Annotated in this window: 122 protein-coding genes, 1 other RNA gene and 1 riboswitch (2 of these 124 cut by a window edge); of the genes, 54 read left to right on the forward strand and 69 right to left on the reverse strand. The window is 62.3% G+C overall.

From position 1 onward, the window contains the following. Together OOT43_RS11530 and OOT43_RS11535 are read left to right on the forward strand one after the other, a co-directional pair. Positions 1-417, forward strand: the final stretch of a protein-coding gene (locus OOT43_RS11530; RefSeq protein ID WP_266020727.1) for an FAD-binding oxidoreductase. Its footprint begins 987 nt before the window's first position; 417 of the gene's 1,404 nt are visible here — the last part of the coding sequence; its start codon lies off the left edge, out of view; its stop codon occupies positions 415-417. Next, positions 414-608, forward strand: coding sequence for a YbdD/YjiX family protein (locus OOT43_RS11535; RefSeq protein ID WP_266020728.1), 195 nt, complete (start codon positions 414-416; stop codon positions 606-608). Before OOT43_RS11530 ends, OOT43_RS11535 begins: the two co-directional genes overlap by 4 nt. Before the next feature lie 6 nt (positions 609-614). Here the strand turns inward: OOT43_RS11535 and OOT43_RS11540 are convergent, their stop codons facing one another. Further along, positions 615-875 (reverse strand): hypothetical protein, encoded by a 261-nt coding sequence (locus OOT43_RS11540; RefSeq protein WP_266020729.1) that lies wholly within the window; start codon positions 873-875, stop codon positions 615-617. 232 nt (positions 876-1,107) lie between these two features. On the opposite strand from OOT43_RS11540, the gene OOT43_RS11545 reads away from it, so the two are divergent. Both OOT43_RS11545 and OOT43_RS11550 read left to right on the forward strand, forming a co-directional pair. Continuing rightward, positions 1,108-1,872: an elongation factor-1 alpha gene (locus tag OOT43_RS11545; protein WP_266020730.1), complete on the forward strand. Its 765-nt coding sequence runs from the start codon at positions 1,108-1,110 to the stop codon at positions 1,870-1,872. Further along, positions 1,869-2,468 (forward strand): hypothetical protein, encoded by a 600-nt coding sequence (locus tag OOT43_RS11550; protein WP_266020731.1) that lies wholly within the window; start codon positions 1,869-1,871, stop codon positions 2,466-2,468. The genes OOT43_RS11545 and OOT43_RS11550 overlap by 4 nt, the downstream gene beginning before the upstream one ends. Positions 2,469-2,528: 60 nt before the next feature. On the opposite strand, the gene OOT43_RS11555 is transcribed toward OOT43_RS11550, so the two are convergent. Next, positions 2,529-2,993 carry a hypothetical protein gene (locus OOT43_RS11555; protein ID WP_266020732.1) on the reverse strand — a complete coding sequence of 155 codons (465 nt, stop codon included), beginning with the start codon at positions 2,991-2,993 and terminating at the stop codon, positions 2,529-2,531. A gap of 1,139 nt (positions 2,994-4,132) precedes the next feature. Between OOT43_RS11555 and OOT43_RS11560 the strand changes: the two genes are divergently transcribed. Genes OOT43_RS11560 through OOT43_RS11570 form a run of 3 tightly spaced genes read left to right on the forward strand, consistent with a single transcriptional unit; the run spans position 4,133 to position 10,181 of the window. Continuing rightward, positions 4,133-7,360: an efflux RND transporter permease subunit gene (locus OOT43_RS11560; RefSeq protein ID WP_266020733.1), complete on the forward strand. Its 3,228-nt coding sequence runs from the start codon at positions 4,133-4,135 to the stop codon at positions 7,358-7,360. After that, on the forward strand, positions 7,360-8,586 hold the full coding sequence (locus OOT43_RS11565; protein ID WP_266020735.1) for an efflux RND transporter periplasmic adaptor subunit: 1,227 nt from the start codon (positions 7,360-7,362) through the stop codon (positions 8,584-8,586). The genes OOT43_RS11560 and OOT43_RS11565 overlap by 1 nt, the downstream gene beginning before the upstream one ends. Positions 8,587-8,615: 29 nt before the next feature. Next, positions 8,616-10,181, forward strand: coding sequence for an efflux transporter outer membrane subunit (locus tag OOT43_RS11570; RefSeq protein ID WP_266020736.1), 1,566 nt, complete (start codon positions 8,616-8,618; stop codon positions 10,179-10,181). 202 nt (positions 10,182-10,383) lie between these two features. Here OOT43_RS11570 and OOT43_RS11575 read toward each other — a convergent pair whose 3' ends face one another. Then, positions 10,384-10,755: a VOC family protein gene (locus OOT43_RS11575; RefSeq protein ID WP_266020737.1), complete on the reverse strand. Its 372-nt coding sequence runs from the start codon at positions 10,753-10,755 to the stop codon at positions 10,384-10,386. Between the two features lie 197 nt (positions 10,756-10,952). Between OOT43_RS11575 and OOT43_RS11580 the strand changes: the two genes are divergently transcribed. Next, positions 10,953-11,789, forward strand: coding sequence for an MOSC domain-containing protein (locus tag OOT43_RS11580; RefSeq protein ID WP_266020738.1), 837 nt, complete (start codon positions 10,953-10,955; stop codon positions 11,787-11,789). Positions 11,790-11,879: 90 nt separating this feature from the next. Here the strand turns inward: OOT43_RS11580 and OOT43_RS11585 are convergent, their stop codons facing one another. Beyond that, complete coding sequence (locus OOT43_RS11585) at positions 11,880-12,035, reverse strand: hypothetical protein (RefSeq protein WP_266020739.1); 156 nt, start codon at positions 12,033-12,035, stop codon at positions 11,880-11,882. Positions 12,036-12,135: 100 nt separating this feature from the next. On the opposite strand from OOT43_RS11585, the gene OOT43_RS11590 reads away from it, so the two are divergent. The 4 genes from OOT43_RS11590 to OOT43_RS11605 are packed head-to-tail and all read left to right on the forward strand — an operon-like array spanning position 12,136 to position 15,465. Beyond that, complete coding sequence (locus tag OOT43_RS11590; RefSeq protein ID WP_266020740.1) at positions 12,136-13,263, forward strand: MlaE family ABC transporter permease; 1,128 nt, start codon at positions 12,136-12,138, stop codon at positions 13,261-13,263. Next, a complete protein-coding gene (locus OOT43_RS11595) occupies positions 13,260-14,030 on the forward strand; it encodes an ABC transporter ATP-binding protein (protein WP_266020741.1) in 771 nt (256 codons plus the stop codon). Before OOT43_RS11590 ends, OOT43_RS11595 begins: the two co-directional genes overlap by 4 nt. Positions 14,031-14,032: 2 nt before the next feature. Then, positions 14,033-14,947: an MlaD family protein gene (locus OOT43_RS11600; RefSeq protein ID WP_266020742.1), complete on the forward strand. Its 915-nt coding sequence runs from the start codon at positions 14,033-14,035 to the stop codon at positions 14,945-14,947. Beyond that, positions 14,944-15,465: an ABC-type transport auxiliary lipoprotein family protein gene (locus tag OOT43_RS11605; protein ID WP_266020743.1), complete on the forward strand. Its 522-nt coding sequence runs from the start codon at positions 14,944-14,946 to the stop codon at positions 15,463-15,465. The genes OOT43_RS11600 and OOT43_RS11605 overlap by 4 nt, the downstream gene beginning before the upstream one ends. Here OOT43_RS11605 and OOT43_RS11610 read toward each other — a convergent pair whose 3' ends face one another. After that, positions 15,466-16,257, reverse strand: a complete 792-nt coding sequence (locus OOT43_RS11610; RefSeq protein ID WP_266020744.1) for an ABC transporter permease — start codon at positions 16,255-16,257, stop codon at positions 15,466-15,468. Next, positions 16,257-16,904 (reverse strand): ABC transporter ATP-binding protein, encoded by a 648-nt coding sequence (locus OOT43_RS11615; protein ID WP_266020745.1) that lies wholly within the window; start codon positions 16,902-16,904, stop codon positions 16,257-16,259. Before OOT43_RS11615 ends, OOT43_RS11610 begins: the two co-directional genes overlap by 1 nt. Positions 16,905-17,132: 228 nt before the next feature. On the opposite strand from OOT43_RS11615, the gene OOT43_RS11620 reads away from it, so the two are divergent. From OOT43_RS11620 to OOT43_RS11655, 8 genes are all read left to right on the forward strand, one after another. After that, positions 17,133-17,732, forward strand: coding sequence for a DUF502 domain-containing protein (locus tag OOT43_RS11620; RefSeq protein ID WP_266020746.1), 600 nt, complete (start codon positions 17,133-17,135; stop codon positions 17,730-17,732). A 187-nt stretch (positions 17,733-17,919) separates the two neighbouring features. Then, positions 17,920-19,008 (forward strand): hydrogenase small subunit, encoded by a 1,089-nt coding sequence (locus OOT43_RS11625; RefSeq protein ID WP_266020747.1) that lies wholly within the window; start codon positions 17,920-17,922, stop codon positions 19,006-19,008. A 15-nt stretch (positions 19,009-19,023) separates the two neighbouring features. After that, entirely contained in the window at positions 19,024-20,817 is a 1,794-nt protein-coding gene (locus OOT43_RS11630; RefSeq protein WP_266020748.1) for a nickel-dependent hydrogenase large subunit, read from the forward strand. Between the two features lie 38 nt (positions 20,818-20,855). Further along, the gene (locus OOT43_RS11635; RefSeq protein WP_266020749.1) at positions 20,856-21,434 is read left to right on the forward strand and encodes a HupE/UreJ family protein; all 579 of its coding nucleotides are present in this window, start codon (positions 20,856-20,858) and stop codon (positions 21,432-21,434) included. 11 nt (positions 21,435-21,445) lie between these two features. After that, positions 21,446-22,132: a Ni/Fe-hydrogenase, b-type cytochrome subunit gene (gene cybH, locus OOT43_RS11640; protein ID WP_266020750.1), complete on the forward strand. Its 687-nt coding sequence runs from the start codon at positions 21,446-21,448 to the stop codon at positions 22,130-22,132. 4 nt (positions 22,133-22,136) lie between these two features. Further along, positions 22,137-22,733 (forward strand): HyaD/HybD family hydrogenase maturation endopeptidase, encoded by a 597-nt coding sequence (locus OOT43_RS11645; protein ID WP_266020751.1) that lies wholly within the window; start codon positions 22,137-22,139, stop codon positions 22,731-22,733. Between the two features lie 46 nt (positions 22,734-22,779). Continuing rightward, positions 22,780-23,616 (forward strand): hydrogenase expression/formation protein, encoded by an 837-nt coding sequence (locus OOT43_RS11650; protein ID WP_266020752.1) that lies wholly within the window; start codon positions 22,780-22,782, stop codon positions 23,614-23,616. Between the two features lie 123 nt (positions 23,617-23,739). Further along, entirely contained in the window at positions 23,740-23,913 is a 174-nt protein-coding gene (locus tag OOT43_RS11655) for a hypothetical protein (protein WP_266020753.1), read from the forward strand. A 133-nt stretch (positions 23,914-24,046) separates the two neighbouring features. On the opposite strand, the gene OOT43_RS11660 is transcribed toward OOT43_RS11655, so the two are convergent. Beyond that, a complete protein-coding gene (locus tag OOT43_RS11660) occupies positions 24,047-24,883 on the reverse strand; it encodes a symmetrical bis(5'-nucleosyl)-tetraphosphatase (RefSeq protein WP_266020754.1) in 837 nt (278 codons plus the stop codon). 276 nt (positions 24,884-25,159) lie between these two features. Between OOT43_RS11660 and mpl the strand changes: the two genes are divergently transcribed. Then, positions 25,160-26,524, forward strand: a complete 1,365-nt coding sequence (gene mpl, locus OOT43_RS11665; protein ID WP_266020755.1) for a UDP-N-acetylmuramate:L-alanyl-gamma-D-glutamyl-meso-diaminopimelate ligase — start codon at positions 25,160-25,162, stop codon at positions 26,522-26,524. 70 nt (positions 26,525-26,594) lie between these two features. After that, complete coding sequence (locus tag OOT43_RS11670) at positions 26,595-30,614, forward strand: hypothetical protein (RefSeq protein ID WP_266020756.1); 4,020 nt, start codon at positions 26,595-26,597, stop codon at positions 30,612-30,614. 6 nt (positions 30,615-30,620) lie between these two features. Here OOT43_RS11670 and OOT43_RS11675 read toward each other — a convergent pair whose 3' ends face one another. The 13 genes from OOT43_RS11675 to OOT43_RS11735 all read right to left on the reverse strand — a co-directional run bounded on the left by OOT43_RS11675 (position 30,621) and on the right by OOT43_RS11735 (position 45,411). Further along, on the reverse strand, positions 30,621-31,115 hold the full coding sequence (locus tag OOT43_RS11675) for a glycosyltransferase (protein WP_266020757.1): 495 nt from the start codon (positions 31,113-31,115) through the stop codon (positions 30,621-30,623). Continuing rightward, entirely contained in the window at positions 31,112-31,582 is a 471-nt protein-coding gene (locus OOT43_RS11680; protein ID WP_266020758.1) for a UDP-N-acetylglucosamine--LPS N-acetylglucosamine transferase, read from the reverse strand. The genes OOT43_RS11675 and OOT43_RS11680 overlap by 4 nt, the downstream gene beginning before the upstream one ends. A gap of 42 nt (positions 31,583-31,624) precedes the next feature. Then, positions 31,625-32,731 carry a hypothetical protein gene (locus OOT43_RS11685; protein ID WP_266020759.1) on the reverse strand — a complete coding sequence of 369 codons (1,107 nt, stop codon included), beginning with the start codon at positions 32,729-32,731 and terminating at the stop codon, positions 31,625-31,627. Between the two features lie 131 nt (positions 32,732-32,862). Next, on the reverse strand, positions 32,863-33,945 hold the full coding sequence (locus tag OOT43_RS11690; RefSeq protein WP_266020760.1) for a glycosyltransferase family 4 protein: 1,083 nt from the start codon (positions 33,943-33,945) through the stop codon (positions 32,863-32,865). Positions 33,946-33,971: 26 nt separating this feature from the next. Further along, positions 33,972-35,525 carry a lipopolysaccharide biosynthesis protein gene (locus OOT43_RS11695; protein ID WP_266020761.1) on the reverse strand — a complete coding sequence of 518 codons (1,554 nt, stop codon included), beginning with the start codon at positions 35,523-35,525 and terminating at the stop codon, positions 33,972-33,974. Next, entirely contained in the window at positions 35,522-36,733 is a 1,212-nt protein-coding gene (locus OOT43_RS11700) for a glycosyltransferase (protein WP_266020762.1), read from the reverse strand. The genes OOT43_RS11695 and OOT43_RS11700 overlap by 4 nt, the downstream gene beginning before the upstream one ends. After that, a complete protein-coding gene (locus OOT43_RS11705; RefSeq protein WP_266020763.1) occupies positions 36,702-38,180 on the reverse strand; it encodes a hypothetical protein in 1,479 nt (492 codons plus the stop codon). Before OOT43_RS11705 ends, OOT43_RS11700 begins: the two co-directional genes overlap by 32 nt. Before the next feature lie 98 nt (positions 38,181-38,278). Further along, entirely contained in the window at positions 38,279-39,148 is an 870-nt protein-coding gene (gene epsG, locus OOT43_RS11710; protein WP_266020764.1) for a chain length determinant protein tyrosine kinase EpsG, read from the reverse strand. Positions 39,149-39,172: 24 nt separating this feature from the next. Then, complete coding sequence (gene epsF / locus OOT43_RS11715) at positions 39,173-40,594, reverse strand: chain length determinant protein EpsF (protein ID WP_266020765.1); 1,422 nt, start codon at positions 40,592-40,594, stop codon at positions 39,173-39,175. A gap of 3 nt (positions 40,595-40,597) precedes the next feature. Continuing rightward, positions 40,598-41,431, reverse strand: coding sequence for a polysaccharide export protein EpsE (gene epsE, locus OOT43_RS11720; RefSeq protein ID WP_266020766.1), 834 nt, complete (start codon positions 41,429-41,431; stop codon positions 40,598-40,600). A 55-nt stretch (positions 41,432-41,486) separates the two neighbouring features. Further along, a complete protein-coding gene (locus tag OOT43_RS11725) occupies positions 41,487-42,890 on the reverse strand; it encodes an undecaprenyl-phosphate glucose phosphotransferase (RefSeq protein WP_266020767.1) in 1,404 nt (467 codons plus the stop codon). 184 nt (positions 42,891-43,074) lie between these two features. Further along, positions 43,075-44,223, reverse strand: coding sequence for an ATP-grasp domain-containing protein (locus OOT43_RS11730; RefSeq protein WP_266020768.1), 1,149 nt, complete (start codon positions 44,221-44,223; stop codon positions 43,075-43,077). Between the two features lie 21 nt (positions 44,224-44,244). Beyond that, the gene (locus tag OOT43_RS11735; RefSeq protein ID WP_266020769.1) at positions 44,245-45,411 is read right to left on the reverse strand and encodes an outer membrane beta-barrel protein; all 1,167 of its coding nucleotides are present in this window, start codon (positions 45,409-45,411) and stop codon (positions 44,245-44,247) included. 345 nt (positions 45,412-45,756) lie between these two features. Between OOT43_RS11735 and OOT43_RS11740 the strand changes: the two genes are divergently transcribed. Next, a complete protein-coding gene (locus OOT43_RS11740; RefSeq protein ID WP_266020770.1) occupies positions 45,757-46,071 on the forward strand; it encodes a DUF6794 domain-containing protein in 315 nt (104 codons plus the stop codon). A 15-nt stretch (positions 46,072-46,086) separates the two neighbouring features. Here OOT43_RS11740 and OOT43_RS11745 read toward each other — a convergent pair whose 3' ends face one another. The 4 genes from OOT43_RS11745 to OOT43_RS11760 form a co-directional block, all read right to left on the reverse strand. Continuing rightward, entirely contained in the window at positions 46,087-47,667 is a 1,581-nt protein-coding gene (locus tag OOT43_RS11745) for a glucan biosynthesis protein (RefSeq protein WP_266020771.1), read from the reverse strand. A 13-nt stretch (positions 47,668-47,680) separates the two neighbouring features. Then, positions 47,681-48,763: a calcium/proton exchanger gene (gene cax / locus OOT43_RS11750; protein ID WP_266020772.1), complete on the reverse strand. Its 1,083-nt coding sequence runs from the start codon at positions 48,761-48,763 to the stop codon at positions 47,681-47,683. Positions 48,764-48,906: 143 nt separating this feature from the next. Continuing rightward, entirely contained in the window at positions 48,907-49,494 is a 588-nt protein-coding gene (locus OOT43_RS11755) for a YbhB/YbcL family Raf kinase inhibitor-like protein (protein WP_394358010.1), read from the reverse strand. A 79-nt stretch (positions 49,495-49,573) separates the two neighbouring features. After that, positions 49,574-50,308: a glycosyltransferase gene (locus OOT43_RS11760; RefSeq protein ID WP_266020773.1), complete on the reverse strand. Its 735-nt coding sequence runs from the start codon at positions 50,306-50,308 to the stop codon at positions 49,574-49,576. A gap of 178 nt (positions 50,309-50,486) precedes the next feature. Between OOT43_RS11760 and metK the strand changes: the two genes are divergently transcribed. The 6 genes from metK to OOT43_RS11790 all read left to right on the forward strand — a co-directional run bounded on the left by metK (position 50,487) and on the right by OOT43_RS11790 (position 59,197). Beyond that, positions 50,487-51,656 (forward strand): methionine adenosyltransferase, encoded by a 1,170-nt coding sequence (gene metK / locus OOT43_RS11765; protein ID WP_317133986.1) that lies wholly within the window; start codon positions 50,487-50,489, stop codon positions 51,654-51,656. A 45-nt stretch (positions 51,657-51,701) separates the two neighbouring features. Continuing rightward, a riboswitch (S-adenosyl-L-homocysteine riboswitch) is annotated at positions 51,702-51,788 on the forward strand. Between the two features lie 71 nt (positions 51,789-51,859). Further along, positions 51,860-53,275 (forward strand): adenosylhomocysteinase, encoded by a 1,416-nt coding sequence (ahcY, locus tag OOT43_RS11770; RefSeq protein ID WP_266020775.1) that lies wholly within the window; start codon positions 51,860-51,862, stop codon positions 53,273-53,275. Positions 53,276-53,367: 92 nt separating this feature from the next. Continuing rightward, on the forward strand, positions 53,368-54,225 hold the full coding sequence (metF, locus tag OOT43_RS11775; protein ID WP_266020776.1) for a methylenetetrahydrofolate reductase [NAD(P)H]: 858 nt from the start codon (positions 53,368-53,370) through the stop codon (positions 54,223-54,225). 22 nt (positions 54,226-54,247) lie between these two features. Continuing rightward, positions 54,248-57,232: a type I restriction endonuclease subunit R gene (locus tag OOT43_RS11780; protein WP_266020777.1), complete on the forward strand. Its 2,985-nt coding sequence runs from the start codon at positions 54,248-54,250 to the stop codon at positions 57,230-57,232. Positions 57,233-57,245: 13 nt separating this feature from the next. Further along, on the forward strand, positions 57,246-58,496 hold the full coding sequence (locus OOT43_RS11785) for a restriction endonuclease subunit S (protein WP_266020778.1): 1,251 nt from the start codon (positions 57,246-57,248) through the stop codon (positions 58,494-58,496). A 167-nt stretch (positions 58,497-58,663) separates the two neighbouring features. Then, on the forward strand, positions 58,664-59,197 hold the full coding sequence (locus OOT43_RS11790; protein ID WP_266020779.1) for an REP-associated tyrosine transposase: 534 nt from the start codon (positions 58,664-58,666) through the stop codon (positions 59,195-59,197). Here OOT43_RS11790 and OOT43_RS11795 read toward each other — a convergent pair. Further along, positions 59,152-59,583 carry an IS3 family transposase gene (locus OOT43_RS11795; RefSeq protein WP_266020780.1) on the reverse strand — a complete coding sequence of 144 codons (432 nt, stop codon included), beginning with the start codon at positions 59,581-59,583 and terminating at the stop codon, positions 59,152-59,154. The genes OOT43_RS11790 and OOT43_RS11795 overlap by 46 nt on opposite strands. A gap of 35 nt (positions 59,584-59,618) precedes the next feature. After that, positions 59,619-59,882, reverse strand: coding sequence for a transposase (locus OOT43_RS11800; protein ID WP_266020781.1), 264 nt, complete (start codon positions 59,880-59,882; stop codon positions 59,619-59,621). A gap of 73 nt (positions 59,883-59,955) precedes the next feature. On the opposite strand from OOT43_RS11800, the gene OOT43_RS11805 reads away from it, so the two are divergent. After that, positions 59,956-60,657, forward strand: a complete 702-nt coding sequence (locus OOT43_RS11805) for an N-6 DNA methylase (protein WP_266020782.1) — start codon at positions 59,956-59,958, stop codon at positions 60,655-60,657. Positions 60,658-60,806: 149 nt separating this feature from the next. Here the strand turns inward: OOT43_RS11805 and rpoH are convergent, their stop codons facing one another. The 6 genes from rpoH to OOT43_RS11835 all read right to left on the reverse strand — a co-directional run bounded on the left by rpoH (position 60,807) and on the right by OOT43_RS11835 (position 66,818). Further along, positions 60,807-61,667 carry an RNA polymerase sigma factor RpoH gene (rpoH, locus tag OOT43_RS11810; RefSeq protein ID WP_266020783.1) on the reverse strand — a complete coding sequence of 287 codons (861 nt, stop codon included), beginning with the start codon at positions 61,665-61,667 and terminating at the stop codon, positions 60,807-60,809. 101 nt (positions 61,668-61,768) lie between these two features. Further along, positions 61,769-62,767 carry a permease-like cell division protein FtsX gene (gene ftsX, locus OOT43_RS11815; protein WP_266020784.1) on the reverse strand — a complete coding sequence of 333 codons (999 nt, stop codon included), beginning with the start codon at positions 62,765-62,767 and terminating at the stop codon, positions 61,769-61,771. Then, positions 62,764-63,426, reverse strand: coding sequence for a cell division ATP-binding protein FtsE (gene ftsE, locus OOT43_RS11820; RefSeq protein ID WP_266020785.1), 663 nt, complete (start codon positions 63,424-63,426; stop codon positions 62,764-62,766). Before ftsE ends, ftsX begins: the two co-directional genes overlap by 4 nt. Positions 63,427-63,430: 4 nt before the next feature. After that, positions 63,431-65,419: a signal recognition particle-docking protein FtsY gene (ftsY, locus tag OOT43_RS11825; RefSeq protein WP_266020786.1), complete on the reverse strand. Its 1,989-nt coding sequence runs from the start codon at positions 65,417-65,419 to the stop codon at positions 63,431-63,433. A gap of 33 nt (positions 65,420-65,452) precedes the next feature. Continuing rightward, on the reverse strand, positions 65,453-66,055 hold the full coding sequence (locus tag OOT43_RS11830; protein ID WP_266020787.1) for an SCO family protein: 603 nt from the start codon (positions 66,053-66,055) through the stop codon (positions 65,453-65,455). Between the two features lie 22 nt (positions 66,056-66,077). Further along, positions 66,078-66,818, reverse strand: a complete 741-nt coding sequence (locus OOT43_RS11835; RefSeq protein ID WP_266020788.1) for an SURF1 family protein — start codon at positions 66,816-66,818, stop codon at positions 66,078-66,080. Positions 66,819-66,866: 48 nt separating this feature from the next. Between OOT43_RS11835 and OOT43_RS11840 the strand changes: the two genes are divergently transcribed. From OOT43_RS11840 to OOT43_RS11860, 5 genes are all read left to right on the forward strand, one after another. Then, the gene (locus OOT43_RS11840; RefSeq protein WP_266020789.1) at positions 66,867-67,124 is read left to right on the forward strand and encodes a twin transmembrane helix small protein; all 258 of its coding nucleotides are present in this window, start codon (positions 66,867-66,869) and stop codon (positions 67,122-67,124) included. A 103-nt stretch (positions 67,125-67,227) separates the two neighbouring features. After that, positions 67,228-68,280: an FAD:protein FMN transferase gene (locus OOT43_RS11845; protein ID WP_266020790.1), complete on the forward strand. Its 1,053-nt coding sequence runs from the start codon at positions 67,228-67,230 to the stop codon at positions 68,278-68,280. A 278-nt stretch (positions 68,281-68,558) separates the two neighbouring features. Continuing rightward, a complete protein-coding gene (locus OOT43_RS11850; protein WP_266020791.1) occupies positions 68,559-70,202 on the forward strand; it encodes an ATP-binding protein in 1,644 nt (547 codons plus the stop codon). After that, the gene (locus OOT43_RS11855; protein ID WP_266020792.1) at positions 70,203-70,490 is read left to right on the forward strand and encodes a hypothetical protein; all 288 of its coding nucleotides are present in this window, start codon (positions 70,203-70,205) and stop codon (positions 70,488-70,490) included. 26 nt (positions 70,491-70,516) lie between these two features. Beyond that, positions 70,517-71,044 carry a hypothetical protein gene (locus OOT43_RS11860; protein WP_266020793.1) on the forward strand — a complete coding sequence of 176 codons (528 nt, stop codon included), beginning with the start codon at positions 70,517-70,519 and terminating at the stop codon, positions 71,042-71,044. Positions 71,045-71,233: 189 nt separating this feature from the next. On the opposite strand, the gene arfB is transcribed toward OOT43_RS11860, so the two are convergent. Continuing rightward, positions 71,234-71,653, reverse strand: a complete 420-nt coding sequence (gene arfB / locus OOT43_RS11865) for an alternative ribosome rescue aminoacyl-tRNA hydrolase ArfB (RefSeq protein WP_266020794.1) — start codon at positions 71,651-71,653, stop codon at positions 71,234-71,236. Between the two features lie 14 nt (positions 71,654-71,667). Continuing rightward, positions 71,668-73,260, reverse strand: coding sequence for an ABC-F family ATPase (locus OOT43_RS11870; protein WP_266020795.1), 1,593 nt, complete (start codon positions 73,258-73,260; stop codon positions 71,668-71,670). Positions 73,261-73,738: 478 nt separating this feature from the next. On the opposite strand from OOT43_RS11870, the gene OOT43_RS11875 reads away from it, so the two are divergent. Further along, positions 73,739-74,287: a hypothetical protein gene (locus OOT43_RS11875; protein WP_266020796.1), complete on the forward strand. Its 549-nt coding sequence runs from the start codon at positions 73,739-73,741 to the stop codon at positions 74,285-74,287. 78 nt (positions 74,288-74,365) lie between these two features. On the opposite strand, the gene OOT43_RS11880 is transcribed toward OOT43_RS11875, so the two are convergent. From OOT43_RS11880 to OOT43_RS12010, 27 genes are all read right to left on the reverse strand, one after another. Beyond that, on the reverse strand, positions 74,366-74,902 hold the full coding sequence (locus OOT43_RS11880) for a phage virion morphogenesis protein (RefSeq protein ID WP_266020797.1): 537 nt from the start codon (positions 74,900-74,902) through the stop codon (positions 74,366-74,368). Further along, positions 74,902-75,198 carry a hypothetical protein gene (locus OOT43_RS11885; protein WP_266020798.1) on the reverse strand — a complete coding sequence of 99 codons (297 nt, stop codon included), beginning with the start codon at positions 75,196-75,198 and terminating at the stop codon, positions 74,902-74,904. The genes OOT43_RS11880 and OOT43_RS11885 overlap by 1 nt, the downstream gene beginning before the upstream one ends. Next, positions 75,195-76,727 carry a phage head morphogenesis protein gene (locus tag OOT43_RS11890; RefSeq protein WP_266020799.1) on the reverse strand — a complete coding sequence of 511 codons (1,533 nt, stop codon included), beginning with the start codon at positions 76,725-76,727 and terminating at the stop codon, positions 75,195-75,197. Before OOT43_RS11890 ends, OOT43_RS11885 begins: the two co-directional genes overlap by 4 nt. Then, a complete protein-coding gene (locus tag OOT43_RS11895; RefSeq protein WP_266020800.1) occupies positions 76,727-78,061 on the reverse strand; it encodes a BspA family leucine-rich repeat surface protein in 1,335 nt (444 codons plus the stop codon). Before OOT43_RS11895 ends, OOT43_RS11890 begins: the two co-directional genes overlap by 1 nt. Continuing rightward, positions 78,058-78,348, reverse strand: a complete 291-nt coding sequence (locus OOT43_RS11900; protein ID WP_266020801.1) for a hypothetical protein — start codon at positions 78,346-78,348, stop codon at positions 78,058-78,060. Before OOT43_RS11900 ends, OOT43_RS11895 begins: the two co-directional genes overlap by 4 nt. Before the next feature lie 2 nt (positions 78,349-78,350). After that, the gene (locus OOT43_RS11905; RefSeq protein ID WP_266020802.1) at positions 78,351-79,934 is read right to left on the reverse strand and encodes a DUF935 domain-containing protein; all 1,584 of its coding nucleotides are present in this window, start codon (positions 79,932-79,934) and stop codon (positions 78,351-78,353) included. A 1-nt stretch (position 79,935) separates the two neighbouring features. Further along, the gene (locus tag OOT43_RS11910; RefSeq protein WP_266020803.1) at positions 79,936-81,459 is read right to left on the reverse strand and encodes a terminase large subunit domain-containing protein; all 1,524 of its coding nucleotides are present in this window, start codon (positions 81,457-81,459) and stop codon (positions 79,936-79,938) included. Further along, entirely contained in the window at positions 81,459-82,028 is a 570-nt protein-coding gene (locus tag OOT43_RS11915) for a phage protein Gp27 family protein (protein WP_266020804.1), read from the reverse strand. Before OOT43_RS11915 ends, OOT43_RS11910 begins: the two co-directional genes overlap by 1 nt. 3 nt (positions 82,029-82,031) lie before the next feature. Continuing rightward, a complete protein-coding gene (locus OOT43_RS11920) occupies positions 82,032-82,343 on the reverse strand; it encodes a cytoplasmic protein (RefSeq protein WP_266020805.1) in 312 nt (103 codons plus the stop codon). After that, positions 82,330-82,722 carry a hypothetical protein gene (locus OOT43_RS11925; RefSeq protein WP_266020806.1) on the reverse strand — a complete coding sequence of 131 codons (393 nt, stop codon included), beginning with the start codon at positions 82,720-82,722 and terminating at the stop codon, positions 82,330-82,332. The genes OOT43_RS11920 and OOT43_RS11925 overlap by 14 nt, the downstream gene beginning before the upstream one ends. Then, a complete protein-coding gene (locus OOT43_RS11930) occupies positions 82,719-82,973 on the reverse strand; it encodes a TraR/DksA C4-type zinc finger protein (RefSeq protein WP_266020807.1) in 255 nt (84 codons plus the stop codon). The genes OOT43_RS11925 and OOT43_RS11930 overlap by 4 nt, the downstream gene beginning before the upstream one ends. A gap of 183 nt (positions 82,974-83,156) precedes the next feature. Then, positions 83,157-83,675: a hypothetical protein gene (locus OOT43_RS11935; RefSeq protein WP_266020808.1), complete on the reverse strand. Its 519-nt coding sequence runs from the start codon at positions 83,673-83,675 to the stop codon at positions 83,157-83,159. Next, a complete protein-coding gene (locus OOT43_RS11940; RefSeq protein ID WP_266020809.1) occupies positions 83,665-84,321 on the reverse strand; it encodes a transglycosylase SLT domain-containing protein in 657 nt (218 codons plus the stop codon). The genes OOT43_RS11935 and OOT43_RS11940 overlap by 11 nt, the downstream gene beginning before the upstream one ends. Positions 84,322-84,323: 2 nt before the next feature. Next, positions 84,324-84,689 (reverse strand): putative holin, encoded by a 366-nt coding sequence (locus tag OOT43_RS11945; protein ID WP_266020810.1) that lies wholly within the window; start codon positions 84,687-84,689, stop codon positions 84,324-84,326. A gap of 60 nt (positions 84,690-84,749) precedes the next feature. Further along, positions 84,750-85,163: a Mor transcription activator family protein gene (locus OOT43_RS11950; protein ID WP_266020811.1), complete on the reverse strand. Its 414-nt coding sequence runs from the start codon at positions 85,161-85,163 to the stop codon at positions 84,750-84,752. Next, positions 85,160-85,777, reverse strand: coding sequence for a gp16 family protein (locus tag OOT43_RS11955; protein WP_266020812.1), 618 nt, complete (start codon positions 85,775-85,777; stop codon positions 85,160-85,162). The genes OOT43_RS11950 and OOT43_RS11955 overlap by 4 nt, the downstream gene beginning before the upstream one ends. Positions 85,778-85,889: 112 nt before the next feature. Continuing rightward, an RNA gene (locus OOT43_RS11960) (hammerhead ribozyme type II) lies at positions 85,890-85,954 on the reverse strand. A gap of 79 nt (positions 85,955-86,033) precedes the next feature. Continuing rightward, the gene (locus tag OOT43_RS11965; protein ID WP_266020813.1) at positions 86,034-86,609 is read right to left on the reverse strand and encodes a hypothetical protein; all 576 of its coding nucleotides are present in this window, start codon (positions 86,607-86,609) and stop codon (positions 86,034-86,036) included. Between the two features lie 18 nt (positions 86,610-86,627). After that, positions 86,628-87,248: a DUF3164 family protein gene (locus OOT43_RS11970; RefSeq protein ID WP_266020814.1), complete on the reverse strand. Its 621-nt coding sequence runs from the start codon at positions 87,246-87,248 to the stop codon at positions 86,628-86,630. Between the two features lie 10 nt (positions 87,249-87,258). Continuing rightward, positions 87,259-87,420, reverse strand: a complete 162-nt coding sequence (locus OOT43_RS11975) for a hypothetical protein (protein ID WP_266020815.1) — start codon at positions 87,418-87,420, stop codon at positions 87,259-87,261. Next, the gene (locus OOT43_RS11980; RefSeq protein ID WP_266020817.1) at positions 87,417-87,707 is read right to left on the reverse strand and encodes a hypothetical protein; all 291 of its coding nucleotides are present in this window, start codon (positions 87,705-87,707) and stop codon (positions 87,417-87,419) included. The genes OOT43_RS11975 and OOT43_RS11980 overlap by 4 nt, the downstream gene beginning before the upstream one ends. After that, positions 87,704-88,177: a hypothetical protein gene (locus OOT43_RS11985; RefSeq protein ID WP_266020818.1), complete on the reverse strand. Its 474-nt coding sequence runs from the start codon at positions 88,175-88,177 to the stop codon at positions 87,704-87,706. The genes OOT43_RS11980 and OOT43_RS11985 overlap by 4 nt, the downstream gene beginning before the upstream one ends. A gap of 29 nt (positions 88,178-88,206) precedes the next feature. After that, on the reverse strand, positions 88,207-88,443 hold the full coding sequence (locus OOT43_RS11990; protein ID WP_266020819.1) for a hypothetical protein: 237 nt from the start codon (positions 88,441-88,443) through the stop codon (positions 88,207-88,209). Then, on the reverse strand, positions 88,440-89,621 hold the full coding sequence (locus OOT43_RS11995; protein WP_266020820.1) for an AAA family ATPase: 1,182 nt from the start codon (positions 89,619-89,621) through the stop codon (positions 88,440-88,442). The genes OOT43_RS11990 and OOT43_RS11995 overlap by 4 nt, the downstream gene beginning before the upstream one ends. Further along, entirely contained in the window at positions 89,593-89,790 is a 198-nt protein-coding gene (locus OOT43_RS12000; protein ID WP_266020821.1) for a hypothetical protein, read from the reverse strand. The genes OOT43_RS11995 and OOT43_RS12000 overlap by 29 nt, the downstream gene beginning before the upstream one ends. A gap of 14 nt (positions 89,791-89,804) precedes the next feature. Then, the gene (locus tag OOT43_RS12005) at positions 89,805-91,610 is read right to left on the reverse strand and encodes a hypothetical protein (protein WP_266020822.1); all 1,806 of its coding nucleotides are present in this window, start codon (positions 91,608-91,610) and stop codon (positions 89,805-89,807) included. A 3-nt stretch (positions 91,611-91,613) separates the two neighbouring features. Next, positions 91,614-92,045, reverse strand: a complete 432-nt coding sequence (locus OOT43_RS12010; protein ID WP_266020823.1) for a hypothetical protein — start codon at positions 92,043-92,045, stop codon at positions 91,614-91,616. 84 nt (positions 92,046-92,129) lie between these two features. On the opposite strand from OOT43_RS12010, the gene OOT43_RS12015 reads away from it, so the two are divergent. After that, a protein-coding gene (locus OOT43_RS12015; RefSeq protein ID WP_394358011.1) for an IS3 family transposase occupies positions 92,130-93,235 on the forward strand; the annotation gives its coding sequence in 2 pieces (ribosomal slippage) (positions 92,130-92,388 and positions 92,388-93,235; 1,107 coding nt in all). On the opposite strand, the gene OOT43_RS12020 is transcribed toward OOT43_RS12015, so the two are convergent. The 5 genes from OOT43_RS12020 to OOT43_RS12040 form a co-directional block, all read right to left on the reverse strand. Beyond that, entirely contained in the window at positions 93,232-93,699 is a 468-nt protein-coding gene (locus OOT43_RS12020; RefSeq protein WP_266020825.1) for a hypothetical protein, read from the reverse strand. The genes OOT43_RS12015 and OOT43_RS12020 overlap by 4 nt on opposite strands. Before the next feature lie 126 nt (positions 93,700-93,825). Continuing rightward, a complete protein-coding gene (locus OOT43_RS12025) occupies positions 93,826-94,155 on the reverse strand; it encodes a helix-turn-helix domain-containing protein (RefSeq protein ID WP_266020826.1) in 330 nt (109 codons plus the stop codon). Then, positions 94,152-94,331 (reverse strand): hypothetical protein, encoded by a 180-nt coding sequence (locus OOT43_RS12030; protein ID WP_266020827.1) that lies wholly within the window; start codon positions 94,329-94,331, stop codon positions 94,152-94,154. Before OOT43_RS12030 ends, OOT43_RS12025 begins: the two co-directional genes overlap by 4 nt. Next, positions 94,328-94,507 carry a hypothetical protein gene (locus OOT43_RS12035; RefSeq protein ID WP_266020828.1) on the reverse strand — a complete coding sequence of 60 codons (180 nt, stop codon included), beginning with the start codon at positions 94,505-94,507 and terminating at the stop codon, positions 94,328-94,330. Before OOT43_RS12035 ends, OOT43_RS12030 begins: the two co-directional genes overlap by 4 nt. Continuing rightward, a complete protein-coding gene (locus tag OOT43_RS12040) occupies positions 94,497-94,979 on the reverse strand; it encodes a helix-turn-helix domain-containing protein (RefSeq protein ID WP_266020829.1) in 483 nt (160 codons plus the stop codon). The genes OOT43_RS12035 and OOT43_RS12040 overlap by 11 nt, the downstream gene beginning before the upstream one ends. Positions 94,980-95,117: 138 nt before the next feature. On the opposite strand from OOT43_RS12040, the gene OOT43_RS12045 reads away from it, so the two are divergent. Next, complete coding sequence (locus OOT43_RS12045; RefSeq protein ID WP_266020830.1) at positions 95,118-95,363, forward strand: hypothetical protein; 246 nt, start codon at positions 95,118-95,120, stop codon at positions 95,361-95,363. A 77-nt stretch (positions 95,364-95,440) separates the two neighbouring features. Here OOT43_RS12045 and OOT43_RS12050 read toward each other — a convergent pair whose 3' ends face one another. Then, the gene (locus tag OOT43_RS12050; RefSeq protein WP_266020831.1) at positions 95,441-95,821 is read right to left on the reverse strand and encodes a hypothetical protein; all 381 of its coding nucleotides are present in this window, start codon (positions 95,819-95,821) and stop codon (positions 95,441-95,443) included. A gap of 25 nt (positions 95,822-95,846) precedes the next feature. Beyond that, the gene (locus tag OOT43_RS12055; protein ID WP_266020832.1) at positions 95,847-96,053 is read right to left on the reverse strand and encodes a helix-turn-helix domain-containing protein; all 207 of its coding nucleotides are present in this window, start codon (positions 96,051-96,053) and stop codon (positions 95,847-95,849) included. 119 nt (positions 96,054-96,172) lie between these two features. Here OOT43_RS12055 and OOT43_RS12060 point away from each other — a divergent pair, with 119 nt between their 5' ends. The 15 genes from OOT43_RS12060 (at position 96,173) to OOT43_RS12125 (ending at position 105,693) form a co-directional block, all read left to right on the forward strand. Further along, the gene (locus OOT43_RS12060; protein ID WP_266020833.1) at positions 96,173-96,976 is read left to right on the forward strand and encodes an XRE family transcriptional regulator; all 804 of its coding nucleotides are present in this window, start codon (positions 96,173-96,175) and stop codon (positions 96,974-96,976) included. After that, positions 96,949-97,449 carry a hypothetical protein gene (locus OOT43_RS12065; protein WP_266020834.1) on the forward strand — a complete coding sequence of 167 codons (501 nt, stop codon included), beginning with the start codon at positions 96,949-96,951 and terminating at the stop codon, positions 97,447-97,449. Before OOT43_RS12060 ends, OOT43_RS12065 begins: the two co-directional genes overlap by 28 nt. An 80-nt stretch (positions 97,450-97,529) precedes the next feature. After that, positions 97,530-98,672 (forward strand): type I restriction endonuclease, encoded by a 1,143-nt coding sequence (locus tag OOT43_RS12070; RefSeq protein ID WP_266020835.1) that lies wholly within the window; start codon positions 97,530-97,532, stop codon positions 98,670-98,672. Positions 98,673-98,684: 12 nt separating this feature from the next. Next, a complete protein-coding gene (locus OOT43_RS20595; RefSeq protein ID WP_394358055.1) occupies positions 98,685-98,771 on the forward strand; it encodes an excalibur calcium-binding domain-containing protein in 87 nt (28 codons plus the stop codon). 19 nt (positions 98,772-98,790) lie between these two features. Beyond that, the gene (locus OOT43_RS12075) at positions 98,791-99,597 is read left to right on the forward strand and encodes a hypothetical protein (RefSeq protein ID WP_266020836.1); all 807 of its coding nucleotides are present in this window, start codon (positions 98,791-98,793) and stop codon (positions 99,595-99,597) included. A 241-nt stretch (positions 99,598-99,838) separates the two neighbouring features. Next, positions 99,839-100,921, forward strand: coding sequence for a hypothetical protein (locus OOT43_RS12080; protein ID WP_266020837.1), 1,083 nt, complete (start codon positions 99,839-99,841; stop codon positions 100,919-100,921). Between the two features lies 1 nt (position 100,922). Then, on the forward strand, positions 100,923-101,339 hold the full coding sequence (locus OOT43_RS12085; RefSeq protein WP_266020838.1) for a hypothetical protein: 417 nt from the start codon (positions 100,923-100,925) through the stop codon (positions 101,337-101,339). A gap of 12 nt (positions 101,340-101,351) precedes the next feature. Continuing rightward, positions 101,352-102,248 (forward strand): Mu-like prophage major head subunit gpT family protein, encoded by an 897-nt coding sequence (locus tag OOT43_RS12090; protein WP_266020839.1) that lies wholly within the window; start codon positions 101,352-101,354, stop codon positions 102,246-102,248. A gap of 7 nt (positions 102,249-102,255) precedes the next feature. After that, positions 102,256-102,492: an HI1506-related protein gene (locus tag OOT43_RS12095; protein WP_266020840.1), complete on the forward strand. Its 237-nt coding sequence runs from the start codon at positions 102,256-102,258 to the stop codon at positions 102,490-102,492. Beyond that, complete coding sequence (locus OOT43_RS12100; RefSeq protein ID WP_266020841.1) at positions 102,489-102,905, forward strand: gp436 family protein; 417 nt, start codon at positions 102,489-102,491, stop codon at positions 102,903-102,905. Before OOT43_RS12095 ends, OOT43_RS12100 begins: the two co-directional genes overlap by 4 nt. 9 nt (positions 102,906-102,914) lie before the next feature. Next, positions 102,915-103,343: a phage tail terminator protein gene (locus tag OOT43_RS12105; protein WP_266020842.1), complete on the forward strand. Its 429-nt coding sequence runs from the start codon at positions 102,915-102,917 to the stop codon at positions 103,341-103,343. 7 nt (positions 103,344-103,350) lie between these two features. After that, on the forward strand, positions 103,351-103,692 hold the full coding sequence (locus tag OOT43_RS12110; protein ID WP_266020843.1) for a hypothetical protein: 342 nt from the start codon (positions 103,351-103,353) through the stop codon (positions 103,690-103,692). Continuing rightward, the gene (locus tag OOT43_RS12115) at positions 103,689-104,879 is read left to right on the forward strand and encodes a hypothetical protein (RefSeq protein ID WP_266020844.1); all 1,191 of its coding nucleotides are present in this window, start codon (positions 103,689-103,691) and stop codon (positions 104,877-104,879) included. Before OOT43_RS12110 ends, OOT43_RS12115 begins: the two co-directional genes overlap by 4 nt. Before the next feature lie 14 nt (positions 104,880-104,893). Beyond that, a complete protein-coding gene (locus OOT43_RS12120; protein WP_266020845.1) occupies positions 104,894-105,304 on the forward strand; it encodes a phage tail assembly chaperone in 411 nt (136 codons plus the stop codon). Between the two features lie 77 nt (positions 105,305-105,381). Continuing rightward, positions 105,382-105,693, forward strand: a complete 312-nt coding sequence (locus OOT43_RS12125) for a DUF1799 domain-containing protein (protein WP_266020846.1) — start codon at positions 105,382-105,384, stop codon at positions 105,691-105,693. Here OOT43_RS12125 and OOT43_RS12130 read toward each other — a convergent pair. Continuing rightward, a complete protein-coding gene (locus tag OOT43_RS12130) occupies positions 105,664-105,810 on the reverse strand; it encodes a hypothetical protein (RefSeq protein WP_266020847.1) in 147 nt (48 codons plus the stop codon). The two genes, OOT43_RS12125 and OOT43_RS12130, sit on opposite strands and share 30 nt — an antisense overlap. On the opposite strand from OOT43_RS12130, the gene OOT43_RS12135 reads away from it, so the two are divergent. Continuing rightward, positions 105,811-110,659, forward strand: partial view of a tape measure protein gene (locus OOT43_RS12135; protein WP_266020848.1) — the 5' portion only. The gene runs 1,706 nt beyond the window's last position; only the first 4,849 of its 6,555 coding nucleotides appear in the window; the start codon lies at positions 105,811-105,813; its stop codon lies beyond the right edge, outside the window.

Below are 110,659 nucleotides of genomic sequence, written 5' to 3' on the forward strand. Positions count from 1 at the left end.
CTGCGCAAGGTCGCGCCGAAGAAGCTCAACGAGGACGTGGTGGTGCCGGTGACCGAACTGCCAGCCCTGATCGCCGGCCTCGACGAACTATCGAAAAAGCACGCCATTCCCATCGTCAACTTCGGCCATGCCGGCAACGGCAACATCCACGTCAATCTGCTGTTCGACCCGGACCGGGCGGACGAGAACGAGCGCGCCCATGCCTGTTTGCACGAGATGTTCGCGCTGGTGCTCGAACTGCGCGGTACCCTGTCGGGCGAGCACGGCGTCGGCATCGAGAAGCGGGACTACGTCGGCAAGGAACTGGACCGGACCTCGCTGGCGCTGATGCATGCCATCAAGCGCCAGTTCGATCCGTACGGCATCCTCAATCCCGGCAAATCCTTTCCGGCGGAAGAGGCACCGCCTCCGGCATGACGACGAAGCTGGGCGACAGGCTCGCGGCCTTGTGGCGCATCATCCGCACCGTCACTGGGGACGACGCCTACGAGCGCTATCTGGAACACTGGCGCGAACATCACGCGGACGAAGGCGTGCCGCTGAGCCGCAAAGCATTTTATCGGGCAGAGCTGCAGCGCCGCTGGAGCAGCGTCCGGCGCTGCTGCTGAACCGGCTCAGAGCTTGCTCTTGATACGCTCGTAAGCCTTCTTGACTTCGTCGCCGAGCACCTGAACGCCCGCCCAGACGTCTTCCGAGGCGTCCTTGGCCTCGTCCGCCGCCCCGGCCACCCTGGCCTTCAGCTCCTCCAGCTGTTCCTCTGCCTTTTCCCACTCGTCGCGGACGTTCATGCGCGCCAGATCCAGTTGCACGACGATCTCGTCGCGCTGCTGCATCAATCCGTCGCGAAATTTTTCCATCTCGTCTTTCAGGTTCATGGTGCGTTCTCCTCATCCAGTCAACCTACCGGCATTGCCTTGAAGCGGAGCCGGGCCGGAGACAACATAGCAGCTTATCGCAGAATACTGCCAGTATGGCGCTGCAAACCCAACGCCGGTCGCGAAAGGGTAACGGTGCATTTCGTATCATGCCGTCGGTGGCCGGTTGCGCGGGCGCATGGTCCGCATATCTAATGGGCGCAGTTTCTTATCGTCATTCAGGACAATAACGATGATCCATCAACACACCACGCTCGAACGCCTTCCCGAGGCCTACAAGATCCTTTTCACCGGCTTCCTGCTGGTCATCGGCATCGGTCTGCTGATGGCCGGGGAGCAGATCATGCTGACCCACGGCAAGGCAGACGGCAAACCGGGCCTTTCCATCAACGACATCATCTATAGCTATTACGGCAACCGCACCGGCTCCAAGCTGGAAACCATGCTCAAAGGCCAGATGGAACCCATGGCACCGGACGAGGTGCGGTTCGAGCTGATCGAATGGGCGGAAGACGGCGCGCCGATGACCGAATGGTCGTCCAAGATCAAGCCTCGGCTGGACCAATACTGCGTGAGTTGCCACAACGCGGAATCGGGCCTGCCGGACTTCACCAAGCCGGAGAACGTGCAGAAAGTCGCCGAGATCGACCACGGCGCCTCGATCACTTCACTGACCCGCGTCTCCCACATCCATTTATTCGGCATCGCCTTCATCTTCATGTTCGTCGGCTGGATCTTCGGCTTGGCCGAATTCCCCCGAAAATGGAAGCTGATCCTCATCGCCACGCCCTTCGCCTTCCTCATCATCGACGTTCTTTCGTGGTGGCTGACCAAGTTCTTCTCGATCTTCGCCTGGCTGACGATGATCGGCGGCATCGGCTACAGCTTGGCCTCGACGGCGATGATCGTCACCGCGCTGGCGCAGATGTGGCTGCCGCGCAAGCAGTGGCTGACGTATTGGACTTCCGAGCAGCCGGCGGACGGCGAGCAGCCGTGACCGCAGAAGACAGCGCCCGTGCTGCCCTGGCGGCCAATCCTTTCCCGCCCAATCCGTGGGTACGGCTCGCCGATGACGGCATCGTCATCAGAGCAGGCTATAGCGAAGCGCTGCACCGGATGCTGCGCTGGGTACCGAAGGTCAGATGGGTGCCCGAGAAACGCCACTGGTGGGTGCCGCTGTCCGGCGCCGAACTGATACGGTCGGTTCTTCCCGAAATCTCGCGCTTGGCCGAGGCCACGCATGAGGAGTTCGGCGCACCGCTCGCCCCGGCTCGCGAGACGCTGCCGGCGGAAAAGGAAGAGACCCTGTCCGGTGCGCCGTCCCAGCCCATTTTCGACCCCGGCGCACCGGAGCGGGATCTGTTCCGCAACGCCGCGCGTTTTCTATTCGGCAGCGACTGGCAACGGGACACCGCTCGAGCCCTGGGCCGGGACGAAGCCACACTTGCCTGCTGGCTGGTGGGCGAAAAGGTCGTGGAGGACGACCCCAGGGTCTTGCTGAACGAGATGCTTGCTTTGATGCACCGGCGCGCAGCTGCAATCGGCGCAGCCGCCGATCAACTGGCCGAAGCCATCGAAAGGAAAAAACTCTAGCCGGGGTGATCGATCCCGCTGTCCAGCGCCACCGGAAACCGGTGGCGCTGGAACCGGCGGCTAGCCGGGCTGCATCTCATCCGCATTGGCGATCAATTCGAAGCGTGTAATCTCGTCGAATACTTCGTTGGGAATCGTGTGCTCGTATTGGTTTTCATACCAGCTACGGCAATACGGCAGGAAAATCCGGCCCTGATGAATAGCGTGCAAAACCTTATCCCCGCGGTAAAGCGCGTAATCGACCCCGGTGTTGTCCCCGACGCTGCTCCAATCGTCACCAAACGCCTCGAACTGGATGACGATTTTGGAGAACAAGCGACCCGCTTCGGTGGTTTTGATCGCAGTGACGCGAATATTCTGATAACGCCGGGCAATCGGGCCGGTATCCAGGGTTTGCAAAAATTCCGGCAACTTCCCTTTTTTTACCCGCGTGGTTTCGTCAACCGGAACCCCCAGATTGGCAAGTCCGGACGTCTTGGCGTCCGCCAGTTCGATGGCAGCGATGCTTTTCGTTAATACGGCCATATGGCTTCTCGATAAGGTTGAAGTAGTGCCCCGCCTGGAGCAGGACTGATAGGTGCGTCTGAAATGGTTACTGACTTGACCCGTTCGGGGTGTGTCCGCTGTGGCGGCCGGCGCCAAAACGTGACTCCTCGTCCACCCCCTGGGCACGGGGTTACGCCGGAGAAATTCCGGATCGGGCGCGAAGACCGATCGCTCGCCGAACACCCCGCCGAAATCGCAGAGCGGAATAACGCGATCCTGCAGCGAGTGGGGATCGATACAAACGATGCCCCGTACTACCACGCCCCCCCGCCTGCACGCTCCCTCGTGCGATGATGTCGTACGGACAAAAGTGCAAGATCATGCTGCCGTCGTTCAGCATGACTTGGGTCGAGACGCCTTTGTCGATCAAGCGAATCAATTAGCTTACCTGGTTGGTCCGTTTCATGCCGCTCTGCCGCAAGGCGCAATTATCCCCCGCATTGCCCAGTTCGGGAGCCGCTTCGCCCCCCTTTATTACCCTCCGATCAGGCAGTGCATTGTTTCCGGCAAATGGCTAATGCGATGTCCGATGCAGGCAGCAGGCCCGGTATCCGCTGGCCCGGCGACCGATTCGTTCATTGCCAGAAATCCTAGCGACACAGAAAACTCACATCCCTCTTGTCCCGGCAGCCTATGCATGCGCAAACCTCCTTGGCACATCGGTCGACGTTGTGGCACGATACGCCGGCCTCGTTCTGCGGCTTTCGGCACATCCACAGGCGGCGTCCGTCCCTGCGATACGCGCGTTGCGCTTGCCGGTTCAGGCGATACCAGGACACGACACGGACTCCGGACCCTCTGGCTGCAAGAATCACTCATGAACATAAACTTTCGCCGATGTCGGCATGCTGGCCATTGCCTCGCTCCCACGCGGCACATCCGTTGTTATCGCGCCGACGTCACTCAGCTCAGCCCCTATCCATACACGACACTATCCGGCAACGAGATATCAGGTTAATCACTGACGCAGTGAGTAACCCACCCCCATTAATCGCCCGACTGAAAGCAACGGGGTCATCATTGAGTAGTTACAATATTTTTTAGTAACTGGACGACGCCCTTTTTGAAGACCGCGCCTAAATGACAAAAAAACAAATTGCTTTCAGCAGGTTGCTCGCATGAACCAGATTGTCCTCATCGCCCTGCGCAGGCCTTATACCTTTGTCGTTCTCTCAATCCTGATCGTATTGTTCGGGATCATGTCGGTACTCAAATCGGCGACCGACGTCTTTCCGCCCATCAAGATCCCCGTCGTCTCCGTGGTCTGGGCCTACGCCGGACTGCTGCCGCAGGATGTGTCCGGGCGCATCACGTATTATTACGAACGCGCTTTGACCTCGACGGTGGAAGGTATTGCGCGCATCGAAAGCAATTCCTACTACGGCATCAGTATCATCAATATCTACCTTCAGCCCGATACCAATCTCGCCGGCGCCGAAGCGGAGATCACCGCGATTTCGCAGACGGTGGTCAAACAGTTGCCGCCGGATATTTCGCCGCCGCTGATCATGCGCCTGGAAGCGTCTTCGGTGCCGGTGGCCATGCTGCAGGTAACTTCCGATACGCTGTCGCCGTCGGAACTCTACAATCTCGCCTACGCACGCATCCGGACACTGCTGGTGACGATACCGGGAGCGATCCTGCCGCAGCCCTACGGGGGCAAGCCCCAGCAGTTGCTGGTCTCGCTCGACAAGCAGAAGCTGCTCGCCCACAACGTCACCGCCACCGACGTCCACAACGCCTTCGGCGATCAGAGCATCGTGCTGCCTGCGGGCGACATGAAGATCAAGCAGACCGACTGGATGGTGCAGACCAACGCCACGCCAATGCAGGTCGAGGATTTCAACAACATTCCGATCAAGCGGGTCGATGCGACCAACTCCACGATCTATCTGCGCGACGTCGCCGACGTGCAGATCGCCGGACCGCCGCAAATCAACGCGGTACTGGTCGAGGGCAAGCAGGCGGTGATGGTCGTCGTGATGAAGAGCGGCAATGCGTCGACCCTGGAAGTGGTCGACGGGATCAAGAAAATGATTCCGCGCATCGAGCAGATCGTGCCCGAGGGTGTGCAAATCAAACTGCTGAACGACGCCTCGATCTTCGTGAAGGATTCGATCAAGGACGTTCTGCATGAAATGGGAACCGCCGCCCTGCTCACCGGTCTGGTCGTGCTGCTGTTTCTCGGTTCGTGGCGGCCGACGGTCATCATCGCCACCTCCATCCCGCTTGCCATCCTGACCTCGATCATCTGTCTGCACCTGATGGATGAGTCGATCAATATCATGACCCTGGGCGGATTGGCGCTGGCGGTCGGCATCCTGGTCGACGACGCGACCGTGATGATCGAGAACATCGACACCCATCTGGAAATGGGCAAGCCGCTCGAAAACGCCATCGTCGACGCCGCCAATCAGATCGTCGTCCCGACCCTGGTGGCCACCCTTTGCATCGTCACCGTCTGGTTCCCGTTGTTCGAGCTGAGCGGCGTGTCAGGCTATCTGTTCGCACCGATGGCCGAGGCGGTGATTTTCGCCATGCTCGCCTCCTTCATCCTGTCGCGCACCCTGGTGCCGACCATGGCGAAATACGTTCTGGTAGACCACAACGCGCCGCATGGGCAGCCAGAACTGGCATTGGCCGGCGGCGGCAGCGTCCACGGCGCGACGCCGGATTCCGCTCATCACGCAGCGAAACCGCCGGGCTTCCTGGGGCGCTTCCAGAAGGGCTTCGAGCGCGGTTTCGATCATTTCCGCGAAAACTACAAGGCGCTGCTCGAACAGGCGATAGCCCATCGCGGCGCCTTCATTGGAATTTTCCTGGCGTTCGCGGTTGGATCTCTCGTCCTTTATTACTTCAATGGACGCGACTTCTTTCCCGAGATCAAGTCGGGAACCATACAGATGCACCTGCGGGCGCCGCTCGGCACGCGCATCGAGGTGGCCGGACGCGTCGCCACCCTGGTTTCGAACGACATCGCGAAGCTGCTGCCCGGCCAGGTCGAAGGCGTCGTCAGCAATTGCGGCCTGCCGGTCGGTCCGCATAACCTGGCCTTCATTCCCACCCCGACCATCGGCTCGCAGGATTGCGATCTGACCATCAGCCTGAAGAATGAGGCGTCGCCGGTATGGGACTTCCGGCGCACACTCCGCAAGGGTTTGCGGGAACGCTATCCCGGAACCGAATTCACTTTCCAGCCGGCCGATCTGACCGCGAAGATTCTCAACTTCGGTTCGCCCTCGCCGATCGATGTCCGCGTCAACGGCACGGAGATGGAGGCCAACTACGAGTACGCGCGCAAGCTGGCGAGCGAGTTGCGCAAAGTCAGCGGCAGCAGCGACGTGACGATACAACAGACCATGCGCACACCGACGCTGAACGTGAACGGCAATCGCAGCCTTGGGCTGGGCATCGACCTGACTTTGAAAGACATCACCGACAATCTGCTGATGTCGACGTCCGGCAGCCAGCAGGTCGACCAGGTGTTTTGGCTCGATCACAAAACCGGCCTGTCCTATCAGGTCAATGTCTATCTGCCGCAGCCGCAGCTCGCGAGCATCAATGATCTCTTGACCATTCCGGTCGACAAGGGCGACATGGACCCGACGGGAAAGGACATGCAATTGCTCGGAAACGTCGCCTCGCTTTCCGTGACCGGCACGCCGGGCGTGGTCACGCATATGGACATCATGCCGGTGTTCGATATCTATGTGTCGGCCGAGGGGCGCGACCTCGGTGGCGTGCTGGCCGATGTCGAGAGAGTCGTCAAAAGCATGGAGAACGAGTTGCCCCGCGGCACCGAGGTCGACATCAAGGGACAGGCCGAAACCATGGCCAGTGCGTACGTTGAACTGCTGGGTGGTCTCATCGCCGCGATCGTGCTGATCTACTTGCTGCTCGTCATCAACTTCCAGTCCTGGCTCGATCCCTTCATCATCATTACCGCCCTGCCCGGCGCCTTGGCGGGCATCGCCTGGTCGCTGTTCATCACGCACACCAATATTTCGGTGCCGGCGCTGACGGGCGCCATCATGTCGATGGGTACGGCGACCGCCAATTCGATCCTGGTCGTTTCCTACGCCCGCGAGCGACTGGAAGTGCATGGCGATGCGCTGAAGGCTGCCGTCGAGTCGGGCCACGCGCGCATCCGGCCGGTGCTGATGACCGCCTCGGCCATGGTCATCGGCATGCTGCCGATGTCGCTGAGCAACTCCCAGAACGCGCCTCTGGGCCGAGCCGTCATGGGCGGATTGATGCTCGCCACCTTTGCAACGCTGCTGTTCGTACCCTGCGTTTACGCCATGATTTACAGCAAGCGAACCGCCAGCCGAAAGGAGAAAAGCTGATGCTCAAGATTTTGCGCGAACCGCGCGTTGCCCTAGCGATCCTGCTTTGCATCGTATATGTCGGCTATCAGGCCTATGAGCGCAAGCGCGACGCCGATGCCCTGCGCGAGGAGACGCTCAGGGAGGCCGTGCCGACCGTTGCCGTGACCCATGCCCGACCGATTGCGCCGACCGCAACCATTTCGCTTCCCGGCAATATCGACGCCTGGTATCAGGCGCCGATCTATGCCCAAATCCCTGGCTATGTGAAGATGTGGTACAAGGATTACGGCGCGCGCGTGAAGCAGGGAGAGGTGCTCGCAGAAATCAGCCAGCCGACGCTCGATGCAGAATTTTCGCAGGCCAAGGCGGATCTGGACTCGCAGCGCGCCAAATACAATCTCGCCCTGGTATCCCTGAAGCGCTGGCTGGCCCTGCGCGAATCGCATGCGGTGTCGGAGCAGTCGATTTCGGTACAGGAAGCCAATGAGCGATCCGAAGCGGCGCTGGTCAAGGCGGCAGAGAACAACGTCAATAATTTTCTGGCGAAGATGCGCTTCAAAACCATCGTCGCACCCTATGACGGCGTGGTGACGCAACGTAATATCAACGTCGGCGACTATATCAATAAGGACGGATATATCAGCAGCGCCAACGGCAATACGGTCAGCAATCTGTTTTCCGTGGCCGATATGCATAAGATGCGCCTCTTCATTTCCGTGCCGAGTACCTTTGCGGAAATACTTAAACCCGGCCTTACCGCGGATGCTACCGTGCCGCAACTTACCAACCGCCATTTCACCGCCAACTTCCTGACCGCCGCCAATGGCATCGACCCGAATACCCGCACCATCATTGCCGAATTCACGATCGACAATGAAGATGGCGCATTATGGCCGGGCTCGTACGCCACGGTCAGTCTCACCGTGCCGGTTGATACCCATATTCTGAGCATTCCCGCCAGCGCCCTGGTATTTCAGGAAGCCAACACCCAAGTCGCCGTGGTGTCGGATGACGATCGCATTCACTTCAAGCCGATCCAGGTGAGCAAAATTCTCGACGGAACGGTCGAATTTACCGAAGGCGTTTCCCGCGAAGAGCGTATCGTGAACAACCCCAGCGCCGCCTTGCTCGAAGGCGACGAGGTGCGTGTCGTCACGCCTGCGCCGGGATATGACCTTTCCAGCCAGGAAGCACCTCCTGCCGCCAAGGAAGCCGCTTCAACAGTCTCCACTCCCGCCGAATAATGGATAAGCGCTTGCGGACGAAACCGGACATGCGGCGTAGCGGCCTGCTACTGCTGATGCTCAATTTGCCGGCCTGCGTCGACGGGCCGGCGGTCGATCTGGCGCCTGCCTATGAGCCCGCCCAATTCGTCGTCCCAGACACCTGGCATGGATCCAGCCCCTTTGTCGAAGCAAAGCCGTCTGATGGCGAGCTGCGCCCGGACTGGTGGAAGCTCTTCAACGATCCGATCTTGAACCGGCTCGAAGAACAGGCCATGGCGGCCAATCCCGATCTGCAGGCCGCCGCCGAGCGCTTCGTTCAGGCGCGCGATATGATGATGAAAGTGCGCTCGCGCCTGATCCCGCAGCTCGGCGTGGAATTCGGCGCTTCGGACAATCGGCAGTCCGTCAATACGCTGTTTCGCGCGCCTAACGCGCCGATAGAACAGTCGGACTACTCCAGCGGGGGACTCGCAACCTGGGAGCCCGACTTCTGGTCGGCGATCCGTAACCGGGTGCGTGCGGAGATTTATCAGGCAGAGCAGCGTGCCGCCGAATACGGGCTCGCGCGCCTTAGCCTGCAGGCGGAAATCGCGGCGAACTATTTCACGCTGCGCGGCTACGACGCCCAGGATTCGGTCTATACCCAGTCCATCGCCTACTATAAAAAGTCGCTGGATATCGTCGATGCCCAGTTCAAAGGCGCCATCGTGCCGCAACTCGACGTCGCCCGTGCCGAATACCTGCTGCACAGTACCGAGGCGAAAGAGCTCGATATTCAGGGCAAACGGCAGGTGGCCGAACATGCGATCGCCATCCTCGTCAACAGGATACCGGCCGCTTTCAGCATCGCGCCGGTCGACGAGCTGCCATCGCCGAGCTTTACGGTTCCGCAGGCTATTCCGGCCTCCCTGCTCGAGCGCCGGCCCGACATCGCCCAGATGGAGCGCCAGATGGCGCAGGCGAACCGCATGATCGGCATCGCTCGCGCGGCTTTTTTCCCGAATGTGGTGTTCAAGGCTGGCGGCGGCTATGAAAATAGCAGCATGAACCTGATCACGCTGGCCAACAGCTACTGGTCGTACGGCGCCTCCGTATCCATGCCGCTGTTTCAGGGCGGCCTGCGCCGCGCCCAATTGCAGCAGTCCTGGTCGGCCTATCGCGAAACCGAGGACAAATACCGTTCGACCGTGCTCAACGCCTTTCGCGAAGTCGAAAACGGTTTGAGCCTGACCAATCGGCTGAGCCTGGCGGCCAACCGGCAGGACGAAGCCGTCAAGGCCGCGCTGCAGACGCAGAATCTGACCATGGAGCTTTATCTGGGCGGCCTGATCACCAGCCTCGATCTCATTTACGCGCAGATCAACACGCTGACGGCGCGGATCGACGCCGTGGTGCTCAAGACCGAACGGCTGAAAAACACGGTTGAACTCGTACGCGCGCTCGGCGGCGGCTGGAACCGCAAACAATTGCCCGCCGACGATCAGATTCAGCCCTTCGGCGTTTTCGAAGAGTATGGCAATGCCGGAAAACCTGTTCCTGCCGGGGGTATCGATGTGCCGGCGGACAACAACAGTCTGAATAACGATCTGACCAAGCCGCTTGTTCCGCAATAAGCGGTAGGGATTCAAGCTGGTTTATCTTAATTGCTCATACGCCAGAACTGACTGGCCGATCGAGCCTCCGTCGACGCAGGGAACCGCCCTGGGCTTCCCTGCCCCGACAAATCCAACGTTGCCTCCAGGCGCCGGATCGATATGATCCGGCAACCTATTCATGCACCGTACGTATTCCGAACGGCTCACCTATGAATCGGTATCAGCCCAAGCAAAACGCGTTGAGCTTGTTGCCGTCCAAATCGCGGAAATATCCCCCGTAAAAACCGCCTTCACCGCGTGGACCGGGGGCACCCTCGTCGGTGGCGCCCAGCTCCACCGCCTTGTTGTAAACAGCCTGGACCTTCTCCGGGTTCTCCGCATGCAACGCCACCATGACGCCGTTTCCGACCGTCGCCGGCTGACCGTCGTAGGGTTCTATGACGCTTAACGCCGTCACGCCGGGGGCGGTGCCCCAAGCTATGTAGCGTTCGGACTCCATGACGCGCGTGGCGCCGAATTCGGCGAGCAGCGCATCGTAAAATTTCGCAGCGCGGTCGATATCGTTGGTCCCCAGGGTGATGTAGCCGATCATGGTTTTTTCCTCCAATGGCGAGCGGACGATGATAAGGGCTGGTTTGGATACGCGGCAATCGCGCCGGTCGAAGCCTCGGTCCACGGTCGATTTCTACCGCTTTCGGTTAGAATCTTGCGCCCACATGGTGCATCCCATGATGGCGTTTTGCGTGACCAGTACAAGAATTCTTACGACACTGTTCAGGAGAAAGGAACATGAATGCTACCGTTGCCACTGCTTGGCGCTACCCGGTGAAGTCCATGATGGGCGAGGAACTCAACGCGGCGGTTCTTACCGAACACGGACTGGTGGGAGACCGCGCTTTCGCGCTGGTCGACGAAGAGAGCGGCAAGGTGGTGAGCGCCAAGAATCCGCAGAAATGGCCGGATTTTTTCGCTTTCCACGCAGCCTATGCCGAACCGCCGGAACAGGGGAATTTGCCGCCGGTATGGATCGGCCTGCCAGACGGGCGCGTCGTGCGCAGCGACGATGCGTCGGCAAACGATGAGCTTTCCAGAACTTTGTCGCGCAAAGTGGCGCTGAAGCAAGTCGCGCCCGAGAGCGCTCAACTCGAGCAATACTGGCCCGAGCACGCGGGACAGAACAACGAAGTGACCGCCGAAGCGGTGGCCGGGGACGCGCCAGCCGGCAGTTTCTTCGACTATGCCACGGTGCACCTTTTGACCACCTCGACCCTGGACGAGCTTCGCGCCGCCTATCCGCAGGGGCGGTTCGAGGTACGGCGGTTCCGGCCGAACATCGTGATCGACACGGCGGGCGCCAAGGGTTTCGTCGAAAACGATTGGGTCGGCAAGACGCTGCAGATCGGCGAGAGCGTCAGGCTGCAGATCACCGATCCCTGCCCGCGCTGCGTCATGACGACCCTGGCGCAGGGCGACCTGCCCAAGGACCCCGGCATTTTCAAGCACGGCATCGCGCGCAACAGCGTGCATGTGCCTTTCGCGGGCAGGGCGCTGCCCAGCGTGGGCGTCTACGCCAAGGTCCTGGCCGGCGGAACGATACGCCGGGGCGATTCGATCCGCGTGCTGTAAGCCTGTAGGCTGGCGGCCGGGGAACGCGAGGAATTCGCCGGCCGGTCCGCCGGTCCCGACTCACCGGGCCGGCAGGATTCCCCCTCGGCCTCACTCGTCATAAATCCGCCGCACCAGTTCCCGGAACCAGCGCGGACGGGCGATCACGACATAGATGCCCACGATGCTGGTGATGGGCATCGGCCCCACACCCAGGAGGGTCAGCAGCAGCAGTACGAAGATGCAATTCCAGCGGGATGCGTTCATGATTTGAGTCTCGGCTGTCCTGTTGAGCGATGCGGTGCATGATCGTCCAATTTCGGCGACCGAAAAAGCGTCCCGGCCCGTTCCGTCCCCGGCAGTAAATATGACCGACTCCGCGCCCCAAATGCTTGCCCCGCCCGAATTCGCCGTGGCGCGCGGCACGGTTGCCGTCCGCGGCAATTGGAATCTGCGGGGCCTGATGGCGGGCGCGCCGGACCTGCGGGAGCGGCTGCGGAATGCGGCGCGGGAGCGCGGCCTGGAATGGGACCTGCGCGAGGTGGCCCTGCTCGACAGCGCCGGCGCCTTCGTCCTGTGGCAGGCATGGGGCGAGCGGCTGCCCGAGCGGGTGCTGCTGCGCCCCGAGCAGCAATCCGCATTCCGCCGCTGGCAGGCCGGCGGGATTCCGTCGATGCGGGACGGCCAGCGACCTCCCGTGCCGATGCGCCGACGGATCATCGCCGCGCTGGCCAGCCTCGGTGACCACCTGCTGGCGGTCATCGCCCTGCTCGGCCAGTTGATCCTGGACCTGCTTCATCTCGCCCGCCATCCGGGTGAAATTCCCTGGCGGGAGATTTCGTCCACGATCCACGAAACCGGCGGCCGCGCCCTCGGCATCACGGCCCTGGTGGGTTTCCTGATCGGCGTGGTGGTCAGCTACCTGTCATCGCTGCAACTGCGAACCTTCGGCGCGCAGGTGTACATCGTCAACATTCTCGGCATGAGCATCATCCGCGAACTCGGCCCCCTCCTGGCCGCCATCCTGGTGGCGGGCCGCTCCGGCTCGTCGATGACCGCACGGATCGGCGTGATGCGCGTGACCCAGGAACTGGACGCCCTCGCGGCCATGGGAATTTCGCAGTCGCTGCGGCTGATCCTGCCCAAGGTCATCGCCCTGGTGGTGGCCTTGCCGCTGCTGGTGGTGTGGACCGACGTGGTCGCCCTGGCGGGCGGCGCGGTCTCGGCCCACCTCGAGCTGGAAATCGGCTATCACCAGTTCTTCCAGAAACTGCCCGCCGCAGTCCCCGTCGCCAATTTCGCCATCGGCCTGGGCAAGGCCGCCGTGTTCGGCCTGTTCGTCGCGCTGATCGCCTGCCATTACGGACTGCGCATCGAGCCCAATACCGAGAGCCTCGGCAACGAGACCACGAATTCGGTTGTGGTTTCCATCACCCTGGTGATCCTGATCGACGCCGTGTTCGCCATCCTGTTCCGAGGTGTGGGCATACGATGACGGACGACGAAGTCATACACATGGAGCATGTGTGGACCCGCTTCGGCGAGAACCTCGTGCACCGCGACGTCAGCCTCAGCCTGGCGCGCGGACAGATCCTGGGGCTGGTCGGCGCCTCCGGCTGCGGGAAGACCGTCTTGATGCGCGAAATGATCGGCCTGCAGACCCCCACCCAGGGGCAGGTCTGGCTGCTCGGCGAGCCGCTGGCGGAAGCCGACGCCCGCCGCAAGCAGCAGCTCCGCAACCGCTGCGGCGTGCTGTTCCAGGGTGGCGCCCTGTTCAGCGCGCTGAGCGTGTTCGACAACATTGCCTTCCCGCTGCGCGAACTCAAGGCGCTGGACGAGGAACTCATCGCCCATCTGGTCTGCATGAAGCTCGCCATGGTCGGCCTGGGGGCGGCCGACGCCCTGCTGATGCCGGCCGAACTGTCCGGCGGGATGGTCAAGCGCGCCGCCCTGGCCCGGGCCCTGATCATGGAGCCCGAAGTGGTCTTCCTGGACGAGCCCACCTCCGGCCTCGATCCGGTCCTGGGCGAGGAGTTCGTCAGCCTGCTGGGGCAGCTGCACCGGGAGCTGGGCTTCACCGTGGTCATGGTGACCCACGACCTCGATACCCTCAGCGACCTGTGCACCCGCGTGGCCGTGCTCGCCGGGCAGCAACTGGTATCCTACGGCACACTGGACGATGCGATCGCCTGCACGCATGCTTTCGCCCGCGACTTCTTCCACGGCAAACGCGCCCAGAGAATCCTGGGAAGGTCCGACTGAAAATGGTCAAGGAAACCTACGCCCTGCTGACCGGCCTGTTCGTGGTCATCCTCGGCGGTGCCCTGATCGGCATCGCCCTGTTCCTGGGCGATTACGGCGCGGAGCGCGACGTCTACATCGTCTCCACCCGTGGCGCCGTCTCAGGCCTCAACCCGGAGTCGCTGGTCATTTTCCGGGGCGTCCGGGCAGGCAAGGTGACCTCGATCAGCTTCGCGCCCGACGATCCCCGCACCATCCTGGTCCGGATCGAAGTCGACAAGGGCCTTCCCATCACCCGCGGCACCTATGCCACCCTGCGGGTGCAGCCGCTCACCGGCTTGGCCCAGATCGACCTCAGCGACGAGGGCAACGATCCGGAACCCCTGCGAACCCATCCCAGGAACCCGGCGAACATCCTGCTGCGCCCCTCCCTCCTGGACAAGCTGACCGGATCGGGATCCGACATCCTCACCCAGGTCGCGCAGCTCACCAGCCGGCTGAACGCGTTTCTCGACGACGGCAACCGCCAGCGTATCGCGCACACCCTGACCAGCCTGGACACGGCGGCGGAAGAGCTGGTGCGCCTGGAACGGCGCATGGAGGAAGCGCTGGGACGGTTTCCCGCCCTGGATGAAAGGCTGCGGCAGACGCTGGCGGACCATTCCGCCATGGCCCGCGACGTCCGCGAAACCTCCCGCCAGATCAAGGCGCTGAGCGAAAGCGCACAAAAGGTCGTGGATGTCGGAGCGGCCGCGGGCGACACCCTGGTCCGCAGCCGGCTGCCGGAACTGAACGCGCTGATCGACGACGCGGCCCGCACGGCGGCCAGTCTGCGCAGGCTGTCGAAAACGCTGGAACAAGACCCGCAGGCCCTGCTGCTGGGGCCGAAGCCGGGTAGCCCCGGTCCTGGCGAGCCGGGTTTCGAGGAGCCGAAATGATGCGATGGATTCTCTGGATACTGATACTTTCCCTCACCTCAGCCGCCTGCAGCGTCCTGCCCGAGCGCCCGCCCCAGCCCGCGTTGCACGATTTCGGAGCTGGCGCCGTCGCCGCGCCGGCAGCCTGGTCTTCCGTCGAAGTCGACGCCCCGGACTGGCTGCAGACCGACCGCCTGCAGTACCGCCTGCTTTACGCCAATCCCACCGAACTGCGCGCCTATGCCTTGGACCGCTGGGTCGCCCCGCCGCCCGCCCTGCTGGAGCAACGATTGAAATCCGGCCGCGCCGGAACCGGCTACCGTTTGCGCGTCGAGCTCCAGGCCTTCGAGCAGGTGTTCGACCGCCCAGGCAGTTCCCACGTAACTATCCGCTTCCGCGCCGAGACGCCCACCGCGGACAAGACGTTCCAACTCGACCAGCCCACGGCCAGCCCCGATGCCGCCGGGGCCGTAACGGCTTTCGCGCAACTGGTCGACCGGGCGGTCGCCGTACTGCGGGCCTGGCAGCCCGCACGGTGATCAACGCCGCCGGAAAATCTCCCCCCGCAGCACGTCGAACTCGTCGAAGGCCAAGCGCAGGCTGAGCGCAAGGTTGAGCACGGCGGCCAGGCTCATGCTGGCGAAGATGCAGAGCATGATGGCGATCTGGTATTTCACCGCCACCCAGGGCTCGCTGCCGCCCAGAATCTGGCCGGTCATCATGCCGGGCAGCGACACCAGGCCAAGGGTCGCCATGCTGGCCAGGGTGGGACTGACGGAGGCCTTGAGCGCCTCGCGGAAATACGGCCGCACCGCTTCCCGGCGGGTCGCTCCCAGCAGCAGGTAGGTGAGATATTCGTTCTCGTTTTTGCGAATCGACGAATAGAACCGCTCCAGACCGATCACGTTGCCTTGCAGGCAGTTGCCGAGGATCATGCCGGCCAGCGGCACCAGGTAGCGCGCGTCGTAGAGCGGTTCCGGCCGGATCACCAGGAGCAGCAGATAGGCCACGGAAAACAGCGTTCCGGCCGCGATGGCCGCGAGCGTCGAAGGGAAAAAGTGCCTGACCCGGAGTCCGGCTCGGCGAAGGATGGTGACATCGGCCACGACCAGCATGACCACGATCCACAAGACATTGAGCGCAGGCGCATTGATCGCGAAGAGGTATTTGAGATAGAGCCCGACCAGTGCCAGTTGCACGCTCATCCGGACGACGCTCAACCACAGGTCGCGCGAGAGGCTCAGCCCGGCGGCCCGCAGCAGCAGCCATGGCAGCACGGCGATGCCGTAGAGCAGCACCATTCTCGTCTGGGATAGGTCGACCGTGTCCATCACGCGGCTCCGGCCAAACGGCCGTCTTCCAGTTCGAACACGGTGTCGCACCGGGCGATCCAGTCCGGATCGTGCGCTACCGACAGCACGGTGAGGGTGGAGTCGGCGAAGAAACCCAGCACCGCCCGCTTGCTTTCCGGGTCCAGCGCGGAAGTCACCTCGTCCAGCAGATAGAGCCGCTTGCCGAGGAGCTGGGCGCGGGCCACGGCGATGCGCTGCTTCTCGCCGCCGGAAACCCGCCTGCAGTCCTGCTCCAGGATGGAAGGGGCGAGGCCAAGCCGGACCAGGGTCTCCGCCAGCTTGCCGGCGGTGGGCGCCTCGCCGCGATGGGCCTTGAACCCGAACGGCAGCAGCAGCGCCTCCCGCACCGTGTCGGCGCCCAACACGGGCTCCTGGCCGATGTAGGCGGCGCAGGCGCGAATCGCGCCGACCACCTCCCGGTCGAGGGCCCTGCCTGCGAAATAGACGTCGCCCTCCACCACCGGGTACAACCCTAGCAGCGTCTTGAGCACCGTGCTCTTGCCCGAACCCGATTTGCCCCGGAACACCGCCTTCTCGCCTTCGCGGATTTCGAAGCTCAGCTCGTGGAGAATCATCCGCTCTCCCGCAGCCACCGACACGCGGTCGAACCGGACCAGCACGGTCATCGGCTCACCATTCCCGGCCGTCGTTCGAGACTCATCAATAACCCCAGTTTTTCGACCTCTTCGGCCGGCTACCGCCGCCTGCTCGCAGACCTTCGGAGCAGGGTCCGGATTATAGCGTTCAGCCGTACCGAGGGCGCGCAAGCGCCGATGCGCTTCGCCCGGGACTTCTCGCGATAACCGGGGAACGGCTGGTATCCTCTGTCGCCACCGTCCCCTGGAGACCCGTCCATGAAACAGTCGGCACAGCGCATTCTGCATTACTTTCTGATTGGGGTGCTGGGCGTCCTGCCCATTGTCATCGTCCTGCAGGTCGTGATCTACGTGGAAAACCTGCTGAGAAACTTCGTGGTGAATTTCTTCGGCGGATACCAGAACCTCCTCATCCCCGGCGTGATGTTCACCGCGGCCGTGCTGTTCCTCACCTATTTCGGCTACCTGCTCAAGCACGGCAAGGCCCATCTGCTCTATTTCGTGGAAAATCTATTCGTCCGCATCCCGCTACTGGGCACCCTCTACCGGGTGACGCAGAAGCTGGTGAACATCTTCCGCGGCGACGGATCGACCAAACTGCGGGAAGTGGTATACATCGAATACCCCAAGGACGGACTCTGGGTTCCCGCCTTCGTCACCAACCGGGTCGGCGACCAGTGTGTGGTCTACGTCCCGACGTCGCCCAATCCCACTTCGGGCTTCACCGTGATCCTCCACGAATCGAAGATCATGCACTCCCGCATGACGATCGAGGAAGCCTCCAGCTTCGTGATCAGCCTGGGGGTGGACATGCCCAAGCCGGGCGAGGCGGCAGAACTCAAGACGAGTCCCAAATAAATCCCGGCCCGCTCGGTCATCTTTTTCCGCGCCGGGACGATTGACATCGCGCCACAAACCCCGTAGAAAGCATTTCCCATGTTTCTAGTAAGGTTTAACCGTCATCGACAACAATAAGACCGGCGAGTGAGCCGCAGCAGGGCTGGCGCGTCGGATCCAAAGGCTGAAACGGCTTCGAGGAGGAAGCATGGCTACGACCGCACGCCCGGAAACGTTCTACGATGTGATGCGCCGCCAAGGGGTGACCCGGCGCAGTTTTCTCAAATTCTGCGGCTTGACCGCATCGGCCCTCGCACTGGGGCCGGAATTCATCGGCACGATTGCCCACGCCATGGAAACCAAGCCGCGCACCCCGGTGCTGTGGCTGCACGGTCTGGAATGCACCTGCTGTTCCGAATCCTTCATCCGTTCGGCCCACCCGCTGGCCAAGGACGTGGTGTTGTCCATGCTCTCGCTGGACTACGACGACACCCTCATGGCGGCCGCCGGCTTCCAGGCGGAAGCCATGCTGGAAGACACCATGCAGAAGTACAAGGGCCGTTACATCCTGGCCGTGGAGGGCAACCCTCCGCTGAACGAGGACGGCATGTTCTGCATCGTCGGCGGCAAACCCTTCGTCGAGCGGCTGCGCTATGCCGCCAAGGACGCCGCCGCCATCATCGCCTGGGGTTCCTGCGCCTCCAACGGCTGCGTGCAGGCGGCCCGCCCCAATCCGACCCAGGCCACGCCGATCCATAAGGTCATCACCGACAAGCCCATCATCAAGGTGCCCGGCTGTCCGCCCATCGCCGAGGTCATGACCGGCGTCGTGACTTACATGCTGGCCTTCGACAAGATTCCCGAACTCGATGCCCAAGGCCGGCCGAAGATGTTCTACGGCCAGCGCATCCACGACAAATGCTACCGCCGCCCCCACTTCGACGCCGGTCAGTTCGTCGAACACTGGGACGACGAGGCCGCGCGCAAGGGCTACTGTTTGTACAAAGTCGGCTGCAAAGGGCCGACCACCTACAACGCCTGCTCGACAGTGCGCTGGAACAACGGCGTCTCCTTCCCGATCCAGTCCGGCCACGGCTGCATCGGCTGCTCCGAGGAGAATTTCTGGGACAAGGGTTCGTTCTACGACCGCGTCACCGAACTCAACGTGTTCGGCGTGGAGGCCAATGCCGACAAGGTCGGGCTGGTGGCCGCCGGCGCCGTTAGCGCAGGCATCGCGGCGCATGCCGCCGTCTCGATCGCCAAGAAGAAAGACCACGAGAAAGAAACGCAAGAATAGGGATCGGGGAACACCATGACCGTCACTCAAACACCCAACGGTTTCACCCTCAACGACAGCGGCAAGCGGATCGTGGTCGATCCGGTCACCCGCATCGAGGGCCACATGCGCTGCGAAGTGAATGTGGACGAACACAGCATCATCAGCAACGCTGTCTCCAGCGGCACCATGTGGCGCGGGCTGGAAGTCATCCTGAAGGGCCGCGACCCCCGCGACGCCTGGGCCTTCACCGAAAGGATCTGCGGCGTCTGCACCGGCACCCACGCCCTGACCTCGGTGCGGGCGGTGGAGGACGCGCTCGGGATCAGCATCCCGGAGAACGCCAACTCCATCCGCAACATCATGCAGCTCACCCTGCAGGCCCACGACCATCTCGTGCATTTCTACCATCTGCACGCGCTGGACTGGGTCGATGTGGTCAGCGCGCTCAAGGCCGATCCGAAGGCAACCTCCGAGCTGGCGCAGAGCATTTCACCCTGGGCCAAGTCGTCACCGGGCTATTTCCACGACATCGCCAGCCGGCTGAAGAAGTTCGTCGAGAGCGGCCAGCTCGGCCCGTTCGGGAACGGCTACTGGGGCAACCCGGCCTACCGTTTGCCGCCGGAAGCCAACCTGATGGCGGTGGCGCACTATCTCGAGGCACTGGATTTCCAGAAGGAAATCGTCAAAATCCACACGGTCTACGGCGGCAAGAACCCGCATCCGAACTGGCTGGTCGGCGGCGTGCCCTGCGCCATCAACGTCGACGGCGTGGGCGCGGTGGGCGCGGTCAACATGGAGCGGCTCAACCTGGTGTCCTCCATCATCGACCAGACCATCGAGTTCATCGAGCAGGTCTACCTGCCCGACCTGCAGGCGATCGCGAGCTTCTACAAGGACTGGCTGTACGGCGGCGGCCTGTCGGCCACCAACGTGCTGTCCTACGGCGACATTCCGGAAAAGGCCAACGACCGTTCCGTGAACAACCTGCTGCTGCCGCACGGCGCCATCATCAACGGCAACCTGAAGGAAGTTCACGAGGTCGATCTGAAGGACCCGGAGCAGATCCAGGAGTTCGTCACCCATTCCTGGTACAAGTACGACGACGAGGACCGCGGCTTGCATCCGTTCGACGGCGTCACCCAGCCGAATTTCGCGCTCGGACGCAACACCAAGGGCACCCGGACCAACATCGAGAATCTCGATGAGAGCGCCAAGTACTCCTGGATCAAGGCGCCGCGCTGGCGCGGCCACGCCATGGAGGTCGGCCCGCTGGCCCGCTACATCGTCGGCTATGCCAAGGGCATCCCGGAAATCAAGGAGCCCGTGGACAAGCTGCTCACCGATCTCGGCCTGCCGCTGACCGCGCTGTTCTCCACGCTGGGGCGCACCGCCGCCCGCGGCCTGGAAGCCCAGTATTGCGCGCATCTGATGCGGCACTTCCAGGACAAGCTGGTCAGCAACATCAAGGCAGGCGATCTGGCGACCGCCAACACGACTCGGTGGGAACCGGCCACCTGGCCCAAGGAAGCCATGGGCGCGGGCACGACGGAGGCACCGCGCGGCGCGCTGGGGCACTGGATCAAGATCAAGGACGGCAAGATCGACAACTACCAGTGCATCGTCCCCACCACCTGGAACGGCTCGCCGCGCGACCCCAAGGGCAACATCGGCGCATTCGAGGCCTCCCTGATGAACACCAAGGTGGAGAATCCGGACCAGCCGCTGGAAATCCTGCGCACCCTGCACAGCTTCGATCCCTGCCTGGCCTGCTCGACCCATGTCATGGACAAGGACGGGCGGGAAGTCACGCGGGTCAAGGTGCGCTGAGCGCGTTCGAAAACCGGAACAAATTCAAGGAGACAACCATGCATCCTGTTCGTTGGTTCGGAACGGCAAGTCTATTGGCGCTGAGCCCCGTCGCGCTCGCACATACCGGCATGCATCCCGTCGATGGCTTCGTGTCCGGCTTCACCCATCCCTTCTTAGGCACCGACCACCTGTTGGCCATGATCGCCGTGGGGCTGTGGGCGGTAGCCGTCGCGCCGCGGCGGGTGTGGCTGCTGCCCCTGGCCTTCATGGCCGTCATGGGGCTGGGCGGATGGCTGGGCGCCGCCGGCATTCCGCTGGCTTACACCGAGACCGGCATCGCCGCCTCGGTCGTGCTGCTCGGACTGCTGGTGGCGGGCAAGGTCCGCCTATCGCAGTTCACCGCGGTGAGCCTGGTCAGCCTGTTCGCGCTGTTCCACGGCCATGCGCACGGAGCCGAGATCAGTGCGGACGCCGAACTGTGGACTTATGCCGCCGGCTTCGTCGCCGCCACCGGCCTGCTGCACCTGGCCGGCGTCATCCTGGGCGGGTGGCTGCTGGCGAAACCGGTCTGGTATCGCGGCTGCGGCGCGGCGATGGGCGCCATGGGCCTGGCGCTGCTGACGCAGGCATTGTGAGGGCCGCGGCCATGGCGAGCATCGATAGCTTTAGCGAACCGGTCTACGTCTACGAGAAACCGGTACGGCTGTGGCACTGGGTCAACGCCCTCGCCATCGTCGTGCTGGTGGTCACGGGCTTCCTGATCGCCTGGCCGCCGGTGGTGACTTCCGGCGAGGCCAGCGACCACTACCTCATGGGCTACATCCGCTTCGTTCACTTCTCCGCCGGCTATGTGCTGGCCGTCGGCCTGATCGGCCGCGCCTATTGGGCGCTGGTGGGCAACCGGTACGCCCGTGAACTGTTCACGCCGCGCGTCCATGATTCCGCCTGGTGGGAAGGGCTGGTGCACGAGGTCCGCTGGTATCTGTTCCTGGTCGGTGAGCCCCGCAAGCACGCGGGTCACAACCCGCTCGCAGGGCTGGCCATGTTCCTGTTCTACGTGCTCGGGAGCCTCTTCATGATCGCGACCGGCTTCGCCCTGTATGGCGAAGGGCTGGGCGCAGGAAGCTGGGCGGCCAGTGCCTTCGGCTGGGTGCTGCCCGCCCTGGGCGGCAGCCAGCAGGTCCACAGCCTGCATCACCTGGGCATGTGGTACCTGGTGATCTTCACCCTCATCCATGTCTACGTGGCGGTGCGCGAGCAGCATTTGTCGCGCCAGTCCGTCACCACCACCATGGTCGACGGCTGGCGGGTGTGGAAGGACGACCGTCCCTGAGCGTATGCCTTCCCGCGTCCTGATCTTAGGCATCGGCAACCTGCTGTGGGCGGACGAAGGCTTCGGCGTGCGCGTCGCCCAGACGCTGCAGCGGGACTACGTCTTCCCTGAGAACGTCACCGTGATGGACGGCGGCACCCAAGGGCTGGCGCTCATCCCTTACGTCCAGGAAAGCGACGTGCTCATAATCGCCGACGCGGTCGATTTCGGCCTGGCTCCGGCCTCGCTGGTCGAAGCCAGGGACGAGGACGTGCCCGCCTACCTGCATTCCGGCAAGACCAGCCTGCACCAGGTCAGCTTCCAGGAGGTGCTGGCCTTGTGCAAACTGATGGGACAAGGCCCGGAGCAACTCTATCTGGTGGGCGTACAGCCCGTCGACATGAAGGACTACGGCGGCAGCCTGACACCGGAGGTCAAGGCGCAACTGCAACCCGCGATCAACCGGATACTCGCCGCCTGCTTAGAACTCGGCCTGCCAGCCCAGCCAAAGACCGAACAGGACGACGCTGCCGATGCCCTGGACATGGCGCGCTACGAGCGCCACCGGCCCTCGGCGGAAGAAGCCTGCCGAGTCGGCGACGCCCGCTTTCTGCCGGGCTAGCCGGCGACCCGCCCCGTCCGGGGCTCCGATACCTCGAAGACTCCCCATGCAAGACGACTCCGCGTTCATCGCAACCCAAACCGCGCCGCTCATCCGCCCGCACGACGACCCCGAATGCGCCTACCCTCCCATGCCGGAAGCCATGGCGACCTTCGCGCCGCCGGCTATGCATGGGTTGAGCCCGGCTGAGGTCGGCGGCGGCCGCGCCGTGCTGCAGGCGGTGATCGAACGCCTCGGGGGCGCTCCGGGCATCGTCGATCTCGCCCATTGCGACCCGGCAGGCAGGCGCTTCGTCGACGAAGTACTCGGCGAAGGCGAGGTACTGATACGGATCGCGACGCCGCGGGACCGGGTGACGATCCGGGAATCGGTATTCGCCGGGGTTTGGCGCGTTCAGCATCGCGTCGACGGTGAACTGCGACGGGACGATCTGGAAACCGGGCCAGTGCCGGAGGCGGTTTACGAGTGGGCGGAACGCCTGACGGCCGATGGGCCGCCGCGGCGTCCTCAAGTCTTTCCGGAAGGTCTGATGAACGCGCCTGCGCTGCTGACCGAACTCTTCGACCATTCGGCAAACTGCCCGGCCGACCGTCCCCATGTCATCAACCTGTCGCTGCTGCCGCTGACGCCGGAGGACTCGAATTTCCTGATCGAGACCTTGGGGCTGGCCGGCCTCTCCATCCTGTCGCGGGGCTACGGCGATTGCCGCGTGAGCCTGACCCGCCTGCCGAACGTGTGGTGGGTGCAGTATTTCAACTCCCCCGGCCAGCTGATCCTCAATACCCTGGAGATCACCCGCCTGCCGGCCGTCGTCCAGGCCGCGCCAGAAGACCTCGAGGACTCCCGCGAGCGGATCTCGGAGGCCTTGACGCAGTTGAAATGAGACTTGCACGGCGGATTAGACCCGCCGAAACCTTGACCAGCGTCAAAGAACAACCCATGGAGTCTCTATATATTGTCAACGCTGGCTTAATACAGCGTCATTAAAACAATACGAGGAGTAACCATGAACGACGTCAAAGAAGAGAAAGATTATTTCTGGTTTTACATCGCGGGCTTGGTCATCGCAGTCGTCGTGACGCTCGCTATGGTTAAGACCAGCGAACACGGCAAGTACGTCACCGCTGCCAATGCCATCGCGGAAGACTCCGCTAACTCCGCCTACAAGCACGCGCCTTGATTCCAATATTCTGACGCGCAGTCTCCGCGTCGGAACACGCGCCTTACGTGGAGCACCTTGCGACAAGCACAAGCCGCAATCGACAGGGATGTCACCTACCGTTCGACCAAACCAGCCCCCGGCCCAAACAAGGCTATTTCGTCAGGGCGGGTTTGTGGTAAGCCCCATGCAGTGAAGGCACGGCATATCGCTGTAACGTCTCGCCCAGCCTCAACGCAGTAAGTTCCCCGCCCCACAGGCAGCCCGTATCCAGACAGTAACAGTCCTTGCCGGCGAAATAGCCGAGTGTGGACCAGTGCCCGAACAGGATCGTGACACCAGGCGGCGTCCTATCCGGGACGTCGAACCACGGAACCAGGGAAGCGGGTTGCTGCCCCGGCTTTCCCTTCTGCTTGAAATCCAGCCGTCCGGCCCGATCGCAATAGCGCATGCGGGTGAATGCATTGGTGATGAAACGGAGCCGGTCCCATCCAGCCAGATCGTCGGACCAGAGGCAGGGATTGTCGCCGTACATCTGCCGGCAAAACCCGGCGATGTCCCCGCCGGCGAGAACCGCCTCGACCTCGCCAGCCCTGGCCAAAGCCGTCTGCGCATTCCAGGCGGGAGGAAGACCGGCATGGACCAGGCAATAGTCACCTTCCAGGTGCACCAGCGGGCGCGCGCGCAACCAGTCCAGCAACTCGTCCCGGTCGCCGGCTTCCAGCACGTCGCCGAAAGTGTCCCTGTGCTTGACCCGGGAGACCCCACAGGCCACCGCCAAGAGGTGCAGGTCATGGTTTCCGAGCACCGTGGCTGCCGCGGATCCCAGCGAGCGGATAAAGCGCAGGGTTTCCAGCGACTGGGGCCCGCGATTGACCAGATCGCCCGTAAACAGCAGGCGGTCCGCGCCCGGATCGAAGCGGATCAGCTCCAGAAGGCGCCGCAGCTCCGCATAGCAGCCTTGTACGTCGCCGATGGCATAGACGGCCATGTCAGCCGGAGCCTCGCCGACCGATCAAAGCGACACTAGCCTTACCGCTATGCGACGTCATCAGAGGAACTCTCCACGAGAATACCCGGTAATCGGGGCCGGTTATTCTAGTACGTCCGCGGTCCATTGGCGCCATGGGTGTTGCGCCCATATCACCCGGTCGAAGATACGGCGATATAATCGGTCACTTCCCGATACGGATCGCCGGATCCGCGGCGTCCGCCCCCAGGCGATTCCGTCCCCACCCATCCGATCAACCAACCGAGGCATCGATAAGTGCGTATTCACATCCTGGGTATCTGCGGCACCTTCATGGGCGGCCTCGCCATCATGGCCCGCCAGCTCGGCCATACCGTTACGGGATCGGACCAGAACGTCTACCCGCCGATGAGCACGCTGCTGGAGCAGCAGGGCATCGACCTCCGCAACGGCTACAGCCCGGACAACCTCCATCCCGTCCCCGACCTCGTCATCATCGGCAACGCACTCTCGCGCGGGAATCCGGAGGTCGAGGCAGTGCTGAACATGGGGCTGGCGTACACCTCCGGCGCGCAGTGGCTTTACAACTACGTCCTCAAGGGACGCTGGGTGCTGGCGGTGGCGGGAACCCACGGCAAGACCACGACCTCCAGCATGCTGGCCTGGATACTGGAACACGACGGCCACAAGCCGGGCTTCCTGATCGGCGGGGTTCCGCTCAATTTCGGCATTTCCGCCCGCGTCGGCGACGGCCGGTTCGTCGTGGTGGAGGCGGACGAATACGACACTGCATTCTTCGACAAGCGTTCCAAGTTCGTCCATTACCGCCCGCGCACCACGATCCTGAACAACCTGGAATACGACCACGCGGACATCTTCCCCGACCTCGCCGCGATCCAGCGGCAGTTTCACCACTTGGTGCGCAGCGTGCCCGGCAACGGTCTGCTGGTGGTTCCGGAACGGGACGAAAACCTGGCCGACGTGCTCAGGATGGGGTGCTGGACGCCGGTCGAGAAAACCGCCCTGGGGCCGGACACCGCCGCCGACTGGCAGGCGTACCCGCTGGCCGAAGACGGCAGCCGGTTCGACGTGGTGTTCCGTGAGAAACGGCTGGGCACGATCCATTGGCAGCTCTCCGGCCGGCACAACATGCTCAACGCCCTGTCCGCCATTGCCGCAGCCCATCATGCCGGCATCGAGCCGGCCGCAGCGATCTCGGCCCTGAGCCGGTTCCAGAGCGTCAAACGCCGCCTGGAGGTGCGCGCCGAGGTCCGCGGCATCACCCTCTACGACGACTTCGCCCACCACCCCACGGCGATCGCGACGACGCTCGAAGGTCTGCGCGCGCGGGTCGATGGCGCACGCGTCATCGCGGTCGTCGAACCGCGCTCCAACACCATGCGCATGGGCGTACACGCCGACACGCTCGCCGCGTCCCTCGCGCCCGCCGACCTCGCCATCCTTTACCACGCCCCCGACCTCGGATGGGACTTGGCGAAAGTCACCTCCGCTTCGGACCGCATCGTCACCTGCGACAGCATCGGCGCGATCGTCGAGCGCCTGCGGCAGGAATGCCGGGCGGGCGATCACGTGGTCTTCATGAGCAACGGAAGTTTCGGCGGCATCCACGAGAAGACCGAGGCCGCACTGCGGGAAGGCTGACGCACGGCGCTCTTGCCCGACGCCTCTGCTACGCCTAAAGTCGGGGGCAACATCGGCGAGGAGCGCTCCAATGGTTCGACACATCGCATTCTGGGTCCTGCTGGCCTGCGCCGTCCCCGCCTGGACCGGCCCGCTGAACCCGCCAAACGTCCCGGAAGCCCTCAAACCCTGGATACCCTGGGCGCTTCACGGCCACGAGACAGATGCCTGCCCGCATTTCCTGGAGCAGCCCGGAGAACGCCGCTGCGCTTGGCCCGGGGAACTGGACCTGGAACTCCACGAAAGCGGCGGCAGCTTCCGCAGCCGCTGGCGAAGCTTCACCGACATCTGGGTGCCCCTCCCCGGCGATCCTCAGTCCTGGCCGCTGGCGGTCGAGATGGACGGCAAACCGGCGACCGTCTCGGCACGCAACGCGGTTCCCGGTGTCCGGCTGCCGCCCGGCACTCACACCATAGCCGGGCGCTTCGCCTGGACCGCCCTGCCCGAAACCCTGCGCCTTCCCGGCGAAACCGGTCTGGTCCGGCTCAGCGTTGGCGGTCGCGCGACAGCGTTTCCGTCCGTCGACGAACAGGGTCAACTGTGGCTGCGCAAGCCCCCTGAAGGCTCCGCACCGGAAACCTCGCCGTTCAGGCTCGAGGTCGTCCGCCTGCTGCGAGACGCCGTTCCGATGGAAATCTCGACCCGGCTCGAACTCGACGTCTCGGGTGAAGCGCGCGAGGTCCTGCTGGAAGGTTCCATGCTGCCCAATTTCGTGCCACTCTCCCTGGACAGCCCGCTCCCCGCCCGCATCGACCCGGACGGACGCCTCCGGTTGCAACTGCGCCCCGGCCACTGGAGCGTCAGCCTCACCAGCCGGGCCACACGGGACTTGCGAGAGATTGCCCTCCCCGTTTTCGCTGCGCCGTGGCCAGGGGAAGAACTGTGGTCGTTCGCCGCCGACCGCTCGATTCGCGTCGTCGAAGTTTCCGGCGCGCCCCCGGTCGATCCGCGGCTGACGCAGCTCCCGGAGGAATACCGGACGCTGCCGACCTACGCCATGGTCCCCGGCACCGCGTTGCGGTTAGATCAGGTCCGGCGGGGCGACCCGGAGCCGGAACCCGATGCGCTACATATCCGCCGGACGCTTTGGCTGGATTTTTCGGGACAGGGCCTCACCATCCTGGATGACATTTCCGGCCGGGTCAGCCGCAGCTGGCGCTTGGATGCGGCGCCCACCATGGTGCCGGGACGGGTAACGGTGGACGGCCAACCCCAGACCATCACCCGTCTCGACGCAGGCCCCGGTGGCGTGGAAATCCGAAGAGGCGAGCTCAACCTGCAGGCGGAAAGCCGCTGGGAAGCCGGTATATCCTCCCTGCCCGCAACGGGATGGAACGCCGACTTCGTGAGCGCGGCCGCCGAACTCCACCTGCCGCCGGGGTGGCGCCTCTTCGCCGCACCGGGTGCCGACCATGCCCCGGACTCCTGGGTCGGCCGCTGGTCGTTGCTCGACCTGTTCCTGGTCCTCATCACCGCCCTCGCGGCCGCGCGGCTGTGGGGGTGGCCTGCCGGAACCGTCACACTTCTCACCCTTGCTCTCACCTGGCACGAACTGGATGCACCCCAAAGCGTGTGGCTTTGGCTGCTCGGGGTTACCGCCCTGAGCCGGGTCATTCCTTCCGGCAGCTTCGCCTCGGCGCTGCGCGTCGTCCGGGTGATCGTCCTGGCCGCCCTGGCGATCGCAAGCTTGCCGTTCGCGGTGCAACAGCTTCGGCTGAGCCTTTATCCGCAACTCGAGCCGCATGCCCTCTCCTTCGACTACGGCGACCGGGCGGCGGAGCCGGAGGCCGGCGCACCGGCCGCCCCGGCGATGGCGCTGCAGCAGAAGTCGGGCTCGCTTGCGGAAGCCCGCACCCCGCCACCCGCCGACTTGGCCCGAACCATCGATCCTGACGCCCTCACCCAGACCGGCCCCGGCCTGCCGCAATGGGACTGGAACCGGATCGCGCTGAACTGGAACGGACCGGTGTTGGCGGAGCAAAAGCTCCGGCTGCTACTGATCCCGCCCTGGGCCAACCGCGGCCTGAATGTCTTGAGGGTGGCGCTGCTTGCCGTGACCGTTCTGCTGCTCCTGGGCTGGCGAACGAAACCCGGCGTTTCCGGGCTGATCCTGTTGCCGCTGGCCCTGTTCGCCGCGCCGGACAGCCGCGCCGCTGAATTCCCGCCGCCGGCACTGCTCGACGAACTCCGGGTGCGCATCCTCGCGGCACCGGAATGCGGAACCGAATGCGCCCAGCTCCAGCGGATGAAGCTCAAGCTCGGCCCCGGCGAACTGGCTATGACTCTCGAGGCGCATGCGGAAGACCGCGTCGCCATTCCGTTGCCGGTACGGTCCGCGCAGTGGATACCGTCCAGCATCCGGGTCGACGGCGCCCCGGCCACCGGCCCCTATGCCGACCCAGAAGGCACCCGCTGGCTGATGCTGGACCCCGGCGTCCATCGCGTCGAGCTGTCGGGCCCCTTGCCGAACGTTCCCAGCATAGACCTTCCTCTGCCCTTGCGCCCATACCGGATAGACGTCGACAGCGAGGGATGGGAGATCATCGGAGTCGACCCGAACGGCAGGCCCGAACCCCAGATCCAGCTCGTCCGCAAAGGCAGCGGAGCCTCCCCGGGACCACGCATCGACAACGCCCCCTTGCCCGTATTCCTGACGGTCGAACGCACCCTGCGGCTGGGACTGGACTGGCGCGTCGCTACTCGAGTGGCACGGCTATCGCCCTCCGACGCGCCGGTGGCGCTGACCATTCCACTGCTGCCCGGCGAGGCGGTCATCTCGCCGGGAATCGCGACCGAAAATGGAAGCGTGCGGATTCATCTGCCGCCCAGCGTCCTTGATGCAAGCTGGGAATCGACCCTCGACAGAACCGGCAGCCTGGAACTGCGCGCGCCGCAGACCGACGACTGGACCGAAATCTGGCGCCTCGACACCAGCCCGGTCTGGCACATCGAAACGAGCGGCATCCCCGTGGTCCATCACCAGGATGCCGGCGGCAACTGGCTGCCCGAATGGCGCCCCTGGCCGGGGGAGACGGTGACCCTGCAGATCAGCCGCCCGCCGCCCCTTCCGGGCAACGCGCTGACGATCGAAAGCAGCACGCTTGAGACCCGGCCAGGCAGCCGCGCAACCGACTCCGAACTGGCACTGAGCATCCGCAGCGCGAAAGGCGGCCAACACAGCGTCACCCTGCCTGAGGGCGCCGAGCTACGGTCGGCCGAAATCGACGGCACCGCCCAACCCATCCGCCAGAATGGGCGTGCCGTCGCCGTACCACTGCATCCAGGGGAACAGACCGTCCGGCTGGCGTGGCGCACACCGGCCGGAATCGGGCTGCACACCGCGGCGCCGGCGGTCGACCTGGGCAGCGCCAGTACGAACAGCCGAACCGGCATCGAACTCGGCCAGGACCGCTGGATCCTTCTGGTCGGCGGTCCGCCATGGGGACCGTCCGTGCTGTTCTGGGGCACACTGGGGGTGATAGTTATCGCCGCGTTCGCACTGGGGACGCGGCTGAACCGGTTGCCGGTCAAGATCCACCACTGGCTGCTGTTGCTGGTCGGCCTGAGCCAGGTCCCCCTTTTGGCGAGCCTCGTCGTCGCCGGCTGGATCGTGGCGCTGAACTGGCGCCGAAGCGCGAACATGCCGCTCAAGCCGGAGCACTTCAACCTTGTCCAGACGGGCCTTGCCATCCTCACCGTCCTGGCGCTGAGTATCCTGCTGTCAGCCGTGCATCAAGGGCTGCTCGGCCTGCCCGACATGGGAATCACGGGCTATGACTCCAACGCGTATCGGCTCAACTGGTATACGGACCGGAGCGGCCCTCTGCTGCCCCAGCCTTGGGTCATCTCGGTTCCGCTGTTTGCCTACCGGCTGCTCATGCTGGCCTGGGCCCTGTGGCTGGCCTACGCGCTGCTCGACTGGCTGCGCTGGGGGTGGGGATGCTTTGCCACCGGAGGACTCTGGCGGCAGAGCCCCAAAAGAGAAACCGCCGCCGCCGAACCACCGCGTACCGCTGATGCTACAGGCTCGAATGACCCATGGCAGGTTTGAGTGAGGCTATTGAAAAGGCTTTACGCCCTCGAAAATGAACTCGCGTAGAACCGTGACCATCCTCTCGCAGGATTCCGAACCCAGGCCGTCCGGAGGCGCGAGCGTACCGGCCTTGTCCAACAAATGCTGAAGTTCGTCCTCCCCGTGAACGACGCTGATGCCGGAACGAGTCATCAGCCACTTCGCCGTAAATTCCTGATGATCGTTGCGATGCTCCCCCAGATCGGCGCGCCGCGGCATGACGATCAGGGGCTTGCCGTGCTCGGCCGCACTGATGACGGTTCCCATGCCGGCATGCGCGACAATCACTCTCGCCCGCTTCAAGAGCTCCAGGTACTCGTCCGCACTCAGCACCTCGGCCCATTGCATCGCTGCCGGCCGCCAGGCGGTACGGCCAATCTGCCCGAAGACTTCCGTCTGAGGATTCCTTGCGGCCCAAGCGTCGACGGAGCGGGACAGCCGATCGAACGGTACCTGGGAACCCACCGTCAGAAAAATCAAAGGACCGCTCCGATGTAATGCGGCCCTTCGGGGCGCGCGAGGTGTTCCCATTGGGTCAGCCACAAATCCGCATAGCGGCGCACGAGGCGACCGGACAGCGACATTCTGCCCACGTTGGCGATACTGTCGACCCAGACGGTACGCGCACCCAGCAGCCTGCCGAAACGCAAAGCGAAATAGCCTGGCGCGGCACCGGTCGAGATCACGACGTCGGGCCGCTCGCGGAGAATGATCCAGAACAATTCGCAGATCAGCAGCGTCCCCCGCAGCCAATCCTTCTTGTTGGCATCCGTTACCAGATAAAACCGCGCGCCCGGCGGGATACTTTTCCGATAATCCGAAAAATGGGTCGCTACGAACGCCATGTCGCCGCCGAGGAGGGCATCCCGGAGCCGCATCAGCTGCATCCAGTGCCCGCCGCCGGAAGCAACCGCAAGGATACGCGGCCGCCTGCTTCGGTTATCCATCGATTGGCTGTTGCTCCTTCGATAATCCATGAAAAGGAAAGATCAGTTCGGCACGATCATCCGCGCCCGCTTCCAATATCCGAAATAATCGAACTGCAGTGGCGTGGTATCGTTGTAAAGGTACATCGCCGTAGCCCAATAGTGTGGAGACGAGGCGTTTGGAACCAGCGTGGCACCAACCGCATTGGCGACCAGAGTGCCATTGATCCACGCCTTGAAATAACCTTGCCCGCCGCTCGCAATGGGACGGTCATCGAGATAGGCGTCGATGACTATATTGATGTCCTGCTGGGGCAGCAATCCCGTGATCATTCCGAGCCGCTCGTGCTTGAGCTCCGGACCTATGCTTCCGTCGATATGTATCGCCAATCGCTGGCTGTTGGTCGGATCGGTGTCGACCACCATCCCGATCGGGGGAGGAGAGCCATCCGGTTTGATCTGCCAAATCAGCCCGGGATGGCTGTCGCGGGGCATGAATGTCCAGGGCTTTGTTAAATCCGCCCCACCGAATCGAACGCACAAATCCCAAACGAACCGTCGCCGGGAGGGAACGTAATAGCTGTTGAGCTGTGTCCTGAGCGTCCCTTCCACCGCGCCATCCCCTGCCTTGTAGCCAATGGCCGTGTAGCCGTTGGTCTTGAATACCCGCCCCGGTATACCGGCATCGGTGATATTCCAGCCATTGATGACCTTGGCCTTGCCTGCCGCGGAATCCCAATAGTTGATCGTATCGAAGTCGGCGATACCTATGCTCGGATTGACGAAAGGAACCGAGCCTCCGAAGTCGAAAGTGAATGACTTCCCACTCAAACTAACATGCTGAACTTGATTCCCGACAATGATGTCGTACGGCTCCTTGGCTACGAAGACCGAGCCGGTGATGGTGGCATCCGGCGCAGGTGTGGGTGTCGGAGTCGGCGACGAAACCGGGGTCGGCGTAGGTGTCGGCGTTGCGGTAGGTTTTGGCGTCGCCGTGGGTTTCGGAGTCGGCGTAGCCCTGTACCTCGACGATTTGACTTTCGCCGCCGTGGCGGCTTGCAACGACGACGCCAGCACGATGAATGCGAGCACACCGGCAATGCGCCGGAAAATGCGGCGCTGCGGCGACGCTGTGCTACCCGAAAACAAAGAATTGAATTTCCTGCCCATGATATCCCCTCCACCAGGTCCTTAAGATTTTCGCCATGGATTGATCCACGGCGACCCGCCGGCCCGATCGGCGAACAAACGGCTGTATTATCGTCTTAGAACGCACTACCCCGCCAAAAATTCCAGCCTCCCTAGCTGCTTGCCGCATCCACCCGTCCAGCAGCGGTGACACTCCGGTAAACGGCATCGAGCTGACGCAAAACGCCTTGTATTGCATGGTAGTTCACCGCGCGGTGAAATGCACTTTCACGCAGCCGGCGGCGCAGCCCGGTATCCTCCAGGGCGAGGACCAGCGACTCGGCCAGTGCTTGCACGTCGCCCGGCGGCACCAGCAGACCGCATTCTCCCTCGCCGAGGAGTTCGGGTATGCCCCCGACCGGCGTGGCCACGACCGGAACGCCGGCCGCCATCGCTTCCAGAATGCAGACGGGCAGCCCTTCGAAGTAGGAGGGAAGGGCCAGCACCCGGGCCGCCGACAGTTCGGCGTCCTTCTCGGCCTCCCCAATCCAACCCGGCAGTCTTACGGCATCGGAAACCCCCAACTCCAGGGCAAGCCGCCTGACGGCCTCCATTTCGCCGTCACCGGCAAGCGTGAACACGGCGTCGGGGACGCGTTTCAGCACAAGGGGAATGGCCCGGACCAGATCGAAGACGCCTTTCTTCTCCCGCAGGCGCCCCAGGAACAGTACCTGCGGCCGCCCCGAGCCGCGCTCCGCCGGCAGGGCGTCGGGAACACGCACCGGATTGCCTATGACCCGAACGCTCGCCTGCGGCTCGATGGCCAGCAGCACCTTGGACCAGGCTTCGGTAAGGGCGATCACGCAGGCGGCACGCCGCAGGGTTCTCCGTACCCACCATTTCGCCGCGGGACGGCACTCGCTGCTGTAGAACACGCCGAATTCGCCGCTGTGGACATGGAAGACATAGGGGACGCCGAACAGGTCCGCCAGCGCACAAAGCATGGACTTCCGCCAGAAACTGCCCCGCGAAGCGCTATGGGCATGCACGACGGCCAGACGGCGCGCCAAGAGCCGGCACAGCAACTGTATCCCGGCCACCGCCATGACACGAAGCTGGGTCGGAAGGGTAGGCCCTTCATACGAGCACAGGAGCTCGATTTTCCACCGGGAAACGAAAGCCGGTTCGAGACATGCGTCGACCACCGCCGCAATGCCGCCATTCGTCCCCGGACCGATCATCAAGACTCTGCGCATGGCTTCTCTTTCCCCGGAATGATCGGTCATGCGGCAGGTATACGCGACAACAGCCTGGCACCGCGCGGACTCCAGTCCGATACGAGCGCCCCTTCGGCGGCGCTCAAAGGTTTAGCCACGAGCGTTCCCACCGCGCCGAGGAGCAGACAGGCCGCAACGCTCGTCGCCATATCGAAGCGGGCCTGCAGGCCTGACCAGACCAATACGCAAGCCCCCGCGCCATACCAGGCGGCCAGACGGAACAATCCTCCCCAACCGAGCCTGAAAGGATATCCCCGCCGCCGCAAAGCCAGGATGATGCCGAAGCTGAAAAATGCTTCCGAACATATGACGAGCGTTATCAGTTCACTCAGGCTCCCGCCAGAAGTCAAAAGGAAAACCGCCACGACCGGCACCGCGAGCAGCCAGAAGCCCCACCGGACGTACAGGTCGGTGGCCAACACCACGTTGCAGGACAGCTCGACCACCCGGCGCAGAATCGTCAGAGCGGTGCCGACGAGCATCAGTGCAATGACGGAACCCGCCTCCTGAAAACGCTCTCCACCCAGGAGCGCGGCTCCCATCCCGCCAAAAACGATGAAATAGACGACGACCGGCATGAGCAGGATCATGGAAGATTTGAACCAGATTCCGACCCGCAGCATGAAGCCGCCGAAGTCCCGGCGCCGGCTGAAAAAGGCGATCAAGGTGGGTTGAATGACGCTGCGCAGGAGATCGGTCGGCAGGTAGCGGCGCACCTGGTCGGAAAAATTGGTGCTGAAACCGAAAACCGCGGCGGCGTCGGCCCCAAGGATGCGGGCCACGATGAGTATCAGCATCTGTGAGCCGTAGGCGAAGGCGAGGAGATAGCTGACGTAGGTATTGACCGCCAGCTTGAAAAGCTGCTTCCGGCGCGGCGGCTTCCAGTCCCCCGAAGGCGCCATCCGGTAACGCAGGGACCACATCTCGCGCAGCAGGAGCACAGCGCCCAATCCCGTACTCCCGCAGGCCGCCATCAGTTCATAGCGCACGGCGTCCAGGGCGGTGATCTCACGCCCTGCGAACCAATCGGACGCCAGCAGAAAGGCCAGCGTCCCCGAGCGAACCACCTGGGCCGATTGGGCGGCACCCTGGCGCATCAAGGTGCCGAGCATCTGCTCGCGATAGAGGCGTCCGAATCCCTCCACGGCCAGGACCGCGCCGGCGAGGGACAACACTGGCGCCGCCGCCTCCATACGCAACAGGGACGCTACCTGTTCCGCATTGAAATACAGCACCACACCCGCACAGGAATAGAAGGCCATTTGCATCCCGGCGAGCCGGCAGATGATGGAGACGATCGCCCTCCCCGCGGCATGCATTCGGTACTCAGGAAGGATCCTGGCCGTTACCCAATCCAGTCCCGGCGTCGAGAGCGCAAGCCCCGTTTCCATGGCAGCCAGCGCGGCCATGTAGGTCCCGTAGGCTTCCAGTGGCAGAACCCGGGCAGCCAGCGCGAACGCCAAAAAGGTCAGCAGTGCGGAAGCGACCCGCCCCGCCAGGTAAGCGAGCGCGCTGCGCCGGAGCGCGGCGCCACCGTAAGGATTGCCGGAACCGCTCACTGAGCCACGCCTCCGGCCAGCTGCCGGTATTTTTCGGCGAGGCTTCTCGCGATGACCTCGTAGCTTCTGAGGCCCGGAATTTCGCGCCGACCAGCTTCCCCCATGCGCCGCGCGGCCACAGGATCCCGCAGCAATTGCAGTATGCCGTCGGCGAAACCTGCCGGGGTCAGCGGCACGCAAAGCCCTCCGCCGGTTTCGCCTATCAGGTAGGCCTGGTCGGGAAGGTCGTTGGCGACCACCGGAACGCCCCAGGCCATATATTCGATGACCTTGGTCGGAGACGCCACTTCCAGTGACGGCGTGCGCGCGCAAGGCGACAGTCCGATCTCGGCGTTCCGCAAATAACGGCGCGCCTCCTCTCCCGGCAGCCAGCCCGTGAACAGGACGTGGTCCTGCAAGCCGAGTTGTCCCACCAAACCGTCGAACCAGCGCCTTTCGATCTCCTCCTCGGCATCCCCCACGCAAACCAGCAAGGCTGTGGGGAACTCATCGCGCACTGCGGCCATGGCCTCGATCATCACTTCGGAGCGGCGCGCCCGTTCCAATGCGCCCAGGTAGATAACGACACGGCGCCCCGTGAGGCGCGGATCGTCCGCCGGGGGAATGTCGTCGAGCCGGTCGGGAATCGTCGCCCCCATCGGCACCGGCGTCATGCGCACGGCCGGCAGGCCGTGGCTCGCCAGCAGCGCCCGCATGGCATCACTCTGCACGAAAATGTGGTCCGCCGCCGGCAGGACATGGCCATACAGCAGCCACGCGGAAAGACGCCCGCGTAGCCGAAACAGCAGACGCCGGCCGGCTCCGACCGGCCCGGCCGGATCGGGCGAGCCTCGCTCCAGCCAGTACTCGGGGAAAGGGAAGGACATCCAGTAATAAAACGGCTTTCCCCGCAGCCGCGCCGCCCAAAGGCCGAACAGCGCCCCGAAAATCCTGTCCCGGACTTGAACCGCGGCATAATCGGCACGCGCCAGCCGGAACAGGTCCAGTGCAAGCATCAGCCGCGCCCGGATCCGCCCCCATCTGCCGCGGGCGATCCGGGTGAACGCCCTGCCCGCCTCCCAGGCGCACTCGCTGCCGTCGCCCTCATGCACGGCAACGATGTCCGAGTACACACCGAACCTGGGCAGGTAACGGCCGAACAGCGTCGCTACGTCGACCCGGAAAGTGGGAAACGGCTCACGCGTGAGATAGAGCAGTCTGATGTTCATGGCGTTGCGAGGAATTCTCGGGGAGCGGATTCGCCCGGACCAACCAAGCGAGATAACCCAAGGTGAATGCGAACAGCAGTTCGTGGCTCGGGCTGTTCATGAGGCTGTTCGAATACCACAGCGAAAACACATTGGCGGCGAGGCAAACCCTCAACGCAACCAGCCGGCCGCGTTCGGCGCCGTCGTCGCACCGTGAAAGCAGCCTGCCCGAGGCGCGCCAGGCGGTAGCGAGCACGCCCAGAAACACGGCGGCACCGACGGCGCCCGAGTCCCAAAGCAGAGTGGACGCCGTATTCAGGTTGATGGCCATCCCCGGATATTTCCGGTTGAGGTGCCCTTCCACCAGCGTACCCGCGCCCGCGTAAGAGGCGCCCATTCCATGGCCGAAAAGAGTTTCCGCCGGGTTATGCAGCCCGTGCTCATGGACCCAGAAGGTCAGGACAGTGGTGCGGTTGAGGCTGGCCTTGTTGCCATAGTAGCCCGCCGAACCGAAGTTGTAGTCGATGGTGTTCTGCACCATCTGCTCCGGGGACTTACCCTGGATGGTAAACACCGAAAAATACAGCCAAGCCAACACGGCCGTCAAAAGCGCTCCGGCGCTCAAAGCCGCCGCGGCAACCAGCGGACTACGGCGGATTTCCCGCGAAAACACCAGGAGGAACATCACGGGAAGGAGCACCAGGGCGATCTTGGTTTCCCCCAGGAACAGCGGCACGCCCAGTTCGACCGCGAACACCGCTGCCCATAAGGTTGACAGCACCCGCTCTCGCCACGCTGTCAACACATAGGCAAGGCACGCAACCAGGAAAATTACCATGGTTCCGTTTTCTCCCCCGCCTTCGAAATTCGGCTCGAAAGTCCCCGCGACGATATCGATGGGGACGACGCCGCCGCCCATGCCCACGCGCAGCGGCACCAGGACGATTCTTTCGTAAAGCGCGACCGGCAACTGCAGGACTGCGGCTAACAGAAGAAAGCCGCCCCAGCCGTGGAAATGGCGCCGCCACACCGCCGTCACGGGAGCCGCGGCCAGCACCACGGCGAGTCCCAACATCTGGTAGGAGCGCTTGACGCCCGCCAGGATTTCCAGCGCGGGCCCCTTGCCCAGCAGCGACATGCCTGCCGATAACGCAACCAGAGCCAGGAACAGCGCGAGGAAGCCGGGCAGCCGGACCCGCTCCCGCCAGCGCCCCAGAAAAAGTGGAAACAGCCCGGCCGCCAGCAGGAAAAAGCCCAGCATGGACAACGCCCAGGAAATCTTGGTCATGCGGGGAAACATCAGGAGCACCGCTCCATTGACGACCAGGGTACCGGCCAGCAGCAGCCATACCGCGAGATCGACCCGGGACAGCAGAAAAACGCTCAGGAAAGCGCCAACGAAAACGGCGAGAACGATGGGTTGGCTGATGGAGGCAAGCCAGCCCGCAACGACGGCAATGGCCGTCACGAGGCCAATCTCCCACAACCGGTACGCCGGCCCAGTCCTCCCCCCGCCATTTGGTACGCGGGAAGCGCCGAACCGCCACCGCACGCCACCGCTCGCCGTCATGAGGCCAGGACCGCGCCCAGCACCTCGACGCCCGCGCCGGAAAGCTGGTCCTTGACCGCCGCAGCGTCGCCGAGGCGGGTCGAGTCGCGGCGGACCACGATGACGCAGCCCGCGGCGCGCGTCGCCACGATTCGGGCATCGGCGCTCTCCAGCGCCGGCGGCGTATTCAGCAGCACGATGTCGTATTGCTCCGCGGCGGCATCCAGAAGTCGGATGAAAGACTCCCGGCTCAGCAATTCCTGGGGATTGGGCGGCGGCGCACCGGCCGGCAGCACGCTCAGATCGCCGAGGGCCGGAATGCCGCTGGTCGCCTTCTCCGGACTGTGGCGCCCGGCAAGGACACCCGACAAGCCAGGGTCGCCGCGCAACTTGAACAGACGGTGCAGCTCCGGCTCCCGCAGGTTGGCGTCGATCAGCAGGGTCCGCTCTCCCAACTGGGAAAACGCCACGGCGAGATTCGCCGCCAGCCGGCCGCAACCTTCCGCCGGCCGCCCCGACGTCAGGGTGAGCAGCCGCCTGTGTCCCCCGAACCACCGCAACATCAGGATGCTGCGGAGGTCCCGCAAAGCCTCGCCTTCCCGCCCCGGCGGGCAAAAGGCCGCGATCAGATCCGCATCGACGCTGGTGTCCGAGTCGGGCAGGCAAGGATGCGCGAACTGGCGCGCCAAAGCCTGGCGCAGATCGTCCTCTCCGATCAGCCCCAGAATCAACGCCGCTTCGCCGAACCTCAACCCATCCTCCCGCTGCTTTTCCGCGATGGCCTCGATATCCTTTTCCGACAACTTGCCGGCATGCAGCAAGAGCTGTCCCAACTGGACATCGCTGCGGGGCAAATCCGGGCCATCGAAGGAGGGGAGATTTTTCATGGCAGTCGTCCTGAAACGGTCTTGTCAGTCCTTGAATGCGGATAGCACGCCAAGCTGGAACGGGCGGGGCCGCGCCGTCCCTTCCGGAGGCATTTCGGCAAGGAGCGGCAGGCCCAGCTCGTCGGTGACGTCCTCCGCGCAACGGATGCGCCTGTCCTTGAACTCGAACAGCAGGACGAAGGCCAACCCCAGTCCTCCCCCCAGGATGACGGACAACACCAGGTTCAGCAGCAGCTTCGGCTTGCTGGGCTTGAGCGGCGGCACCGCGGGCGACAGCACGGCGATGTTGGTCCCCTCCAGCCGACTCTCCAACTGCAGTTGGCTCGCCCGCTGCAGGGCGGCATCGTAGACGCGCTGGGCGTTCTCCACCTCCCGTTTCAACACGCTCAACTTGTCCTGTTCGGCACCCAGATCGAGTATCCGCTTCCTCTGTTCGGCCACGGCCTGCTCCAGGTCCGCCACGCGCTGACGGGCGAGTTCGGCGGCGCGCTCGATGGCACCCGTCGCGTTCGCCACCTCGGCGGCAAGTTTTTTCCGCAGGCTCGAGACCTCGGCCGCCACGGATTGCCGTTGCGGGTGGTTCCAGTCGTAGAGCGAACCGACTTCGGCGAGCCGGGCCTCGGCACGCGCCAGTTCGGTCTTCAGCACCTGCAGCGCGGGGTTCTGCAATAAATCCGGAAGTTCATCCACTCCCCCACGGGCCGCCGCCTCCCTCATCTGCCGCCCCCGCGCCCCGCTGTCGTACATCTGGCCCTTAGCCGCCGCCAGCTGCGCCGACAGATCGGACAAGTGAGCGGTTTCGACGTCCAGCTTGTCACCCGCAGCAAGTACGCCGCGCTCGATCTGGTAGCTCGAAAGCTCGGCCTGGGCTTTTTCCAGCGCACCCCGCAGCGCATGCGCCTGCTCGTCGAACCAGGCCGCCTGGCGCTTCACCGGATCCAGCTTGAGTTCGACGTTGGCACGGATACTGGTCTGGGCGAAGGCATTCGCCACATCCGTAGCGAACTGGGGATCGGACGCGGCGTAAGAAATCGTGATGACGTCACTCTCCCGCGACGGCGACACGTCCAGATCCTCCAGCAGCTTGTCCGCCGCCCAGTCACGGAATACCGCGCGCGCGCCCGTCTTCCTGGCGACTTTCTCGAAGCGGTCACGGTAAGCCGGAGCCTCCGAGAGCTTCAGCGCGTCCGCGACGCGTGCCGCCACGGCGTGGCTGCCGATGATGTCCACCTGGGTCGCAAGGTAACCGGCCATGAGATCGGACGGAAACGCCGAGCCGGTCAGCGGATCGCCACCCTTGTAATCGATCACGACGGTGGTCGACGCGGTATAGGTTTTTGACATCGCGACGCTGGCCACCAGCGTGGTCAGTACGGTCACGGCCAGCGTCCAACCGAAAACCCGCCAGCGCGCGAGGAAAATCAGGATGAGCCGGTTGGCACTCATGGATCAGAACCACCGCTCGCGCAGATACAGCACGTCATCCGGCTGCAGGGCATAAGAACCGTCCACCGATGTCTCCTGCTCCACCCCGGCGGCGTCGCGCCGCTTGACGATCGGCGCGGGCCAGGTGTCGGTCCCCCGGGGCGTCAGCCCGCCGGCGGCGGAAATCGCCTGGCTGACCGTCATGCCCCGCTGAAGCCGGTAGGCACCGGGCCGCTGAACTTCCCCGTAGACATAAAACTGCGGCGCCTTCGGAACGAAGAGCGTGTCGCCGGCCGCCACCTCTGGATTCTGACCGGAGCTTCCCTCGAACAAGGCCTTGAGATCGACGACGAGCTTCTCGCCATTGGCACGCAGCAGCGTCGCCGTATCGCCTGCATCGGCCGTCGTCACCCCGCCGGCGGCGGCCAGCATGTCCATCACCCGGCTCTGTTTCTCGATCGGGTACTTGCCGGGATTCTTGACCTGTCCCATCACTGCGACCTCCCTCGCCTTGAACTGGGAGACCACCACAGTGACATGCGGATCGCTGATGTATCCGCCCTGGCGCAGCTTGCCGGCAATGCGCCCTTCCGCTTCGGCGGCCGTCAAATCTCCGATGGCGATGGGACCGGTGAGCGGAAACGTGATGTTCCCCGTCTGGCTGATCCGGGTTTCGATGGCCAGCTCGGGATAGTTGAACACGCTGATCCTCACCACGTCTCCCGGTCCGAGCCGGTAGTCGCCCGCCTCGTGCAAGGGCGCATCGCCAGCCACGGCCCCCCAGCCGGCCATCAGCCCCATGACCAAAGCGATGCGGCACAACGCCGCTTTCACGCCGGAACTAATCTTCCCGGGCATCGCGATTCTCCTGTCTGTCAGATTGCACGTCCCGTAAATCCATCGGACCCGGCCATCAATAGGCGTTCTTTTGCTTCAAGACCACGCCGACGGTCTTCAGCAAGATCCACATGTCCAGCCACAGCGACCAGTTGCGCAGGTACTCCAGATCGTACCTGATGCGCGCCGCCATCTTCTCGACCGTCTCGGTCTCGCCCCGCAGGCCGTTGACCTGCGCCCAGCCGGTGATACCCGGCTTCACCTTGTGGCGCACCATGTAACCCTTGATCAGCCCCCGGTAAAGCTCGTTGTGCGCAACCGCATGGGGACGTGGTCCCACGAGGCTCATGGTGCCCTGCAGCACGTTCAAGAACTGGGGCAACTCGTCCAGAGAAGTCTTTCTCAAAATCGCGCCCAAGGGCGTCACCCGGGCATCCCCCTGCTTCGCCTGGGTCACCGTGCCGCCATCCTCGCAGACCGTCATGCTGCGGAACTTGTAGACGAAGATCGCCTCGCCGTCTTCGCCGTAGCGCCGCTGCTTGAACAGCGCCGGCCCCCGCGACGACAACCGCACCGCCAGAGCGATCAGCAGCATCACTGGCGCCAGCATCACCAGAGCCCCGATGGCGCCCACGATGTCCATCACACGCTTGCTCAAACCCCTTATTCCGATGAAGGGCGATTCGCAGACCGCCATCACCGGGATACCTGCCAGCGTGTCCCAGCGGGCCTGAAGCAGGTCAGTCATGAACAGATCGGGCACGAAATACACCGAGACGGTCGAATCTTTCAGGCTGTCCAGCAACTCGAGAATCCGGGGCTGGCGGGCGATGGGCAAGGTGATGTAGACCGCATGCACCTCATGGTCCCGGAGAAACTCCGGCAGGTCCGCCGTGCGCCCGAGAACTGGCAGATCGCCGGGATCCGCAGTTCGGTCCGCCGGCCTGTCCTCGAAAAACCCGAGCACGTCGGTGCGCAGGAAGGTGTGGCTCCCGATCGCTTCCGCCAGTTTTACCCCCATCTCCGTCACCCCGACGATCACCGCCTTGCGATGGCCGCCATACCGACGGAAATAGATCCTGACCATCGGCCCGACCGCAAGCTGCCCGAACAGCAGGATGAATGGCGTCGCGCCTGCCCAAACCACGAAACCGGGTTCGTCCAACAAATCCTCGATACCGGCGACATAAGTCAGCAATGCGACCACGGCCAGCGTAAAAACCCAACGTGCCAGGGTGTCGAACGCCGTCTCGAAAAAAGAACGCGCGGTCAGCCTGTCGTTCAACCGCGTCACCTTAAAGGTATAGGAGACGATGATGAACACCAAAAACAACATCAGGATGTTCGCTCCCTCCAGCGGATACCCTTCGAATCTCAGGCTTGCCAGAAATACCCCGGAAGCGACCACCGGCGCGAACAGCGTCTTGAGCAGAAAAACCAGAGGGCTTTCAAAAACCGAAGGAGCACCAGTCTGATTCATAAGTTACCCCCATGTCCCGTTTCACTACAACAGCAACCGCTTCGCCGGTGCTTATGCGGCCCCCGTAAAATCCATTTATGCTCCAGAGTGCAACCTATTGGAACCGCAAAACACGAAACTAACGAATCCTCTGAGCGCATGTCATCCGCCTGACTTCCTGTAGATGTGGTCTTAGGCCGTGGCGCTAGCGCCCGAAGCGCTGCTTAATGCTCCTGACAGCGCGCGTTGCCTTGCCGGCGATCAAGCCGGGCAAGCCAAGCCATATCTCGATCCACAAAAATGGAATCGGATCGGCCAACCAATACCTGAGCATGGCAACGTCCTGGGCGTTTATCCTCCATGGAGTAAACACCTTCAAAGCAAGCGAATACGGGGAACTGAAGGTTTTTCTTGTTGCCGCACAACTTTCATGACCAACCGGATCTATTCCGAGCCCAACAAAATTGACCCCAGCCACCATGGCAAAATCCATGTTGTACCAGAATCTGGGATTGCACTCAATCAGATAAACGCTTTTCCCATCCGGCACCAGCCTAGCGTCGAAACAAATCACTCCGTCAAAATTGAGGTGACGCGCCACCGTTTGCGCCAGCTCGAAAAGGGAATCGTGCTCAATAAAACAGATGCCCCGCTTTCGCTTATACACGACCTGCTGTTTGCATACCCCTTGAACACAAAACAAACTTATACAAACGTCCTCTCCTTCCACAAACTCCTGCAGAAGAATGGGACTGTAATCGATTTTATCCAGATCGACGTGAACCGAGAGGGCTTCAAGCTTTACGACGCCCTCACTGCCATAAGCGTCGACAGGCTTAGCAATCAGGGGGAAATGAAGCCGGCCGGAATCATACATCGACCTCAGCTCAGCAGGACCGGCCAGCAGCACACTGGCGGGATGAGGCATGCCCAAATCCAGACAAAGGCCCGCAAATTTACCTTTGTCGTTCAGCGTATCGAAAACTGACGGAGGTGGAACAGGGAAGCATTTAGCATGTAGCCGACTTCCAATCTCCCCAAGCAGCCTGGTAGTATCGCCACAACCTGGAATGACATAATCTATACCCAATCTAGAACTCAGATCATTGACTATACCAACCAATTCCGAAGAATCCTCTTCTCCGAAATCGCGAGGATACAGGACGAAGTCCTTGCAATATCTGGACAAGGCCAAGAATTTCGCCCGCCTGCTTCCCAGGATGAAAACGGAGGCGCCGGCCTGGGCGGCACACCGTAACACACGATACTGAAATGGCGTGTTTGACGCCACCAGCAACACCGAAGGCTTTTTGATATCCGACGGATTTCCGGCGGACCCGGATTCGATACACATAATCGGCGACTCCTGTCAGACTCAGAACCTCAACGCGAGACCCAGAGCGATACCATCGTACTCGTAGTTGAAAAACACCCTGTTCACCTTTCTTTTTTCATACCGGTACGTCAAAAAAACATCAACATAATCCACCGGCCTGTAGGTGACACCGGCCTGCGCAGCGAAAAAATCGTCGACGCGGCGCGATACTGGAGTTTCGGAAGAATTGGCCCCGCCATCCCCGACGTAATTTCGGCTTTCCCATGAAAATTCGCCCGCGACTTCGACTTTCCGGCTCGCCTCCCATTTCGAAAGCAACTTGACGCCGTTGCCGACGAAATAGCTGGACGCGACATCCTGGTAGGCTTCGAGATTTTGCCAGCCGGAAATCTTTACGCTGGTCTTATCCGTCGGCAGCCACTCCACGCCCATGCGCCAGATACAGCCCGAATAATCGAACCGTGGCGCCTGGGCGAAGGTCTGGGCGAGATACCCGACATATCCGTCGAAACGGGTCTTGGCGGAAAACACGTAACCGCCAACAAGTTTCACAGAATTGACATCGTATTCGTCGAAGCCGAATATCACCGGATTTCTATCCGGATAAGACCCTGCTCCATGGCGATATTCGACCCCCGCCGAACTCCCGGCGGCGTTCTGATATATGACTTCCGCCGTTTCGCTCAGTTCCTGGACGTCGTTCTGCCTGCGGTCGCGCACGCTGTGGCTGATTTCGTCCCACCGCACCCCGGCTCCGGTCCGCCAGTCCGGGGAAAACTGATATTTCACCTTTCCGAAATAAGCCATGTTGGTCAGCATGTCCTTGCGCGGGATAATGTAGTTTCCGAATGCGTTCAGGTACTGCTGATATTCGGCGCCGACCTGAGTCGACCATGCTCTGGAAACATCCCAGATCCAGGAAGCGTCGTTAAGGGTGGACACATTCTGCAATGCGGTGTTCCGGACGAAAATGTTGTCATCGACCCCAAGATTCATGTTCACTCGATGCGGCCCTGAATACCAGCGCACCTTGGCACCCGCCGAAATTCGGTTGATAAAATCGGATTTGCTCCCGCCTTTGGACACGTTGTCGATCAAGGCGTTAGTCTCGGCGGCGGTGAGACTCGAAGGCAGGCGGAACACATTGGTGTCATAGGTAAAAGTATTGGATACGAACGGCTGAAACCAATCGGTCTTGTCCGCCAATGCCCAGGCCGACCCGGTCGCGCATACGAGCGAGCATCGCAGAACGAAGCGGAACGCGCTAGCCGGGCCAGAAAGCATCTAGAGAAATATCCATTTTGGAGAAATCCGCCCACTCGGGCGGAACGCACGGGCACAGCCTTGGCGGTCACATGGCCCGGGTCTCTCTCGATGCAGAGAAGGAGCAGGCGCACCGATGCGTGGGATAAACCGCGCACACAGCGCGGTATGGTAATTGAGTTGAGCCAACGGAGCCATGCCCTTGGGCAACCCTGCTTGCGCAGGAACCCCGATCGCGGCGAGACTAAATCTTTATTACTTGCGCCGAGACTGATCCGGCAGAAGAACATGGCCAAGACCACGTTCACCCAGTGTCCTCGCACCGTGGCCGAAGCGGTGGAAATGCTTGTTGAAGAATTCAGCGACCGGCAGAAGGCCGAAGTGGCCTTGACCTTCAAGACTGCGCTCTACCTTCTGCATTTCAGCCTCGGCAGCCACATACGCAAGACCTTCGGTTTGTGGGCGCCGGACAGCCCATTGCGGCGCGATTGCGGGCGAGCATTGGGACGCGGCGACCTGCCGCCGGACGAAGCGTCCGACGTCATCATTGAAGCGCTGTGGGAGCGGCTGCAGGCTTACCGGGACCGCAACGCCAAGATCTGAACGGCGTTGCGGCGCTCAGGCCGGCGGCCGGAACTGGTACAGCCAGGTTTCGGTCAGTGCGTCGCCATTGCCCTGAATGTAAAGGCGCAGTTCCACCGGAGCGGCTCCGTCGGGGATCAGATCAAAAATTGCGCGCCAGCGCCGCGTATTGGGGATCGGCTCGATGAAGGCGCCCTGAATCGCCCCGCTGGAGCCCGTGACGACCGGCGATGCCTTGACGGTGTCGCCCCACAGCGGCTCCAGCGCCGCGCCGGCGAATTCCACGGCGAATTTGTAGACCCCCCGGGGCCTGGGCTTCCCGGGCTGGCCACCTCGGCCGATGCGGGTTGCGACGCAACGGGCGACGGCGGCCGGATACGGTTCGTCGGCCAACCAGTGCAAGCGGTACCGCAAACGATAGGACGCACCGGCCTTGGGCGCCGCCGCCGGACGCCAGTAAACGCCGATGTTGTCGTGAATCTCGTCGTCCGTGGGCAGTTCCACCAGTTGCACCGCCCCCTCACCCCAGCCGTCCAGCGGCTCGACCCACAGGCTGGGCCGGCGTTCGTAATTCACGCCGTCGAGATAGTTCTCGAACACCCTGTCCCGCTGAAGCAGGCCAAACCCTTTCGGATTGTGGTCGACGAAGCTCGACGTCACGGCATACGGCTGGTTGATCAGCGGCCGCCAGATGCGTTCGCCGGACCCGGTCCAGATCGCGAGGCCGTCCGAATCGTGGACCTCGGGCCGCCAGTCCTCCAGCTTCCGTTTCTCCGATTCGCTGAACCAGTACATCGAAGTCAGCGGTGCAAGGCCGAGCCGCTTGACTCCCCGGCGCATGAACACCGCCGCCTCGATCTCCTGCACCACGCCTTCTTTCCGCCAAGTGAGGAAACGGTAGGCCCCGGTGACGCTGGGACCATCGAGCAGCGCGCAGATGACGACCGGATCGTTTTCGGCAGCGGCACCCTCGATGTAGAACTCGGTGAAATCGGGGAATTCTTCCGGCGTCGGCTCGGCCGCGTCGACGACGACGCCACGCGCCGAAAGGCCATATTGGTTGAGCGCACCGATGGCGCGGAAATAAGAGGCCCCCAGGTAGGCGATCCAGTCCTGCGTGCGCCAATCGGAGCGACTGCGGGCCTCCTGCAGGCGCAAGCCGGCGAATCCCGATTTTTCCGGCATTTGCCGGGCCGGGCTGTCACCCGGCATGTCGAAGTAGTCGGCGCTGTAGTAGATCTGGCGTGATTTTCCGCCCTCGACGGCATGAACCTTGACCGGTTTCTGGAAAAACTGGCCGAGATGGAAAAACGTGACCGGGTAAACGGATGGCCCTTCGGCGAACAAGGCGTCCTCGGTTCGGAAACGGATATGGCCCCAGGCTTCGTAATCCAGTTTGCGAACGACCTCGGATACCGTCGGCGGCGGAGAATAAGGGCGCGACGCAAGCGCCTCCGCGCGTTTCACCAGCATCTCGTAACTGAAAGGGAGGGAGGCGCCGAACTTGAGCCCTTTCGGCTCCGACCAACTCCGCGGCGCGCCGGCCAGGAGCGGAGCGCCCAGCCCGAGCGTCGCGCCCAGGCGCATGAAATCCCGTCGACTCGTCTTTCCGATCATGCGTCACTCATCCCTAGGGAAGGAAATAGAAAGCGATGGCGAGGATGACGTAAACCGCCAGCAGGTTGACCCCTTCCATCCAGTTCGACTCGCCGTCCATCGCGATCAGAACCACGGCGGCGACCGCGATCGCGACCGCGACGACCTCGAAGGTGGAAAATACCAGGTCCATTGGCTGGCCCATCAGATAGCCGGCGAAAACCAGGAGCGGCGCCACGAACAGGGCGATCTGGATGCTGGAACCGATGGCGATGTTCATGGCCAGATCCATGTGGTTCTTGGCCGCCATCATGACCGCCGTGCTGTGCTCCGCCGCATTGCCGACGATGGCGACGAGGATCACGCCGATGAAGACGTTGGTCATGCCCAGGTCGTGCGCCGCATGCTCCACCGCGCCCACCAGCAGCTCGCTCATCCAGGCGACGAGCGCCGTGGCGCCCAGCAGAATAAGCAATGATTTGCGCTTGCTCCAGGTTCCCACGCCGAGCGCCTCGTCGGTTTCGTCCGAGGACTCGCCCACGTAAAGATGCCGATGAGTGCGCAGGGTGAACACCAGGCTGAGGATGTAGGTGACGAACAGTACCAGGGCGATTTCCAGGCTCAGTTCCTGTTCGTGAGGCTCCGGATGCCCTTGGACGACCATGTGGAAAATCGCCGGCACCACCAGCCCGATCGCACTGAGCCCGGCCAGGGTCACGCCGAGTCCGGCGGCGGTACGGTTGAAATACTGGGTTTCGTGCTTCAGCCCGCCGACCACCACGCTGGCACCTAGCACCAGCAGGATGTTGCCGATGATCGAGCCGGTGATCGAGGCCTTGACCACGTCGATCAAGCCTGCCCGCAGTGCGACGAAGCCGATGATCAATTCCGCCGCATTGCCGAACGAAGCATTGAGCAGTCCGCCGAGGCCCGCGCCGAGATGTTCGGCGAGATATTCGGTGGCCTTTCCCATCTGGCCCGCCAGGGGGACGATCGCAAGCGCGGACCCCGCGAAAATCCAGACCGGGTCCGCATGGACCCACTCCAGCGCAATGCTGACCGGCACGAAAACCAGCAGCAACGACATAGGTTCGATTTCGAATTTCCCGACTCGCATACTTTCCAGCTTCAACCCTCTTGAACAATCCGCCCGTCTTGGACTTGGCGCTCCATGCCAAATGATCCCACAAAACGGCGGGCTTGCCGCAAGAGCGCTTCAAGTGAGCACGAAGCGCGGAACCGCGAACGCAGCGGAGAAAGTCAGCGGGAACGCTGGTAGGTCCCGATCAGCTCGGCGCGATCGAGCACATGCCCGGCCATGGCATGCTCGAGTTTCGCCTTATCCGGCCGGTGCAGATCGGGCAAGACGGTGTCCAAGGCGTAAAGCTTGTGGACGTAGCGGTGGCGGCCGATCGGAGGGCAGGGCCCACCGTAGCCCGTGCGCTTCCAGTCGTTCACGCCCTGCAGCGTGCCGGCGGGCAGCGACTGGACCGCTTCGGGCAAGCCCGGCGCCTCCGGAGGCAGGTTGTACAACACCCAGTGGACCCACGTTATTTTGGGCGCCTTGGGGTCCGGAGCATCAGGGTCGTCGACGACAAGCACCAGACTTCGGGTACCTGGCGGCAGTCCCGACCAGCCGAGAGGCGGCGAAACGTCGCCGCCGTCACAGGTGTACTTTTGCGGTATCTCGCCGTTCGGCGGGAATGCTTCCGAAGTGAGGATCAAAGCCATAGCCGTTTCTCCGCCCGCCGCCTCGGCGGCGGCACTTCCGGTCCAGACCAGCGAAAAATGGATGAGCAACGCGAGCATCCCGCCGCGGCAAACACGGTCCCGGTCCATACGTTTCATCGTCGCCCCCGCTTGGAACGGTTTCCGAAGCCGATCATCCCATTACAAGGACAGCGGATTCAAGGCGGTTTGCCTCTCTTCAATCCACCCGCGAGATGCCCGGCGCCCGTCCGCTCTGCTGCTGCGACCAGTAGCCCCAGTCCGCCCCGCGCCAGCGGGCGGGTATCAGGTCCCAATACAGCAGCGCGCAGCGGAACACGGAATGGCAGGTCTTGCGCCAAAGTCCGCTGTCCAGGCGGCGATGGTCGCGTGCAAAAACCGGGAGTGCCGCCTCGAACCGGGTCCGGTAGCCCGCCCGCTTGATCCGCCAGACCAGTTCCGAGTCTTCGTTGCACACCAGCTCCGGATCGAATCCACCCACCGCGGCCAGCGCATCCTTGCGAACCAGCATGTTGGAACCGGTGGCGGCGGGAATTCCCAGCCAGTGCGAACACTGCTGGCCGTAGCCGAACCAGCGGTAGTAGGCCGCGAAACGGTCACGCGACAGCTTGGGCCCATAGACCACGGCCGCGTCGGTCAAACCGTCCAGGGCGTCGAAATAACCGTCCGGAAACACAACGTCGGCATCGGTGAACAGCAGCCAGTCGGTATGGGCCAGCTCCGCGCCCAGCTGGCGGGCTTCGGTGATCGTGCTCCTGCGCCGCAGCACCTGCGTTCGGGCCGGACGCAGGTGCTGGATGATGTCAGGTGTCTCGTCCTCGCTGGCATCGACTACGATCAGATGCACCGCGTCGGGTAACGATGCCAGGAACGCCTCGATGTTGCCCGCCTCGTTGCGGGTGGGAAGAACGACGGTGATGGATTCCAGATTCATGGTTCGCCCTCTTGGTATAGTTAGTTTCCAAAATCACGAAAAGACCCGAACTCCATTGGATAACATGCCGATGTTACGAAACGGCTGAATCGGCGCCGGGCTTTGTCTGCCCAGCCCCCTGGCCTATAATTCGCCTTCAGCTTAAACCATGCCGTTCAACCGTAGGAAGCATCATAAAGTGAGCAAATCTTTCATCTTCACTTCGGAATCCGTCTCCGAAGGTCACCCGGACAAAATCGCAGACCAGGTTTCCGACGCGGTGCTGGATGCAATCCTGGCGCAGGACCCCAAGGCGCGCGTCGCCGTGGAAACCTTGGTCAAGACCGGCATGGTCGTGCTCGCCGGCGAAGTCACCACCTCGGCCTGGGTGGACACCGAAGAGCTGGTGCGCAAGGTCGTGCACGACATCGGCTACGACAACCCGGAAATCGGCTTCGACTGGCAAAGCTGCGCCGTGCTGACCGCAATCGGCAAGCAGTCGCCCGACATCGCCGCGGGCGTGGACGAATTCGACAGCCACGAGCAGGGCGCGGGCGACCAGGGCCTGATGTTCGGCTATGCCACCAACGAGACCGACGTGCTGATGCCGGCTCCGATCACCTACGCCCACCGGCTGGTGCAGCGCCAGGCCGAAGTCCGCAAGCACAAGGTGCTGCCCTGGTTGCGGCCGGACGCCAAGAGCCAGGTCACCTTCCGCTACGAGGACGGCAAGCCGGTGGCGGTCGATGCCGTGGTGCTGTCGACCCAGCATGCGCCGGACGTGGACCAGAAGGACATCCGCGAGGCGGTCATGGAAGAGATCATCTACCATGTCCTACCGAGGGAATGGCTGCACAAGGACACCAAGTATTTCATCAACCCGACGGGTAGTTTCGTCATCGGCGGTCCGGTGGGCGACTGCGGACTGACCGGACGCAAGATCATCGTCGACACCTACGGCGGCATGGCGCGCCACGGCGGCGGCGCCTTCAGCGGCAAGGACCCTTCCAAGGTCGACCGCTCGGCCGCCTACATGGGCCGCTATGTCGCCAAGAACATCGTGGCCGCCGGCCTGGCCGACCGCTGCGAAATCCAGGTGTCCTATGCCATCGGCGTAGCCGAGCCGACCTCGATCAGCATCGAGACCTTCGGCACCGGCAAGATTCCGGAGGAAACCCTGGTCAAGCTGGTGCGCGAGCACTTCGACCTGCGTCCCAAGGGGCTGATCACCATGCTGGACCTGCTGCGGCCGATCTATCGTCCGACCGCCGCCTACGGCCACTTCGGCCGCACCGAAGGCAGCTTCACCTGGGAACGGACCGACAAGGCCGAACTGCTGCGCGAAGCGGCAGGGTTACCGGCCGCCTGATTCGGGCAAACAACTTTTCAGCCGCCGGTTTCCGGCGGCGTTGTCCGCGCCGAGGGGCGCTGCGACGGCCCGCACAGACGGGCCGCCAGGCTCGGCGGGGGCAACTTGGTTTTCCAACGGCGCTCTGTTTATCTTCACCGGCTGCGGCTGCCGATGGGTAATCAGAGCCTTAGCTCCGGTGGAGAACTGACGAAGAGGTATTTATGAACGCTGTAGCAAACGCCGCATTCGACGACTACAAGGTCGCCGACCTTTCCCTGGCCAGCTGGGGCCGCAAGGAAATCGCCATTGCCGAAACCGAGATGCCGGGCCTGATGGCGACCCGCGAGGAATACCGTGCGGCCCAACCGCTCAAAGGCGCCCGCATCACCGGCAGCCTGCACATGACCATCCAGACCGCGGTGCTGATCGAGACCCTGGTCGCGCTGGGCGCAGAAGTCCGCTGGGCCTCCTGCAACATTTTCTCCACCCAGGACCACGCCGCCGCGGCCATCGCTGCCGAGGGCATCCCGGTCTTCGCCTACAAAGGCGAGAGCCTAGAAGAGTACTGGGATTACACCCACCGCATCCTGGAATGGCCGGGCGATGCCGGCCCCAACATGATCCTGGACGACGGCGGCGACGCCACCCTGCTGGTGACTCTGGGCGCCCGCGCCGAAAAAGACGCCTCCCTCATCGCCAATCCCACCTGCGAAGAGGAAGAAGTCCTGTTCGCCGCGATCAAGAAGACGCTGGCCGCAAAGCCAGGCTGGTATTCCAAGCTGCAGGCCGGCATCCAGGGCGTGACCGAGGAAACCACCACCGGCGTACACCGCTTGTATCAGATGCAGGCGGAAGGCCGGCTGCCGTTCCCGGCGATCAACGTCAACGACTCGGTCACCAAGTCCAAGTTCGACAACCTCTACGGCTGCCGCGAATCGCTGGTGGACGGCATCAAGCGCGCCACCGACGTGATGATCGCCGGCAAGATCGCCGTGGTGCTGGGCTACGGCGACGTGGGCAAGGGCTGCGCCCAATCCCTGCGCGGCCTCGGCGCCACCGTGTGGGTTACGGAGATCGACCCGATCTGCGCCCTGCAAGCGGCGATGGAAGGCTACCGCGTAGTGACCATGGAGGAAGCCTGCGACAAGGCCGACATCTTCGTCACCGCTACCGGCAACCTCGGCGTCATCACCCATGACCACATGGTGAAGATGAAGGACCAGGCCATCGTCTGCAACATCGGCCATTTCGATTCGGAAATCGAGGTCGCCGCCATGAAGCAGTACGCCTGGGAGAACATCAAGCCGCAGGTGGATCACATCCTCCTCCCCAACGGACGCCGCATCATCCTGCTGGCGGAAGGCCGTTTGGTAAACCTCGGCTGCGCCACCGGCCACCCGTCCTTCGTGATGTCCAACTCGTTCACCAACCAGACCCTGGCCCAGATCGAGCTGTTCTGCCACGGCGAGCGCTACAAGAACGAGGTCTATGTCCTGCCTAAGCATCTCGACGAAAAAGTGGCGCGGCTGCACCTCAAGAAAATCGGCGCAGCCCTGACCGTGCTGAGCCCCGAGCAGGCTGCGTATATCGGCGTAGCTGTGGACGGCCCGTACAAGCCGGGGCATTACCGCTACTAAACCTGGCGACACCGCCCCGGCAAAATCGCGGGGCGGTACGTTAACCCCGAAATCCTGCCTCGAGCAGGATTTCGTATGTCCGAGAGAATGCCATGAAGACTCAGCAAAAATTTTCCAAGGCGTTCAGCTTCGAGTTTTTTCCGCCAAAAAACGACGAAGCGGCGGCAAATCTGCGCAGGACCCTAGGAAAGCTCGCGCCGCTCAAACCGCGCTTCTGCTCCGTGACCTTTGGCGCCGGCGGCTCGACGCGCGAGAAGACCTTCGAAACGGCGCTGGAGATTCAGCAGACCACCGGCATCGAGTGCGCTCCACACCTGTCCTGCATCGCCTCCACCCGCCAGAGCATCCGCGAAATCCTCGAAGCCTACCGCTCGCACGGAATCCGCCACATCGTGGCGCTGCGGGGAGACATGCCCTCCGGCATGCTGTCGGCAGGCGAATTCCGCTACGCCAACGAACTGGTGGAATTCATCCGCGCCGAAACGGGGGACCACTTCCACGTCGAGGTGGCCTGCTACCCGGAAGTCCACCCCCAAGCGGCCAGCGCCGAGAGCGATTTGAAGAACTTCAAGCGCAAGGTGGATGCCGGCGCCGACAGCGCCATCACCCAGTATTTCTACAACCCGGAAGCCTATTTCCGCTTCGTGGATGACTGCGAGCGGCTAGGCATCGACATTCCCATCGTGCCGGGCATCATGCCGATCACCAACTATTCGCAGTTGGCGCGGTTTTCCGACATGTGCGGCGCCGACATTCCGCGCTGGATCCGCAAACGGCTGGAAGCTTTCGGCGACGATCGCAAGCCGATCCGGGCCTTCGGCATGGAAGTGGTGACGGAACTGTGCCGGCGGCTGTTGGAACAAGGGGCGCCGGGCCTGCATTTCTATACGCTGAACCGGGCGGATGCCAGCCTCGATGTCTGGAAAGCGCTGGAGCTGGGATCGGCCTGAGAGAATGGACGGAGGTGGGCCAATGACGACAACGGAAAGCCAGATCGAACAGGATTTCATCGCGAAGCTGACCGATCTCAAGTACACCCACCGCCCCGACATCCGCGACCGCGCCGCAGTGGAAACCAATTTTCGCGAGAAGTTCGAGGCGCTCAACCGCGTCAAACTCACCGATAGCGAATTCCAGCGACTGCTCGACGGCGTGATCACGCAGGATGTCTACAACGCTGCCCAAACGCTGCGCAATATCAACAGCTTCGAGCGCGACGACGGCACGCCGCTCAACTACACCCTGGTCAACATCAAGGACTGGTGCAAGAACCACTTCGAAGTGGTTAACCAGCTACGCATCAACACCGACAACAGCCACCACCGCTATGACGTGATGCTGCTCATCAACGGCGTGCCGGTCGTGCAGATCGAGCTGAAGACCTTAGGCCTAAGCCCGCGCCGGGCCATGCAGCAGATCGTCGATTACAAAACCGACCACGGCAATGGCTACGGCAGAACGCTGCTCTGCTTCATCCAGCTCTTCATCGTCAGCAATCGCACCGACACCTGGTACTTCGCCAACAACAACGCCCGCCACTTCAGCTTCAACGCCGACGAGCGCTTCCTGCCCGTCTACCAGTTCGCCGCCGAGGACAACAAGAAGATTACCCACCTGGACGCCTTCGCCGAGAAGTTCCTCGCCAAATGCACCCTGGGCCAGATGGTCAGCCGCTACATGGTGCTGGTCGCCAGCGAGCAAAAGCTCCTGATGATGCGGCCATACCAAATCTATGCCGTGCAGGCCATCGTGGACTGCATCCACCAGCGCTGCGGCAACGGCTACATCTGGCACACCACCGGCAGCGGTAAAACGCTCACCTCGTTCAAGGCCTCCACCCTGCTCAAGGACAACCCGGACATCGACAAATGCCTGTTCGTGGTGGACCGCAAGGACCTGGATCGCCAGACGCGCGAGGAATTCAACCGCTTTCAGGAAAACTGCGTCGAAGAAAACACAAATACCGAGACCCTGGTGCGCCGCCTGCTCTCCGACGACTACGCCGACAAGGTCATCGTCACCACCATCCAGAAGCTGGGCCTGGCGCTCGATGACAGCAACGGGGGCAACGGCAAGCGCAACTACAAGGAGCGCCTGGAGCCCTTGCGCCAGCAACGCATCGTCTTCATTTTCGACGAATGCCACCGCTCGCAATTCGGCGACAACCACAAGGCCATCAAGGAATTCTTCCCCAACGCCCAGTTGTTCGGCTTTACCGGCACGCCCATCTTCGAGCAGAACGCCAGCTATCAGCAGATCGAAGACCAGCAGGCCAGCTACCGCACCACCGACGACCTGTTCCAGCGTTGCCTGCATGACTACACAATTACCGATGCCATCGACGACCAGAACGTTCTGAAGTTTCACATCGACTATTTCAAACCCGAAGGTAACCACCAACCCAAGCCCGGCGAGGCTCTTGCCAAGCGCAAGGTAATCGAGGCCATCCTGGCCAAGCACGACGCCGCCACCGCCGACCGCAAATTCAACGCCGTGCTGGCCACCGCCAGCATCAACGACGCCATCGAGTACCACGCCCTGTTCCAGACAGTGCAGGACGAACTGCGGGCACAAGACCCCGACTTCGCGCCGCTCAACATCGCCTGCGTCTTCTCCCCGCCCGCCGAAGGCAACAAGGATGTGCAGCAGATTCAGGAAGACCTGCCGCAGGAAAAGGCCGACAACCAGCAGGACCCGGAAGGCAAGAAAGCCGCCCTCACCCGCATCATCGCCGACTACAACGCCCGCTATGGCGCCAACCACCGCATAGCCGAATTCGACCTCTACTACCAGGACGTGCAAAAGCGCATCAAGGATCAGCAGTACCCCAACGCCGACCTGCCGCACGCCCAGAAGATCGACATCACCATCGTCGTGGACATGCTGCTCACCGGCTTCGACTCCAAGTACTTGAACACCCTGTACGTGGACAAGAACCTCAAGCACCACGGCCTGATCCAGGCCTTCTCGCGCACCAACCGCGTGCTTAACGACAGCAAGCCCTACGGCAACGTGCTGGACTTCCGCCAGCAGCAGAAGGGCGTGGATGAAGCCATCGCCCTCTTCTCCGGCGAGAGAATCGACAATCCCCGCGAGATTTGGCTGGTGGAGCCTGCCGCCGAAGTGCTCCGCCGATACGAAACCGCCGTCGCGGGCATGGCCGGGTTCATGGAGAAGAAGAACCTGGTCTGCGAACCCGAGGAGGTCTACAACCTCAAGGGCGACACCGCGCGCATCGAGTTCGTCAACCGCTTCAAGGAAGTGCAGCGCCTCAAGACCCAGCTCGACCAGTACACCGACCTGGAGCCCGAGCAAAAGGCGAAGATGGAAGCCATCCTGCCGCAGGATCAGTTGCAGAGCTTCCGCAGCACCTACCTCGAAACCGCCAAACGCCTGAAAGAGCAGCAGGCGAAGGAAGGCGAGCAGGCGCCGCCCGAAGTGCAGCAGCTCGATTTCGAATTGGTGCTGTTCGCCTCCAGCCTGATCGACTACGACTACATCATGGGCCTCATCGCCCGCATGACCGCGCAGAAACCCGGCAGGACAACGATGAACCGCGAGCAACTTATCGGCCTCATCCAGGCCGACGCCAAGTTCATCGACGAGCGCGACGACATCGCCGAATACATCCGCAGCTTGGCCGTGGGCGAAAAGCTGGAGGAAAAGGAAATTCGCGCCGGTTACGAACGCTTCAAGGCCGAGAAGAAAGCGCGCGAGCTCACCGCTATCGCCAGCAAGCACGGGCTGGACGCCGCCGCACTGCAAGCCTTCGTGGACGAAGTGCTACGCCGCCGCATCTTCGACGGCGAATGCCTCTCCGACCTCATGGCCCCGCTGGGCCTGGCGTGGAAGGCGCGCACCCAGGCCGAACTGGCGCTGGTGGGCGACCTCACGCCGCTGCTGCACAAGCTGGCCCAGGGGCGGGAGATTTCGGGGCTAAGTGCGTATGAGCAGTGAGGATGTAAGCGCAATGAGCGAAGAGACCAACAAGAAGAAGGCGCTGGTACCACGGCTAAGATTTCCGGAATTTCGGGAGGCAAATGGTTGGAATGAGAAGCCGCTTGGTGTTATCTGCGATGTTCTCAACAATAAGCGCCAACCAATTTCGAGTGACCAAAGAAAGGCTGGGCCTTTTCCATACTATGGTGCTAGTGGAATTGTTGATTTCGTCGACAACTATCTGTTCGATGAGCGGCTTTTGCTGATCGGCGAAGATGGGGCCAAGTGGGGAGCATTCGAGAAAACTGCATTTATCGTTGAAGGAAAATACTGGGTAAACAATCATGCCCACGTATTGAAGCCTGTCGACGTTAATGATGTGCTCTTAGAGAACTATTTGGTAATGCTTGACCTTGGGCCGTATGTCGCAGGCGCGGCTCCTCCTAAATTGACGTTGGCAAAGCTTAAGGGAATACCTGTTCGCTTTCCGACTGCTCAACCCGAACAACAAAAAATTGCCGACTGCCTGTCTTCCCTAGACGAACTGGTTACGGCGGAAACCCAAAAGCTGGACGCCCTCAAGACCCACAAGAAGGGCCTGATGCAGCAGCTTTTCCCCCGCGAAGGAGAAACCGTCCCCCGCCTGCGCTTTCCGGAGTTTCGGGATGCGGGGGAGTGGGAGGAAAAGCAAATTGGTGACTTGACGCCATTCATCACCAGCGGCTCGCGTGGTTGGGCAGCCTATTACGCAAACCAAGGTTCCCTTTTTGTTCGCATTACAAATCTCACGCGAGAATTAATTTATCTCGACTTGACGGACACCAAGTTCGTAAAACTTCCACAAGAGGCCAGCGAAGGAGTAAGAACCCAACTCAAAGAGTTCGACGTGTTGATTTCGATTACCGCTGATATCGGGATTATTGGCTACGTCGATGCAAACGTTCCCTCGCCTGCTTACATCAACCAACATATCGCGCTAGTGCGTTTCGATACATCGCGAGTCTGCAGTAAATACGTAAGCTACTTTTTAGCGTCCGAACGGTCGCAACGGCATTTCCGTGCGTCGACAGATACCGGTACGAAGGCAGGGATGAGCCTAATAACGGTTCAACAGATTCAACTTATGCTTCCGGCTCGCCCAGAACAACAAAAAATTGCCGACTGCCTGTCTTCCCTCGACAACCTCATCACCGCCCAAAGCCAGAAGATCGCCGCCCTCAAGACCCACAAGAGGGGCCTGATGCAGCAGTTGTTCCCGGTACATGATGAGGTGCCCGCATGAAGCCGGGCCAGCCCTTCGCCGATCTGCCCGCGCGGCGGAGTTGCGTTCCCACACCGGAGCGTGGGAACGATGGTTTATGGGGGGAACGTACCGAGATCGCTCCCACGCTCCGGCGTGGGAGTGCCGCTTTCGACGCTCCAGCGTCTAGACATGACGGAACCTGAACTATGGGTAGAAGCCGTTATGTGATTCTGGAACCCGATAAACCCCATTTTCTGACTTGCACGGTCGTTGAGTGGTTGCCGGTGTTCACCCGACCGGATGCGGTACAGATTGTTCTGGACAGTTGGCGTTATCAGCGCACCCATGACGGGTTGCGGCTCTATGGCTATGTGATTCTGGAAAATCATCTGCATTTCGTGGCCCAAGCGCCGCGTTTAGACAAGTGTGTGAGCAGTTTCAAATCGTTTACGGCGGCCCGGCTTATCGAGCTTTTGGAGGCGAGCAATGCCGAGCGTTTGTTGACCCGTCTGCGTTTTGCAAAATGCGCCCACAAGCGCGACCGCGAATACCAGTTCTGGCAAGAAGGGATTCACGCTGAAATGGTATTCAGTGAAGCGGTGATGCGGGAGAAGCTGGATTATATTCACCGGAACCCGGTGAAACGCGGATATGTGGATTTGCCTGAGCATTGGCGCTATTCGAGCGCACGCGACTATTCCGGGCAGAAGGGGCTGATGGAGGTCGATTCATGGTGCTGAGACGCTGGAGCGTCTCCGGCTGCGTTCCCACGCTGGAGCGTGGGAACGATCCGAACATAGTCCATAGACCAACTCTCGTTAGGCGCCGATGGCGCGACCTTGATTTGGCGCTCCACGCCGGCAATGCGCTTCCGCTTTCGTTTGCGGACCATCAGGCCGGCCTCGTGATACACGCGATAGGTGCGCTTTCGGTTGATTTCCCAACCCTCTCGGCAAAGTAGCACGTGCAGCCGGCGATACCCATAGCGCCGCTTCTGCGCTGCCAATTCGCACAGTCGTTCCTTGAGCTCCTGGTCTACTGGCCGCTTAGCTTCGTAGCGATACAGCGACCGAGAAATACCGATCAGCCCACAAGCCCGCGTGACGCCCATCTGGTGCTTTGTCATCAGATGGGAGACCGCCACCCTCTTGGCTTGTGGGCTTACCACTTTCGGCCTACAACCTCTTTCAACGCAGCATTGTCCAGCATCGCCTCCGCCAGCAGGCGCTTGAGCCGGGCATTCTCGGTCTCCAGTGCCTTGAGCCGCTGCGCATCCGACACTGTCAGGCCGCCGTATTTCGCTTTCCAGTTGTAGTACGTCGCCTCGCTGAGCCCGTGCTTGCGGCACAGCTCCGCTACTTTTAGGCCGGCTTCGGCTTCCTTCAGGATGCCAATGATCTGTTCTTCGGTGAAACGCTTCTTCATGCTGCCTCCTATCGAGGCAGACTCTACATCACGACCGGACTAATCTCGGGGAGCAGGTCACAACGAGTGGGACATGCTGCGCGAAACCAATCCGGCCAAAAGCCCCAAGTTCGACGCGGTGGTGGCCAATCCGCCGTTCAGTTATAGGTGGGAGCCGAGCGAGGCGCTGGGCGAGGATGTGCGCTTCAAGAATTACGGCCTGGCGCCGAAGTCCGCCGCCGATTTCGCCTTCCTGCTGCATGGCTTCCACTTCCTGAAGCAGGACGGCGTGATGGCCATCATCCTGCCGCACGGCGTGCTGTTCCGTGGTGGGGCCGAAGCCCGCATACGCACCAAGCTGCTGAAGGACGGCCATATCGACACGGTGATCGGCCTGCCGGCCAACCTGTTCTTCTCCACCGGCATTCCGGTCTGCGTCCTGGTGCTGAAGAAGTGCAAGAAGCCGGACGATGTGCTGATCATCAACGCCGCCGAGCACTACGAGAAAGGCAAGCGCCAGAACCAGCTATTGCCTGAGCACATCGACAAGATCATCGACACCTACCAGTTCCGCCGGGAGGAAGAACGCTATGCTCGGCGCGTGTCGATGGAGCGAATCGAAAAAGAAGGCTACAACCTGAATATTTCGCGCTATATCAGCACCGCCAAATCGGAAGAGGAAATCGATCTGAGCGCAGTACATGCCGAGTTGGTAGCATTAGAGAAAAAAGTCAAAGAAGCCTCGGAGAGGCATAACGGATTTCTCAAACAGCTTGGGCTTCCCGTATTGCCTTAGCGGCGTTCCCCCCGTTTTCTTCCTTCGGTGTCCGCAGACGGCTCGGATGCCTCAAGCCCCCATGCTTCGATGGCAAGCTCAATGTCTCGCGGTTTAAGGTTGGGATTGCGCCAGCCGGCGGGGTCTACTGCAACCCGTTACAGCCGCAATCAGGCGGCGTCCGCCAGAGCGCTCCGCAGCTTCTTCATCGCGCTGTTTTCGAGCTGGCGAATGCGCTCGGCGGAGACGTTATAGCGCGCCGCCAGATCGTGCAGCGTCAGCTTATCCTCGCTGAGCCAACGGCTGGCCACGATGTCCCGGCTGCGGTCGTCCAGTTGGCCGATGGCTTCGTGCAGCTTCTCCTGCTGACGGTTTTCCCATTCGCTGTGCTCGATGAGCTGGGCCGGATCCGCTCCTTCCTGCTGGAGATAATGGATGGGCGCGTGGCCTTCGCGGTCGTCGCCGTCCTCGTCGCCGTGCGCCTCTAGCGCCATGTCCGGGTTGTTCAGCCGGTTCTCCATCTTGTAGACGTCCTCGACGTCCACGCCCAGCTCCGCAGCCACCGCGGCGGCTTCCTCGGGGTTGAGCCAGCCGAGCCGGTTCTTCATCTTGCGCAGATTGAAGAACAGCTTGCGCTGTGCCTTGGTGGTGGCGATCTTCACGATGCGCCAGTTCTGGATGATGAATTCGTGGATCTCCGCCCGGATCCAGTGCACTGCGAACGAGACCAGCCTCACGCCGACGTCCGGATCGTAGCGCTTCACCGCCTTCATCAGACCGATGTTGCCCTCCTGGATCAGGTCGGCCAGCGGCAGGCCGTAGCCGAGATAACCACGCGCTATGTAGGCCACGAACCGCAGGTTCGACAGCACCAGGCGCCTGGCAGCCTCCAGGTCCTGCTCGTCACGGAAGCGGATGGCCAGTTCGCGCTCCTCGTCGGCATCCAGCCGCGGCAGACGGTTCACCGCGGCGAAATAGTCGTCGATGGAACCCAGCGGCAGATTGGTCGGGAGAGTCAATTCGTGAGTCATGGAATGCCCTGTTGTGATGGTGATGGGTTTTAGCACTCGTCCCATTTGAGTGCCAAAACTAGCGCAAGTTCCTTGCTTCGGCAAGCCCTAGCGCCTGCCGCTCACTCGGGGCGCACGTCCCGCAGGTGCTGGATGAGCACGGCGAAAGCGCCGGCTATCCCTAAGAAACAGGCGATGCCGATCAGCAGCAGCGACTCCCGGAAACCGAGAAAGGCAAGGGAAAAATCGCTGCCGTACAGCACGTTGAGCTGGCGGATCGGCGCCCTGACGATCAGCAGCATGACGCCGACAACGATCCAGGCGCCGATACTGCCGAGGAAGCCGTACCAGAAACCGGTATAGAGAAAAGGCCGCCGGATGAACCTGTCGGTCGCGCCCAGCAGCTTCTGCACGACGATTTCCTCCCGGCGGCCGTACAGTTCCAGGCGGATGGTGTTGCCGATGACGAACACGACCGCCGCCCCCAGCAGCGCCCCGAGGACGCCGAAACTGCGCTCGGCGACCTGGAGCATGGCATGGAGACGGTGCATCCACTGGATGTCGCTCTGCACCAGATCCACTTCGGGCAGGGCTTTGAGTTCGGCCACGAGCCGTTCCACCTGCTCGGGCTGGGCCAGCGAGTCCTTCGGACGCAGGCCGATCACCACGGGGAGCGGGTTGAAATTCAGGGCCGACAAGGCTTCGCCGAAACCGCTGTAGGTCTTCAACTGCTCGATTCCGGCTTCCTTGGTAACGAGCCGCGTCTCGGCGATCTGCGCATGGCTTTTCAAGCGGTCCGCCAGCTTGCGCCCGGCGTCGTTGGACAGGTCCGGCTTGAGGTAAAGCGAAATCTCGTTGGTCGCCTCCAGGTCTCCGCCGACCATGCGAAGGTTCTTCACCAGCACGTGGAAACTGGTGGGCAGCGCCAGCGTGGCGGCGATGACCAGGAGTGTGAGCGCCATGGCGAAAGGCGTGCGCCGCATCCGCCGCAGCGCCTCCTTCGCGGTCTGCACGTGCGAAACCAGGTAGCTCTGCAGCCGGTCGACCAGGGTCGGGCCGCCATGCCTGCGGGGCGCCGGCGGTGCGACCCGCCGCTGCGCGCGACGGCGCTGCCGTCTCATGCCGCCACCTCCGACAGGCTTCCGTGCTGAAGGCGCAAGACCCGCCCTCCAATCCGCGAGATCAGTTGCTCGTCGTGGCTGGCGATGAGCAAGGTCACGCCGAGATCATTGAAATCGCGGAAGATGTCCATGACCTCCCGCGCAGCCTCCGGATCGAGGTTGCCGGTGGGCTCGTCGGCGAGGATGAAGTCCGGCTTGTGGACGATGGCCCGTGCGATGCCGACGCGCTGCTGCTCGCCCCCGGACAGGGTCTGCGGCAGCCGCTTCTCCTTGGACAAGAGGCCCACTTTGCCGAGCGCCGCACGCACCCGCCGGCTGACCTCGCCGGGGTTGAATCCGGCGATGATCAGCGGCAAAGCCACATTTTCGAACACGGAGCGGTCGTACAACAGCTTGTAGTCCTGAAAGATCAGGCCGAGCTTGCGCCGGATATAGGGAATTTCCCGGTTGGAGGCGCGGGTGATATTCCGGCCATCCAGCACGATCTGGCCGCGCGTGGCCCGATCGATCACGGCGATCAGCTTGAGCAGAGTGCTCTTGCCCGCCCCCGAATGCCCGGTGAGGAACACCCGCTCGCCGCGACCGATGTGGAAGCTGACGTCGTGCAGGGCTTCGCCGAACTCGGGATAGCGCTTGTAGACCTCTTTGAATTCCAGCACGGCCTCAATGCAAGCGGGCGGTCCCGCTCGTCTCTTCCTCGGCGAACAGGGCGTCGATGAACTGGGTGGCATCGAAGTCGCGCAGATCGTCGATGCCTTCCCCGATGCCGATGAAGCGTATGGGGATTCCGAACTGCTGAGCCAGTGCGAAGATCACCCCGCCTTTGGCGGTGCCGTCCAGCTTGGTCAATGCCAGCCCTGTCAGGCCGACCGCCTCGTTGAACAGCTTGGCCTGAGACATGGCGTTCTGGCCGGTACCGGCGTCCAGCACCAGCAGTACCTCGTGCGGTGCGGTCTGGTCGAGGCGGCCGATGATGCGCTTGATCTTGCTCAGCTCTTCCATCAGGTTCGACTTGGTGTGCAAACGGCCCGCGGTATCGGCGATCAGCACGTCGACCCCGCGCGCCTTGGCGGCCTCCACGGCGTCGTAGATCACCGAAGCCGAATCGGCCCCGCTGTGCTGGGCGATCACCGCGATCTTGTTGCGCTCGCCCCAGGTCTGGAGCTGCTCGACGGCGGCGGCGCGGAAGGTGTCCCCGGCGGCCAGCATGACGCTGTGGCCCTCGTTCTGCAGCCGTTTGGCGAGCTTGCCGATGGTCGTGGTCTTACCCACGCCGTTAACCCCTACTACCAGGATGACGAAGGGCCGGACCTCAGGCGGGATGGCCAGCGGTACGCTGCAGGGGCGGACGATATCGAGCAGGCGGCCGCGCAGACGGTTGCGCAGGGTCGCGCCGTCGGCCAGGTCCTGCTTCTCGAGCCCGGAGCCCAGATCGGCGACGATTTCCCGCGTCACGTTGACGCCGACGTCGGACATCAGCAACTGCTCTTCGATCTCGTCCAGCAGTTCGCGGTCGATGCGCCCCCGGCCCAGGGCGGCAAGCAAGCCGGTCAGGCCGCTGCGGGTCTTGCCGAGTTGTCCGCGCAGGCGCTCGAACAGGGTTTCCGGCGCGGGCGGCGGAGGTACCACTTCGACCGGCGGGCGCGCCGTCACCGCTTCGGGAACGGCGGCGACTTCCGGCAGGCGCCGGCGCAGGTAGACGTTGAGATGCACCACGTTGAGCAGCAGCAGCGCCGCCACGGCCTGATGCGCGACGGCGACCGCCACCGGCAGTCGCAGCAGCACACTCAGTACGCCGAGCCCGACCTGGAGCAGCAGCAGGAAGCTCAGCAGCACCGCCGGCTTGCTGATCGGGGCCGCATTGCGGTTGGAACTGGCCCCCATTGCCACCAGACTCAGCACCAGGAACACCACCACGGCGCCGAGCCGGTGCGCGAAATGGATAGCCGCCCGCGCCTCGACCGGCAGCACCCCGCCCGCATAGTCGGCCGCAATATTCGGCCAGAGCGTGAAACCGTGCCACCAGTCCAGCTCCGGCCAGGGCTGGCCCAGACAGGTCGGGAAATCCGGGCAGGCGAGGCCGGCGTGCTGTGCCTCGGTCCAGCCGCCCAAGGCGATTTCGGCCAACAGCAGCGCCAGACCGAGACGGGCCAGAAAGCGTAAGCCCGGTGCTCCCCGCACTGCCGTCTCGTCCACCCCCGGCTTGACGCCCAGATACAAGCAGTAAGCGCAGCCGAGGGTAAGAAATCCGGTGAACAGGTGTGCGGCAGATACCAGGGGCATCGGCGCGGCATAGTGCCCCCACAGCCCCAGCCCGGCCTGTACCGCCACCAGGAGCAGCAGCGCCGCCGCCAGCGACGCAGCCCTGCCGCGGTGCGCCGGCAGCCGCCAAACCATGGCGATCAGGACCAACACCAGCACGCCGAAGGCGCCGCCCAGATAAAGGTGGGCCCAGCCCAGCCACAGCCATTTCAGCGCCTTGCCGCCGACCGCGGCCATCATCGCGGCGGCCTGCTCGTCGACGACGGGCGCACCGTAGCAACCGGGCCAGGCCGGGCAGCCGAGGCCGGCATCCGCGATACGGAGGAAAGCGCCGATCAGCAGCGCGCCCAACAAGAGGATCAGACCGAGAAAAGTGAGCTTTCTGAACATGGCATGTTGTTGTGAGTTATGGGCCATCCGGCGTCAGCCGATCTGGGAGGCGCGGAGCAGGTGTTTGAGGTCCTTCACCACGCCGTAAGGATCGAAATCCGCATCGTAATACATCATCAGGTTTCCGAGCGGATCGAGCAGGAGAATCTGGCCTGGCTGCAGCGGCCCGCCGGCCGCCTTTTCCAGCTTTTCCCGCAGAGCGGGCGCGAGTCCCGCCACGGCCAGGAATTCGTCCTGCTGCAGCCAGTCGGCCAGCGGCCCCGCGGCACTCGGATCGGTCAGCAGGAGGAGGCGGCGCACCCTGGGAATTTCCTTGTTCAGCATCAGCCGCATCTGCCGGGTCTTGTACAGGTTCTGCCGGCATACCTCGGCACACGGGCCGTCGGCGACGCTCAGGACGATCCAGCGGCCCTTGAGCTGCTCCATCGACTCGGGAGAAGTAAGCGGCGTTGCGAGCAGCTCCCCGTAGCCCAGCGGCACCGGAGGATTGACCAAGTGCCCGACGTTGCCCAGATCGCCCATCACCAGCTGCGGATGGCGGGCGAAATACCAGGCCGCGGCGAACGGCACAATGCAAATCAAGGCGATGATGATGATGGTACGCTGGTTGCGCCGCTGGGTCGGAGTGAGTGCCATGGCTGTGAGATGGTTCAAAAAATCATCGACAAACGTCAGGATCCTGCGCCGCGCCCGCCCTGAAGCCGTGGCGGAGAAACAGTCCCAGCGCGATCGCGGCGAAGGAAAACCACTGGAAGGCGTAGCCCGTGCTCTTGTCCGGATCGACGTTGGCCGGCTTCCAATCGCGCGCGTAACCTTCGGCCGCCCCTTGGTCCAGCAGCACCTGGTAAGGCAGCAGACGGTACCCGAGGCGCCGCTCCAGCGCCTCCCGTTCCGGGACCTGCACTGTCGCCGGCCAGCCGGGCGCTGGGACTTCCGCGCCTTCCAGCTTCAAGCCCACGGCGGGGAAACGCTCCACCACGCCGGTCAGCTCCACCGCGGACATCTGGATCGGCAGATCGGGCAGCCGCCGACGGTCGGGACCCGCGGGAATCCAGCCGCGATTGACCAGCACAGCCAGGTCCGCAGCCTCGAGCCTGAGCGGAGTGAGCACGTGATAGCCGGCCTTGCCGCCGTGGATCTGGTTGTCCAACAGGAACTGACGCCCGGCATCGTATTCCCCCTTCACAGCCACCCGTCGATAGCGCGGCGGCTCGATGTCGGCGTTCGGCGCATCCAGCCGCAGCGGCGGCTCGCCCGACTGGCTGGCCAGCTGCGCCTGCAGCGCCCGTTTTTCGGCGGCCCGGTTGAGCTGCCAGACCCCGAGAGAGCAGAACAGGGGTAATGCCAGCGCGATCCCGACGACCGCAACCCCCGCGGGTTTGAAGCTATAATGCCTCATTTCCCAACCGCGGCCTGTGCACCGCGCCCGCCGCCCAGGAATCCGAACATGCTGCCTAAAATCCTCATCGTGCTGGTGCTGGTCCTGATCGTCGCCAGCCTGGGCTCCGCCTTGTTCTATCTGGTCAAGGACGGCGACCGCCGCTCGCCCAGGACCGTGCGCGCCCTGACCCTGCGCATCGGGCTATCGATTGCGTTGTTCCTGGCCTTGCTCCTGAGCTATGCGCTCGGATTCCTGCGTCCGCACGGACTGCGGCCCAACGCGCCGGCCCAAACCGCCGCGCCGGCCGCCGCCAATCCGCACTGAGCGGAGCCGGAACCCGCCAAAGGCCGCATATGATACCCGCTAGCCTGTCCTTTTCCCACGCAAGCGCTCGGCTCAGGCGCTACTCTGCCGCAAAGAGATCAACATGATGCTTCCGATTCTGCGCCGTTTCGGCGGACCCCTGCTCGGCGCTACCCTCGCCGCCTGCCAGTCCGGGGAGAACGAAGCCCTGCTCTCGGGCGATGTGCAGGGGACGACTTACCATATCAAGATGGTGCTCGATGGCCTGCAAGTGAATCAGGCCGAATTGAAACAAGCCGTGGATGCCGTGTACAACGACATCGACCTCAAGCTGTCGAACTACCGGGAAGACTCCGAAATCTCCAGGCTCAACCGCGAAGCCACGACCGACTGGCTGACCGTCTCGCCCGAGATCGCCGAACTGGTCGACATCGCCCGCCAGGTACACGACAAGACCGAAGGCTGTTATGACCTGACGGTCAAACCCCTTTTCGACCTGTGGGGCTTCTCGCGCCATCAGAACCGCGTGCCGACCGACGCCGAAATCGCCGCCGTGCTGCCACACATCGGCATGGACAAGCTGGAAGTGGACGTTCCCGGCCGGCGCCTGCGCAAAAAGGATCCGGCGCTGCGCATCGACCTGTCCTCCATCGCCCAGGGCTACACCGTCGGCCGCGTGGCCGGCCTGCTGGAAGCGAAGGGCATCCAGAACTACCTGGTCGAAGTCGGAGGAGAGATGCAGGTCAGGGGCCGCAAGGCCAACGGCAAGCCCTGGCGCGTCGCCGTGGAAAAGCCGCTTCCCTACACCCGCGAAGTGGAGCGGGTGCTCGACGTCCACCAGACCAGCGGCACGGCGATCATGACCGCCGGGACCTACCGCAATTTCTTCGAGGAAGGCGGCAAGACCTACTCGCACATCCTCGACCCGAAGTCCGGCCGCCCGGTGACCCACCACCTCCTGTCGGTCACCCTGCTGCACGAAGATCCCACATGGGCCGACGCCTGGGACACTGCCCTGCTGTGCATGGGCGAGCAAAAAGGCTACGCCGTCGCCGAGCAGGAAGGGCTCAAGGCATTGCTGATCTACGGAGAAAACAGCGAGTTGAAAGAGCGCTTTACTCCCGCATTCGGCGCGGAAACAGCCACGCCGCCGGCCTCGCCTCTTCCCGCCCGATGAAACGCCCATCCTTAGGCAGGCTGTGTGTTCGCACCAGCCGGTCTTTACATTCGGCGAACGCCGATCGAGCGATGGCTGGCGAAATGCCTGAGTGCCCCTTGAGCATAATCAGGTGCTGCCGCGCTCGCTGCGAATGATGGAAGGCTATGGCTTGGTGTCGTTGACGAAGAATGTACGCGAGATTAATTCCATCGCGCTGACGACTAGTTTCACGATTTTGATCGACTGGCTAAGGGCGACGATGAAGGGGGAGTCAATGCGAGATGGAGTGCCCGCACATGCCTGATCAGCCGCTACAGAACTCGCTGTTTGAGGACGACTACCTGCTGCGGGAACTTGGGCAGGTAGCCCATGTGCCGCAAGTCGCCTTGACGGAACTGGTCGCCAATGCCTGGGATGCCGGTGCCGCGCGGGTCGATCTGATCCTGCCCAGCGAGATCGGCGGCACGCTGACCGTGACGGACGACGGGCATGGTATGACGTCGGCGCAGTTCAAGAAACGCTGGATGACGCTGCGCTACGACCGCCTGAAGCACCAAGGCTACAACGTCGAGTTTCCAACCGGACGTTGCACGCGCCCCCGTAGGGCCTATGGCCGCAACGGGGTTGGTCGGCACGGCTTGCTCTGTTTTGCCGACGAGTATGAGGTGCAGACGTGGCGCGACGGCTCCGTGGCGACCTTCGTGGTCGGCACTGAATCGGGACCCAGCCCTTTCGTGTTGCGTAGCGAAACGCCGGGAAAGCGCGACGGCAGTGGCACCCGCCTTTCGGTGCACGTGTCGCGCAAGCTGCCCGATGCCGATGAAATCCTGACCGTCCTGGCCGCGCGCTTCGTCCACGACCCCGAATTCGAGATCAGGGTCAACGGCGTCCAACGCCCGTTTACCGAGATCGAGGGGCGGGTAAGTGAGGAAACACTGGACCTCGGGGCGGGCCGCAGCGCCACGGTGATCGTAATCGACTCGACGCGCATGAATCACTCGTCCGTACATCAGGGGATCGCCTTCTGGGTGCAGCGCAGGCTGGTCGGCTCGCCCTCGTGGGCTGTTGGGCAGATCGCCAACTTCGACGGCCGCACACGCTTTGCGCGACGCTACAAGGTGATCGTCGACACCCAGGGTTACGAGGCAGACGTCGAGCAGGACTGGACCGCCTTTCGTTCAACGGATGCCGTCCGTAACTTGTACCGGGCAACCGCCCAGCACATTGTCAAGGTTGCGCAGGATCTCGCGGCTGAGGTCGTCGAAGCCGCTTCGGAGGATGCACTGACGCAGAACCGTTCAGAACTGGCGACCTTGGGTCAGGGGGCGCGGCTGGAGGTTGTGGAGTTCACCAAGATCGTGGCGCAGGCGCACCCGACGATCTCGCCGGACTTTCTCGCCACGGCCGTCAAGGCGGTCATCCATCTCGAAAAGACCAAGAGCGGCGCGGCATTGCTGCAGAAGCTCTCTTCACTGCCGCCCGACGATGTCGATGGCCTGGACCGGTTGCTGACCGAATGGACGGTCAAGGATGCACTGCGCGTCCTCGACGAAATCGACAGTCGGATCAGCGTGATCGAAACCATTCGTCGCTTGGCCGATGATCCGCACACCGACGAGTTGCACACCTTGCACCCGCTGATCCTGCGCTCGCGGTGGCTGTTCGGTCCCGAATTCGAGTCGCAGGAATACTGCTCGAACGTGACGCTGCAAACCGTGGCGCGTGAGCTCTTCAGGAGCATGGAGGCTCAGTTCATCAATGAGCGTCATCGTCCCGACATTGTCGTCTTGCCCGAAAAGACAACGTGGCAGATGACGGGCATCGAGTCATTCGATCCCACTGATCCAACGCTGACGCAAATTCAGTACGTGCTGGTGATTGAGTTGAAGAAGGGAGGGTTCGAATTGACACGCAAGGAAGTTAACCAGGCGGATGGTTAGGTGCAGGACATTGCTTCGTCCGGTGCGATGTCGGGCGCCCCTTTCATTTTCGCGTGGGTCGTCGGGCAAAAGGTGGCAGCTGGAGTTGCCCGCGAGAAAGAGGTTGGCGACGGGAATCGAAAGTATGGGCAGGTTCGTGCTGCGACATTCGGTTCCCTCGTAGACACGGCCAATGCCCGCCTGATGAAGCTGCGCAATGTGCTGGCGGATCGATACGGCGGCTCCTCCACGGAGGATCTGCTCAATCGGGTGTTCTCTCAACCTGCGCAGGAAGGACTCAGCGTTTGAGCACGGACAAGAAAACGCAGCCGAGTTTGACAGAAGTCAAGGCAAGAGTGGGCGACTTCGACCGCACCGGTCTGATCGGCGTGATCCAGAATCTGTACGCCGCCAGCAAGGACAACCAAGCTTTTCTGCACGCCCGCTTCGCTCTCGGTGACGACGAGCTCAAGCCCTACAAGGCCACCATCGACCGCTGGCTGTGGCCGGATATGTTCAAGAACCAGGACACCTCCGTCGCCAAGGCCAAGAAGGCGATCTCGGACTACAAGAAGGCCATCGGCCAGCCGGAGTGTCTGGCCGAGCTGATGGTGTACTACTGCGAGCGCGCTGCCGGATTCAGCGACGACATCGGCCTGCAGGACGAGGGCTACTTCGATGCCCTGGTGCGGATGTTCGAGCAGGCGTTGAAGGCCATCGATGCGTTGCCCATGGATCGACGGCCGGCGATGACGGCACGCTTGGATGCAGTGCGTCAGATCAGCAACAACTTCGGCTATGGCGTCGGTGACGACATGGACTATCTCCTCGCTGAGTACCGATTCGATGGCGGGTCGCGATGAACTGGCTGTACCGCAAAAGGCCGAAACCTAACGGTACCCTGAGTTGTCTACGGGAAACCAAGGATGGCGAGGTCCGCTTACTCACCTGCGTCTGGATTCATGCCGGGCGGCCCTACCAGGCACCCTGCGGTCCGGTGCCAATCCATGACGGAATGACGAGGCCGTATTTCAACACCCGGATTCGCCGAACTAATCGCCAATGCCGCCGCGCAGTTTCTTGAGCTGTCCGTGCTTGGACTTGTTTTCCAGGCGCTTTTTCTGCGAACCCAAAGTCGGCCGGGTCGCCTTGCGAGGCTTGCTCTGCGCCGTCGCCGCCAGGATCAGTTCGCGCAGGCGGGCCAACGCATCTTCGCGGTTCTTTTCCTGGGTGCGGAAGCGCTGGGCCTTGATGACGATGATCCCTTCCGCCGAAATCCGCCGGTCGCGGTAATCCAGCAGCCGCGTCTTGCAGGTTTCCGGCAGGGACGATGCGGCGATGTCGAAGCGCAGATGCGCCGCGGTGGCCAGCTTGTTGACGTTCTGTCCGCCGGCCCCTTGGGAACGGACGAAGCTGATTTCGATCTCATCCAGCGGGATCGAAACCTGGGCGTTGACTCTCAGCCGTTCCACCGCACGCCGCTCGCCTATTCCACGCCCTGCGACTGCAGGTATTCCTCGTAGGTCCCGCTGTAGTTGACTACGCCCTGCGGCGTCAGCTCGATGATGCGGGTCGCCAGGGACGACACGAACTCACGGTCGTGGCTGACGAAGATCAATGTGCCGGGGTAGTTTTCCAGCGCTGTGTTCAGCGACTCGATGGACTCCATGTCGAGGTGGTTGGTCGGCTCGTCCAGTACCATGACATTGGCCTGCTGCAATATCAGCTTGCCGAACAGCATGCGGCCCTGCTCGCCACCCGACAGCACCTTGACCGATTTCTTGATTTCGTCCGCCGAGAACAACAGCCGGCCGAGGGTGCCGCGCACCGTCTGCTCGTCGTCGCCTTCGCGCTTCCATTGCGACATCCATTCGAACAAATTCATGTCCTCGGCGAAATCGGCGGCATGGTCCTGGGCGAAATAGCCGAGATTGACGTTCTCCGACCATTTCACCGCCCCCTCCATCGGCGCCAGTTCGCCCACCAGTGTGCGCAACAGGGTGCTCTTGCCGATGCCGTTGGGGCCGATCACCGCCACCCGCTCGCCGACCTCGACCATCATGCCGAGCCCGCTGAACAGTGGATCCCCACCGTAGCCCTGGCTCAGTTCCTTCACCTCCAGCGCCAGGCGGTACAGCTTCTTGTCCTGGTTGAAGCGGATGAAGGGGTTGACCCGGCTCGACGGCTTGATGTCTTCCAGCTTGATCTTCTCGATCTGCTTGGCGCGCGAAGTGGCCTGCTTGGCCTTGGAAGCATTGGCCGAGAAGCGGCTGACGAAGGTTTGCAGCTCGGCGATCTGGGCCTTTTTCTTGGCGTTGTCGGCCAGCAGGCGCTCGCGCACCTGAGTGGAAGCGATCATGTAATCGTCGTAATTGCCGGGGTAGACGCGCAGCTCGCCGTAGTCCATGTCCGCCACGTGGGTGCAGACGCTGTTCAGGAAGTGGCGGTCATGCGAGATGATGATCATGGTGCTGTTGCGCTCGTTCAGCACGTTTTCCAGCCAGCGGATGGTATTGATGTCCAGGTTGTTGGTGGGCTCGTCCAGCAGCAGGATGTCCGGGTTGGAAAACAGCGCCTGAGCCAGCAACACGCGCAGCTTCCAGCCCGGCGCCACGGCGCTCATCGGGCCGTTGTGCTGCTCGACAGGAATACCCACGCCCAGCAACAACTCGCCGGCACGCGACTCGGCGGTATAGCCGTCGTACTCGGCGAACGTGGCCTCCAGTTCCGCCGCCCGCATGTAGTCGTCCTCGGTCGCCTCGGGATTGGCATAGATGGCGTCGCGCTCGGACATCGCCGCCCACATCTCGGTGTGCCCCATCATCACGACGTCCAGCACCCGCTGGTCCTCGAAGGCGAACTGGTCCTGGCGCAGCTTGCCCAGGCGCTCGTTGAGATCGAGCGAAACATTGCCGGCGGTCGGCTCCAGATCGCCGCCGAGGATTTTCATGAAGGTCGACTTGCCGCAGCCGTTGGCCCCGATCAGACCGTAGCGGTTGCCTTCGCCGAACTTGACGGAGACGTTTTCGAACAGCGGCTTGACGCCGAACTGCATGGTGACATTGGCTGTAGAGATCAAAATGCTTACCAGGAAGAGTAATTGGATGAATGGAATTCCGCCGACGCGAGATGAACCGGCCGGCCAAGAAAGGGTGAAGCGTGGATATGGGAAATTATGCCTGTATCCGGCAGAAAACGGTGGAATTTCCGGCGATCACTCCCAGCGGCGTCCCCTTGCGCCCTTGCAGATGAATGCGTCCGCAGCCGCAGCCGGAAAACTCCTGCCGGCGGTGGGCACCTTGAAAGGATTGGCACAATGATCTAAAAACAAAAAAATCCACAGCATTGACGGCAGATGGTACGGATATCCAAAGCTCTGGATGTGGGCGGACGCTACCGATTCGTTGGCTGACGACGGATGCCATCCGCCCGCGTTTAACGATAACACTCTGGAACCCGAGGAGCGCCCGGAACGAACCAGGGCGGCATTGGCACCGTAAAACCCGGTTGCCACGGACCAGCCACATTTCTGTCGAACATCAGGGGAAAGCACGCTCATGAAACCGGAATCGCCGCGATTGAAAACACCCCTGCTCCGGCCTTTGCTCTGGTGCTGCCTCAGCCTGCCGGCCTGGCCCGCCCAGGCGGCAACCGATGCCGCATTCGCGGCGAAATCCGATGCATCGAGCGAGATACTCGCCGAGATCGGCCAGCACGGATTTTCGAGGGTTCTCGTGGAATTCCGGCGACCCGCCACCGCCAGTCGGCTCACCCCCTCAGGCGCCGGCCTGGAAACCTATAAGGCCTCGATCAAAGACGGCCGGGACGCGATCGTCTCATCTCTTTTCGGCAACCCGGATCATCCGATGGACGGACGGGGCTTTGCGCGGGCGTTGCGAAATTTCGAGATCAGCCCGATATTCGCCGTCAACGTCGATCAGGCGGAACTCGAAGCGCTGGCCGCGGATGCCCGCGTCATCAGGATACATTACGACCGGCTTCTCCAGCCCACGCTGAACGACAGCGTGCCACTGGTCGGGATGTCCGGCCCGGCGGGCGCCTATGTGAAGGGGAGTGAGATAAATGAACGGGAATGTGTGAGATAAACGGGAAGAACAGGGATGAAGAAGGAAGAAACGGAACGTCAAAACGAAAAAACGTTTCACACGACGCAACAACGCAAATCAGCCGATCGCGGCCTGAATGTGCTCCTCAAGAATCGAGGCGATCTCTTCCCGGTCGGCATCGGACAAGCCGACAAACGGCCTCGCTGGGATATCGCCCCAGGGAATCGGATGTCCTTTCTTTGAGCCGGCATGGCGCCTGAAGTCGTTCTTGTCGTACTTCAAACGCGACAGCTGGTAGTACCTTCCGAACTCGCCCATCTCCGCACCGAACTGATGAACAGCCCCGTAGATTCTGTCGGTACCGAACAGCAGGCCATCGTCCTCGATCTGGTAGTGAAGGGAATTGCGCAGATGCCCCTCGAGCACCAGCACCTTGTCCCGGTGTTGCGGCTTGATGGCCCGATAGGACTCTGACAAAGGCGCCCACTTCGAGCCATCCGGCGCTTCCCCCGCGGCAAAACGCTCGTCGTGGGACCGCTCCAGATATGCGCCGATGTCATGGAGCGCTGGCTCCGGATTGCCGATCAGGCGCGTGAGTTCCGCCAAAGCCTTCCTGGCGTTTTGGTCATCGACTTCAATGAACGCGCCAGCCATCAGGCCACCGCGTCGGTGGGCAGATCGTCCGTGAGCTCCGGCAAAAGGATTTCCAGCTCGGGGGGCAAGTGATACCCATAGCTGGCAAAGATCAGGGCAAACGAGGCGGAATTGTGGAGCGGATCGGGGGCGTCCATCTCGGGCCATGCGGGTAGCGTGACTTTGCCGTCGGCGCGCTCGACCATCCGGCGCGCCCGATCGGCATCGGGGCCAGTCAAGGTACCGGTGTCGCTATCCCAGGAAAACGACAGCGATTCACCGGCCAGATGATGAGACAAGGTCAGGTCGAGTTTCATGGCCGGAAATGGAACAACAGACCGAGTGCCACTTTGAGCATCTCGCGATCGAATATTAGCATCTTTGCCAGCAATTCATCCGCGAATTTGTCCGTACCCAAGAGGCCCTGGAACGCCATGGTCATGACCTCAAGCGCGTTGTGTCCCTCGTACTCCCGCCCCTGGTAGCGATGCACATACTGATCGGGCCGTCCACGCTCGCTCTTGGCCCAGGCGAACAGGATTTCGGAAGGGTCGTTGGCGGTCCTGCGCCGATGCTCCGCCTGAAAGATGGCATCCAGCTCCGGCATCGTGCGTTGCAGGTGGTGCGTATATTCATGCTCCGCAGTACTGCTGGCGTCGGTGCGGATGAAGGCTTCGAACCGACGCTCGGCGGAATTCCACTGTTTCCACGAGTAGTAGCCTCGGCTTTTGGCCATCTGAACCCGAAGCGGAACACTGTTCGCGGCTGAAACCCATCCGTCGGGGAACCGACTTGCCGCCCGCACGAGTACTTGCAGGCCTTGCCCCGAGCGGTTCCAAGTCGCTGGACGAACTCCGCCGAGGCTCTGTCGGGTATTGAGGTCCTCGAACAGAATCGCGCGGATCTGGCCCGCCGAGGGAGCTACGGCCTCCCAAGGCGCATCCAGGACGCCGGCAATCGTTCCAGATCCCAGCGATTTGCCCAACCATTGGTCCAACCGCTCTTGGCCCAGCGTCTTGACGGTCTCCAGATCCAGTTCGTCCTTGCTGAGAAAGCGCCATGGGGGTGGGGGCTGCTCCGTTTCGGCCTTCAATGACTTGCCAATCTCTTTTGGCAGTTTCGCCACCTTCCGCTCGATCTCCTTGCGCATCAAATCCGTGCGCGAAGCGCCCGGCGCGTAGTCCCAGCCGGGATCGATGCCGTTCGGCACCCGGTGCATTTCGCCAGTCACCTTGTCCGTCCAGTCGTAGCTGCCATCGTCGGGCGGGGTATCCGGTCCGGATTTTTCCATCCGCCGCAGATCCCGCTCGGACAGTGCGAACATCCGGCACTTGCAGCCCCAGCCGTTGGGCGGCCAATGGGTTTGCACCCAGGGGTCGTCGACCGCGACCACCAGCCCGTCCCAGGATTTGTGCAGCGGGCGCGGATGGGCGGACAGATCGGAGTGCTTGTATTCCAGGTACGGCCGCCACTGCTTGCCCGCCTGCACCTGCGCCCAGCGGCCGGCCTGGTAGGAAGTGCGCAGATTGGTGTCGTAGATCAGCCGGGTGCGCCAAGCCCTGCCGGCATCGGATGATTCCCCCTTCCAGCCTGTCCAGCCATGACGGGCCACGATCGTATCGAAATCCTTCCGGAATTCCGCCAGCGTCGTACCCTTGGCCACCCCCTTGAGCACAGCCCCATGCAGGTCGGCCAGCAGGTCCGCCTTGGCAGCGCCGGCCACCATGAAGCCGACATCGTGCTCTGCCTTCCAGACGTCCGCCCAGCGGTCGGTTGGGACCAGGTCCTTCCCGCGGAAGAACCGGATCGCCTCGTCGAATGGCAGGGAGCCGTACTGGGCGGACATCAGCCGACGACGGTCCAGCCCTTGAGCGTTGCGATCGAGCGGTCACAGGCCGGATCGGACGTCCCGAAATTGCCCGTGATGTCGATCGTCTGCCCGGTCACCCCGGCCGCCAAACCGGCGAAGATGAGATTCAGCTCGGCTGCCCCGAGTCGCATGTTCTTCAACTCAATACTCGATTTTGCTCCCGTTGCCTCAACCTTCGAAATCGACGTGCAGCCGTTGAACGCAAACGAATTATCGTTGCTGGACGAGAAATCGTAGGCGGGAACATGCGTCAACGAGTAGCCGTTGTTGAGCAGCAGCTTGCAGTTCGTAGACTGACTCAAGTCAAGCATGGGGCCGAACTGAAGATTGTGCAGGTTGTCGAACATGGCCTCGGTGTCTACAAGCGCCGGCGTATTGAAATCTGGACAGAGCTTTACCGAGTTGCACGCCGAAAACATGTAGCGTGCCGTTTGCGCGTTTGTCAGGTCGTAGGCCGGGATATCGAGGAGAGCGTGGTTGTTGCGGTGCATCTCGTTGAAGTTCGTGCCGTTCGCGGTGTTGAGCGCCGGAGCTTCACGGAGCGCCTTGCAGTTGTAGTAGAACCGGGAGAAGTTCTGTCCCATCGCCGTATTGATTGCCGGGGCAAACTCCAGGCAGGAACAATTCTCGAAAATTGATGTGAAAGTCAAACAGTTCATCAGGTTGTGGGCAGGAACAGTCTTGATCCTGTCGCAGGACCGATACATGTAGCTGGCGTCGGTTACCTGGGATGTATCAAAGTCGCTCACTACCTCCAACGCGGTCATTGAGTTGTAGAGCGAATCCGTGCTGGTGACGTTGCCAACCGATACGATTTTGACGCGCTCGACGAACTGGAGACTCAAGTCCCAGCCGCCAAGTTTCATCCACACTAAGTTCGGCGATCCCACGGCAATGTCGAGCCACAGCGGGGCGTAGTTCTGCGTCATCGACGGGTGCCGGCGCTGAAGTTCTACTCGGCTCAGGGTCGTCCAATCACGAGGCGCCACCGTGATGATGACCTGTTTGTAGCCACGGCTTGACAGCGTATTTGCAGGGACCGACGCATAGTCGTATTGATGGGATGCGACCGTGAACGAATCGTGGTTCTCGACCGTGCCGTCGCCCCAGTCCACCGTGTAGTCACCTTGAGCGAGCAGGGCAACGAAATTGGCTGAGTCGTCGGTGACACCGAACAACCCGATAAACTTCTCCTCCGCGGGTCCAATAGCCGGCAACGGCAGCCAGTCCGGATGCCTGGCCCACGACGCGACGGCCGATCCAGCGCTTCTGCGCTGACTGCCGAGCAAGCCGCCGCCGAGTAGATTCATGCCGTCACCTCGAATTCGTCGGCGTCGCTGCCGGATACGCGGATAAACCGGATCGCGTGACACGCACCTTCGATGGTATCGATAGTGGGGCCGGTGACATCCCCGGAACCGGGCCACCACTTCGCTGCAGCCGGGTTGCCGGCGGCACCGGGGGTTGCCGAATATTCCCAGCGCGATGTGTTGCCGGGTCCGGGATAGAGCGCGACTGTGACCGGCGGATTGACGCCGGAAACGTCAACGATCTTCTGCCCGGAAAAGACACCGCTGTCGTTGATCTGCTGTCCCATGTTCATTCCCCTTGCTGAAGTTCGTACCGTCCCGCCATGCCAGCCGCAAACATCCCCTGCGCCATGAACTCCGCGAAATCGCGGGCATCCATATCGGCATACAGACCCGGCAATAACTCCGCGAATTCAGACAGCGTCTGGCCTTCGGCAATGGCCTTGTCGAGCGCCGTGCGGATCGGGTCAAGCAGCCCTTTTTCGATCAGCGGCTCGGCCTCTTTGCCCAGGCGCTCGACGTATTGGTCGACCACGTCGGGGGCGGGATCGACCTCGGCCAAATCCGCCTGAGCCGGGTCCGACGCTGGCGCAGGCAGCGCCGGCAAGCTGCCGGTGTCCGGTGGCAGCTCAGGCTTCACTTCCTCCCACTCCCCGCCATAGGTTTCCTTAACCTCTTTCAGGGTCGGCTTGAAACCGATGTCGAACAGGTTCTTGTCGCGCTCGGAACGGGCCTTCAGGTCTTCTGGTTCCTCGACGTCGCGCCAAACCTTTGGATAGGCCGCGCCGGGGTAGTTCCAGTCGACCAGCCAGCGGATGAAGGACCGGTTTGCCGATTCACAGACCAGATCGGCATCGGCCTTGACCAGGTCGCGGCGGACGTCGGCGGCATTGCTCTCTCCGCCCAGCCGGCCTGGCGTCGCGTCGGTGCTGCCGGTGTGGCCCAGCACCACCTTGCTGATCGAGGCGTTCATGCGGTCGTACAGTGCGGTGTAGTCGGCGGTGCCCGAACGGGCAGCCTCGATCAGTTCTATGGACATGCCTTCCGGGATGATGACGCCCGAGTCGCGCTGGATCGCCCGCAGTGCGGACAGAAGTCTACGTTTTTCCTCATCGGTGGCGCCGGGCTGATAGGTCCCCTTGCCGGTGGGCATGCCGAACTTCTCGAGGAAGATCAGCCAGAACTTGATGTCGTTCTTTTTGAAGAAGGTCGGCCAATACAGCCAGTGTCCCAGCCCCAGGCCGTAGGGTTCGTCGTCATGGTCGGCGCCGGTGGCGAATACCCAGAACTTGCGCTCGGGCATCAGCTCACCCTGAGCGTTGCTGCCGGTCAGCAACCGCAGGCGGAAGTCGCCGTCGAAGACGAACCGGCGCCGGTTGCGCACCTTCATCCCATCCAGTACGAGCTGGGCACCGTCGCGCGCCCACAGGCACTCGGCCACCGCCCAGCCGTAGAACACCCCGTACAGCATCTTGTCGGTGCGCTGGTCCCAGCCGATGTGCTCGAGCTGGGCCTTGATGAACTCGGCGGCCTGCTTGTCGATCCGCTTGGTGCCGCCGGGTTCGACGTCCCATTCGGCGGAGGTCACGGCACTGCGGCGCTGGCCGAACGAGGTCTGCACCTGGTCATCGCGCAGCACTTCTGCGTAGACCTTCAGGTCCCCGCCCTTGGCCTGCAGGATTTCGTCCGAGGACGGCAGGATCATGTCGGGGTGGATGTAGCCGCGGGTGACGTCGCGGCCGTCGTGCGTGGTCGCAATTTCGTCGAATTCCGGGCCAGCGGTCTCCGCCAGTTCGGCGAAGGGCGGCAAGGGCCTGCCGTGAGCGGAGTCGAATGGTGCGGCGGCTCGAGCGATGAAGTCCCAGAAGCCCATCTCAATACCCCTCGAAGTCGGCCAAGCCAGACACGGTGCCGAAGCCGCGGTCGGTGAGGGCCAGCTCGTTTTCACCGGCGTCGATCACGGCACGACGGCCGCCGATGGATTGGAAGTCGATCGGTCCGACATCCATACGGCTTGCGTAATAAGCCAAACAACCCGCTACCGCGCTGTCGCCATGGCGTTGGCCCTTTTTATCGGTCTTTCCCTCGGGTACTCGCGGCACGCCGCGCACCAAGCGGATCGCCCGATGATCTTCCACAACGTCGTCGTGCATCGGCAGGGAGATCAGCCGGTCCTCGAATAGCGCCTTGTATCGCGGCATGTTCTCCCGATAGAACGCCTCCGTGAGCTGCAGTGCCTCCACTCGCGAACCATAGCGGTCCACGGCTGCCTCGCCGATGTAGGAGCCGTTGCCGCCGGCGTCGATTGCCAGCGCACCGAACCTGGGGAGCGTATCGCACACCGCAAATAGAACCTGCTCCTGCTGCTTGTGCGGCACGTTGTGCATTTCCACTATGAATGGCACCCTCCGGTTCAGCTTCTCGCCTATCTCCATGGGCACGATGTCCGACATGTCACCCTTGCGCGCGAAGTCCATGCCGCAGGCGTGGCGATGGCCCTTGTTCAGCAACGCGAACGCCGGCACCAGCTCGTCGCCGATCCAGTCCGCCATGATCCGCCGCCGCTGCGGCTCCGGGGCTTCGTTGAACTGGCGATCGCCGGAAAATCGCAGCAACGGGGCATCTATCATGCAGGCTTCGATTAGCACCCGCGCTAGATAAGCGCCCCCGCCGAACGCGGGCACGCAGAACAGCTCCTCGTCCTCGTTCGGGCGGTAGCGCTTCACGAGCGATTCGCGCCAGGCGGCCTCTTTCTCCGGGGTCCAGGCCTGTTCTGACACCTGGCAGATGCGCCGATAAAGCCCATCGGCCAGCGCATCGTCCAGGGTCACCCGGTGCAGGCTGTAGTCGTAGCGGCCGGCGCGGATATCGTTGATCAGCTCGTTGAACGGGTTCTCTTCGCCGTTGTGGGTGCTGATGATGTGGATCTGACCGCCCCACATCGTCATGGCCATGGCCGCCTTGAGCAGCTCCGCCAGATCGTCCACGAAGGCCGCCTCATCGATCACCAGGCGATCTTTCGGGCGGCCCTTGGAGCGCAGATTGCGGGGATTGGAACTAAAGGCGTGGATCTCCTTACCGCTGGCGAAGTCCAGAGTGAACTTGCAGATGGACTTGTCCGGATTCTTCGGGTCCGGAAACACTTCCTCCCCGATGGCGCCAGCCCCCGCTTCGAAGCGCTTGGCCCAGTCCGCGCAGTCGGAGATGAAGCCTTGGGTCATCTCCTTGTCGAAGGAGATGTAATAGACATTGCCGCCGTCGGCGGCGGCGGCGTGCAGCACCGAGTCTGCCGCCTCCCCGTAGGACAGGCCGATCCGGCGCGACTTTTCAATGATCTTGACGGGGGAATAGTCATGGATCCAGCGCAGTTGGTAATCCAGCAACAGCGACGAATCCATCACATCCTCGCCGCGATGGCCGCGCGGATCGCCGCGATTCCCTCGGCCGAAACGCCCGCCTTAGTCGCCGCCGCCGCTGCAGCTTGTTCAGCGCCAGCGCGTTCCTCTGCGCGAATTCTCGCCTCGACCTCGGTCTTCCATTTCTTCTGGCTTACGCTTGCCCGGCTTAAATCCGCAACCCCCCGCGCGGCCTTGGCCATGAGCTCCACCCGGGTTGCCGGGTCGTCCTCCGCGTCCGCCTCCTGCAGGTTCAGCAGCAGTTCGAACAGCTCCGACTGCACCATCGATATCACCGCCGCCGAGCGTAGATCGGCATCGTCCGGCGCGGCCTCCGCGATCATCCGGGCCGCTTGGGTGCTGGCCTTGACGGCTTCCAGCCGGCGTTTCAATTTTGCGCCGTGGCGATGGATGACGGAGATGCCCGGTTCCTCGTCGGTCAGAAACCAGCCCTGCTCGCGGATCCATTCGACGAGCACGGCGTAGTCTTTGAAGTTCCGGGCGACGATCTGCCGATCCAGTTCGGCGCGAGCCTCCGGGCTCAATTCGTCCAGGCGGGCGGGCCTAGGCATGGCTCACCAATACTTCACAGGCCGGGCAATGCCTGGCTCGCAGTCGATGGTGTACTCGGCGATGTCGACCCCGTGGCGTGTCAATTCGGCGCGCCATGGCCCGGACGGGGAACGGGTAATCCTTACCAGGTCGCGCCCTTCGAGATAGCCCAGTTCGCGGCGGGTCTCGATAGCCGTCGCATCCGAATAGACGGTTTGCATCACGCTGAGCAACACGGATTCATGGCATGCGACCGGGCGGCCGTTGTTGAGCGTCAGCAAAATGCTCCAGCGAATGAATTCGCGGCGAGCTTTTTCCATGTCAGGGTTGCTCATGCATTTGTGTCCTCAGCTGCAGGTTTTCGATTTTCAGCGCCACTCGGTCGATCTTCATTTCGATCGTCGACTGCCCTCGGACGTAGTCCTCGTGCCGCACATATTTTTCAGGCAGGTCAGCTTTGAGCTGTAGCAGTTCGCGTTCAACGTTTCGCCACTGCTCGGTATCCCGATTGGCTGCCTGTTCCAATGCCGCGAACTTCTGATCCCAGTGCCGGCGCGTCTCTTCCCTGGCTTTTTCCTGGGCCTTGAATCGTTCATCCTGGCGTTTTTCATAGAGCCCGGCGACGATCTTGCCGGCGGTAAACGCCGCGCCGAAAATGCTACCCAGCAGTCCGACGGCCATCGTCAGCAGCGCCCAGATATCGATCGAGATCATCGCCGCGCCTCCGCTGCCAGATAGCGCTCGTGCTCAACCTGGCAGTCCATACAGCGAATCGCCGTCGGATAGGCATCGAGCTGACCCTGTGGAATCGGCTCCTCGCAGTCATAGCAAATGATCGTCGGCGCACCGTCTTCGCCGGCGACCACGATCTGCGGCATGTCCGGCTTCATCATGTCCAGCGCAGCGCGCCGGTTCAGATCGAGCTCTTGCTCGATGCGCTCTTCCGCAATGTCAGCGGCGTCCATGAGTGCTCCTATCGGGTCCGCGGTACTGCCAAAATGCCCCGAACCGCGTGTGCATGTAGGGGAAGAACCGTTGCCGTTCGACCCATTCCAGCCATACCCAATGGCCGATGTCCGTTTGTACGGGATACCAGGCGAACCAGGATCGCCACGGCTGCGGCTGGGGTGGTGGGCAGGTGCGCCATTTCATTCGTCGGGAGACTGGCTGTGCCAATCGATCAGCGCGTTGAGCTGGGCGGTGCAGGCCCGGTATCGGCCGGCGGCGGTGGCGATCCAGCCGGCAACGTCGCGGTCAGAGGCGGCAGCGGATCGGGGCGGATCAACAATTCCGCCGGCGGTTTCGGGCAGGCCAGCACCGTCACCGGCGGCAACGAGGGCGCCGTTGAGCAGGCGCACAGCATCAGGGCCGAGACAACGCTGGCCGGACGTAACATCGGGAACATGGCGGATCACCTCGACAGTGCGAACCGTGACGCGGGATTTGGTGCGGGCCAGGTCGCCCGCCAGGCGGTTGCCGCGCTCGTGGGCGGCCTCCAGCTCGTTGCGCAGCGCCGCTTCGGCTTGGAAATTCCGCAAGGCGATTTGCCGTTCCAACTCGGCCAGTGCCGCGGTGCCCTGAGCGTCGGCGTAGCGATAGCCGCCGGCAGCGCCAGCCAGCCCTCCGAGCAAAAACGCTGCGATCGGCAGCAGCAGACTAATCGGCATCGCAAACCCCGATGCCCCAGCCCGCAGCCTGGTATAGCGGCTCCCACCGGCGCAGTATGGCCCGTGGGTAGCCGCGGTTCTCGGTGAACGCCCAGTCCGCTCGGCCGGCATTGAAGCGTTCGACCTCGCCAAACCAACTCAGCTCATCGGCTCCCTTTGCCGACGCCAAACGTTTGTCGCGGTTGAGCCAGCCGAGTCCTCCGTTATAGGCGGACAGCGCCATGGCCATGCGTTCGCAGGCATTGGCGGCGTCTATTCTGTCGAACAGGTGCAGGTCGTAGGTCACCAGGGCACGGATGGCCCAGGCCGGCGCCATCCGATCGCAGCCCATATCCCCTAGGGAGGGGTAGGCGCCGCAAATCCATTTCGCCGTATCCGGGGTGAACTGAGCCAGGCCCGCGGCGTATTTTGACTGCGCCGTGGCGCGCCAGGCGCTCTCCTGGTGAATCTGCCCGGCTAAGGTCGCCACCGGGGCCTCCAGGCCCCAGATCAGCCGGGCATTGCGGGTCAGATCACCTCGGTAGCGCGCCGCGGCGTGCGGTATCGCATCCGCCGCCTGTACCGGCTCCGGAATGCAGCCTACCAGGGCCAGCACCAGCAGCAGATTGAACACGCAGGCTGTGCGGAACTCGCAGCGCCAGCGCATCGTCAGGCACCCAGGCCGATGGCCAGCATCGCACAGCCGACGATGATCGCTCGGCGTAGTTGAGCGGCGGCAAAAAGCAGATCGAACGCACTCCACGTCAGCGGGATGGACGAAACGAGTACGCCATCGGTTCCGGGCGGATCGGCAGGCTTAACCTTGTCCGCCTCGGGTTCCGGCTCGTCGACGACGATGAACGTATCGGGCCGGCTGTACGGGAACAGCTCCCGATCGATCCAGTAACCGGCCACGGCGGCAATGGTCACCAGAGAGACCTTGTACAGGGACACTTCGAGTTGCTGAGGCGCCAGGTAGGCAATAGCTAAGAGCAGCAGAATGGACACAGCCAGTGTCCAGAACATGCGAAACATGGTTGGAGTACTCCGGGTTGTCGACTTCAACCGCAGAGTAAAGGAGCGCCGGCAATCGGCTCAGGCGGAAACGTTTCCGCCGCAGGATTCGAACAGATCGATGTTGGGGGAGAATTCCTCGGCCTCACCGAGGATGTTGCGGATCTGGCGCTCGCTGAGATGATGCCGCAGCGCCAGGGCGGCCTGGCTGTAACCCTGTGCGCGCTCGGTGCGGATCAGCACATTGCGGCACAGCGTCATGTACCGGTCGGCCTTCGCGATTTCTGGCCGGTCGCCACCCAAATACTCGGCGATGGCGCGCGCCGCGTCAATGCCGACCACCTCCACCAGCGGATGATCGGATTCCAGTTTATCGGCCATCGGCACATACAGCCGCGTACCGCCCCAGCGCTCCGCAATCGCCAGCGCCGCCGGGAAACCGGCGATGCGGGCGATGTCGGAGAGGACGCCGGGGAGGTCGATGGGTGGGGTCATGCCGCCTGCATGCCTCCGTCCTTACGGCGCCAAACCAGCTCCGGATTTGCATCGCAAACGCCGCAGCAGACGCCGGGATATTGCCGGGTTAACCTCAAACTCATGGCGGTACGGACGCCGCACGCCGGGCAATACAGCTCCCCACCCAGTAGGTATCGGGCGCGCCATTGCTTCGCCCGCTCAATCGCCCGCTCGAGCTGGTCGTAGTCCAGCAGCTGCAGGGCTGCGGTCACGTTCGGGCTGCGGCTGTTCGAGGCCCATGACGCCAGCGCGGACTCGTTGGGATCACGCACCACGCCCAGCGCATGCAGGTCCAGCCACAGCGCCCGGAGTTTGCTGACCATGGCAGACTGGTCCACGGGCCGGCTTGTTGCCCCTCTCCCTTTGGGAGAGGGGTTGGGGTGAGGGCGCGTCTTGTGCTGAACCTTGAACCCCTTGGACTTCATCGCCTCCAGGGCTTTTTCCAGCTCCGGCACGGTCATGGCCGTTGTCGACATTTTCCCGGTGGCCGACTTCAGCAGTAGACGGTAAACGTCGTCGCCCAGTTTCAAATCCCGCTTGCCGACGTGGATCAACTTGATCAGGCGTTGTTTCTCGTGGTCATGATTATTCATAAGAATCCTTGGTTTGCCTTGGAACACAGCGCCAGACTTAACAATACAATGCAGTGGCTAACCGAGCGCGGCCGGACAATGCCTCCCCACGCTATGCTTCGCCCCGCCCCGTTACTGGCTAGCTCATCAGGCCCAGGTCGCCAGCCTGGACGACCACCCTTTCGGGTGGTTTCACCTTGCATCGCTTTACCTTGCCGAGCCGGACAATACGCGGCACAGGATTTCAATACCTTGCAAAAGAGCTCAAAGCGCGGCTTTATTTCTTCTCCTTCGTCTCCTGCCACTTGGTCACGACAAATCGTCCGAACGGCCCCTTACGGGCCGGCCGGAAATCGCCGAGTCCGATCTTCTTACCGGCATCGTCCACCAGGAGCCGGACGAACTGAGGCGAGAAAATATCGGTATCCACCGACAGGGTGAAACTCACGTGCCACTGGTCCAGCCGCGGTCTGTGACACATCACCCGGCCACCGGTCGAGGGAATGACTACAGATCGGGAGTCCACCTCGAACTCCTTGGTGCCTAGCGGGAGGGCGATTTCTTCAACTGCTAGGCCAGCCGGAACCAACGAGGTTTTGGTGGTCGTCACCTTGCTTTTGCCCACCTTGTGGAAGGTTCCCGCTGCGATCAGCGCCGCGAAAAGGTTTGGGCCTGGAATATAGAGTCCGCCCTTGTCATCGCGGTAAACCTTGGGATCGGCCTGCTCCCGCGGCGTGCCCTTGGTGCCAATAGATACGGCAGAGGTGCCAGAAGAGACCTTGCGCTCGGCCTCCTCGGTGAATCGGTTCATGAGCAGCGGTGTGGTTCCGGTGATCGTGGCTTGGATCAGCATTCTGTTTCTCCTGTTGATTTATGCGCCGGCAATGTCCAGGCTGATCGCCTGGTACTGATCGGTGTCGCCGACGCGCTCGTAGACGCGGAAATAGGGCTTGCTGCCGGCCACTTGGACGCTGTCAGCGATGGCCTGCATCGCCCGCTGCCAGCGCTCGTCGCGGATGTCCAGACGCTTGAGGCCGAGCACCCGGCCGGTGTTGATCTTGCCCTCCTTGTTCACCTGGAAGGCATCGTTGATCAAGGCCTTGATCTCGTCCCGGCTGCCTTCGGTCCAGGCCTGTATGCATTCGTCGATCAACGCCTTGGCGGCTTGCAGGCGTTCGTCGAACACCAAGTGTTCCTGAATCTGTCGAATGACCTTGTAGCGTCCGTCGAACGACATGAGGGTGACGTTGCCCTTCTTGCCGCCGAGCTTGACGCCGTACTGTTCGGCGCTCAGTTCGACGAAGGCGCCGATGTCGGCGAAGGCTTTGGACTTGAATCGCGCCAGGGCCTCGGACATTTCCTTAGCGGCAGCGGTCAAGGCGGTCACCAATGCTTCACGCTCCTTGTCGATGGGTTTGATCAGGTTTTCCGGGATCAGCCGGCCTTCGGCGTCGCGCCAAAAGCCGCCGTGGATTTGCTCTGCAGTAGCCATGTCGTACCTCCTAAATACCCAGGTTGATGTCATCGGTGGCCGGGTGCCTCGCCTGTGCTTTCCGCTCGGCCCGGCCAACCAGGTTGATGTCCAGCACCGCACCGAGAAACAGCCCGGTACCGAGTCCAAACAGGAAGATCATCGCCATGCCGGCGAATACGATGGTTTTCATTCGGACAGTTCCCCTGTTGCTTGGTCGATGGTGTTGCGCAGCAGAGCGATGATGTGGTCCAGTTCAAATGCGTCTGATGGATGAGGGTCCTCCAGGTAGGCGTACACAGTGCGTAGAGCGCCCAGCATCTGCGGTACTGCCGCGATCAACGTCGCGTTTGCCTGGTTTTCGCAGATAGCCACGACATCATTCCCCGCCCAAACCGCCTGGATCAGGCGCCCTTTATTAAGACTTGTTTCAATTTTGCCGGTGCAGACTGACCACGGCACTGACGTGTGTAGATTCATTTCAATGCTCCTTTCAGATTGCTCAAATGCCCGGCCACGTCCGCCATGCCCTGGCGTTTCGCGGCGGAGCCGCTCCCACCGTTGCGCCGCCGCTCTTCCGTGAGCACTTCCGATCGGGCTTCCGCTTTACTCGCCTTGCCGACCAGGATTTCCAGCAGATAGCCGTGCGATTTCAACGGCCGGGTAAAGGGCTTGGCGCGGTCGCGGTCGAGAATTTCCTGCAGCGCCGCCGGCCAGACCTCCGCCGGTACCGCCCAGATCCGCCCGTCCCGGGTAATCTGTCCGGACTGGATCAACGGCAGCAGCTCGCCGAGCAGGCTGGCCAGTCGATCCAGCGTGAGCTGGCGCTGAGCTGGACGGAACAGGGTGATGTACTGGATCAGCAGCTTCCCCATCGGCGCCGGCAGCTGCAGCGCGATCTGCACCGCCTCCCGCGCGCCGTCGTGGGCCACCACCACGTCCAGGCTCATCAATGCGCCACAGCTGGGGCAGGCCAATTTCAAGCGCGCCCCCATGCCAGCCTGCGCGCCTGGCGTTGCTTGGCTTGGGCAGCGGCCACGGTATTGACCGGCCGCTTTGCCTCGCGCATTTCCTTCTCCGCGGTTTCCGCGAGCTGCTCGGCACGGAACCAGGTGCCTACGATGAGGATTTCCCTAACCTGGTCGCCGACCTTGATGACGGACTTCCAGCCATACTGGCCCAGGCGTGGATAGTGATAGATGCGGATCATGGTCATGCCCCCATTACTTTCCGGATTTGCTCCCCACCGACCTTGGGAATACCGATGCGCGCGCAGAAATTCATGGTTTTTGTCATCAGGTTGTTGACCGCCAGCGGATAGCAATAGGAGATTTCCGAGAATCCGCCGCGACCATCCTTTCGCTTTCCGACTAGGACCTGGCGGATCGCATCCGGAACATCCGGCTCGCAGAGCTGCTCGAATGGCCGCAGCGCCCGTTCGCACTTCAGCCGCAAATAGCCCTCCAGCTCGCCCGTTGCGTCGATGGGCAGCAGTTGTGCACGCTCGATGCGCTGGATGGCCTCGCGGGCATCCCATTGCAGCCGGATATCCAGTTTGGCCAACAGCTCGGGCTGGCCGATCAGCACGATGCCGAGCAGCCGTTGCAGCCCATCTTTGTTTTCCCAGAACCGCTTTAGATGTTTGAGCACGGGAACCGTCAGGGCATGCGCCTCTTCAATGAGCAGCAGGTTCAGGAATCCGGCGCGCCGATTGGATAACAGCAATTCCAGTGAGCGGTGCTGGCGCGCTTCAGGCGTTCTCGGCACCGACTGTCTCGGGGCCAGCGTGCGCAGAATCGCCTCATGGATTTGGGTGCTCTTGAATATCCGCCCGCGAGTTTCGACGTCGTCGATATCGGTGACGTAGGGGGTGATCACCGTCACCTGTTCCTCCCTCATCGATTCAATGAAAAAATCTTTCGCCGTGGACTTGCCCGCGCCGGACTCGCCGACGACGGCCACGAACCGCTGTCCTCGCAGGGCATCGCGCATGGCCGCTAGCGCGAACGCATGCGACTCGCCCAGATAAATGTCGTCCACCTCGTTCACATCGTCATGGAACGGATCGCGGGCCAGCTTGAAATGGCGTTTGGCCGCTGGTGACAGCCACTCGGGTTCTGTTAACATCTCATTCTCCGTTGTGGGCGATTGCCCATTGCTATCCGGCTGATGGGTGTTGCAGCACTCATCAGCCACTCTAAATATCGATTCGTCGACGCTCAGCCCGCGATCCTGCAACGCATGCAGGATTCCTTTTTCCAGCATCAGGGCATTTTTCGGCCACTGATCGTGGTTTACGATCTGGGCGATCGTGGCGGGGCTGACCCCACAATCCCGCGCCAGTGCGGCTTGGGCGATGCCGGCCTCAATGAGTGCGCGCTTGAGTTTCAGCATCGCGTCCCCTCATGTACTGCACCCGCTTCACCTCGCCTTCGCAGACGATTTCAATGCAGGTCACCCCATTGATACGCCACACGCTGATGGCGCACAGCTCCGGCATGTGCTGAGCGAGCGTAAACATCGCGGCCTTCATTTCGTCTTTGATCTCGCCTTCATCATCCATCGTTGTGTCTCCTCTCAAACCGCCCGCAACGCAGGCCTTGCCGGCGCCTCTGCGGGCTGTTCCAGCCAGGCCCGCAGCGTTGCCAGTTCCCGTTCCGGCGCGCCTTCAGGGCACCGGTCTTTGATGGCGGCGTAATATTCCGGCCGCCAGCCTCGGCCCATGACCGAGGCGAGCCGCGCGCAAATATCCGTCACCGTCAAAATCTGTTCCGCCACCCGCACCGGGTGAGCGACTTCCACCACCTCGCCACGCCGCTTCATGTACTCGGGCACGTACACCTCCCGCAGGTGAGAGTGTGCATTCAGCCCGCCGAAGGGCGCCGCGTTCCTGGCTTTGGCCTTTTCGATCTCCTCGTCCGATCGTCCCGGATACGCGGTGCGGTCGGCCGTTTTTGCCGCCTCTTCTATCGGGGTATCCCGTAGCGCGCGGAACTCCTGACCGAACACCGGCGCATCGGCGCGGAATCCGCTCGTCTGCTCAAATGCCACCGGATCGATCACATGGGTTTGCTCATCGCCCTTGTAATCCGCGATCGTCACCAGTACCTGGTTGGCGCCATAAACCAGCGGGCTGACCGTGACGGTCATGTCCCGGAACACGCCGGCAATGCCGGACAGGTCGTACACTAGGGACTGTTTCGCAGACGGGTGCCGGAAACTGACGGTTAGCCCCCCGGCGCCGGTCGCCCGCACCTTGCGCGGCTCCGGCTCGGCCGTCAGCAGATAGCGGCACAGCTCGTCATCCGGCAACGTGCGCAGCTGCTCCTGGCGGATGGTTTGCCAGAGCGCATAGCGGGCCTGCGGTTGAGCCAGGCCGATACGCTTCAGGCGCGAGTCGTAGTGCGGTATCGCATTGGCGTTGAACGCCCGGTACCACGCCTCCGCTGCGGTATTGAGTTCGTCCACGTTCCGCACCGGCTCGAATTTGAGCCGGCTTTCGAACAGCTTTTCGACGATGTTGTTGGCACATTCCACCTGGCCCTTGGCCCGCGCCTGGCCGCGGGCATGCGCCCAGGTCTCCACTTGCAGGGCGCGCAGCGCGTTGTGGATGGCGCCGCCGGCATCGGATCCTTTGTCCCATACCAGCAGCTCGGGCACGCCATGGAAGGGGCAGCCCAGCGCATCGAGCTGGCGCCAGGCGTAGAGCAGGAAATCGTAGAGATTGGTCTGCGTTTCACCTTTGGCCTGGTAGTAGCGAACGATGACGACGCTGGACATGTGATCGGTCAGCACATAGCGCCAGCACTTCAGGTTGCCGATCCGCTCCACCCAGGCGGGTTTGTTGCGGTGGATTTCCTCGTCGCGCAGTACCCGCTGCTCGCCATTGGGCGCGTAATACAGCAGGCAGAGCGAGGGGTCGGTCTGATGCACGTGGTTGGGGTACAGGCTGCTCATGGGCACATGCGGTGTGTCCAGCGCGGCCGACCGGGCATCCAGGTGCGCCCGCCGCAACAGCGTCCGCACCCGGCTCGCGCCGACCGGTATCGCCCGGCCATTGCTGGCCATCAGCGAAATGGCGTTCGGCACCTCCATCGTCACCTTGCCGTTCTTGCGGATGCCGGGCCGGATCGCCGCGCCCAACTCACGCAACACCTGTTCGTCCAGTGCCGTGGAGCCCGCGTCCGAGCGGGTCTTGCGTCCGCTGCTCCAGCCCACTTTGCGCAGCCCCCGGTACACCCGGTTGGCATCGGCCCAGCCGTGCTCGGCCAGAAAGCCCTGGATCAACTCGCCCCGCTGCCGGTGCGGCGCCGCGTCCAGCCGACGCGCCAACGCGCGGAACTGGTCCAACAGGGTGACGGAATACGGTTCGACGATGGCCATGGGTTACCCCAGTGTTTTGTATCCGGAGAGGTTTGCCTCGCAGGCATCGGCAAACCCTTGAGCCGCCTGCATCACCTGGTCGGCCAGGTCGTACAGGTGCACGGCCATCATGCGCAGCGCCGCATCGTGGTCGGCGGGCTCGCCCGGCAGCTCGACGGTGAGGATGCGTTCCAACTGCCGGGTGAGCCGATCGAATCCCTGCAGCGTCTCTCCGGCCGCGACCGTCACGTCGAGGTTGATGCCGTTGACCACCGCCGGCCAGCTCGGGACCGCGCTTTCGCGCTCTATCAACTTCTGTTGCAGGTCGTCGATCTGCAGGTTTTTGGACTCCAGCAGCCGTTGTTTACCGGCATCTGCGGTCTTGAGCTTTTCGATCGCCTTGGCGTGGTCTTCGTCTTTCTTGCGCAGCGCTAGGCGCAGCTCGCGGACGGACATGCAGGCAATTTCATCGAGCTCCAGTGACCTGCTCCCCGAGATTAGTCCGGTCGTGATGTAGAGTCTGCCTCGATAGGAGGCAGCATGAAGAAGCGTTTCACCGAAGAACAGATCATTGGCATCCTGAAGGAAGCCGAAGCCGGCCTAAAAGTAGCGGAGCTGTGCCGCAAGCACGGGCTCAGCGAGGCGACGTACTACAACTGGAAAGCGAAATACGGCGGCCTGACAGTGTCGGATGCGCAGCGGCTCAAGGCACTGGAGACCGAGAATGCCCGGCTCAAGCGCCTGCTGGCGGAGGCGATGCTGGACAATGCTGCGTTGAAAGAGGTTGTAGGCCGAAAGTGGTAAGCCCACAAGCCAAGAGGGTGGCGGTCTCCCATCTGATGACAAAGCACCAGATGGGCGTCACGCGGGCTTGTGGGCTGATCGGTATTTCTCGGTCGCTGTATCGCTACGAAGCTAAGCGGCCAGTAGACCAGGAGCTCAAGGAACGACTGTGCGAATTGGCAGCGCAGAAGCGGCGCTATGGGTATCGCCGGCTGCACGTGCTACTTTGCCGAGAGGGTTGGGAAATCAACCGAAAGCGCACCTATCGCGTGTATCACGAGGCCGGCCTGATGGTCCGCAAACGAAAGCGGAAGCGCATTGCCGGCGTGGAGCGCCAAATCAAGGTCGCGCCATCGGCGCCTAACGAGAGTTGGTCTATGGACTATGTTTCGGACGGTTTGGCCGATGGTCGGCGGCTGCGGTGCCTGAATATCGTCGATGACTTCACGAAGCAGTGCTTGGCCATCGAAGTCGATACTTCGCTGCCTGGCAGACGTGTAGTCGGTGTGCTGCAACGGCTGGCAGAGATCCGCGGATTGCCCAAATCAGTCACCGTCGACAACGGCCCCGAGTTTGCCGGCAAGGCTTTGGATGAATGGGCCGATAGCCAAGGACTGTGCTTGAGCTTCATCCAGCCAGGTAAGCCACAGCAGAACGCCTACATCGAAAGCTTCAACGGCAAATTCCGGGATGAATGCCTGAACGAGCATTGGTTCGTCTCGATGTGCCATGCTCGCCAAGTCATTGAGGAGTGGCGTCGGGAATACAATGAGCAACGCCCCCACAGTTCGTTGGCTTACCTGACGCCAGATCAGTTTGCAGACACATTTTTAACCGCAGACTCTATGTCCGTTTCGGACTAAATCGGGGAGCAGGTCACCAGACCTCGCACCTCCTGGTCGTTGGCGAGCTCGTCGATCTCGTCCTCGTCCAGCACCGCGAGTTCGATCAGCTTGGTTTTGCCGAGAGCCATCAAATTTGCGTTTGAACGCAAATTTGAGAATTTGCGAGCGGCCCGAATCAGCTTCGACGCGACGAACTGGTCGATCCCAATTTTTTGAACTGCATCCATGAACTCGCCGCGGGGTTCGCGGTCTTTGATCTGAATCAATCTCCGCCCAGCTTCCAGCATGGCTTCGGCGGATTGATTCAGCAGAAATCGTATTTCCTGGGTCACCCGATCCAGCTGATACGGGAGAATGTCGCCGTATTGCCTGTCTGTTTCGGCGGCATCCAACACAGCCCGATTGTGGTTTGCTATGAGCTGTTCTTCGGGGAGTGCCGGCAGATTGGGCATTTCGGTTTCAGGCAGCTTCTCGCGTCCCATCTCAACCCCCTATGCCATTCAGAATTTCAACTACAAATCTCATCTCTATTGCTCCAATGCGGTGGACGAAACCAAATTGCGTTTGAACGCAAATGTGCGTTTGAACGCACATCTGAAAATCCGACATCAATAGCTAGCGCCAGCAGCGATGCGCTGATTCAGCTCCAAAATCCGACCCTGCAACTTGGTCACGTGATCGGCATGGGCCTGGGCGATCTGCAGCATGCCCACCGAATGGGCAAATCGACCGTTGTCCAGTTTCACCGCCAGCCCTTCGGCAATCAGCGTGTTCAGTGCCCGGTTGACGTTGCAGGGCGAGTCGCCCAGCGCCTTGGCCAGCTCTGTGTTAGAGAGACCGGTCAGCGTGTGCCCCTTCAGCATCTTGAGCACCCGCAGAATGCGGGCGCCGGACTCGATGGTTTTCTTGCGCCGCGAGTTCTTGATCTTTTCGTTCATACCTGCCGCTCCGCGTAGTCGCGGTATTCAATGGCTGCCCTGATACGCGCGCTGTCCAGCCGCTCGTATTCACGCTGCGCTGCAGCCAGCCTTTTCCATGCCTGCTGGGCCGCGGCCTTGGCGGCCTGCTTGCGCGCCTTGAGGCGCATCAATTTATTCATGCCGTTAGTGCTCATACCCGCCGCTCCGCGTAGTCGAGGTATTCCTGGACCGCTTTCTGATGCGCCTTGCGCTTGCAGGCATACTCCCGCTGAGCCTCGCTCAGCTTCCGCCGTGCCTCGTCCAGATCATCCAGGGCCGCGTACTTGCGCATGTTCAGGCGTATCAATTCCTTCTCCTCGTTAATGCTCATCGTCGCCTCCGAAATCGAATTCGGGTTGTTGGTGCTTCTCTACGTTTACCCGGTGCCAGGCCAGGGCCTCCATGCCGGTCTGAATCGCGCCGAGCACGTCATTCGCTTCGGCTTTGCCTGCGGCAAATTTGATGATTTGGCCCACCGCCTCGGTCAGCAGCTCTTGCAGCGAGTTGATGTCTCGCGCCTGCGATTTCCTGCCTGTAGGCACCCGGATCGTCATGTAGCCGGCGGATTGCGCCAGCCATCGGCTGATGAAATGGACGCCGCAAACCTCCTCGTAATTCAGGATCAGCCGGACCGGTAAATTTCCGTCGGACTGCCAGTCGTAAACCTTGTCGGCCTTGACACCCATCTTGTTCTCGATGCCAGGGATCGACAGATTGCGTTTGTCGCGGGCGTACTGGTTGCACAGCTTGATCGCGTGCAGAGCGTTCAGCGGCTGTACTCGTGACCAATTTCGATTGCGCACTGTCAAGACCCGAAAAATATTTATTTTTCCCAACACCGCATCAGGCGGTGCGCCGAAACAAAAAAACTTTTACCCTCTATGCAATCTCGTTGCGTCTGCCGAGAATGTCCGCACTTCAACGCAGACAGGGGCTCGATCATGAACACCGCCGAATTCACAGAACTGGCCGGCCGTATTGAAGGCCTGGGTGCTGCTTTCCTTTGCCTGGTTGCGGAGCTGGAAAATCGCAGAGCCATGGACGGTTCCCGCTTCACTTCGGGCCTACATCGGATCGCGGGGGAATTGTGTTTCGAGCAGCCACACCTGGAGGAGACGAAACGGACGGTGCGCGAACTGGCGGCCGAGCTGGATGCGATGCGCGAGCGTCGTATTCACGGCCGATAATTGCGGCGTCGGGGATGAAACCCCAGGGGTTGATGGTCATGATTGCTCCAAGTGTCGTTAAGCAAGGAAATCAGCGTTTAATCGGCTTGAGGGCCCTCAGTGCTAGGCGCCTGACTGTTTGTTTCTGGCGTTGGGGCATAAATGTGTTTGCCAGGATTTACGGACGCGTCAGCATCGTCCTCCTCGGGCGCCGATTCGTTGTCGGATTCAGCCATGCGTTGATAAGGGCGTACCGGCCAGAGCGTGCAGTCTGAGATGCAGCATTGGCCAATGGCTTTGCGAGGATTGGGATCAACACCGCAGCCGACGCAGTCCCAGCATTTGCCGTTGATGGCCAAGCGCAAGGAAGCCGGGTTACGGCGCGCCTTTTCGATGGGGCTAAGGCGTTCGATTTCACCGGCGGCACGCTTTTCGGCCATAGCCGCCTGGGCTTTTTCGAGGGGAGACAGGTTGGTCATGACGGGTCCTGCTGAATGAGGCGGATCAGGCGGCGTGCTGGCTAACTTCGCCGTCCTTCAGACCCATGATGACGGCATGATCGTGGGCCTTGCCTCGGCGTCCGCGGATGCGGCCGTTGAGCAGATCGCGCACGAGACGCGGATCCAATGATTTCGCCTTGGCAAAGGACTCGACGGTAACGCCTTTGGAGTCCAGCTCCTTGCGTAGCTGTTCGGGCGTGTAGAGAGCCATAGGGTTGCTCCTGTGGTTTGGTTTGCGAGAACGTCCGCGCTCATCGCTTTTGATGTGCGCGTTTTGTGCGATAGATGATGAGTCCGTACGGACTCTTTGTCAATAGGCTATGCGCTCATATGGACACTATTGGTTTTCGATTACGCAAAGAACGCGAAGCTCTTGGGTTCAGCCAAGAGGAGTTTGCCGAGAAAGGAGGTGTCCAACGGCGCGCCCAAGTTCGTTATGAATCGGACGAAAGGTGTCCGGATGGGCACTATTTCTCAGCAATAGCGGCGGTCGGTGCCGACGTGAACTACATCCTTACCGGAGAGAAGAAGGAGATTGCTGAAAAGCTCAAGGGCGTCGGGCAGGCCAGAGATGTCGTAGTGGAGGCGGTCCTGAAACGTTCCGGATTAGACAGGGAGATGCTGGCCGATTTGGATCGGAAGGTGTTTGACTCGAACTTGTCGGCGGCCGACATCGAGAAAGTGCTGGAAGAACGTTTTCCGACTTCCGCAGTCGTCATGGTTCCGCGCTATGACGTCCATGGAAGCGCTGGCGGTGGAGCGGTCAACCACACCGAGCACGTCATCGAATACGTGGCGTTTGACCCAGCATGGGTACGTGAGGTCCTACGCGTGTCGCCCGATAAGCTGTGCCTGATCGGCGTGCGTGGCACGAGCATGGAGCCGACCCTGCTCAATGGCGAAGTGATCCTCGTGGATCGTACTCTGTCGGAAATCCGGGACAGCGATGTCTATGTCATCGAGTACGAGGGGAATTTACTCATCAAACGGATTCAGCTCCGCCTGGATGGCACTGTAGTCATCAAATCGGATAACACGGCCTACGAACCAGAGATTCTCACCTCGGAAGATGCCCAGCGGCTCAGCGTGGTTGGGCGAGTAGTCCCATGGAAATTTGGACGATTCAAGCTGTAGACAAAGAAATGAACCATCTGGAAGAGGCATTCTGGAAAATCGCCGATCAGCTGATCGTGGATCGAGCCAGATTGGAGGGCTTGTGGCCACAGTTTGAAAAACATCGCAACGATCCTAAGCGTACCTATTCGATCATCGAGCAGTGTTTGCCCGAGGGGACGTGGGAATGGCCCGAGTTTATTGCCCACCAAGCATCGAAAGGCGTCACGCCGACATTCAAAGAGATGTGCAAGATGCTCTACAGCCGGATCGAGCGCGTCTCCGGTGCGCTACGAACTGCAGATCAAATCAGCCACGTCATCGTACGAACGCCCTATTTGCTGTTTCGCGCCGGACTTGAGCCCCGGCCAGAGTGTCGGGCTGCCGATGGACGAGTAGAGCATTACACGAATGAATTCTGGGAACATCACACACCGCCGTGTGATTGGCTCGAATGCAGCTGCCGAATATTCGTAGACCGGAAAATGCGATAAGCACGTCATTGAGGCGGACGCCAGAATGACGCAAGAAATTGAAATGACGAAGTGAATTTGACCGCTGGAAGGAGAAGCAAGTGAGCGAATTTCGTAGCCGGATGTTGCAGCATGTGGAGCACGTGAAGAATGTAGGGCCTCACTGCGACACCGAGGAGACCACCAAACAGGCGTTAATTTTGCCGGTGTTGGACGTTCTTGGCTTTAGTCCCTATGACCCCACAAAAGTAAAAGCGGAATTTGCCGCCGATTTTCCTGGCGTGAAGGCAAATGAGCGGGTGGACTACGCCTTATTCTGTAATGGCGTACCCGTGATGTTCATCGAGGCCAAGAGCTATACGGAAAACCTGAGCAACCATGCGCCGCAGTTGTCCCGTTATTTCAATGCGACGCCGGAAGTGACCATTGCCGCGATCACCAACGGTCGGGAATGGCGTTACTTCACGGATCTGGTCGACAAGAACGTGATGGACAAAGAGCCGTTCCTGACGGTGGACTTCTCGAGCTTGCGCGATGCCGACATGGAGCAGCTTGGCCGCTTCCGTCACGATCGGTTTCAGCCCGAAGCACTACGGACTCTTGCGGAGGAAAGTGTATTCCTCGCCGCATTCAAGGCCGTCGTTAAGCGGAGCGTACTGGAAGGGGATGCCGATTTCGTGCGCTATGTCGCTGGCAAGTCGACAATTCAACGCACACTGACAGCGAAATTCCTCGAACAAATCACGCCGATCGTGAAACAGGCCGTCGCGCAGACCATGAGCGATATGGTGGTCAACAGTCTTTCAGCGCCAAGCTTGCCGGAGCCGTCCGCAACGCCGCAGTCCACCGATAGCTTTGACGACGACATCATTGACCCGAGCAATAGCAAGATTGTCACTACAGCGGCAGAGCGGGCTCTGCTCGGCATCGTGCTTGACCTTCTGGCGGGAGAGCCGTTGTCCGGGAAAGACACGGAAAGTTATTTCTCCGTGTTGTATTCGAACAAAGTTAATCGTTGGCTCCTACGATACACAGGAAACAAGCGTCGCCCGGTCGTGCAATTTATTGTGCCGCTGACTCCCCAGCATCGCAGCGAGATCGAGCGGGCCGGGTTGGAAATTGGGTCTGGGAATCAAATCCTGCTCGATAAGCCTGAATACCTGATGCGCATCTCCGGACTGCTGTTTGACGCCCTGGCGTATTGCAAGGATGACGATAACTTCAAGCTTAAGAAGGAAAAGTAGGGAGTACATTGAATGAGCAAAGACAACCTGGAGCAATGTGGCCTGTCGCGGCTGGATCGCGATCATGATGGCGTGCCTTGCGAGTCGATTTGCCGTTAAGAAAAAATAAGGAGAGACGATGAAAAGCTTCCTGGTAGTGGGTTTCCTTTGCGTGTTTCTAGGCGCAGCACATGCCGCCGGACCAACGTTTCCAACGACCCACCCCTTTGACGCGATCTACCAGAGATTACATTTTGGCGATAACGAGTCAGACCCGTTTGACGCCTATTTCTGGTGGGAGAACGGGAATCTGTGGATGGAAGCAGACCCCTTGCCGAGTGCTCACGTCTGTAGCCAGAATTTCACTTTCGTGCAAGATGGATCACAGTACAACGTCGCGTTACGGAACAAGAGCGACGACACGTTTTGCGGCACGTTGTATATCAATGCTGTCTTCCGGATGGTCGACCGGCGCAATGGCGCGCCGTTTAATCCAGTGCTCGGCGGGAAAATCTTTGTCGATGAGCTGGACAAGACTCAATCGATTGATATGCCGGCTGGGCCAGCGCCATCGCCGGACCCCACTCCCGAACCTTCCCCAACTCCATCTCCGACTCAGGCTCCGACCCCGACCCCTGAACCGACTGTGGCTCCAACTCCTGCGCCCACAGTCAACCCAACTCCAGCGCCTACTCTCGGACCATGTCCGACGCCGGCGCCTACGGGCACACCAGATCCTACACCCGAGCCGACCCCGGCCCCCATATACGACAAGCCGCAAGCGGACGTATATGACATCGACATCAAGAAAGTGGTTTGCCAGCGCAAGAATGGAAAGAAATTCCCTGCTCGGCAGCTGCCCGGACCTGGCAACTTCGTTTGTGACGGGATACCGATCAATGCCGGAGAGAAAGTAACGATCACCGTCGTGGGCACGAAGAAGTAATCCGACGAGGGGCGCGTGTGGCTTCATTTGATTGCTATGCGCGCCCTATGCCTACCGGATAGCGTTGCTCGGCCTCGAACGGCTTTCGAGGATTTGGAACGCGGTGTTTGGGATGGCCCTTGCCGCGCCGTATACTCTAGCCACTCTTAACCCGGTTAACAGCTCCTTTTCTCCCTTCTGCCAAGCAGGCGGAAACGTTTCCGCCTGATGCCTCTCGGCTCCGGTCCGTAACCTACGGACCATGAGCCAGACCACACCTCAACCCATCGAATCCCTCAAGCCCGGCCGGTTTACGGCCATGAGCGGCCAGGTCGTTGAGTTTTCCGAATCCGATCTTGCTGCGATGGCGGCGGCCTACGATCCAGCGGTTTACCGCGCGCCGATCGTCGCCGGGCACCCGAAACACGACGATCCGGCCTACGGCTGGGTCGATGCCCTGCGCTATTCGCCGGACACCCAGCGCCTGCTGTCCGTGCCCGGCGATGTCGATCCGGCGTTCGCCGAAATGGTGCGCAGTAAGAAATTCCGCTCTGTCAGCCTGTCCGTCTACCTCCCTGACTCTCCCGCCAATCCGAAACCGGGCGTGTTCTATCCGCGCCACCTCGGATTTCTCGGCGCCATGCCGCCGGCGGTGAAGGGCCTGCGCGAAGCCTCCCTGTCCGATTCCGAAGAAGGCGTCATCGAGCTGAGCGAATGGGACGACGTGACCAACGCCGGCCTGTGGCGCCGTTTGCGCGAATGGCTCATCGGCCAATTTGGCCAGGACACCGCCGATCGGGTGATCCCCGGTTACGACGTGCAATCCCTGGAGCAAGCCGCTCAACAGGAAGTGGCCGAAGCCGCCGCCGAGGATGCCGGCGCCCAGCCCGCCTTTTCAGAATCTCAACCCGAGGTAACGCCCACGATGACTGCTCAAACCACCGATCTGGCCGAACGCGAGGCGGAAATTGCCCGCCGCGAGGCCGAACTGCAACGCCGCGAGGCGGCGGCGACGCGGCAGGCGCATGCCGATTTCGCCGAAAGCCTGGTGCAGGCCGGCAAGTTGCCGCCGGCGGACAAGGCGGGCCTGGTCGAATTCATGGCCAGCCTGGACGGCGAAGCGACGCTGGAATTCAGCGAAGGCGAGGAAACGGTCACGACGCAATCCAGCGCCTGGCTCAAGTCCTTCCTGAGCCGTCGCCTGCCGAAAACCATCGAATTCAGCGAGCTCAGCGGCGGTGCCGGCACGGGTGACGAGATCAGCCTGTCGGAAGACGAGCGGAAGACCTGTGAGGCGCTGAACCTCACGGCGGAAGAGTACCTGGCGGCAAAGAAGGGGGCGTGACATGACCGCATTGGCAGCAGAGCGCAACACCAAAGAACGGATCGGCGACGTCTTCGACCTGCCGGTCAAGGCCAACACCAAATGCTATCTCGGCGGCCTGGCCGTCATCGATGCCGGCTACGCGGCGCCCGGACGTACCGCAACCACCCTGGTCGCCGCCGGCCGGTTCGAAGAGAGCGTCGACAACACCGGCGGTGCGGCCGGCGACAAGAAGGCGCGGGTCAAGCGCGGCATCTACAAGTTCGCCAACAGCGCCGCGGGCGATCTGATCGCGCAGGCCGACGTCGGCGCCGACTGCTACATCGTCGACGACCAGACCGTCGCCAAGACCAACGGCACCAACACCCGCTCCCGCGCGGGCCAAATCGTAGCCGTCGACAGCGACGGCGTCTGGGTCCAGATCGGTCTGGGCTGGTAATCGGAGACACATATGCAGATCACGCCGCAAACCCTGAAAGCCCTCCAGAACGGCTTCAATGCCGCCTTCCTCAAGGGCTTCAACTCCGCCGAGGCCCAGTGGCCCCTGATCGCGATGGAGGTTCCCTCCCAGTCGGCCCTGGAAAACTACGGCTGGATGAAAGAACTGCCCGGCATGCGGGAATGGATCGGCCAGCGCGTCATCCACAACCTGGAGATGATCGGTTACCAGATCATCAACAAACATTGGGAGCACACCGTCGGCGTCGACCGCGACGACATCGATGACGACAAACTGGGCCTGTATTCCACCCGCTTCTCGATGCAGGGCGAGGTCGCCAAACGCCACCCGGACGAACTGATGTGGCAGGTGCTGCTGAGCGGATTCAATTCGCTCGCGATGGACGGCCAGTATTTCTTCGACACCGACCATCTGGGCTACGACGCCGCCGGCACGGAAACCTCCTGGAGCAACTACCAGGCCGGTGCCAGTTCGCCCTGGTTCCTGATGGACCTCTCGCGCAGCTTCATGAAGCCGCTGGTGTTCCAGAACCGTTCGACCGTGAAGTTCGTCAATCAGTCCAACGAGACCGACGACAACGTGTTCATGAACCGGCAGTTCCGGTTCGGTGTGGACGGCCGCTACAACGGCGGCTTCGGTTTCTATCAGCTTGCCTATGCCTCCAAAGCCGCGCTCGATGCCACCAACTACCAGGCAGGCCGGCTGGCGCTGGGCACTCAGCGCCGGCCGGACGGGACGGCGCTGCCTGTGCATGTCACTCATCTAGTCGTTGGCCCGACCAATGAAGCCGCCGCGCTCGCGCTGCTCAACAAGGAGCTGGTCTCCGGCGGTGAAACCAACATCTGGTACAAGACCGCGCAGCTCGTGGTCGTGCCGCAGCTGGGGTAAGCAAACCATGATCCGAATCACTGCACGACGCGCCGGATTCCGCCGCTGTGGCATCGCCCACCCGGCGGAACCCATCGATTACCCCTTCGATCGTTTCGACGAAGGCGAGCTGAAGAAGCTCCAGGCCGAAAACATGCTCATCGTCGAAGTGCTGGACGATGAGGCATCGGAATCCGCCGCAGACGATCCGGCGCCGCTCAAGCCGCATCGCGGCAAAGCCGCTCCCACAGGGTCCGCGGCATGAGCTATTGCACCCAAGCCGACCTGGAAAAGGTCTCGGCCGTCGAGTTCCTGCAGCTGGCCGATCGCGACCACGACAGTGTGGCGGATGCGGACGTCGTAGCCGAGGCCATCGCGAAGGCGGACGGGATCATCGACAGCTACGTGCGCCACCGCTACGCCGTGCCGCTGGCGCCCGATCCGGCTATCCGGGACTGCGCGGTGAAGCTGGTCTGGTTCACCCTGCAGGAAACCAATCCGACCGAAGCCGCCCGGAAGAACCGCGACGACGCGGTGAAGTTCCTGCGTGACCTATCAGAAGGCACGAGCCACCTGGGGCCGGATCAGCTCGCACCGGGCGCGACCGTCAGCGTCGACGTTCCGCAGGCCGAAGCGCCGGACCGGGTGTTCAGCGACGACACGCTGGCCGGCTACTAGAGCGCGTCGATGCAAATCTCACCCGTCGTCGCCCAGCTCCAGACCGTGCCGGAACTTACCGGCCGGGTCGAGATCGCCGGCAGCGTCCGTCAGATCCTGACCGAGCTGAACAGCGGGAAAGGCCCGCGATGGGCCTGGGTGATTTCGCCGGGTGACGACGCCGGGAATAACACACTGTCGGCCGGTGGCATCCGGCAACGGGTGACCGACCGCTACGGCGTCGTCCTCGGCTGCTACGACGTCAGCGACCGCCGCGGGGAAGCCGCACTGCTCAAGGTCGAAGCGCTCGGCCAGGCCGTGGAACCGAAGCTCTTGGGCTTCATCCCGGCGCCGGGTTACGCGGAACTCACCTACCGATCCGGCCAAATGGTCGGCGGCACCGACGGCTGGGTGCTGTGGCTGCACCTCTGGCAATCGAACCACTACATCACCAAGTGAGGACGTGATGCACACGAGTGAACATTTCGGCAAGGGCGGCAGTTACACCCTGAACCCGGAAACCGATCAGATCGAACTGGCCGAGGAACGCATCCAGATGGCCCCGGAATTCGTGCCGGTTGTTGCCTTCTCGGACGGTTCGGCCTCGGAGGAACAGGCTGCGGCTGCCGAAGCGGCGACTGTGTCCGACGCGCCGGCGCCGGTGACCGCTGATCCAGTTGCCGCGGATCCGGCGTCCCTCGAAGCCGCGCAGGACCCGTCAGCGACCGTGAACGACACCTCAACGGACCGGCCTGGCCGGCGCGGCAAACGAGCCGAGACCGATCCGACTGACGGAGGCGCAGCATGAGTGGCCAAATCACCCGCAACAACCGAGTCCTGGTCGGCAAACTCGAATCCACCTATGGCGTCGACGCCAACCCCACCGGCGCGGTCAATGCGATCCGGGTCACCGACCTGAGCATCAAGCCGGTCCTGGGCAACCAGAAGAGGATCAATTACATCCGGGGTTTCCTCGGTATCGGTCGCAATGTCCGCACCGAACTGTACCGCTCGATCACCTTCAAGGTAGACATGGTCTCGGCGCTGACGCCGGGCCAGGCACCGCCCTATGGGTTCATCCTGCGGGCCTGCGGCATGGCCGAGACCTTACTGGCGGCTGCGGTGACCGGCACCTTACAAGCAGGCTCCACCGCCACCACGCTCAAGCTGCCGGCAGCGGCCTCCGCCATCAACGGTGCCTACATCGGCGCCAAGAGCCGGATCACCGGCGGACTCGGCAGCGGTCAGGCCGCCTCTGGCATCGCCTACGACGGCGTCTCGAAGATCCTGACGCTCGACCGTCCCTTGGCCACCGTGCCGGACGGCACCTCGGCGGTATCGATCGATCCCTTCGCCCGCTACAACCCGATCAGCGACCTCGGAACCATGGAAGCGGCGACGTTCTACTACTACACGGGCAACAAAGTCCGGCACAAGCTGCTCGGCTGCCGTGGCAACGCCAAGTGGGATGCCTCGTCGAAGGACACCGGCTTCATTGAGTTCGAGATGTTCGGGCTCTACGGCGGCGTGGCGGACGCCTCGGAAGCCAGCGTGGTGACGACCAACTGGGTCGATCCCTGGGAGGTCGGTTTCGGCCGCACCTACGGCCAATTCTTCGGGAAGCAGTTCACCGGCGGCGCTACCGGCCTGCAGATGGGCAAGTTCTCGCTCGATCTGGGCCACAAGCCCAAATACCGCAGCGTGGTGGGTTTCCAGGGCATCAACAGTACGGATCGGGAGTCCACCGGCTCGATCACGCTCGACGCCACCCTGGTGGCCGAGCAGGACATCTGGGCCATCGTCACCGGCAGCACGACCGGCCCGATCGGCATTGAGCAGCCCGACACCAACAATGGCTCAGTCCGTCTCGACGTGCCGAAGGCTGACCCGACCGACGCCGATGACGGCGACGACGAGGGCATCTCGATTAACAACATCCCGTTCGATTGTATGCCGGTCCTCGGCAACGACGAACTCTACTACACCTGCCGCTAAGGAGACATGACCCCATGGCATTCAAGCTCGGTACCCAGGAAGCACTCGACAAGCCCATCGCCCGCAAGGTGCTGCTCCCGGTCTGTAACGAGGCCGGCACCCCGGTCAATCACCAGATCACGCTGCTCTATCACCGTATGACGGTTGAAGAGATCGGCGCCGCCTACGCTGCCCTGGGGGAAGACGCCAAGCTGCTCGAAGAGCTCAGCGGGCCGGCGCTGACCGCCGCGGTGCTTGATATGCACGCCAACCACGTCCTGCGCCTGGCGGTCGGGTGGAAGGAGGTTCAGGCGGACGACGGTACCGACGCGGCATTCACCTTCGACAATGTCCGCGCTTTGCTGAACGCCGTGCCGAAAGCCTACGACAAGATTACGGAGGAGTTCCAGAAAGCCAACCGGGGCGGCGCCGCACTGGGAAACTGATCGAGGCCGCCGAGCACTGGGCGCGAGGCGGCGACCAGCCCGATCAAGCCTTCCAGGACGACATGGAAGGCTTCGGTTTGACGCAGGCACAAGAGGAAGCGGCGCCGGCGGATACCGACTTCTATGTCATGGAGGACAACTGGGACACGGTGATGGCGTTCCTCGCCTGCCGAACCCGGTGGCAGCGGGAATTTCCACCCCTCGGCGGCCCCGCGATCTGGCTCGGTTTGAACTATTCAGACGTGGAAGTGGTGATTCGCAACCTCGGGCACGAAGGCGAGGCGGCCCGCCAGATCTTCGCCGGCATTCAGGTGATGGAAGCGGCGGCACTGGCCGTGTTCCATCCGCCGGCGGTTGTCTCAACGGCCGGAGAACAGGCGGACGAATGACGTCAGAGCGAAAACCACAACGATAGCGGCCCCTACCATCGCCACGCCGGCGCCGTATTTCAGCCACCCCAGCGCAAATAGCAGAAAGCCCAGCACCATCAGACTGATTACGGACATATGGCCGGCCCTATCGTAGTTGGCATCAAACTCAATCTCGACGAGAAAGGAGCGCTGGTCGGGGTTGAGAAGGTCGAAAGCGGATTCAAGCGCATCGGCTCGGCCGCCAGCGAATCCGCCAGCCGTATCGACGCATCATACAAGAAAGTCGAAACCGGCATCGCCGAAGTCGAGAACGGCTTCAAGCGCGTTGGTTCGGCTGCCAACGAATCCGCCGGCCGGATCGATGCCGCTTACGGTAAGACCCGCCAGGGCCTGGATTCCATCAGCACGCAGCTGGCGACGGCCAAGCGCCAGTTTCTCGAATTCATCACCGCCCAGGCGGCGCTCGGCGCTGGCCGGGAACTGGCCGATGTGGCCGACCGCTACGCCAACCTATCCGCCCGCCTCAAGCTCGCCACCCAAAGCGAACTGGAATATGCCAAGGCGCAGGCGCAGGTGTTCGCCATTTCCCAGCGCTACAGCACTGCCCTCGACGACAACGCCAAGCTGTACTCCCGCATTGCCCCTGCGGCGCGCGATGCCGGCAAGAGCCAGGCCGACCTGATCAAGGTCATCGAAGGCGTCAACGCCAGCCTGAAGACTTCCGGCGCCAGCGCAGCGGAGCAATCCTCCACCATCACCCAGCTGTCCCAGTCCCTGGCCTCCTCCACGGTGCAGTGGGAGGACTTCGGCCAGCTCGCCGACACCAACATGCGGCTGGTGGATGCCGTCGCCAAGCAATTGGGCGGCAGCATGGGGGACCTCAAGCAAAAGATGTCGGACGGGCTGATCAGCAACACGCAACTGTTCGACGCCATCATCGCGGCCTCCGAACAGCTCAAAGCCGAAGCCGCCACGATGCCCAACACCATCGGCGGCGCGGTGCAGCAGATGTCAAATGCCTGGGAGCAATACATCGGCAAAGCCGACCAGGCGGCCGGCGCCAGCCGGCAAGTGGCGGACGCCATCAGTGGTATCGCCGGGGATTTTGATGATATCGCCGATGCGGCTATCCATGTCGGCGAAGTCATCACGGCGGTGCTGGCGGTCAAAGCCGTCCAGGCGATTGGCAGTTATGTGATCGCGGCAGAAGGCGCCACGTTGGCAACCCGCACGCTGGGCGTTGCGGTGTCCGCGTTGGGCGGCCCGTGGGGTATCGCGGCGGCGGCAATCACCACGGGAGGTATCGCTCTCCACGAGTTCATGGCGCAGCAACAGGCGGCGATGAAAGCGCAATCGCTGCTGGAAGCGCAGATGAACGTCCGCGACCTGGTCATGGCTGGTCCGGATTCATCGGGTCTGTTCGGTGCGACCGCGATGGACGTGGCCAAATGGCAGAAGGAATTAGCCGCCGCCCGCGCCGAGGCGGATGCCCTGGCGAAAAGCGCATCCAGCGCCGGACAGGCGGCCGTGCAATCCGGACAAGCCATGGCGGGCGCCGCCGATGCTGTCAAGAAATACACGGCCACCGAGCGCGAAGACATCCAGTCCAAGGTCCGCTGGCTCGAAGCTCACGGCCAGCAGACGGATGCCTTGCGCCTCGAAGGTGTCCTTCACGGATTCAGCGGCAAGGCGCTCGAGGCCTACGTCACGCAGGAGCTGGACACGATCGCGGCCAAGAAGGCCAACGCCGAAGCCACCAAGGTCCACAACAAGGCCCTGTCCGAGGAAGCCAGCACGGTCAAAAAGGCGGCGACCGAGCATCAGAACGCGATCGAAGCCAGCGACAAGTTCATCCAGTCGCTGAAAGACCAGCTCCAGAACATCCAGGACACCACCGGCGCCAGCGAGGCCGAGCAAGCCGCGCGCAAGGCTTCCATCGGGCTGATCGGCAAAGAGGCGGACGAACGGTCCAAGCTGGCCAAGCAGCTGGTCGAAGAACGCCAGGCCTACGAAGGCGCCGAGCGGATCAAGCAGCTCGAACTCAAAACCCAGAACGACATCGCCGAGGCGATCCGGCGGAAAGAAGAGACGAACGCCCAGGCCCTGCAAAGCGCCCAGGCCGAAGAGCAGAAGCAGCTCGCTATCCTGGCTCAACTTCAGGCTGCGCACGAGGCCGGCTACGGACCCGAAGCCCTGGCCAGGATGAAAGCCTACCTGAGCGCGGTCTATGACGTGACCCAGGGCATGGGCGAGGAGGAGGCCGCGGCGACTGCAGCCGCAATGGCCCACACCGAGTCGGCCAACCAGATGATGAGCGAGATGACCCAGACCGGCCAGTCCATGCTGTCCGATTTGGGTGGCATCGCCCAGAACATGATGGGCAGCTTCACCTCGATGTTCTTCGACCCGTTCGGCTCCGCCACGGCGAACATGGGGCAGCAGTTCAGCCGGATGTTGCAGCAGATGGCGTCGCAATTGCTGCAAAGCGTGGTGATGCGGTTCTTCACGGGCGGCTCGTCGGGGACTGGCTCTATCGGTGGGCTGATAGGCTCCGTCGGCAGCTGGTTCGGTGGTTCGGAAGCCGCTGCCGCGCCTTCGGTGGGTGGGATCGTCAATACCGGGGCGGCCGTTGCGAACTGGGCCAACGTCGGCGATATGTTCGTCTCGACCGGTGGCGGCAAGGCCATGCCGGTGGCCGTCGTGGATGCCGCCGGCGCCGGGACACGGGCGGCAGGTACGGCAAGCAGTTGGCTGGGCGGCCCCGGCTGGGCCAGCACCGCGCTCGGCTATGCCGGTGCGGGTATCGGAGGATTAGGGACGGGCTATCTGATCGGCAATGCGATCGGCGGTCAATACACCTACGGCCGTGAAGGCGGCATGGTCGGCGGGGCCATAGGCGGAATGGCTGGCTATGCTGGCGCCACGATTGGCATGGAGATGGCGGCGGGCTCCATCGAAGCGGCGCTTGCCTCGACTGGTATTGGCGCAATCGTGGCCGCGATCATGGCCGCGGTGATGTCCTCAATCAAAAAGGGACAGCCCGACGCCACGGCCCAGTATTCCTGGCAGAACGATAGCTGGACCCTGAATAAGCAAGCGGAGCGCAATGGCGGCAATCTTGCCTTTCTGGGGAATTTCGCCACCAAACTGTTCCAGCCTCTGACGGATCTCGAAAAGACGCTGGCCGTCCGCCTGCCCGCCTTCAATCTCAACATGCGGCAGCATGAAGGCTATTTCGGCATGCAGATACCGGGGCTCTATTCGGCCCGGATGAAAGCTGATTCAGAGGCCAATAAATACATGGCCCAGGCGGTCAGCATCGGCGTCATGCGGCTGTTTCAGCAACCGGCCGTCACGAGCCAGATGGCCGACCCGCTGACGAAAGCGGTGGTGATGCTGTCGGGTGACCTCCAAGCGTTCGGCGACAACATCAAGGCAGCGGAGGACGTGCGCAAATATGCGGCCGGCGCTTCCTCCTTCAAAGTGATCGGCAAATCCCTGGACCTGTCCGGCGGCAGCGCCGAGACCTTCTTCGGCAATATGAAGGAGGCCGGCGCGCTGCGCACCTTCCTCGGCGAGCTGACGCCAAACACCGATGCGTTCGCCAAGCTGGTGCAGTCGTTCCAGCAGATGGAGGACATCGCCAAGAAATTCGGCGTGTCGGTCGACGACGTGCACAAGAAGGTCGACCAATTCCTGAAGGCAGCGGAATACAACACGCAAGACCGCGTCAATCAGCTGCTCGGCAAGCCGCAATCGATCGGCTCGAAGGTCTTCAACGACATGCAGAGCTTCGACCAGATTGCCCAGGACCAGCGCAACAACGTCACCGAACTCGCGAAGCAGAACAAAGCGGAGGCTCAACGGGGCAAAAACCTGCTGAATTACGGCGATTTCGTCTCATTGACGAAGTCCGACCAGAAGGAAGCCAAAGGGCTCCTCAACCAGCTCAACAACCCCGAGCTGGCCGGCAATCCGGAAATGCTGGCGCAATGGCAGGCCGGCTGGGATGCCTACTGGCAGAAACAGATCGACGAAGCCCAGGCCACCATCAAGAACCCGAAGAAGCTGGCTAAGGAAATCAAGCGGCTGGAGAACGGGCGCGATTCGACCGATGCCTTGGGTATCGGGCAGGTGGATATCGATGCGGCAAAGCAGCAATACATCGAGCAGCAGCGCAAAGCCTACCTGGACGAGGCCAAATCGCGCGCCGGTGTGACCGTCACCGCGGGCTTTGCCGAGCGCGACAAAGCCAACCATGAATTCTTCGAGCAAGCACGGGCCGGCGCCGATGCGCTGGGGCTCTCCCTGAGTGAGCTAGCGGATCTAGAGCATAAGGCGGCAGACCAAGTAAATAAGGATTGGAGCAAGGCGCTCGAGGAATTCGCCGGCAACGCCCCGATCGGCGACGCCGCCGAACGATTGCAGGCGATCGCGGACCGCGAGCAGGCCCTGGTTGCCGATGCTATTGCGACCGGTAGATCGGTGGTGGCGGTGTACGAGGCGGGGGATCAGGCGCGTAAGAAAGCCGCCGACGATTTCGCCCGGAGTCAGGGGCAGATCGCCGGGACGATCGACCAGTGGACCGCGGCCTTCCAGGGCTACATGGACAATTTCAAAGGCTGGGTTGCGGACGCCAAGGCCTACGGCACCGACATGTCGGTGACCAGCAAAGCCATCATCCAGACCATGAAGGATGTCTGGGAAAACATGGTCTCCGGTATCGAATCCGCCCGCCAGGCGATTGCTCAGCAGATCGCCGAGCTTCGAGGGCCCCAGGCCGTCGCCGATCTGGCGGTGCAGAACGTCGACAAGGCCAAGCAGAAGCTCGCCGACTACCGGGCCGGCGGCGGTACCGACATCAGCCGGGAAATCGCTCTGATTCAGGGCGTGCAATCGGCGGTAATGGCTCGGTATAACGCCGAGCTGGCGCTGATTCAGCAGGCGGTACAGAAAGAAGTCGAAGCGATCCAGGCGAAATCGC

It is taken from the genome of Methylococcus mesophilus (genome assembly GCF_026247885.1).
Classification (GTDB): domain Bacteria; phylum Pseudomonadota; class Gammaproteobacteria; order Methylococcales; family Methylococcaceae; genus Methylococcus; species Methylococcus mesophilus.

What these genes read in the sequence shown, in the direction of transcription:
- OOT43_RS11670 (WP_266020756.1), top strand. Translation starts at nt 26,595, where the DNA reads ATGGTTCGACACATCGCATTCTGGGTCCTGCTGGCCTGCGCCGTCCCC.
- epsF (WP_266020765.1), bottom strand. Translation starts at nt 40,594, where the DNA reads ATGAGTGCCAACCGGCTCATCCTGATTTTCCTCGCGCGCTGGCGGGTT.
- OOT43_RS11845 (WP_266020790.1), top strand. Translation starts at nt 67,228, where the DNA reads ATGATGCTTCCGATTCTGCGCCGTTTCGGCGGACCCCTGCTCGGCGCT.
- OOT43_RS12085 (WP_266020838.1), top strand. Translation starts at nt 100,923, where the DNA reads ATGACCGCATTGGCAGCAGAGCGCAACACCAAAGAACGGATCGGCGAC.
- OOT43_RS11840 (WP_266020789.1), top strand. Translation starts at nt 66,867, where the DNA reads ATGCTGCCTAAAATCCTCATCGTGCTGGTGCTGGTCCTGATCGTCGCC.
- OOT43_RS11910 (WP_266020803.1), bottom strand. Translation starts at nt 81,459, where the DNA reads ATGGATTCGTCGCTGTTGCTGGATTACCAACTGCGCTGGATCCATGAC.
- OOT43_RS11555 (WP_266020732.1), bottom strand. Translation starts at nt 2,993, where the DNA reads ATGGCCGTATTAACGAAAAGCATCGCTGCCATCGAACTGGCGGACGCC.
- OOT43_RS12000 (WP_266020821.1), bottom strand. Translation starts at nt 89,790, where the DNA reads ATGGATGATGAAGGCGAGATCAAAGACGAAATGAAGGCCGCGATGTTT.
- OOT43_RS11580 (WP_266020738.1), top strand. Translation starts at nt 10,953, where the DNA reads ATGAATGCTACCGTTGCCACTGCTTGGCGCTACCCGGTGAAGTCCATG.
- OOT43_RS12115 (WP_266020844.1), top strand. Translation starts at nt 103,689, where the DNA reads ATGAGTGGCCAAATCACCCGCAACAACCGAGTCCTGGTCGGCAAACTC.
- OOT43_RS11990 (WP_266020819.1), bottom strand. Translation starts at nt 88,443, where the DNA reads ATGACCATGATCCGCATCTATCACTATCCACGCCTGGGCCAGTATGGC.
- ahcY (WP_266020775.1), top strand. Translation starts at nt 51,860, where the DNA reads ATGAACGCTGTAGCAAACGCCGCATTCGACGACTACAAGGTCGCCGAC.
- epsE (WP_266020766.1), bottom strand. Translation starts at nt 41,431, where the DNA reads ATGCCCGGGAAGATTAGTTCCGGCGTGAAAGCGGCGTTGTGCCGCATC.
- OOT43_RS11610 (WP_266020744.1), bottom strand. Translation starts at nt 16,257, where the DNA reads ATGGACACGGTCGACCTATCCCAGACGAGAATGGTGCTGCTCTACGGC.
- OOT43_RS11565 (WP_266020735.1), top strand. Translation starts at nt 7,360, where the DNA reads ATGCTCAAGATTTTGCGCGAACCGCGCGTTGCCCTAGCGATCCTGCTT.
- OOT43_RS11540 (WP_266020729.1), bottom strand. Translation starts at nt 875, where the DNA reads ATGAACCTGAAAGACGAGATGGAAAAATTTCGCGACGGATTGATGCAG.
- OOT43_RS11935 (WP_266020808.1), bottom strand. Translation starts at nt 83,675, where the DNA reads ATGCCGATTAGTCTGCTGCTGCCGATCGCAGCGTTTTTGCTCGGAGGG.
- OOT43_RS11970 (WP_266020814.1), bottom strand. Translation starts at nt 87,248, where the DNA reads ATGGCTACTGCAGAGCAAATCCACGGCGGCTTTTGGCGCGACGCCGAA.
- OOT43_RS12005 (WP_266020822.1), bottom strand. Translation starts at nt 91,610, where the DNA reads ATGGCCATCGTCGAACCGTATTCCGTCACCCTGTTGGACCAGTTCCGC.
- OOT43_RS11630 (WP_266020748.1), top strand. Translation starts at nt 19,024, where the DNA reads ATGACCGTCACTCAAACACCCAACGGTTTCACCCTCAACGACAGCGGC.
- OOT43_RS11725 (WP_266020767.1), bottom strand. Translation starts at nt 42,890, where the DNA reads ATGAATCAGACTGGTGCTCCTTCGGTTTTTGAAAGCCCTCTGGTTTTT.
- OOT43_RS12060 (WP_266020833.1), top strand. Translation starts at nt 96,173, where the DNA reads ATGGACACTATTGGTTTTCGATTACGCAAAGAACGCGAAGCTCTTGGG.
- OOT43_RS12025 (WP_266020826.1), bottom strand. Translation starts at nt 94,155, where the DNA reads ATGAACGAAAAGATCAAGAACTCGCGGCGCAAGAAAACCATCGAGTCC.
- ftsX (WP_266020784.1), bottom strand. Translation starts at nt 62,767, where the DNA reads ATGAGACGGCAGCGCCGTCGCGCGCAGCGGCGGGTCGCACCGCCGGCG.
- OOT43_RS11900 (WP_266020801.1), bottom strand. Translation starts at nt 78,348, where the DNA reads ATGGGACAGCAGATCAACGACAGCGGTGTCTTTTCCGGGCAGAAGATC.
- OOT43_RS12055 (WP_266020832.1), bottom strand. Translation starts at nt 96,053, where the DNA reads ATGGCTCTCTACACGCCCGAACAGCTACGCAAGGAGCTGGACTCCAAA.
- OOT43_RS12010 (WP_266020823.1), bottom strand. Translation starts at nt 92,045, where the DNA reads ATGTCCGTCCGCGAGCTGCGCCTAGCGCTGCGCAAGAAAGACGAAGAC.
- OOT43_RS11805 (WP_266020782.1), top strand. Translation starts at nt 59,956, where the DNA reads ATGCTGCGCGAAACCAATCCGGCCAAAAGCCCCAAGTTCGACGCGGTG.
- OOT43_RS11650 (WP_266020752.1), top strand. Translation starts at nt 22,780, where the DNA reads ATGCAAGACGACTCCGCGTTCATCGCAACCCAAACCGCGCCGCTCATC.
- OOT43_RS11575 (WP_266020737.1), bottom strand. Translation starts at nt 10,755, where the DNA reads ATGATCGGCTACATCACCCTGGGGACCAACGATATCGACCGCGCTGCG.
- OOT43_RS11685 (WP_266020759.1), bottom strand. Translation starts at nt 32,731, where the DNA reads ATGGGCAGGAAATTCAATTCTTTGTTTTCGGGTAGCACAGCGTCGCCG.
- OOT43_RS11995 (WP_266020820.1), bottom strand. Translation starts at nt 89,621, where the DNA reads ATGCTGAAACTCAAGCGCGCACTCATTGAGGCCGGCATCGCCCAAGCC.
- OOT43_RS11940 (WP_266020809.1), bottom strand. Translation starts at nt 84,321, where the DNA reads ATGCGCTGGCGCTGCGAGTTCCGCACAGCCTGCGTGTTCAATCTGCTG.
- OOT43_RS12095 (WP_266020840.1), top strand. Translation starts at nt 102,256, where the DNA reads ATGATCCGAATCACTGCACGACGCGCCGGATTCCGCCGCTGTGGCATC.
- OOT43_RS11635 (WP_266020749.1), top strand. Translation starts at nt 20,856, where the DNA reads ATGCATCCTGTTCGTTGGTTCGGAACGGCAAGTCTATTGGCGCTGAGC.
- OOT43_RS11965 (WP_266020813.1), bottom strand. Translation starts at nt 86,609, where the DNA reads ATGCTGATCCAAGCCACGATCACCGGAACCACACCGCTGCTCATGAAC.
- OOT43_RS11660 (WP_266020754.1), bottom strand. Translation starts at nt 24,883, where the DNA reads ATGGCCGTCTATGCCATCGGCGACGTACAAGGCTGCTATGCGGAGCTG.
- OOT43_RS12120 (WP_266020845.1), top strand. Translation starts at nt 104,894, where the DNA reads ATGGCATTCAAGCTCGGTACCCAGGAAGCACTCGACAAGCCCATCGCC.
- OOT43_RS12105 (WP_266020842.1), top strand. Translation starts at nt 102,915, where the DNA reads ATGCAAATCTCACCCGTCGTCGCCCAGCTCCAGACCGTGCCGGAACTT.
- metF (WP_266020776.1), top strand. Translation starts at nt 53,368, where the DNA reads ATGAAGACTCAGCAAAAATTTTCCAAGGCGTTCAGCTTCGAGTTTTTT.
- OOT43_RS11905 (WP_266020802.1), bottom strand. Translation starts at nt 79,934, where the DNA reads ATGGGCTTCTGGGACTTCATCGCTCGAGCCGCCGCACCATTCGACTCC.
- OOT43_RS12030 (WP_266020827.1), bottom strand. Translation starts at nt 94,331, where the DNA reads ATGAGCACTAACGGCATGAATAAATTGATGCGCCTCAAGGCGCGCAAG.
- OOT43_RS11835 (WP_266020788.1), bottom strand. Translation starts at nt 66,818, where the DNA reads ATGAGGCATTATAGCTTCAAACCCGCGGGGGTTGCGGTCGTCGGGATC.
- OOT43_RS11850 (WP_266020791.1), top strand. Translation starts at nt 68,559, where the DNA reads ATGCCTGATCAGCCGCTACAGAACTCGCTGTTTGAGGACGACTACCTG.
- OOT43_RS12110 (WP_266020843.1), top strand. Translation starts at nt 103,351, where the DNA reads ATGCACACGAGTGAACATTTCGGCAAGGGCGGCAGTTACACCCTGAAC.
- OOT43_RS12090 (WP_266020839.1), top strand. Translation starts at nt 101,352, where the DNA reads ATGCAGATCACGCCGCAAACCCTGAAAGCCCTCCAGAACGGCTTCAAT.
- OOT43_RS12130 (WP_266020847.1), bottom strand. Translation starts at nt 105,810, where the DNA reads ATGTCCGTAATCAGTCTGATGGTGCTGGGCTTTCTGCTATTTGCGCTG.
- OOT43_RS11895 (WP_266020800.1), bottom strand. Translation starts at nt 78,061, where the DNA reads ATGAATCTACTCGGCGGCGGCTTGCTCGGCAGTCAGCGCAGAAGCGCT.
- OOT43_RS12100 (WP_266020841.1), top strand. Translation starts at nt 102,489, where the DNA reads ATGAGCTATTGCACCCAAGCCGACCTGGAAAAGGTCTCGGCCGTCGAG.
- OOT43_RS11915 (WP_266020804.1), bottom strand. Translation starts at nt 82,028, where the DNA reads ATGCCTAGGCCCGCCCGCCTGGACGAATTGAGCCCGGAGGCTCGCGCC.
- OOT43_RS12075 (WP_266020836.1), top strand. Translation starts at nt 98,791, where the DNA reads ATGAAAAGCTTCCTGGTAGTGGGTTTCCTTTGCGTGTTTCTAGGCGCA.
- OOT43_RS11760 (WP_266020773.1), bottom strand. Translation starts at nt 50,308, where the DNA reads ATGAATCTGGAATCCATCACCGTCGTTCTTCCCACCCGCAACGAGGCG.
- OOT43_RS11830 (WP_266020787.1), bottom strand. Translation starts at nt 66,055, where the DNA reads ATGGCACTCACTCCGACCCAGCGGCGCAACCAGCGTACCATCATCATC.
- OOT43_RS11790 (WP_266020779.1), top strand. Translation starts at nt 58,664, where the DNA reads ATGGGTAGAAGCCGTTATGTGATTCTGGAACCCGATAAACCCCATTTT.
- OOT43_RS12020 (WP_266020825.1), bottom strand. Translation starts at nt 93,699, where the DNA reads ATGGGACGCGAGAAGCTGCCTGAAACCGAAATGCCCAATCTGCCGGCA.
- OOT43_RS11730 (WP_266020768.1), bottom strand. Translation starts at nt 44,223, where the DNA reads ATGTGTATCGAATCCGGGTCCGCCGGAAATCCGTCGGATATCAAAAAG.
- OOT43_RS11655 (WP_266020753.1), top strand. Translation starts at nt 23,740, where the DNA reads ATGAACGACGTCAAAGAAGAGAAAGATTATTTCTGGTTTTACATCGCG.
- OOT43_RS12050 (WP_266020831.1), bottom strand. Translation starts at nt 95,821, where the DNA reads ATGACCAACCTGTCTCCCCTCGAAAAAGCCCAGGCGGCTATGGCCGAA.
- OOT43_RS12035 (WP_266020828.1), bottom strand. Translation starts at nt 94,507, where the DNA reads ATGAGCATTAACGAGGAGAAGGAATTGATACGCCTGAACATGCGCAAG.
- ftsY (WP_266020786.1), bottom strand. Translation starts at nt 65,419, where the DNA reads ATGTTCAGAAAGCTCACTTTTCTCGGTCTGATCCTCTTGTTGGGCGCG.
- OOT43_RS11700 (WP_266020762.1), bottom strand. Translation starts at nt 36,733, where the DNA reads ATGAACATCAGACTGCTCTATCTCACGCGTGAGCCGTTTCCCACTTTC.
- OOT43_RS11885 (WP_266020798.1), bottom strand. Translation starts at nt 75,198, where the DNA reads ATGAAACTCGACCTGACCTTGTCTCATCATCTGGCCGGTGAATCGCTG.
- OOT43_RS11795 (WP_266020780.1), bottom strand. Translation starts at nt 59,583, where the DNA reads ATGACAAAGCACCAGATGGGCGTCACGCGGGCTTGTGGGCTGATCGGT.
- OOT43_RS11800 (WP_266020781.1), bottom strand. Translation starts at nt 59,882, where the DNA reads ATGAAGAAGCGTTTCACCGAAGAACAGATCATTGGCATCCTGAAGGAA.
- cax (WP_266020772.1), bottom strand. Translation starts at nt 48,763, where the DNA reads ATGCGAGTCGGGAAATTCGAAATCGAACCTATGTCGTTGCTGCTGGTT.
- cybH (WP_266020750.1), top strand. Translation starts at nt 21,446, where the DNA reads ATGGCGAGCATCGATAGCTTTAGCGAACCGGTCTACGTCTACGAGAAA.
- OOT43_RS11875 (WP_266020796.1), top strand. Translation starts at nt 73,739, where the DNA reads ATGAAACCGGAATCGCCGCGATTGAAAACACCCCTGCTCCGGCCTTTG.
- OOT43_RS11985 (WP_266020818.1), bottom strand. Translation starts at nt 88,177, where the DNA reads ATGAGCCTGGACGTGGTGGTGGCCCACGACGGCGCGCGGGAGGCGGTG.
- OOT43_RS11755 (WP_394358010.1), bottom strand. Translation starts at nt 49,494, where the DNA reads ATGAAACGTATGGACCGGGACCGTGTTTGCCGCGGCGGGATGCTCGCG.
- OOT43_RS11560 (WP_266020733.1), top strand. Translation starts at nt 4,133, where the DNA reads ATGAACCAGATTGTCCTCATCGCCCTGCGCAGGCCTTATACCTTTGTC.
- OOT43_RS12045 (WP_266020830.1), top strand. Translation starts at nt 95,118, where the DNA reads ATGAACACCGCCGAATTCACAGAACTGGCCGGCCGTATTGAAGGCCTG.
- OOT43_RS11570 (WP_266020736.1), top strand. Translation starts at nt 8,616, where the DNA reads ATGCGGCGTAGCGGCCTGCTACTGCTGATGCTCAATTTGCCGGCCTGC.
- OOT43_RS11920 (WP_266020805.1), bottom strand. Translation starts at nt 82,343, where the DNA reads ATGAGCAACCCTGACATGGAAAAAGCTCGCCGCGAATTCATTCGCTGG.
- OOT43_RS11975 (WP_266020815.1), bottom strand. Translation starts at nt 87,420, where the DNA reads ATGAAAACCATCGTATTCGCCGGCATGGCGATGATCTTCCTGTTTGGA.
- OOT43_RS11980 (WP_266020817.1), bottom strand. Translation starts at nt 87,707, where the DNA reads ATGAATCTACACACGTCAGTGCCGTGGTCAGTCTGCACCGGCAAAATT.
- OOT43_RS11740 (WP_266020770.1), top strand. Translation starts at nt 45,757, where the DNA reads ATGGCCAAGACCACGTTCACCCAGTGTCCTCGCACCGTGGCCGAAGCG.
- OOT43_RS11925 (WP_266020806.1), bottom strand. Translation starts at nt 82,722, where the DNA reads ATGATCTCGATCGATATCTGGGCGCTGCTGACGATGGCCGTCGGACTG.
- OOT43_RS11745 (WP_266020771.1), bottom strand. Translation starts at nt 47,667, where the DNA reads ATGATCGGAAAGACGAGTCGACGGGATTTCATGCGCCTGGGCGCGACG.
- OOT43_RS20595 (WP_394358055.1), top strand. Translation starts at nt 98,685, where the DNA reads ATGAGCAAAGACAACCTGGAGCAATGTGGCCTGTCGCGGCTGGATCGC.
- OOT43_RS12065 (WP_266020834.1), top strand. Translation starts at nt 96,949, where the DNA reads ATGGAAATTTGGACGATTCAAGCTGTAGACAAAGAAATGAACCATCTG.
- epsG (WP_266020764.1), bottom strand. Translation starts at nt 39,148, where the DNA reads ATGAAAAATCTCCCCTCCTTCGATGGCCCGGATTTGCCCCGCAGCGAT.
- OOT43_RS12080 (WP_266020837.1), top strand. Translation starts at nt 99,839, where the DNA reads ATGAGCCAGACCACACCTCAACCCATCGAATCCCTCAAGCCCGGCCGG.
- OOT43_RS11785 (WP_266020778.1), top strand. Translation starts at nt 57,246, where the DNA reads ATGAGCGAAGAGACCAACAAGAAGAAGGCGCTGGTACCACGGCTAAGA.
- OOT43_RS11535 (WP_266020728.1), top strand. Translation starts at nt 414, where the DNA reads ATGACGACGAAGCTGGGCGACAGGCTCGCGGCCTTGTGGCGCATCATC.
- OOT43_RS11645 (WP_266020751.1), top strand. Translation starts at nt 22,137, where the DNA reads ATGCCTTCCCGCGTCCTGATCTTAGGCATCGGCAACCTGCTGTGGGCG.
- OOT43_RS11545 (WP_266020730.1), top strand. Translation starts at nt 1,108, where the DNA reads ATGATCCATCAACACACCACGCTCGAACGCCTTCCCGAGGCCTACAAG.
- OOT43_RS11780 (WP_266020777.1), top strand. Translation starts at nt 54,248, where the DNA reads ATGACGACAACGGAAAGCCAGATCGAACAGGATTTCATCGCGAAGCTG.
- OOT43_RS11585 (WP_266020739.1), bottom strand. Translation starts at nt 12,035, where the DNA reads ATGAACGCATCCCGCTGGAATTGCATCTTCGTACTGCTGCTGCTGACC.
- OOT43_RS11620 (WP_266020746.1), top strand. Translation starts at nt 17,133, where the DNA reads ATGAAACAGTCGGCACAGCGCATTCTGCATTACTTTCTGATTGGGGTG.
- OOT43_RS11890 (WP_266020799.1), bottom strand. Translation starts at nt 76,727, where the DNA reads ATGTCCGCCCAGTACGGCTCCCTGCCATTCGACGAGGCGATCCGGTTC.
- OOT43_RS11605 (WP_266020743.1), top strand. Translation starts at nt 14,944, where the DNA reads ATGATGCGATGGATTCTCTGGATACTGATACTTTCCCTCACCTCAGCC.
- OOT43_RS11600 (WP_266020742.1), top strand. Translation starts at nt 14,033, where the DNA reads ATGGTCAAGGAAACCTACGCCCTGCTGACCGGCCTGTTCGTGGTCATC.
- OOT43_RS11930 (WP_266020807.1), bottom strand. Translation starts at nt 82,973, where the DNA reads ATGGACGCCGCTGACATTGCGGAAGAGCGCATCGAGCAAGAGCTCGAT.
- rpoH (WP_266020783.1), bottom strand. Translation starts at nt 61,667, where the DNA reads ATGACTCACGAATTGACTCTCCCGACCAATCTGCCGCTGGGTTCCATC.
- OOT43_RS11595 (WP_266020741.1), top strand. Translation starts at nt 13,260, where the DNA reads ATGACGGACGACGAAGTCATACACATGGAGCATGTGTGGACCCGCTTC.
- OOT43_RS11880 (WP_266020797.1), bottom strand. Translation starts at nt 74,902, where the DNA reads ATGGCTGGCGCGTTCATTGAAGTCGATGACCAAAACGCCAGGAAGGCT.
- OOT43_RS11615 (WP_266020745.1), bottom strand. Translation starts at nt 16,904, where the DNA reads ATGACCGTGCTGGTCCGGTTCGACCGCGTGTCGGTGGCTGCGGGAGAG.
- OOT43_RS11950 (WP_266020811.1), bottom strand. Translation starts at nt 85,163, where the DNA reads ATGACCCCACCCATCGACCTCCCCGGCGTCCTCTCCGACATCGCCCGC.
- OOT43_RS11945 (WP_266020810.1), bottom strand. Translation starts at nt 84,689, where the DNA reads ATGTTTCGCATGTTCTGGACACTGGCTGTGTCCATTCTGCTGCTCTTA.
- OOT43_RS11690 (WP_266020760.1), bottom strand. Translation starts at nt 33,945, where the DNA reads ATGCGCAGAGTCTTGATGATCGGTCCGGGGACGAATGGCGGCATTGCG.
- OOT43_RS11680 (WP_266020758.1), bottom strand. Translation starts at nt 31,582, where the DNA reads ATGGATAACCGAAGCAGGCGGCCGCGTATCCTTGCGGTTGCTTCCGGC.
- OOT43_RS11955 (WP_266020812.1), bottom strand. Translation starts at nt 85,777, where the DNA reads ATGAATAATCATGACCACGAGAAACAACGCCTGATCAAGTTGATCCAC.
- OOT43_RS11625 (WP_266020747.1), top strand. Translation starts at nt 17,920, where the DNA reads ATGGCTACGACCGCACGCCCGGAAACGTTCTACGATGTGATGCGCCGC.
- OOT43_RS11590 (WP_266020740.1), top strand. Translation starts at nt 12,136, where the DNA reads ATGACCGACTCCGCGCCCCAAATGCTTGCCCCGCCCGAATTCGCCGTG.